Source organism: Methanofollis sp. UBA420, assembly GCF_002498315.1.
Lineage (GTDB): Archaea > Halobacteriota > Methanomicrobia > Methanomicrobiales > Methanofollaceae > Methanofollis.
Map to the genome: position 1 here is coordinate 172,761 of NZ_DAGX01000002.1, position 112,778 is coordinate 285,538.

112 protein-coding genes and 3 tRNA genes (2 of these 115 cut by a window edge) are annotated in these 112,778 nt (G+C 60.4%); 64 read left to right on the forward strand and 51 right to left on the reverse strand.

The window, feature by feature from the left end:
* The 3 genes from BP869_RS00865 to thiC form a co-directional block, all read right to left on the reverse strand.
* A protein-coding gene (locus BP869_RS00865; protein ID WP_342676026.1) for a 5-formyltetrahydrofolate cyclo-ligase crosses the window boundary here: on the reverse strand, positions 1-316 show its 5' portion. Its footprint begins 296 nt before the window's first position; 316 of the gene's 612 nt are visible here — the first part of the coding sequence; the start codon lies at positions 314-316; its stop codon lies beyond the left edge, outside the window.
* Positions 317-604: 288 nt separating this feature from the next.
* On the reverse strand, positions 605-1,000 hold the full coding sequence (locus BP869_RS00870; protein WP_300162755.1) for a carboxymuconolactone decarboxylase family protein: 396 nt from the start codon (positions 998-1,000) through the stop codon (positions 605-607).
* A 399-nt stretch (positions 1,001-1,399) separates the two neighbouring features.
* Positions 1,400-2,674: a phosphomethylpyrimidine synthase ThiC gene (gene thiC, locus BP869_RS00875; protein ID WP_342676028.1), complete on the reverse strand. Its 1,275-nt coding sequence runs from the start codon at positions 2,672-2,674 to the stop codon at positions 1,400-1,402.
* A gap of 336 nt (positions 2,675-3,010) precedes the next feature.
* On the opposite strand from thiC, the gene BP869_RS00880 reads away from it, so the two are divergent.
* On the forward strand, positions 3,011-4,243 hold the full coding sequence (locus BP869_RS00880) for a sensor histidine kinase (protein ID WP_342676030.1): 1,233 nt from the start codon (positions 3,011-3,013) through the stop codon (positions 4,241-4,243).
* 31 nt (positions 4,244-4,274) lie between these two features.
* Here the strand turns inward: BP869_RS00880 and BP869_RS00885 are convergent, their stop codons facing one another.
* The gene (locus BP869_RS00885; protein ID WP_342676032.1) at positions 4,275-4,715 is read right to left on the reverse strand and encodes a tetratricopeptide repeat protein; all 441 of its coding nucleotides are present in this window, start codon (positions 4,713-4,715) and stop codon (positions 4,275-4,277) included.
* Between the two features lie 125 nt (positions 4,716-4,840).
* Between BP869_RS00885 and BP869_RS00890 the strand changes: the two genes are divergently transcribed.
* The 14 genes from BP869_RS00890 (at position 4,841) to BP869_RS00955 (ending at position 17,557) form a co-directional block, all read left to right on the forward strand.
* Complete coding sequence (locus tag BP869_RS00890) at positions 4,841-5,608, forward strand: anaerobic ribonucleoside-triphosphate reductase activating protein (RefSeq protein ID WP_342676034.1); 768 nt, start codon at positions 4,841-4,843, stop codon at positions 5,606-5,608.
* Positions 5,605-6,153, forward strand: coding sequence for a dephospho-CoA kinase (locus tag BP869_RS00895; RefSeq protein WP_342676036.1), 549 nt, complete (start codon positions 5,605-5,607; stop codon positions 6,151-6,153). Before BP869_RS00890 ends, BP869_RS00895 begins: the two co-directional genes overlap by 4 nt.
* Positions 6,150-6,926, forward strand: a complete 777-nt coding sequence (locus BP869_RS00900; RefSeq protein WP_342676038.1) for a sugar phosphate isomerase/epimerase family protein — start codon at positions 6,150-6,152, stop codon at positions 6,924-6,926. The genes BP869_RS00895 and BP869_RS00900 overlap by 4 nt, the downstream gene beginning before the upstream one ends.
* Positions 6,923-7,864 (forward strand): ribonuclease Z, encoded by a 942-nt coding sequence (gene rnz / locus BP869_RS00905; protein WP_342677369.1) that lies wholly within the window; start codon positions 6,923-6,925, stop codon positions 7,862-7,864. The genes BP869_RS00900 and rnz overlap by 4 nt, the downstream gene beginning before the upstream one ends.
* Positions 7,865-7,885: 21 nt before the next feature.
* Entirely contained in the window at positions 7,886-9,088 is a 1,203-nt protein-coding gene (locus BP869_RS00910; protein WP_342676040.1) for a magnesium transporter, read from the forward strand.
* 73 nt (positions 9,089-9,161) lie between these two features.
* Complete coding sequence (locus BP869_RS00915) at positions 9,162-10,355, forward strand: potassium channel family protein (protein WP_342676042.1); 1,194 nt, start codon at positions 9,162-9,164, stop codon at positions 10,353-10,355.
* Positions 10,356-10,382: 27 nt separating this feature from the next.
* Positions 10,383-12,230, forward strand: a complete 1,848-nt coding sequence (locus BP869_RS00920; protein WP_342676044.1) for a DHH family phosphoesterase — start codon at positions 10,383-10,385, stop codon at positions 12,228-12,230.
* Between the two features lie 267 nt (positions 12,231-12,497).
* Entirely contained in the window at positions 12,498-13,415 is a 918-nt protein-coding gene (locus BP869_RS00925; RefSeq protein ID WP_342676046.1) for a DUF3821 domain-containing protein, read from the forward strand.
* 142 nt (positions 13,416-13,557) lie between these two features.
* The gene (locus BP869_RS00930) at positions 13,558-13,809 is read left to right on the forward strand and encodes a DUF7123 family protein (protein WP_083523391.1); all 252 of its coding nucleotides are present in this window, start codon (positions 13,558-13,560) and stop codon (positions 13,807-13,809) included.
* A 27-nt stretch (positions 13,810-13,836) separates the two neighbouring features.
* Positions 13,837-14,034: a hypothetical protein gene (locus tag BP869_RS00935; protein ID WP_067050878.1), complete on the forward strand. Its 198-nt coding sequence runs from the start codon at positions 13,837-13,839 to the stop codon at positions 14,032-14,034.
* A 118-nt stretch (positions 14,035-14,152) separates the two neighbouring features.
* Positions 14,153-14,635 (forward strand): GTP-binding protein, encoded by a 483-nt coding sequence (locus BP869_RS00940; RefSeq protein ID WP_342676048.1) that lies wholly within the window; start codon positions 14,153-14,155, stop codon positions 14,633-14,635.
* Positions 14,636-14,741: 106 nt separating this feature from the next.
* Entirely contained in the window at positions 14,742-15,050 is a 309-nt protein-coding gene (locus tag BP869_RS00945) for a hypothetical protein (RefSeq protein WP_342676050.1), read from the forward strand.
* A 3-nt stretch (positions 15,051-15,053) separates the two neighbouring features.
* Positions 15,054-16,709: an adenine deaminase gene (gene ade, locus BP869_RS00950; RefSeq protein WP_342676052.1), complete on the forward strand. Its 1,656-nt coding sequence runs from the start codon at positions 15,054-15,056 to the stop codon at positions 16,707-16,709.
* Positions 16,706-17,557 (forward strand): methanogenesis marker 8 protein, encoded by an 852-nt coding sequence (locus BP869_RS00955; protein WP_342676054.1) that lies wholly within the window; start codon positions 16,706-16,708, stop codon positions 17,555-17,557. Before ade ends, BP869_RS00955 begins: the two co-directional genes overlap by 4 nt.
* 37 nt (positions 17,558-17,594) lie before the next feature.
* Here the strand turns inward: BP869_RS00955 and BP869_RS00960 are convergent, their stop codons facing one another.
* Positions 17,595-18,380, reverse strand: coding sequence for a heparan-alpha-glucosaminide N-acetyltransferase (locus BP869_RS00960; protein WP_342676056.1), 786 nt, complete (start codon positions 18,378-18,380; stop codon positions 17,595-17,597).
* Positions 18,381-18,660: 280 nt separating this feature from the next.
* Here BP869_RS00960 and BP869_RS00970 point away from each other — a divergent pair, with 280 nt between their 5' ends.
* The gene (locus BP869_RS00970) at positions 18,661-21,639 is read left to right on the forward strand and encodes a PAS domain S-box protein (RefSeq protein WP_394339006.1); all 2,979 of its coding nucleotides are present in this window, start codon (positions 18,661-18,663) and stop codon (positions 21,637-21,639) included.
* On the opposite strand, the gene BP869_RS00975 is transcribed toward BP869_RS00970, so the two are convergent.
* Positions 21,634-22,188 carry a hypothetical protein gene (locus BP869_RS00975; RefSeq protein ID WP_342676058.1) on the reverse strand — a complete coding sequence of 185 codons (555 nt, stop codon included), beginning with the start codon at positions 22,186-22,188 and terminating at the stop codon, positions 21,634-21,636. The genes BP869_RS00970 and BP869_RS00975 overlap by 6 nt on opposite strands.
* Before the next feature lie 86 nt (positions 22,189-22,274).
* On the opposite strand from BP869_RS00975, the gene BP869_RS00980 reads away from it, so the two are divergent.
* Together BP869_RS00980 and BP869_RS00985 are read left to right on the forward strand one after the other, a co-directional pair.
* Entirely contained in the window at positions 22,275-22,463 is a 189-nt protein-coding gene (locus BP869_RS00980) for a hypothetical protein (protein WP_067050841.1), read from the forward strand.
* A 75-nt stretch (positions 22,464-22,538) separates the two neighbouring features.
* Positions 22,539-22,922, forward strand: a complete 384-nt coding sequence (locus BP869_RS00985) for a rubredoxin (protein WP_342676060.1) — start codon at positions 22,539-22,541, stop codon at positions 22,920-22,922.
* On the opposite strand, the gene BP869_RS00990 is transcribed toward BP869_RS00985, so the two are convergent.
* Positions 22,877-23,167 carry a hypothetical protein gene (locus tag BP869_RS00990; protein WP_300162697.1) on the reverse strand — a complete coding sequence of 97 codons (291 nt, stop codon included), beginning with the start codon at positions 23,165-23,167 and terminating at the stop codon, positions 22,877-22,879. The genes BP869_RS00985 and BP869_RS00990 overlap by 46 nt on opposite strands.
* Positions 23,168-23,460: 293 nt before the next feature.
* Here BP869_RS00990 and BP869_RS00995 point away from each other — a divergent pair, with 293 nt between their 5' ends.
* Positions 23,461-23,613 carry a hypothetical protein gene (locus BP869_RS00995; protein ID WP_342676063.1) on the forward strand — a complete coding sequence of 51 codons (153 nt, stop codon included), beginning with the start codon at positions 23,461-23,463 and terminating at the stop codon, positions 23,611-23,613.
* Between the two features lie 199 nt (positions 23,614-23,812).
* Here the strand turns inward: BP869_RS00995 and BP869_RS01000 are convergent, their stop codons facing one another.
* Together BP869_RS01000 and BP869_RS01005 are read right to left on the reverse strand one after the other, a co-directional pair.
* On the reverse strand, positions 23,813-24,916 hold the full coding sequence (locus BP869_RS01000) for an EamA family transporter (protein ID WP_342676065.1): 1,104 nt from the start codon (positions 24,914-24,916) through the stop codon (positions 23,813-23,815).
* 188 nt (positions 24,917-25,104) lie between these two features.
* Positions 25,105-25,189: transfer RNA gene (locus tag BP869_RS01005), tRNA-Leu, on the reverse strand.
* Positions 25,190-25,370: 181 nt separating this feature from the next.
* Between BP869_RS01005 and BP869_RS01010 the strand changes: the two genes are divergently transcribed.
* Positions 25,371-25,871, forward strand: a complete 501-nt coding sequence (locus BP869_RS01010; protein ID WP_342676067.1) for a regulator of amino acid metabolism, contains ACT domain protein — start codon at positions 25,371-25,373, stop codon at positions 25,869-25,871.
* Here BP869_RS01010 and BP869_RS01015 read toward each other — a convergent pair.
* Genes BP869_RS01015 through BP869_RS01035 form a run of 5 tightly spaced genes read right to left on the reverse strand, consistent with a single transcriptional unit; the run spans position 25,864 to position 28,744 of the window.
* A complete protein-coding gene (locus BP869_RS01015; RefSeq protein ID WP_342676069.1) occupies positions 25,864-26,361 on the reverse strand; it encodes an HDIG domain-containing metalloprotein in 498 nt (165 codons plus the stop codon). The genes BP869_RS01010 and BP869_RS01015 overlap by 8 nt on opposite strands.
* Entirely contained in the window at positions 26,324-26,857 is a 534-nt protein-coding gene (locus BP869_RS01020) for a transcription factor (RefSeq protein WP_342676071.1), read from the reverse strand. The genes BP869_RS01015 and BP869_RS01020 overlap by 38 nt, the downstream gene beginning before the upstream one ends.
* The gene (locus BP869_RS01025; protein WP_342676073.1) at positions 26,857-27,930 is read right to left on the reverse strand and encodes an ATP-grasp domain-containing protein; all 1,074 of its coding nucleotides are present in this window, start codon (positions 27,928-27,930) and stop codon (positions 26,857-26,859) included. The genes BP869_RS01020 and BP869_RS01025 overlap by 1 nt, the downstream gene beginning before the upstream one ends.
* Positions 27,927-28,454, reverse strand: coding sequence for a tRNA (cytidine(56)-2'-O)-methyltransferase (locus BP869_RS01030; protein WP_342676075.1), 528 nt, complete (start codon positions 28,452-28,454; stop codon positions 27,927-27,929). The genes BP869_RS01025 and BP869_RS01030 overlap by 4 nt, the downstream gene beginning before the upstream one ends.
* Positions 28,451-28,744: a hypothetical protein gene (locus BP869_RS01035; protein WP_342676076.1), complete on the reverse strand. Its 294-nt coding sequence runs from the start codon at positions 28,742-28,744 to the stop codon at positions 28,451-28,453. Before BP869_RS01035 ends, BP869_RS01030 begins: the two co-directional genes overlap by 4 nt.
* 57 nt (positions 28,745-28,801) lie before the next feature.
* Here BP869_RS01035 and BP869_RS01040 point away from each other — a divergent pair, with 57 nt between their 5' ends.
* The gene (locus tag BP869_RS01040; RefSeq protein WP_342676078.1) at positions 28,802-29,200 is read left to right on the forward strand and encodes a hypothetical protein; all 399 of its coding nucleotides are present in this window, start codon (positions 28,802-28,804) and stop codon (positions 29,198-29,200) included.
* Positions 29,201-29,514: 314 nt separating this feature from the next.
* Here BP869_RS01040 and BP869_RS01045 read toward each other — a convergent pair whose 3' ends face one another.
* From BP869_RS01045 to BP869_RS01055, 3 genes are all read right to left on the reverse strand, one after another.
* A complete protein-coding gene (locus BP869_RS01045) occupies positions 29,515-30,228 on the reverse strand; it encodes a UPF0280 family protein (RefSeq protein WP_342676080.1) in 714 nt (237 codons plus the stop codon).
* Between the two features lie 225 nt (positions 30,229-30,453).
* Complete coding sequence (locus BP869_RS01050) at positions 30,454-30,840, reverse strand: 4Fe-4S binding protein (RefSeq protein WP_342676082.1); 387 nt, start codon at positions 30,838-30,840, stop codon at positions 30,454-30,456.
* A gap of 2 nt (positions 30,841-30,842) precedes the next feature.
* On the reverse strand, positions 30,843-32,348 hold the full coding sequence (locus tag BP869_RS01055) for a homocysteine biosynthesis protein (RefSeq protein WP_342676084.1): 1,506 nt from the start codon (positions 32,346-32,348) through the stop codon (positions 30,843-30,845).
* 89 nt (positions 32,349-32,437) lie between these two features.
* Here BP869_RS01055 and BP869_RS01060 point away from each other — a divergent pair, with 89 nt between their 5' ends.
* Genes BP869_RS01060 through BP869_RS01075 form a run of 4 tightly spaced genes read left to right on the forward strand, consistent with a single transcriptional unit; the run spans position 32,438 to position 36,874 of the window.
* Positions 32,438-33,145, forward strand: coding sequence for a Nif3-like dinuclear metal center hexameric protein (locus tag BP869_RS01060; RefSeq protein ID WP_342676086.1), 708 nt, complete (start codon positions 32,438-32,440; stop codon positions 33,143-33,145).
* On the forward strand, positions 33,142-33,465 hold the full coding sequence (locus BP869_RS01065; protein ID WP_342676088.1) for an SWIM zinc finger family protein: 324 nt from the start codon (positions 33,142-33,144) through the stop codon (positions 33,463-33,465). Before BP869_RS01060 ends, BP869_RS01065 begins: the two co-directional genes overlap by 4 nt.
* Before the next feature lie 59 nt (positions 33,466-33,524).
* A complete protein-coding gene (alaS, locus tag BP869_RS01070; RefSeq protein ID WP_342676090.1) occupies positions 33,525-36,266 on the forward strand; it encodes an alanine--tRNA ligase in 2,742 nt (913 codons plus the stop codon).
* A 2-nt stretch (positions 36,267-36,268) separates the two neighbouring features.
* Positions 36,269-36,874, forward strand: a complete 606-nt coding sequence (locus BP869_RS01075) for a helix-turn-helix domain-containing protein (RefSeq protein ID WP_342676092.1) — start codon at positions 36,269-36,271, stop codon at positions 36,872-36,874.
* Between the two features lie 40 nt (positions 36,875-36,914).
* On the opposite strand, the gene BP869_RS01080 is transcribed toward BP869_RS01075, so the two are convergent.
* The 3 genes from BP869_RS01080 to BP869_RS01090 form a co-directional block, all read right to left on the reverse strand.
* On the reverse strand, positions 36,915-37,805 hold the full coding sequence (locus BP869_RS01080) for a M23 family metallopeptidase (protein WP_342676094.1): 891 nt from the start codon (positions 37,803-37,805) through the stop codon (positions 36,915-36,917).
* Positions 37,806-38,149: 344 nt separating this feature from the next.
* Positions 38,150-38,752, reverse strand: a complete 603-nt coding sequence (gene hisH / locus BP869_RS01085) for an imidazole glycerol phosphate synthase subunit HisH (protein WP_342676096.1) — start codon at positions 38,750-38,752, stop codon at positions 38,150-38,152.
* Complete coding sequence (locus tag BP869_RS01090; RefSeq protein ID WP_342677373.1) at positions 38,730-40,142, reverse strand: phosphoadenosine phosphosulfate reductase family protein; 1,413 nt, start codon at positions 40,140-40,142, stop codon at positions 38,730-38,732. The genes hisH and BP869_RS01090 overlap by 23 nt, the downstream gene beginning before the upstream one ends.
* A gap of 314 nt (positions 40,143-40,456) precedes the next feature.
* Here BP869_RS01090 and BP869_RS01095 point away from each other — a divergent pair, with 314 nt between their 5' ends.
* The 11 genes from BP869_RS01095 to BP869_RS01145 all read left to right on the forward strand — a co-directional run bounded on the left by BP869_RS01095 (position 40,457) and on the right by BP869_RS01145 (position 53,486).
* Positions 40,457-42,361: an NADH-quinone oxidoreductase subunit L gene (locus BP869_RS01095; protein ID WP_342676098.1), complete on the forward strand. Its 1,905-nt coding sequence runs from the start codon at positions 40,457-40,459 to the stop codon at positions 42,359-42,361.
* A complete protein-coding gene (locus BP869_RS01100; RefSeq protein ID WP_342676100.1) occupies positions 42,358-43,218 on the forward strand; it encodes a complex I subunit 1 family protein in 861 nt (286 codons plus the stop codon). The genes BP869_RS01095 and BP869_RS01100 overlap by 4 nt, the downstream gene beginning before the upstream one ends.
* A 3-nt stretch (positions 43,219-43,221) precedes the next feature.
* Positions 43,222-43,668 (forward strand): NADH-quinone oxidoreductase subunit B family protein, encoded by a 447-nt coding sequence (locus BP869_RS01105; protein ID WP_342676102.1) that lies wholly within the window; start codon positions 43,222-43,224, stop codon positions 43,666-43,668.
* Positions 43,661-44,038, forward strand: a complete 378-nt coding sequence (locus BP869_RS01110; RefSeq protein ID WP_342676104.1) for an NADH-quinone oxidoreductase subunit C — start codon at positions 43,661-43,663, stop codon at positions 44,036-44,038. Before BP869_RS01105 ends, BP869_RS01110 begins: the two co-directional genes overlap by 8 nt.
* Positions 44,023-45,102 (forward strand): nickel-dependent hydrogenase large subunit, encoded by a 1,080-nt coding sequence (locus BP869_RS01115; protein ID WP_342676106.1) that lies wholly within the window; start codon positions 44,023-44,025, stop codon positions 45,100-45,102. Before BP869_RS01110 ends, BP869_RS01115 begins: the two co-directional genes overlap by 16 nt.
* 7 nt (positions 45,103-45,109) lie before the next feature.
* Entirely contained in the window at positions 45,110-45,493 is a 384-nt protein-coding gene (locus BP869_RS01120) for a 4Fe-4S binding protein (RefSeq protein ID WP_342676108.1), read from the forward strand.
* A gap of 1,306 nt (positions 45,494-46,799) precedes the next feature.
* Entirely contained in the window at positions 46,800-48,446 is a 1,647-nt protein-coding gene (locus BP869_RS01125; protein ID WP_342676110.1) for a histidine kinase N-terminal 7TM domain-containing protein, read from the forward strand.
* A 43-nt stretch (positions 48,447-48,489) separates the two neighbouring features.
* Positions 48,490-50,112 carry a thiamine pyrophosphate-binding protein gene (locus tag BP869_RS01130; protein ID WP_342676112.1) on the forward strand — a complete coding sequence of 541 codons (1,623 nt, stop codon included), beginning with the start codon at positions 48,490-48,492 and terminating at the stop codon, positions 50,110-50,112.
* An 80-nt stretch (positions 50,113-50,192) separates the two neighbouring features.
* Positions 50,193-51,539 (forward strand): pyridoxal phosphate-dependent aminotransferase, encoded by a 1,347-nt coding sequence (locus BP869_RS01135; RefSeq protein WP_342676114.1) that lies wholly within the window; start codon positions 50,193-50,195, stop codon positions 51,537-51,539.
* A gap of 226 nt (positions 51,540-51,765) precedes the next feature.
* Positions 51,766-52,956 carry a hypothetical protein gene (locus BP869_RS01140; protein ID WP_342676116.1) on the forward strand — a complete coding sequence of 397 codons (1,191 nt, stop codon included), beginning with the start codon at positions 51,766-51,768 and terminating at the stop codon, positions 52,954-52,956.
* 62 nt (positions 52,957-53,018) lie between these two features.
* Positions 53,019-53,486, forward strand: a complete 468-nt coding sequence (locus BP869_RS01145; protein ID WP_342676118.1) for a YbhB/YbcL family Raf kinase inhibitor-like protein — start codon at positions 53,019-53,021, stop codon at positions 53,484-53,486.
* A 111-nt stretch (positions 53,487-53,597) separates the two neighbouring features.
* On the opposite strand, the gene BP869_RS01150 is transcribed toward BP869_RS01145, so the two are convergent.
* Positions 53,598-54,185 carry a hypothetical protein gene (locus BP869_RS01150; RefSeq protein WP_342676120.1) on the reverse strand — a complete coding sequence of 196 codons (588 nt, stop codon included), beginning with the start codon at positions 54,183-54,185 and terminating at the stop codon, positions 53,598-53,600.
* Positions 54,186-54,270: 85 nt separating this feature from the next.
* Here BP869_RS01150 and BP869_RS01155 point away from each other — a divergent pair, with 85 nt between their 5' ends.
* Positions 54,271-54,996 (forward strand): ABC transporter ATP-binding protein, encoded by a 726-nt coding sequence (locus BP869_RS01155; RefSeq protein ID WP_342676122.1) that lies wholly within the window; start codon positions 54,271-54,273, stop codon positions 54,994-54,996.
* On the forward strand, positions 54,989-56,383 hold the full coding sequence (locus tag BP869_RS01160) for a hypothetical protein (protein WP_342676124.1): 1,395 nt from the start codon (positions 54,989-54,991) through the stop codon (positions 56,381-56,383). Before BP869_RS01155 ends, BP869_RS01160 begins: the two co-directional genes overlap by 8 nt.
* A gap of 260 nt (positions 56,384-56,643) precedes the next feature.
* On the opposite strand, the gene BP869_RS01165 is transcribed toward BP869_RS01160, so the two are convergent.
* Together BP869_RS01165 and BP869_RS01170 are read right to left on the reverse strand one after the other, a co-directional pair.
* A tRNA-Gly gene (locus BP869_RS01165) sits at positions 56,644-56,715 on the reverse strand.
* Positions 56,716-57,047: 332 nt separating this feature from the next.
* Positions 57,048-58,019 (reverse strand): DUF7544 domain-containing protein, encoded by a 972-nt coding sequence (locus BP869_RS01170; RefSeq protein ID WP_342676126.1) that lies wholly within the window; start codon positions 58,017-58,019, stop codon positions 57,048-57,050.
* A gap of 112 nt (positions 58,020-58,131) precedes the next feature.
* Here BP869_RS01170 and BP869_RS01175 point away from each other — a divergent pair, with 112 nt between their 5' ends.
* From BP869_RS01175 to BP869_RS01210, 8 genes are all read left to right on the forward strand, one after another.
* Positions 58,132-58,773 carry a bifunctional precorrin-2 dehydrogenase/sirohydrochlorin ferrochelatase gene (locus BP869_RS01175; protein ID WP_342676128.1) on the forward strand — a complete coding sequence of 214 codons (642 nt, stop codon included), beginning with the start codon at positions 58,132-58,134 and terminating at the stop codon, positions 58,771-58,773.
* 7 nt (positions 58,774-58,780) lie between these two features.
* On the forward strand, positions 58,781-60,025 hold the full coding sequence (gene hemA / locus BP869_RS01180) for a glutamyl-tRNA reductase (RefSeq protein WP_342677375.1): 1,245 nt from the start codon (positions 58,781-58,783) through the stop codon (positions 60,023-60,025).
* Positions 60,004-60,990, forward strand: coding sequence for a porphobilinogen synthase (hemB, locus tag BP869_RS01185; protein ID WP_342676130.1), 987 nt, complete (start codon positions 60,004-60,006; stop codon positions 60,988-60,990). Before hemA ends, hemB begins: the two co-directional genes overlap by 22 nt.
* Complete coding sequence (gene hemL, locus BP869_RS01190) at positions 60,977-62,221, forward strand: glutamate-1-semialdehyde 2,1-aminomutase (protein ID WP_342676132.1); 1,245 nt, start codon at positions 60,977-60,979, stop codon at positions 62,219-62,221. Before hemB ends, hemL begins: the two co-directional genes overlap by 14 nt.
* The gene (gene hemC, locus BP869_RS01195; RefSeq protein ID WP_342676135.1) at positions 62,212-63,096 is read left to right on the forward strand and encodes a hydroxymethylbilane synthase; all 885 of its coding nucleotides are present in this window, start codon (positions 62,212-62,214) and stop codon (positions 63,094-63,096) included. Before hemL ends, hemC begins: the two co-directional genes overlap by 10 nt.
* The gene (gene cobA / locus BP869_RS01200) at positions 63,093-63,839 is read left to right on the forward strand and encodes a uroporphyrinogen-III C-methyltransferase (protein ID WP_342676137.1); all 747 of its coding nucleotides are present in this window, start codon (positions 63,093-63,095) and stop codon (positions 63,837-63,839) included. Before hemC ends, cobA begins: the two co-directional genes overlap by 4 nt.
* A gap of 140 nt (positions 63,840-63,979) precedes the next feature.
* Positions 63,980-65,623: a dihydroxy-acid dehydratase gene (gene ilvD / locus BP869_RS01205; protein ID WP_342676139.1), complete on the forward strand. Its 1,644-nt coding sequence runs from the start codon at positions 63,980-63,982 to the stop codon at positions 65,621-65,623.
* A gap of 628 nt (positions 65,624-66,251) precedes the next feature.
* A complete protein-coding gene (locus BP869_RS01210; RefSeq protein ID WP_342676141.1) occupies positions 66,252-66,839 on the forward strand; it encodes a carbonic anhydrase in 588 nt (195 codons plus the stop codon).
* Here BP869_RS01210 and BP869_RS01215 read toward each other — a convergent pair.
* On the reverse strand, positions 66,827-67,177 hold the full coding sequence (locus tag BP869_RS01215; protein ID WP_342676143.1) for a hypothetical protein: 351 nt from the start codon (positions 67,175-67,177) through the stop codon (positions 66,827-66,829). The genes BP869_RS01210 and BP869_RS01215 overlap by 13 nt on opposite strands.
* A 63-nt stretch (positions 67,178-67,240) precedes the next feature.
* The gene (locus BP869_RS01220) at positions 67,241-68,128 is read right to left on the reverse strand and encodes a flavodoxin family protein (protein ID WP_342676145.1); all 888 of its coding nucleotides are present in this window, start codon (positions 68,126-68,128) and stop codon (positions 67,241-67,243) included.
* A 114-nt stretch (positions 68,129-68,242) separates the two neighbouring features.
* Between BP869_RS01220 and carA the strand changes: the two genes are divergently transcribed.
* From carA to BP869_RS01240, 4 genes are all read left to right on the forward strand, one after another.
* A complete protein-coding gene (gene carA / locus BP869_RS01225; protein ID WP_342676147.1) occupies positions 68,243-69,298 on the forward strand; it encodes a glutamine-hydrolyzing carbamoyl-phosphate synthase small subunit in 1,056 nt (351 codons plus the stop codon).
* Entirely contained in the window at positions 69,298-72,465 is a 3,168-nt protein-coding gene (gene carB / locus BP869_RS01230; RefSeq protein ID WP_342676149.1) for a carbamoyl-phosphate synthase large subunit, read from the forward strand. The genes carA and carB overlap by 1 nt, the downstream gene beginning before the upstream one ends.
* A 225-nt stretch (positions 72,466-72,690) precedes the next feature.
* The gene (locus BP869_RS01235; RefSeq protein ID WP_342676151.1) at positions 72,691-75,138 is read left to right on the forward strand and encodes a PKD domain-containing protein; all 2,448 of its coding nucleotides are present in this window, start codon (positions 72,691-72,693) and stop codon (positions 75,136-75,138) included.
* 208 nt (positions 75,139-75,346) lie between these two features.
* The gene (locus BP869_RS01240; protein WP_342676153.1) at positions 75,347-76,534 is read left to right on the forward strand and encodes an argininosuccinate synthase; all 1,188 of its coding nucleotides are present in this window, start codon (positions 75,347-75,349) and stop codon (positions 76,532-76,534) included.
* 265 nt (positions 76,535-76,799) lie between these two features.
* Here BP869_RS01240 and BP869_RS01245 read toward each other — a convergent pair whose 3' ends face one another.
* Both BP869_RS01245 and BP869_RS01250 read right to left on the reverse strand, forming a co-directional pair.
* On the reverse strand, positions 76,800-77,204 hold the full coding sequence (locus tag BP869_RS01245) for a pyridoxamine 5'-phosphate oxidase family protein (protein WP_342676155.1): 405 nt from the start codon (positions 77,202-77,204) through the stop codon (positions 76,800-76,802).
* A gap of 80 nt (positions 77,205-77,284) precedes the next feature.
* Positions 77,285-77,701 (reverse strand): pyridoxamine 5'-phosphate oxidase family protein, encoded by a 417-nt coding sequence (locus BP869_RS01250; protein ID WP_342676157.1) that lies wholly within the window; start codon positions 77,699-77,701, stop codon positions 77,285-77,287.
* Positions 77,702-77,822: 121 nt separating this feature from the next.
* On the opposite strand from BP869_RS01250, the gene BP869_RS01255 reads away from it, so the two are divergent.
* From BP869_RS01255 to BP869_RS01265, 3 genes are read left to right on the forward strand one after another with little or no spacing between them, the layout of a single operon-like run.
* Complete coding sequence (locus tag BP869_RS01255; RefSeq protein WP_342676159.1) at positions 77,823-78,572, forward strand: winged helix-turn-helix domain-containing protein; 750 nt, start codon at positions 77,823-77,825, stop codon at positions 78,570-78,572.
* Positions 78,573-78,598: 26 nt separating this feature from the next.
* On the forward strand, positions 78,599-80,101 hold the full coding sequence (locus tag BP869_RS01260; RefSeq protein WP_342676161.1) for a methanogenesis marker 14 protein: 1,503 nt from the start codon (positions 78,599-78,601) through the stop codon (positions 80,099-80,101).
* A 9-nt stretch (positions 80,102-80,110) separates the two neighbouring features.
* Positions 80,111-80,347, forward strand: coding sequence for a hypothetical protein (locus tag BP869_RS01265; protein ID WP_342676163.1), 237 nt, complete (start codon positions 80,111-80,113; stop codon positions 80,345-80,347).
* A gap of 411 nt (positions 80,348-80,758) precedes the next feature.
* On the opposite strand, the gene argF is transcribed toward BP869_RS01265, so the two are convergent.
* From argF to BP869_RS01285, 4 genes are read right to left on the reverse strand one after another with little or no spacing between them, the layout of a single operon-like run.
* Positions 80,759-81,667: an ornithine carbamoyltransferase gene (argF, locus tag BP869_RS01270; RefSeq protein ID WP_342676165.1), complete on the reverse strand. Its 909-nt coding sequence runs from the start codon at positions 81,665-81,667 to the stop codon at positions 80,759-80,761.
* On the reverse strand, positions 81,664-82,956 hold the full coding sequence (purD, locus tag BP869_RS01275) for a phosphoribosylamine--glycine ligase (RefSeq protein WP_342677377.1): 1,293 nt from the start codon (positions 82,954-82,956) through the stop codon (positions 81,664-81,666). Before purD ends, argF begins: the two co-directional genes overlap by 4 nt.
* Before the next feature lie 27 nt (positions 82,957-82,983).
* Positions 82,984-83,496, reverse strand: a complete 513-nt coding sequence (pyrE, locus tag BP869_RS01280; RefSeq protein ID WP_342676167.1) for an orotate phosphoribosyltransferase — start codon at positions 83,494-83,496, stop codon at positions 82,984-82,986.
* A complete protein-coding gene (locus BP869_RS01285; RefSeq protein ID WP_342677379.1) occupies positions 83,490-83,990 on the reverse strand; it encodes a CDP-2,3-bis-(O-geranylgeranyl)-sn-glycerol synthase in 501 nt (166 codons plus the stop codon). The genes pyrE and BP869_RS01285 overlap by 7 nt, the downstream gene beginning before the upstream one ends.
* Before the next feature lie 175 nt (positions 83,991-84,165).
* Here BP869_RS01285 and tes point away from each other — a divergent pair, with 175 nt between their 5' ends.
* Positions 84,166-85,638, forward strand: a complete 1,473-nt coding sequence (tes, locus tag BP869_RS01290; protein ID WP_342676169.1) for a tetraether lipid synthase Tes — start codon at positions 84,166-84,168, stop codon at positions 85,636-85,638.
* Between the two features lies 1 nt (position 85,639).
* Here tes and BP869_RS01295 read toward each other — a convergent pair whose 3' ends face one another.
* Entirely contained in the window at positions 85,640-86,575 is a 936-nt protein-coding gene (locus BP869_RS01295; protein ID WP_342677381.1) for an ornithine cyclodeaminase family protein, read from the reverse strand.
* Between the two features lie 129 nt (positions 86,576-86,704).
* On the opposite strand from BP869_RS01295, the gene BP869_RS01300 reads away from it, so the two are divergent.
* Together BP869_RS01300 and BP869_RS01305 are read left to right on the forward strand one after the other, a co-directional pair.
* Positions 86,705-87,292: a hypothetical protein gene (locus BP869_RS01300; RefSeq protein ID WP_342676171.1), complete on the forward strand. Its 588-nt coding sequence runs from the start codon at positions 86,705-86,707 to the stop codon at positions 87,290-87,292.
* 75 nt (positions 87,293-87,367) lie between these two features.
* Entirely contained in the window at positions 87,368-88,162 is a 795-nt protein-coding gene (locus BP869_RS01305; RefSeq protein ID WP_342676173.1) for an ATP-grasp domain-containing protein, read from the forward strand.
* Between the two features lie 80 nt (positions 88,163-88,242).
* Here the strand turns inward: BP869_RS01305 and BP869_RS01310 are convergent, their stop codons facing one another.
* The 10 genes from BP869_RS01310 to BP869_RS01355 all read right to left on the reverse strand — a co-directional run bounded on the left by BP869_RS01310 (position 88,243) and on the right by BP869_RS01355 (position 95,963).
* Positions 88,243-88,533 (reverse strand): UPF0058 family protein, encoded by a 291-nt coding sequence (locus tag BP869_RS01310; RefSeq protein ID WP_342676176.1) that lies wholly within the window; start codon positions 88,531-88,533, stop codon positions 88,243-88,245.
* Positions 88,534-88,588: 55 nt separating this feature from the next.
* On the reverse strand, positions 88,589-89,815 hold the full coding sequence (gene dnaG / locus BP869_RS01315; RefSeq protein WP_342676178.1) for a DNA primase DnaG: 1,227 nt from the start codon (positions 89,813-89,815) through the stop codon (positions 88,589-88,591).
* A 130-nt stretch (positions 89,816-89,945) separates the two neighbouring features.
* Positions 89,946-90,266, reverse strand: a complete 321-nt coding sequence (locus tag BP869_RS01320; protein WP_342676180.1) for a DUF167 domain-containing protein — start codon at positions 90,264-90,266, stop codon at positions 89,946-89,948.
* Positions 90,267-90,462: 196 nt separating this feature from the next.
* Complete coding sequence (pyrC, locus tag BP869_RS01325) at positions 90,463-91,725, reverse strand: dihydroorotase (RefSeq protein WP_342676182.1); 1,263 nt, start codon at positions 91,723-91,725, stop codon at positions 90,463-90,465.
* Position 91,726: 1 nt separating this feature from the next.
* Entirely contained in the window at positions 91,727-92,722 is a 996-nt protein-coding gene (hypE, locus tag BP869_RS01330) for a hydrogenase expression/formation protein HypE (RefSeq protein ID WP_342676184.1), read from the reverse strand.
* The gene (locus BP869_RS01335; RefSeq protein WP_342676186.1) at positions 92,719-93,060 is read right to left on the reverse strand and encodes a hydrogenase maturation nickel metallochaperone HypA; all 342 of its coding nucleotides are present in this window, start codon (positions 93,058-93,060) and stop codon (positions 92,719-92,721) included. Before BP869_RS01335 ends, hypE begins: the two co-directional genes overlap by 4 nt.
* On the reverse strand, positions 93,060-93,284 hold the full coding sequence (locus BP869_RS01340; protein WP_300162603.1) for a HypC/HybG/HupF family hydrogenase formation chaperone: 225 nt from the start codon (positions 93,282-93,284) through the stop codon (positions 93,060-93,062). Before BP869_RS01340 ends, BP869_RS01335 begins: the two co-directional genes overlap by 1 nt.
* A 513-nt stretch (positions 93,285-93,797) precedes the next feature.
* Positions 93,798-94,829, reverse strand: coding sequence for a PAS domain S-box protein (locus BP869_RS01345; protein WP_342676189.1), 1,032 nt, complete (start codon positions 94,827-94,829; stop codon positions 93,798-93,800).
* A 239-nt stretch (positions 94,830-95,068) separates the two neighbouring features.
* Positions 95,069-95,365: an Hsp20/alpha crystallin family protein gene (locus BP869_RS01350; RefSeq protein WP_342676191.1), complete on the reverse strand. Its 297-nt coding sequence runs from the start codon at positions 95,363-95,365 to the stop codon at positions 95,069-95,071.
* 106 nt (positions 95,366-95,471) lie between these two features.
* Complete coding sequence (locus BP869_RS01355) at positions 95,472-95,963, reverse strand: HEAT repeat domain-containing protein (RefSeq protein WP_342676192.1); 492 nt, start codon at positions 95,961-95,963, stop codon at positions 95,472-95,474.
* 296 nt (positions 95,964-96,259) lie between these two features.
* On the opposite strand from BP869_RS01355, the gene BP869_RS01360 reads away from it, so the two are divergent.
* Positions 96,260-97,804, forward strand: a complete 1,545-nt coding sequence (locus BP869_RS01360; RefSeq protein ID WP_342676193.1) for a hypothetical protein — start codon at positions 96,260-96,262, stop codon at positions 97,802-97,804.
* A 487-nt stretch (positions 97,805-98,291) separates the two neighbouring features.
* A complete protein-coding gene (locus BP869_RS01365; RefSeq protein ID WP_342676195.1) occupies positions 98,292-99,356 on the forward strand; it encodes a hypothetical protein in 1,065 nt (354 codons plus the stop codon).
* A gap of 4 nt (positions 99,357-99,360) precedes the next feature.
* On the opposite strand, the gene BP869_RS01370 is transcribed toward BP869_RS01365, so the two are convergent.
* Positions 99,361-99,885, reverse strand: a complete 525-nt coding sequence (locus tag BP869_RS01370; protein ID WP_342676197.1) for a flavodoxin domain-containing protein — start codon at positions 99,883-99,885, stop codon at positions 99,361-99,363.
* Between the two features lie 63 nt (positions 99,886-99,948).
* Entirely contained in the window at positions 99,949-101,739 is a 1,791-nt protein-coding gene (gene recQ / locus BP869_RS01375; protein WP_342676199.1) for a DNA helicase RecQ, read from the reverse strand.
* A 239-nt stretch (positions 101,740-101,978) separates the two neighbouring features.
* Here recQ and BP869_RS01380 point away from each other — a divergent pair, with 239 nt between their 5' ends.
* A complete protein-coding gene (locus tag BP869_RS01380; RefSeq protein WP_342676201.1) occupies positions 101,979-102,449 on the forward strand; it encodes an EVE domain-containing protein in 471 nt (156 codons plus the stop codon).
* A gap of 498 nt (positions 102,450-102,947) precedes the next feature.
* Here BP869_RS01380 and BP869_RS01385 read toward each other — a convergent pair.
* Both BP869_RS01385 and BP869_RS01390 read right to left on the reverse strand, forming a co-directional pair.
* Positions 102,948-103,031, reverse strand: a tRNA-Ser gene (locus BP869_RS01385).
* 55 nt (positions 103,032-103,086) lie between these two features.
* On the reverse strand, positions 103,087-104,169 hold the full coding sequence (locus tag BP869_RS01390; protein ID WP_342676203.1) for a hypothetical protein: 1,083 nt from the start codon (positions 104,167-104,169) through the stop codon (positions 103,087-103,089).
* Between the two features lie 41 nt (positions 104,170-104,210).
* Here BP869_RS01390 and BP869_RS01395 point away from each other — a divergent pair, with 41 nt between their 5' ends.
* A complete protein-coding gene (locus BP869_RS01395; RefSeq protein ID WP_342676205.1) occupies positions 104,211-105,188 on the forward strand; it encodes an archaeosine biosynthesis radical SAM protein RaSEA in 978 nt (325 codons plus the stop codon).
* Here BP869_RS01395 and BP869_RS01400 read toward each other — a convergent pair.
* The 3 genes from BP869_RS01400 to BP869_RS01410 all read right to left on the reverse strand — a co-directional run bounded on the left by BP869_RS01400 (position 105,178) and on the right by BP869_RS01410 (position 108,115).
* Complete coding sequence (locus tag BP869_RS01400; protein ID WP_342676207.1) at positions 105,178-106,416, reverse strand: TIGR00300 family protein; 1,239 nt, start codon at positions 106,414-106,416, stop codon at positions 105,178-105,180. The two genes, BP869_RS01395 and BP869_RS01400, sit on opposite strands and share 11 nt — an antisense overlap.
* 68 nt (positions 106,417-106,484) lie before the next feature.
* A complete protein-coding gene (locus BP869_RS01405; RefSeq protein WP_342676209.1) occupies positions 106,485-107,096 on the reverse strand; it encodes an NTP transferase domain-containing protein in 612 nt (203 codons plus the stop codon).
* Entirely contained in the window at positions 107,084-108,115 is a 1,032-nt protein-coding gene (locus BP869_RS01410; RefSeq protein WP_342676211.1) for a histidinol-phosphate transaminase, read from the reverse strand. The genes BP869_RS01405 and BP869_RS01410 overlap by 13 nt, the downstream gene beginning before the upstream one ends.
* 161 nt (positions 108,116-108,276) lie before the next feature.
* On the opposite strand from BP869_RS01410, the gene BP869_RS01415 reads away from it, so the two are divergent.
* From BP869_RS01415 to BP869_RS01430, 4 genes are all read left to right on the forward strand, one after another.
* Positions 108,277-108,453, forward strand: a complete 177-nt coding sequence (locus tag BP869_RS01415) for a ribbon-helix-helix domain-containing protein (protein WP_067050499.1) — start codon at positions 108,277-108,279, stop codon at positions 108,451-108,453.
* 10 nt (positions 108,454-108,463) lie between these two features.
* Positions 108,464-109,615 (forward strand): cell division protein FtsZ, encoded by a 1,152-nt coding sequence (ftsZ, locus tag BP869_RS01420; protein WP_342677383.1) that lies wholly within the window; start codon positions 108,464-108,466, stop codon positions 109,613-109,615.
* Positions 109,616-110,017: 402 nt separating this feature from the next.
* On the forward strand, positions 110,018-110,881 hold the full coding sequence (locus BP869_RS01425; protein ID WP_067050493.1) for a coiled-coil protein: 864 nt from the start codon (positions 110,018-110,020) through the stop codon (positions 110,879-110,881).
* Between the two features lie 57 nt (positions 110,882-110,938).
* Positions 110,939-112,060: a DUF373 family protein gene (locus BP869_RS01430; protein WP_342676213.1), complete on the forward strand. Its 1,122-nt coding sequence runs from the start codon at positions 110,939-110,941 to the stop codon at positions 112,058-112,060.
* Positions 112,061-112,300: 240 nt separating this feature from the next.
* Here the strand turns inward: BP869_RS01430 and BP869_RS01435 are convergent, their stop codons facing one another.
* Together BP869_RS01435 and BP869_RS01440 are read right to left on the reverse strand one after the other, a co-directional pair.
* Entirely contained in the window at positions 112,301-112,558 is a 258-nt protein-coding gene (locus BP869_RS01435) for a hypothetical protein (protein ID WP_342676215.1), read from the reverse strand.
* 43 nt (positions 112,559-112,601) lie between these two features.
* On the reverse strand, positions 112,602-112,778 hold the end of the coding sequence (locus tag BP869_RS01440) for a hypothetical protein (protein WP_067050487.1). Its footprint extends 273 nt past the window's final position; 177 of the gene's 450 nt are visible here — the last part of the coding sequence; its start codon lies beyond the right edge, outside the window; the stop codon is at positions 112,602-112,604.

Genomic DNA, 112,778 nt, shown 5'->3' on the forward strand with positions numbered 1-112,778 from the left:
AGGTGCTCTCCACGAGCACGTCCCTGTCTTCAAGATAGGAGAGGCGGAGGGAGTGGGTCTCCTTCTCGATGATCGGGACGACGACCCGCGTACCCCGCGCAAGAAGGGCGTCGATGAGGCCGGCCGTATCGACCTCCGGGGTTTTGGAGACATAGACCATCACGGTCCCGGCCCCGTCGAGGAGGGAGAGGAGGCGGGCGGTGACGGCCCTGCTTTTTTCCTGGATCTCGTCTGCGGAGAGGGCGAAGCGGAGTTTCTTCACGCTGTCCCGCAATGCCTGTTTTGCCGCAGGCTGCTCAGGACGCACAGCATTCATCCATACTCTATCGCGGTCGGCCGGGGATAAAGAAATCTCTTCTGGGGTTGGATGTACGGGATCCACCGTCTTCCCCGCGATCCGAATCTTGAGACTACCAACGAAGACCTGACGATCTTCTTGCCTTCCTCCGGTCGTCCCCCGATCTTTAGGATAGGACGGGGGAAGTGTAGATGTGATCATGATGAGGGAGATTGCCGCCCCCAATCCCCGGATGACCGAAGGCGGTCAATAAACCAAAATTTTTGCGGGGGGTGGGCCCCCGAAAGTATTTCTCCCGTATTTCTCTCAGGAGAACGATTCCTTGAATGCCCGGAGGGAGGAGGCGAGGACGTGCGTCTTGCCGATGACGCCGGCGATGAGGATGGTGTCCAGGATCTCGTCGCGGGTCGCCCCTTCCCGGATCGCTGCGCCGACATGGACCTTGATGCACTTGTCGGCGCCGGCACCGGCAGCGGCGGCGATCGCCACGAGTTCGGCGGTCTTCGCGTCCATGCTTGCAGGTCTGGCGGTCTTGTAGTCGCCGAGGGCGGAGAGGGTGAAGGCCTCGGGGCGCTCGCGCATCACGGTGAAGATGAAGGGGACGGTCCCGAGCCAGTTCTCGGTCTCGGCAAGGACGTCGTCGGCCATCGTGTCTGCATGGGAAAGAAAGTCGTCGAGTGTCTTCTGGTTTTCCGGTTTCATAAAAGAGGTTTGGGGGCAGGGCGTTATCAGTCTGTTCATCGGGTTTTGCCGGGGAATGGGGGGGAAGGCAGTCCTGTCACAGAAATGAGATCAGAGATGAGAGTGATCAAACGCCTTCCCTATACTGCCTGCCGGGGCACCCCCGGACCCCCGATCCAGGATAGGACGGGGGAAGACAGAGTAAAGATCCTGAGAGAAGATTGCCATCTCACTCCTATCCTTATAGCAAGGGGTTTAGGGGGAGGGAGCGATAGCGACTTTGGGTAAATCTTTGATTTTTGAACGGCAGCCCCTAGGTATGGCATCCAGAACAGGAATTGTTATGAAATACTTTTCATCGGTATGCGGGGGGCGTGCTCTCGCGTCATGCCCTATTCCGAGCCCCCAAAAAAAGAAAATTTAGAAGTGGAAGTTCCTGTTCACGATCTTGAGGGCGCAGTAGTCGCCGCACATCGTGCAGCCGTCGGTGTCGGCGGGCATACGCTCGTCCCGGATCTTCTTGGCGCGCTCGGGGTTCATGGCGACCGCGAACTGGCGGTCCCAGTCGAGGTCGCGGCGGGCATGGCCCATCTCGAGGTCGTCGTCCCTCTTCTTCAGCTTGATCATGTCGCCGACGTGCGCGGCGATGCGGGAGCTCATCACGCCTTCATAGACCTCCTCCGGGGTCGGGAGGGCGAGGTGCTCTGCCGGGGTCACGTAGCAGATGAAGTCCGCGCCGTAGGCCGAGGAGAGGGAGGCGCCGATCGCGGCGACCCTGTCGTCGTAGCCGGGCGCGATGTCGGTGACCAGGGGGCCGAGCATGTAGAAGGGCTTCCTGTTCGTGATCCTCTTCTGGACGACGACGTTCGCCTGGATCTCGTCGAGGGGGATGTGGCCCGGCCCTTCGATGATCGTCTGCACGCCGAAGTCATTGGCCTTGTCGGCGAGTTCGGCATTGATGATCAGTTCCTGGAGCTGCGCCCGGTCGGTGGCGTCGTGGACGGCCCCGGCCCGCATGCCGTTGCCGAAGGAGAGGGTGACCTCGTGCTCCTTGAGGATCTCGAGGAGGTAGTCGAACTCCGCGTAGAGCGGGTTCTCCTTCTCGTTGTGGAGCATCCAGGCGGTCATGAACGCGCCGCCGCGGGAGACCAGACCGCCGTGCCGGCCCTGGTTCTTCAGCCTCTTCATCGTCTCCAGGTTGATGCCGGTGTGGATGGCCATGAAGTTCGTGCCGAGTTTCGCCTGCTCTGCAGTGATCCTGAAGAGGTCGTCAGGGTCCATGAAGACGACGCCGCCCTTCTTCTGTGCGGCTTCGATGAAGGCCTGGTACAGGGGGACACTCCCCACGGAGAGGGTCGTCGCCTCGATGACACGGCGCCTGATATCCAGGAAGTCGCCGCCTGTCGAGAGTTCCATGAGGGTATCGGCACCGGCCTTCTCGGCCATCTTCACCTTCTCGATCTCCTGGTCCACGTCCACCATATCGGTCGAGGTACCGATAGAGGCGTTCACCTTGGTGCGGAGGCCCTCGCCGATACCGCAGATCTTGACCTTCCTGTACGGGGAAACCGGGATGGTGATATGGCCCTCGGCCACGCCGCGGCGGACGAAGTCCTCGGTGACTCCTTCCTTCGCCGCGACGATCTTCATTTCTTCGGTGATGACGCCGCGCTTTGCGTCCTCAATTAGTCCCATGCCTTCATTGTTGGGTAAAATCTGTGATAAATCCTCTGTTTTGCCGGTACCGGTTAAATTTTGCTTGTTCTCCGGACAAGTAAATTTGTTTACCTTTGGGCAAGCGACGTTTAGGTCACCTCCTGGGCGCTCCAGACACGGAACAATTCTATCGATTTGACATATATTTCCATTATTCTCATCAGAATTAGTTTCATTTTAAATAATTCAAACAAATATCTTAAATTTAGATCGAAGGAATCATATGCAGTATTTTCCAAAAGAAATAGCATGTGCCTCAAGGGGCGGACGACCCCTCTCAGCATTACCCGCGCCACGCATGATGGGTTGATTCTCATGGCCTCTGGCATAATCGTCCTTATGATTGCGGTCTACCTGGATGCTTTCGAGATGCTCAAGGCATGGGTCGCATTGCACGAGGTCTGGGAGCTCGACGAGATCCTCTTTTCCATCATGGTACTGTCTGCCGGCATTGGCATCTTCACGTTCAGGCGCTGGATGGACTTGAAAAAAGAGATAAAAAATCGTATGCTCGTTGAAGAGAGGTTGAGACTCGCGATCCGGGGAGGGGGACTCGGGATCTGGGACTGGAACGTCAAGGCTGGAGAGGTAGTGTTCCATTCCGTCATGGACGCAAACAGGGGAGACTCATTCAGGGAAGATTTGATTCCAGTCCCTGAGATCGAGACGCGTGTGCACCCTGATGATTATCCGGCTTTTCTGCAGCGAATGGATGAGGCCACCAGGAAAAATGAACTCTATTCTGAGAGCGAGTGCCGGGTGTCGGCGGGCGACGGGACCTGGCGCTGGGTACATATCAGGGGAAGGGTGATGGACCGCACCGAAGACGGCCGCCCGGTACGGGTGGCCGGGATACTCCGGGACATCACCGAACTCAAGCAGGCGCAGGATGCACTTACCGGGGCAAACAAAAAGAACACTCTTCTCTCCAGCATCACACGCCATGACATCATCAATCAGATCTGTGCCATCTCGGCATATGCACACCTCCTCGCTGACGATCTCCCCGGTGCCGGGCAGGACGGGACATACCTCCGCCGGATCCTGGCAGCGACCGAGACGATACAGGACCAGATCTCTTTCATGCAGGACTATCAGAGCATGGGGGCGAGATCGCCGGATTATTACCGTGTGAGCACGGTCGTACAGCGTGCATACCAGAATGCATCCCACGGTGACATTGAAATTGTCATCTCCACCGGCATGCTGGAGGTCTTCGCCGATCCCATGCTCGAAAAAGTGTTTTTTAACCTGGTGGACAACTCCATCCGTCATGGGGGGGGCGCGACCCGGATCAGGGTGTCCTTCCATGAGGTGGAAGGAACGGGAGTGCTCATTTATGAGGATGACGGTGCTGGCGTCCCTCAATCCCTGAAAGAAAAAATCTTTGCCAGGGGCTTTGGACGGAACTCGGGCCTCGGCCTCTTCCTCGTGCGGGAAATTCTCGGGATCACCGGCATGACGATCCGGGAGACCGGAACAGAAGGAGAAGGGGCGCGGTTTGAGATCCTGGTGCAGGCAGGGAATTTCAGGATGGATCGGGAGTGATCGGCGTCCTCCTCTCTTACCTGAGGGAAGGTCAGTCGCCTGTTGCGATCGAGACGGCAGACGCCCCGTATTCTGTATCCGGGCGTGACGGCACATAGGGAGTTATAGAGCGGTCAAGCCCCACGGCCTTAGTAAAACAACCGTCGGCCCTGTCATAGTCTTGGAGGTTCCAGAGCGCGATCCCTTTCCCGTACCATGCAAGGGCATAGTCAGGGTCGATGGCGAGTGCGGCGTCATAGCACTCGATAGCGGCGGCGTTCTGGCCGTCGATGCTGGTGAGACACATCCCCTTCTCACACCATGCCGTGGCATTCTCCGGGTTCGCCTCGATCTCCCGATCCAGGTCTGCGATCGCCTCATATCCGATCTGCCGCGTCTCTTCCAGGCTTCGTACATCGGCCGTCTGCTGCAGACACCCGCCTGCCAGCATGAGGGTCGCCATGATCAGGAGAAGGGGGAGGGGCGCGTCCATGAACCGGAGTCTCGGGGTATGCACCCATGAAGGTATCGATTCGTGCGTCCACGGCCACCGCACAGCACCGTCCTCCTGCATCGTTCGATAGCTTCTATAAAACCGCTCGCCCATGATATACAACGGTGGTTTTTCTGAAGGTGAACTTCGGCGGCTTCGTCCCGCTCAGCACGGTGGACTGGAGAGGCAGGGCCGTCTGCACGGTTTTCCTGCGCGGCTGCCCGGTCCGGTGCCATTACTGCCAGAACGCCGCCATCCTGAACGGCACGGACGAGCGGGAGATCGGCGACGTCCTTGCCATGATCAAAGAGTCTTCCCTCATCGTCTCCGGCGTCGTCTTCTCGGGCGGCGAGGCGACGATGCAGAAGGAGGCGCTTCTCGCCCTTGCGAAGGGCGTGAAGACGATGGGCCTTGGCGTCGGCCTTCAGACAAACGGTGTCTACCCGGACACGATCAGGGCGCTCCTTGAACCGGGCCTCGTCGATAAGGTCTCCCTCGACCTCAAGACACAGTGGCGCCACTACAACAACCTCCTCAAGAAGGACTTCGCCGACAGGGTGAGGGAGTCCCTCCGCCTCTGCACGGAGGCACACCACACCGGCACTCTCCCCGAATTCGAGGTTGTCGTAACGACCTTCAGAGGGTGCGAGGACGATATCGCCTATATCGCAAAGGACGCAGGCAGCGTCGACCTGGTCCTCCAGCAGGGCGTCCTCGCCGGCGTCGCCCCCCTGGACTTCGGGGAACTGGCGGCCGTCGCCGACCGCCTCGGGCGGAGCGTGCGGATCAGGACGCGGCAGGACGGCGAAGTCGCCTACGAAGGGCGGCGGATCGTCAGGGCAGAGAGCATCGACGTGAGCGCGATAGAACAGGAGAGGAGAAGCGAAAGATGAAGGTCATCGGTATCGTCGGCATGCCGGCAAGCGGCAAAGGCGAATTTTCACGGATTGCAGCAGAAAAAGGGATCCCGGTCGTGGTGATGGGGGACGCCATCAGGAAGGCCGTCACAACCGCCGGGCTTCCCCTGACAGACGGGAACATGGGAAAGGTCTCCTCGGACCTCCGCGCACGCCACGGCATGGGGGCGATCGCCCTGATCACGGTCCCCGAGGTGGAGGCCACAGGAGCGCCCGTCGCCGTCATCGACGGCATCAGGGGGAGCGCCGAGGTCGAGATCTTCAGGGAACACTTTCCCTCCTTCCTCCTCGTCGGGGTGAAGGCCTCCTTCGAGACGCGTCTCGCCCGCCTCGGCAGCCGCGGCAGGTCGGACGACCCGGCGTCCGCCGACGACCTCAGGAGACGCGACGAGCGCGAACTCGGCTGGGGCCTCGGCGACGCCCTCGCCATGGCCGACGTCTTCTTCGAGAACGAAGGCACGATGGAAGAGTACGGGGAGAAGGCCCGCCACCTCCTCGACGCCCTGGAGGGATGCGCATGAGCATCCAGCCGTACTTCGCCTCATCCTCGAAGGTCTGGGAGTCCGTGGACTGGGTCTTCGGTATCGAGGAGTGCGGGTATGCCGGCTGGGAGATCTCGGCCGACGGGAACTACCGCCTCGAAAACCCGAAGAACAAGGCGGCGATCCGCGACGTGCTGGAGAGCACCCACCTCAAGGCGACGGTGCACGCACCCTATGCCGACCTCAACCCCGCCTCCATCAACGACCCTATCTGGCGCGAGTCGGTGCGGCAGATCTGCCTCTGCGTCGAGCATGCCGCCGACATCACCGACCGGGTCACCATGCATCCCGGCTACCTCTCCGTTGCCGGCAAGATGCTGCCTGACAAGGTGTGGGGCCTGCAGAAGGAGGCATTACACATGATCGGAAAATGTGCGGAAGAGCACGGCGTCGTCGCCTGCCTTGAGAACATGATCAATATCCCCGACTTCCTCTGCCACGACCCCGGTGAACTCCTCGGCCTCACCGAGGGGATCGAGGGGATAGGGGTCACCTTCGACCTCGGCCATTCGAACACCGTCAGAAAGACGGGCGCCTTCCTTGCAGAGATCGGGCAGGCGAACCACCTGCACATCCACGACAACCACGGCAGCACCGATGAGCACCTTGCCCTCGGCGACGGGACGCAAGACTGGAAGAAGATCGGGCACGCCGTCGCAGAGGGTTACCGCGGCGGCGTGGCCGTGGTCGAGGGGCGCAACCTCGACGAGGCGCGGAAAAGCCTTGAGGTCTTCAGGAGGTGTTTCGTATAGCCGGCGAGACCCTGCAGGTGTACTTCCTCGGCACCGCCGGCGCCCTCCCAACGCCCAACCGCAACCCCTCCTGCGTCATGGTCAGGCACGGTTCAGATACCCTCCTCTTTGACTGCGGCGAGGGGGCCCAGCAACAGATGATGCGGGCGCGGACCGGGTTTCTCGTCGACGCCATCTTCATCACTCACTGGCACGCCGACCATTTTCTCGGCGTCCTCGGCCTCGTGCAGACCCTTGCCTTCAACGGCCGGACAGAACCCCTCGTCATCTACGGCCCTGAAGGAGTGCACGACTTCGTCGAGTACACCCTCAAGATCGGGCGGACAAAGCTCGGCTTCGACCTCCAGCCCGTCCAGCTGGCGCCCGGCATGGCCGTCAGGTTCTCGGGCTATCAGGTGGAGGCCTTTGCGACCTCCCACGGGATGCCGAGCCTTGGCTATGCGCTCAGGGAGGATGCGCGGCCAGGCCGGTTCGACCGCGAGACGGCGATCTCCCTCGGCGTCCCGCCCGGCCCCCTCTTCGGGCGTCTCCAGCGCGGGGAGAGCGTGACCGTGATGCGCGACGACGGCGGCGAGGTGACCATCACCCCCGACCAGATCCTGGGGACGCCCCGGCCGGGGCGGATGATCATCTATACAGGAGACACCCGTCCCATCCACCGTCTCCATACAGAGGGCCTCGAAGGGGCCGACCTCCTCATCCACGACGCCACTTTCGACGACTTGGAGAGGGGCCGCGCCGCTGAGGTCTACCACTCCTCGGCCGGTGAGGCCGGCGAAGCGGCGTCGGCACTCAAATCCCACTCTCTTGCCCTCGTCCACATCAGTTCGCGTTACACCTCGATGACAAACCATATACGGGATGCAGAGGAGAAGTTTGAAGGCGAGGTGCTTGCGCCATCGGATCTGACGATGGTAGAAGTTCCTTTCAGGGAGTGACAGCAATGACGGAGGGTGAGGATGAAGTCGGGAAACGGTTTGAGGCGCGAGCGGCGCCTCTTCCTGACCGGCCTTGCGGCGCTCCTCATCAGCACCGCACTTGCTGTCGTCGCCGGATCCTATCTCTCCTCGGTCCGTGAAGTCCTCGTCCTCATTCCCGGCCTCCTAGTGCTGGTGCCGCCGACGATCAATATGCGAGGGAGCATTTCAGGCGTGCTCGCATCCCGCCTCTCGTCGTCCATGCACCTCGGGGAGTTTACAGGAAGCTTCCATGATGGCGGCGTCCTTGCCGAGAACCTCCACGTCTCCCTTATCCTCACCCTGGCCACAGCCGTCGCTCTCGGTATCGTGGCAAGCCTTGTCAGTGCCCTGACAGGCGTCGAGGTGATCGCCACAGGCGACCTCGTCCTCATATCGGTGGTCGCCGGCATCGTTGCCGGGTTCATCGTCATGGGTTTTACTGTCCTCGTCTCTGTCCTCTCGTACAGGCAGGGCATCGACATGGACATGATCGCCGCCCCGGCGGTGACGACTCTCGGCGACCTGGTCACGATCCCTGTCCTTACCATAACGGCCGTGGTCGTCCTCTCCTTCCAGCCTGGGACACGGACTCTTCTCCTCTGGGTGATGCTTCTCTGTGCCGCCGCGGCCTGTCTCTACTCCTGGTCGCGGGGCGGACGCATAAAGCGGATCTCCACCGAGGTTCTCCCCCTCCTCGTCTGCCTCTCTGTCCTCGGGACCTTTGCCGGGGTGACCTACACCCTCGGCCTCGACCGTCTTGTGAGCATGGCCGCCCTTCTCATCCTGATCCCTCCTTTTGCCGGGATATGCGGGTCTATCGGCGGCATCCTCTGCTCACGCCTCGGCACCGAGATGCACCTCGGCATCATCGCCCCCTCCCTTGTCCCCTCGAAGGGAGTGCTGGTGCAGTTCGCCCATACCTACCTCTTCACCTTCCTGCTCCTCCCCCTGATGGCAGCCCTCGCGCACCTTGCGGCCCTCCTCCTCGGGGCTCCCTCCCCGGGCCTCCTCCCCATGGTCGCCATCGCCACCCTGGCAGGTGCGGTCGTGATGACCCTGGTCAACGGGATCGCCCACCTCACCGCGACGATCTCTTTCAGGTTCGGCCTCGACCCGGACAACTTCGGGATCCCGGTCATCTCCGCAGTCATCGACCTCCTCGGCGCCGTGGTCCTGGTTGCGGTCATCGACCTCTTCCTCTAGAGGCGTCCGGGTGTGCGAACTGCGAATTAATATACTCTCGTAACACTATTGAGAGTGAAGACGGTACAGATTCATGATGGAAGTCGAGTATCAGCCGACCAGCCTCAAGGATGTTCTTATCGAGATGAAGGATATCTCGGAGCTGATGGTTGACCTTGCCTATTCTGCAATTCTCTTTGAAAGCCACGAGATTGCCGGCGAAGTTGAGAAACTCGAAGAGGTCATGAACCGGCACGCGTATCAGGCGCGGATCTCGGCCATTCTCGGGGCGCGCCGGGTGGAAGAGGCCGAGGCGATGAGCGGCCTCCTCCAGATCGCCGAGGCGGCAGAGCGGATCGCCAATTCTGCAACCGACATCGCCAAACTTATCTTGAGAGGGGCAAAATTCCCGCAGAAACTCAGGAACGCCCTGCCTGAAGCAGAAGAGGTGACGGTCAGGGCAGAAGTGCATCCCGACTCTCTCCTTGACGGCACGACCCTCGGCGAGGTGAAACTCCAGAGCCGATCGGGCATGCGCGTCATTGCGATCCGGCGGGGGTCGGGCTGGATCTATGACCCTGACAAGTATTCGAAGACCCTTGCCGGAGATATCGTCCTCGCAAAGGGTCTCGGTGCCGGGATCACTCCCCTGTTCACGATGGCCGGCGCAAAGCCGCAGCCCCGGAAGGAGTGGGTGCAGGCCGGATGCGTCGACGACCTTGACCGCGCCGTCGCACTGATGATCGAGATGAAGAACCTCTCCGAACTGGCGGTCGGGCTCGCGTATACGTCTCTCCTCTTCACGAACGAGGACATTGCCGAGGAAGTCGTCGTCCTTGACGAGAGGATGGAGGACATGCGCTACCAGTTCGACCTCTGGCTCCTTGAGGCGACGCGGCGGATCGAGAACGTGGAGTACCTCCGCGGCCTGATCCACCTCTCTTCCTTTGCCGGGACCATCACCAGTGCCGCCTCTGCCATCGCCGACGTCCTCCTCCGCGATATCGAGATCCCTCCGGTCTTCAGGATGATCGTGCGCGAGTCCGACGAGATCATCACGCGGCTCGAAGTCGAGGAGAGGTCGGCCATCGCCGGCAGAAGCCTGCGCGAGGCCTCGCTTGCGACTGTCACCGGCATGGTCGTCTTTGCGATCCGGAGCAGAGACGGCAGGTGGAAGTACCGTCCGGGACGGGATGAGCGTCTGCAGGCAGGCGATCTCATCATTGCAAAGGGACGGAGAGATGGTGAGGAACGCCTCGCCGCCCTCTGTTCAAGTGAAAATACATAAGCACTTTCCAGACAAGAGAGTACGAAAATGGCGAATACTGAAGATACCGTTGTCTATGCCCTTGGCCCGAATTGCGGGATCGAGGACGTTGAAGAGGGGAAGATCTATGCCGGGACCGTTCAGGGCTTTGCAAATTTCGGAACCTTCGTACAGCTGAGTGCCCGGCTGAAAGGGCTTGTCCACAAGAGCAATATCCTCCAGAGCCACGAAGAAAAGGACCAGATCTTTGTCAAGATCGTCAATATCAGGAATAACGGAAACATCGACCTTGCCGAGATGATCCCGGAGGTCTTCAGGCTGGAGACCATTACCCGTCGGGCCCATGTGACGAAACTGGGCGAGATCCAGTCTCGGGTGGGCAGGAACGTCACCTTTGAGGCTGAAGTTGCACAGATCAAGCAGACCAGCGGTCCGACGATCTTCACCCTTGTCGATGAGTCGGGGAGCGGCAATGCCGCGGCATTCGTGGAGGCCGGCGTCAGGGCGTACCCGGAGGTCGAGCTCGGGGGCGTCGTCTGCGTCTCCGGCGAGGTGATGCGCCGCCAGAACCAGCTTCAGATCGAGGTCAGCTCGATGGAGGCGCTCACCGGCGACGATGCAAAAACAGTGCACGATAGGATCGAGGCCGCCCTCGACGCACGGGCAGAACCCGAAGATGTCCCTCTCCTGGTAGAGAGCGATGTCCTCACGCAGTTGCAGCCCCAGATGAAGAAGGTCGCCAAACTGATCCGGCGCGCCGTCTTCGAGGCCCAGCCGATCATCCTCCGCCACCATGCCGACGCCGACGGCATCTGCGCGGCGGCCGCCGTCGAACAGGCGGTCATCTCCCTGATGCGGGAAGAGGGCGACGACCTGGACACGGCGTACTACCTCTTCAAGCGTTCCCCGTCCAAGGCCCCCTTCTATGAGGTCGAGGACATCACGAGGGACCTCGACTTTGCCCTCAAGGACCACGAGCGTTTCGGTCAGAAGATGCCCCTGATCGTCCTGATGGACAATGGCTCGACCGAGGAGGACCTGCCCTCGATGAAGATGGCGCAGGTCTACGACCTCTCGATGATCGTCGTCGACCACCACCACCCCGACGCCATCGTCGACGAGTACGTGATCGCGCATGTCAACCCCTATCATGTCGGCGGCGACTTCGGCGTCACGGCAGGGATGCTCGGGACCGAGGTGGCACGCCTCATCAACCCGAAGGTCAGCGACCTGATCCGCCATCTCCCGGCCGTCGCAGGTGTCGGCGACAGGAGCGAGGCGCAGGAAAGGCAGCGCTATCTCGACCTGGTCGCGGATGAATACTCCGAAGACGCGTGCAAGGACATTGCTCTTGCCCTCGACTACGAGCAGTTCTGGCTCAGGTTCAATGACGGCAGGGAACTGGTCAAGGATATCCTGAACCTCAAGGGGAACCGCGCCCTCCAGACGCGCTACGTGAGCCTCCTGGTGGAGCAGGCGAACGAAGCGATCGAAGACCAGATGGCGGCGTCGATGCCCCATGTGACCGAGGAGATCCTCCCGAACGGCGCTCACCTCTTCAGGATCGACGTGGAGATCTTCGCGCACCGCTTCACTTTCCCGCCGCCGGGCAAGACCTCGGGCGAGATCCACGACCGCCTCTGCCGGCAGCACCCGGGCGAACCGGTTGTCACCCTGGGCTTTGGCCCTGACTTTGCCGTGCTCCGTTCCCGCGGTGTCCTGATGAACATCCCGAAGATGGTCCGCGAACTCCGCGAGGAGATCAACGGCGGCGGCATCAGCGGCGGCGGCCACCTTGTCGTCGGGTCCATCAAGTTTGTCGAGGGAATGCGCGAGGCCGCCCTCGCCGGCCTGGTCGAGAAGATCGGCCTGGCAGATGTGGAGAATCGAGCCTGAAACGAAGTTTCAAGCGGTTCTTTGAAAACCACCCCCGTGGTTTTCATGGTATTTGAAAACCGCTTCAGTGGTTTTCATAGTAAGCCCTGATCCAGGGACAGGATCCCCGGTCCTTTTTATCCCACGTCTCCGAAAGACATAAGTGACGTGACTGGTATGAAGGGGTGAGGGAATCCCATGGATCGAAAATATCGTTCACTGCTCTCCCGTACGGGTGTACTCTGTTGCACCTTTCTTCTCCTTGCTGCAACCTTTGCAGCGCCGGTTATGGCAAGGGGAACAACGATTTCTGACATACGGCCGGGAGACACCGTCTTTGTCTATGAAACCGGGTTGGACCTGACGGCCCTCAGGAATGCAACAACAGACAATCCTGTGACAGCGCTCCAGCGCTTTAATGATGATGACCCGAAAAAAGGTCTCATCAATACGATTCCAGTCCCGGACGACACGAACTTCGACCTCATCGACGCTTCGGTGGGTGACAATACTGGACTGTACTTTGCTTACAATGTGCAGGATGGCATCACCAGCAGACTGTACATCCGCTATCCCGACGTGAGCATTGAGGCGGTGCTTGCAGCCCCGAACCATGCGGAACGTATTGAGGGAATATCGGTGCCGACAGGGACGGAGATCGCCTTCCGGGTGATATCGTCTGATGTCGGTACATACTATACGGCCGGAGAGACACGTGCGGCGGTTGAGCTTGTGCTCACAACGCCGGGAGGTGCGGAGATGACGTCTTTTGGCGGACGTGATTTCTCGAACCTGCCGATCGACGGTTCGCTGTTCTACACAGACGACCCTGGCAGGCCCGGACCGGTCGCCCTGGAAGACCTTGAGCAAGGGATGTACAGGGTCCAGGCCCGGTGGACATCGCCGCAGGGCTTTGCCGACGATGCAGAGGATTCCAATGTCATCACATTCTCTGTCGGCGATCGGGTCGGGGTGAACACAACGACGCCGACGACCGCGGCGACGACAGCGCCCACCACTGTTCCGACGACGGCCGTGACAACAGAAACAACAGCCCCGGAGACAACCGCAACGACACCATCCCAGACAACGGCCGCGACCACGGAGACGACAGTGCCGGTGACGACCATGACACAGGCATCGGGAACCCTGATCCCTGCACTCGGGGCAGCGGCCCTCCTCCTCTTTGCTCTGAGGCGGCGGTGATCTTCTATCCCCGTTTTATACCGGATCTCATGGGGATGAGGTCACAGGTGATTTCCGGGCGCAATTGCCCGGAAATCCTCCCGGAAAAACAGAAACTATTTATAATAAACCTGCGATACGTCTAACACGCTGAGGTATTGAGATGGATAGAAAAAAGAGTATCCGGGAACAGTACAACGACAGTCAATGCCGGATTGTTCATTACCTCAAATCAGGCATACAGCGAGGCAAACACTATTTCAAGTCAAAGTACATCGCTCATGACCTCGGGCTCTCTGCAAAGGAAGTCGGGACAAATCTTGCCATCCTTTCAGAGATCTGCGATGAACTTGAAATTACCCGCTGGAGTTACTCCAATTCCACGACCTGGATGGTCAGTCCGCGCGCAGCATAAGTACTATCGTGTGTCATACATCTGAACATGGAAAAGATCATCTCATTCGAGTCTGAGATCGAGTTTGTTGCACGGATCAACGAGCAGAAGGACTGCATCATGCAGCAGGGCCCGAAGGGCTCCGGTGACGCTGACCCCGGCCAGCTCTGGTTCAATATCGACGTACCAAAGGGGCATGGCCTCAAGGCCGGTGACAGGGTCAGGGTCACCGTCGAGAAACTCTAAAAGAATACCTGCGGCGTCAATCAGACATTTTTAAAGCCCCTGATTTTTTTTAAAACTCGGGATTTTTGTGTAATTCATTTCGAAATGTCGAAATAGACCCGTACCCAAAGCAATGGTGATGGCACATGGTAAGTTCAAGCTCTGTGTCTTCGGGCCGTACGACGCCGGGAAGTCCAGCCTGATCCAGGCACTGGACCAGAACACCCGGCACATCGAGGCACGGTGCGAGGGCGGGTCGACCACTGTTGCCCTGGATTATGGGAGAGTCCAGGTGGGGCAGGAGACGGTTTATCTCTTTGGAACGCCGGGTCAGGAGCGTTTTGAGTTTGTCAGGCAGATCCTTGCCCGGGGCATGGACGGAGCCATTATCGTGGTGGACTCGACCGCGGACCCCGATCCCATGGTCAGGCACCTCTCCAACTGGCTTATTGCACAAAAGGTCCCGTACGCCATCATGCTCAACAAATGCGACCTGCCGGGATCGTCTCCCTCCCGCTTTGCCCACGAGATCGGGGATGCATCCGTGTACCTCGTATCCGCAAAGTCGGGAAAGAATGTTCATGAAGCACTCTCTTTATTTATCCAGGGCCTGAAGAGATGACGTCTCCGGTAACAGACCAAAGGATATATCTTTTTTCAGCAGTGACATTCACATGGTGGCCGGAATGAAGATTGGACCTTCCATTTTGATCGGTGTCTGCCTTTGCATGGTCGCGTGGACTGCCGGATGTACGGGGATCGGTTTTGGGGACATGCACTATGCAGACGGAAACCTGCAGGTCACGGTAGAAAACCCCGCGGAGGCGGTGAACGGCACGGTTCAGGTGACGGTCTTTGAGATCCGTGACTTCAAGCAGACCGAAGTAACGAAGATCGCCCGTTCGGAAAATTTATCGGCCGGTACGACGACCCTGACTTTCCCGATGGACCTCTCTCCCGGGGACTACAAGATATACCTGTATTTCATGAAGGGCAACGAGAGGACGGTATCGGTGATCAAGGACATCCAGGTGTGAGAGATGGGACGGACCCTCAGGGTGGCACAGGGGCTTGAGCCTGCAGACCGTCTCTTCACGCATCTCTCTCTCTATAATCCCTTCACCTGCTCCTGGGACGAAACCTCCTTCGCGGTCGCGGATGGCATCGTCGTCGGGACAGGTATCTATGAGGCGGCGGAGACGGTCGACCTCGGGGGAGCACGGGTGGTCCCCGGCCTCATCGACGCCCACACCCATATCGAGAGTTCTCTGGTGGTGCCCGGCGAGTACGCCAGGTGCGTGATCCCTCACGGCACGACGACGGTCGTCGCCGACCCCCATGAGATCGCGAATGTCTCAGGGGTCGAAGGACTTCTGTTCATGCGTGCAGAAGGGAAAAAGGCCGGGTTGTCTATCCTCCTCACCCTCCCCTCCTGCGTTCCCGCCACCCCTCTCGACAGGGGGGGGGCCGACCTCTCTGCCGATGACCTGGCCACTTTTGCGGATGCCGACGGGGTGGTGGGCCTCGGGGAGGTGATGAACGTCCCCGGCGTCCTCTCGGGAGACCCGGAGGTCTGGAAAAAGATCGGCCTCTGCGCGGTGCGGGATGGCCATGCCCCCCTCCTCTCGGGCCGGCCCCTCAATGCCTATGTGCTTGCCGGCATCCAGAGCGATCACGAGTGCACCGCGTGCGCGGAGGCCGAGGAGAAACTGAAACTCGGGATGTACATCATGATGCGGGAGGGCTCAACAGAGCAGAACATCACGGCCCTTGCCCCCCTGCTGACCCCGTGCACGGCCGCCCGCTGCTGCCTGGCGACCGACGACCGCCATGCCGACATGCTCGTCGCCGAGGGGCACATCGACGACGCGGTGCGGAAACTCGTGGCCGCAGGGGTCTCCTTGGAGACCGCCCTCCGTGCGGCGACCCTCACTGCGGCAGAGCGTTTCCACCTCGACGACCGGGGGGCGATCGCACCCGGCCGGCGGGCCGACTTCTGCGTGCTTGCAGACGACGAAGTCTTCGCCGTAAAAGAGACCTATATTCTCGGGAAAAAATACGAGGCCCCCGGGTTCAGGCAACCCATATGCCCTGAACCGCGGTTCACCTGCCCTGTGCCGTCGCCGGCCGATATTGCGGTCGGGGGACAGGGCAGGGCGCGGGTGATCGGCCTTGTGCCGGGGCAGATCGTCACCGAGTCTCTCTCCATGAATGTGGCCGCGGTGCCCGACCTGGAGGAGGACATCCTCAAGGTCGTGGTCTGTGACCGCTACCGCGGCACGGGCTGCGGCGTCGGTCTGGTCCACGGCCTGGGCCTGAAGGAAGGGGCGATCGCCACAAGCGTCTCCCATGACGCCCACAACATCATCGCCGCCGGCGTCACCGACGAGGAGATCGTGCGGGCGATCGAAGAGGTCGTCGGGCACCAGGGCGCGATGACCGTCGTGAGGGGTGATGTGGTCACCACCCTGCCCCTCGCCTGCGGCGGCCTGATGGCGACCATGCCCTATCCCGAGGTCTGCGAGGCCCTGGACCGCCTTGCTACGGAGACGAGGGCAATAGGGGCGGTGGACCAGCCCTTCATGTACCTCTCTTTCCTTGCCCTCACCGTGATCCCGCACCTGCGGGTGACGACGCGGGGAGTCTTCGATGCCGACGCGTTCAGGGACGTCCCGCTCTTTTCGGAGGAACCATGACAGACGAGCATATCATCGAGGCGATCGGAAAGACGAGGATCGTGGTGCGGGACGGCAGGGTCGTCGAGGTCGGAAAACCCCTGATCCGGTCCTGCCCCCTTGCAGAGAAGTTCTCCTGCCCTGTCCACGAGATGACGGAGGGGGCGATCCGGGAGAACATCGAGGATAGGATGCGGGCCTTCGGGATGTGCACGCCAGGCCGTCAGGTGACGGACAGGTCTGACTTCGTCCTCTTCGGGGCGTCGGAGTTGATCTCCTCCGCCCTCAGGAACGGGCTTGTGCGCTCGGCGGTCATCGTCTGTGACGGCGCCGGCACGGTGGTCGTGACGGCGCCCGACCAGGTGCAGGGCATCGGCGGCCGGGTCTCGGGGATCGTGCAGACCTCCCCGATCCTGCAGGTGATCGGGAGGATCGAGAACCTCGGTGGCCGGGTGCTGGACCCGGGGACGGCACGGATCGACATGCCCGCCGGTGCGGCATTCGCCTATGACCTCAGCCTCTCTCCGGCGGCGGTTACTGTGGCGACCGCGGACGACGCGGAGACGGTGCGGGCCGCACACCCCGACGCCCTGATCATCGCCGTCCACACGACCGGCGTCTCCGCAGAGGAGGCGCGGCGCCTTGCGGCCGTCGCCGACCTGGTGACGGCCTGCGCCTCTGCCGCAATCAGGGAAGAGGCCGGGCCCCGCGCCCTCCTTCAGGCAGGCACTGCGGTGCCGGTCTTTGCAATGACGCCCCTCGGCAAGAGGGTAGTGCTCACGAAGCTCCAGGAGACGGACAGGCAGGTGCTGGTCAGTGGGAAGGCTCTGCCCGCGGCGGGCGGGCGTGAACCCGAGCCCCTGATCTGAGTTCTTTTTTGGTTCTGGACTATTCCTGTTCTGGTCTTCACCCGGTCACGGTCCTGACGAAGAGGAGGACGGCCACGATCACCGGCTGGTGGAGGAGGTAGATCGCAAGCGAGTTCCTGCCCATCATACAGAGGGCGTCCACGCCTCTCCCCTCCATCTCCGGGACGCTGAACTGGCGTGTCCCGCCGGGGTACAGGAGGAAACCGATTGCCATGCCGATGAGGGCCACGCCGAGCCAGGGGACGAGGGGGACATAGTCGACGCTATAAAATCCGGCCGGATGAATGCCGAGGGGGATGAGCCAGGACGGGCCGGTGATATGGCCGAGGGGGAGGGCGGCAAGGACAAACGCGGCACCGGCGAGGAAGTTCCACCGGCCGAACCGCAGGAAGAAGGGGGCGGCGATGATGGCGAAGCCGATGAGGTGGAGGATGCCAAAGACGATGAAGCCTTCCCCGAGGAAGATCCAGGTGGCGAGGGTGGCGAGCATGCCGAAGAGGAAGACCTTGCCTCCTCTCCGCCCATACTCAAACCAGAGTGAAAGCCCGGTCATCTTCTGCCGTCTCCTCTCATAACTGATCGGGAGGGAGAGCCCCACGAGGGCGATGAAGAGGGTGGCGGTAGCAAAGGCGAAGTACCGCCAGAACCCCCCCAGAACATCGACAGCGGCGATCCCGAAGAACCAGAGGTCGAAGAGGAGATGGTAGATTATCATCATGACGATGGCGATCCCCCTCAGAAGATCGATCTCCCGGAAGCGCCGCGACGACGAATGCGTGGAGAGGACCTGTCCCCATCTCCGGGCATAGGGCTCTATATTCATCCTTTCTTCTTTCCTCCGGTGATCTTTCCGGATGATATGATTCCAGAGTATCTTAAACCCTGGTGTTATTCATCTCCCCGCTCACCAGGCCGGATAGAGATCAGGAGGATGTATCACAGCAATTGATCCGGCCTGAGGCCTATATTCTCTCTTCGGAAAGGGCAATGTTGGCGAGTGTCCAGAACAAAATAGTATCGCATATATACTGACAACAATATGTATCACGTGCCTTAGAAAGGGAAAATCGCGGCTCGTTACCTCATTTTCCCGGGAGATATCCATGATAAGCCTTTTGCTAGTGGACGACGAACCCGCCCTCCTCGATATCGGCAAGGTATTTCTGGAAGAGTGCGGCGACCTGTGCGTCGATATGGCCACAACCGTTGCGGAAGCACTGGAAAAACTCCGGAGTGGCAGATACGAGGCCGTCGTCTCAGACTATGATATGCCGGATATGGACGGGATCACTTTTCTCAAGGAGGTCCGCCTTCGCTATCCTGACCTTCCTTTTATTCTTTTCACCGGGAAGGGACGGGAAAAAGTCGTCATAGAGGCACTGAACAGTGGGGCAGATTTCTATCTCCAGAAAGGTGGTGACCCTGTGGCCCAGTTCACGGAGCTGTCCCACAAGATCGAACAGGCTGTACGAAGGAGAAAAACGGAGTATGAACTCCGGAGGTCGGAGAAAAAGTATCGGGAACTTGTCGATAACCTCCCTGAGATCCTCTTTAAAACAGACATTGAGGGAAATCTTGTCTATGTCAATCGCAGGGGCCTGGAAGTTCTTGATCTGCCTGAGGGCGAGATCTATGGGAAGCCATGGTATCTCCATGTCCATCCTGACGACCGGGGAGATGCGGAGGAGATAGGTAACCGTCTGATACGCACCGGCGACCGGGCAGAGGGTTTCGAGTTACGAGTCCAGACCCGGTCAGACAGAGGAAAGATCATCTCATTTCTCCTGAATCTCACGCCCCTGAGGGACGATGCCGGGCGTCTTCTGGGGGTACAGGGGATTGCAATCGATATCTCCGGAAAAAAACAGACGGAGATAGCGCTGCAGGAGGCCGAAGAACGCTACCGCATGATCACAGAAGGAGTTGCCGATGGGGTGACCCTCGGGGATCTGAGCGGGATCATTTCCTATGCCTCCCCTTCGATGACCAGGATCACCGGATACAGGAACGAAGACATAGTCCGTCATTCGTTCCATGAGTTCGTTGTCGAAAAGGATCGGGAAATAATCGATGCCTGCTTTGAGAAAACACTCCGTAATAGAGAGAGTTTTGAAGGGCTCAGGGTCAGGGTGAAGAGAAAAGACGGGGCCTGTATCTCTGTCGAAATAAACGGCGGCCCGATCATACAGGACGGGAAGGTGATAGGGGCGCAGAGTGTCACGCGGGATATCACCCGGCAGGTGCAGGCTGATAACGCCCTCAGGGAGAGTGAAGAACGGTTAAATGTCACGTTGCACTCCATTGGAGACGGCGTCATCGTTACCGGGGAGGACGGGAGGGTGACCCTCATCAACACCGTGGCCGAGTCCCTCACAGGATGGAAAGAGGAGGAGGCCGTTGGCATGCCTCTCGCCGACGTCTTTCATATCGTCAATGAAAAGACCCGACAACCTGTGGAAAACCCGATTAAACGCGTGATCGAGGAGGGGGTCGTCGCAGACCTTGCAAACCACACGGTGCTCCTGGCGCGTGACGGCACACAGAAGGCAATCGCCGACAGCGCCGCTCCTATCAGGGATAAAGAGGGGGCCGTCATCGGCGTGGTGCTGGTCTTCCGCAATGTCACGGCAGAGAGGGAGACCGAGAAGGTCCGTCGCCGTCTGGCAGCCATCGTCGCGTCCTCCGACGATGCGATCTACGGGACAACGGTGGATGGAGTCATCACCAGCTGGAACCAGGGGGCCGAGAGGATCTATGGGTACACTGCCTCCGAGGCGTTCGGCAGCCACGTCTCCCTCTTCGCTCCTCCTGAGCGGCGCGAAGAGTCCATGGACGCCATCAGGCAGATCAGCAGGTCTGGCCATAGGGACCACTTCGAAACTGTCAGGGTGAGGAAGGACGGCGCCAGGATCCTGCTCTCCATCACGATCTCCCCGATCATGGATGACAATGGTACGGTTGCGGGATTTTCCGCCATTTCACGGGACATTACCAGCCAGAAGAAGGCGGAGCATGCACTCGACAAGAACAGGGAGTGGCTTGAACATGTTGTCGAAGGCGTGAGACTGGGCACATGGGAGTGGGATGCGCGGACAAGGAGAGTGGCCTTCAACAGGCACCTTGCCGCCATGCTCGGTTATCCGCCGGGGTGCCTGGAGGCAGACGGACAGACGATCGGCCGGTTGATCTCTGAGGCAGACCGTGCCGCCTTGAAAGAGGCTGTTATTGCCACCCTGGAGGGACTCTCCCCCATCTTTGTACAGGAGGTCCATCTCACAGGCGAAGACGGCCGCACCGTCCTGCTCCAGGCCAGGGGAACCATGATGGAGAGAGACGAGGAAGGCCGCCCTGTACGCATGAGCGGGATCTGCCAGGACATCTCCGAGATCCGCGGCTACCAGGAGGCCCTGAAGAAGGCGAACAAAAAACTCACCCTCCTGAACAGTATCACCCGCCACGACATCCGCAACCAGACCACCGCACTGCAGGGGTACCTGACCCTGGTACAGAGGGCCGTCGGAGAGCAAGATCCTGCGACCGGCAGATATCTCAGTACCTGCAGTGCGCTGGTCGATAAGATCCAGCGCCAGATCACCTTCACCCGCGACTATGAAGACATGGGGGTGAATGCGCCCGGGTGGCAGCATGTGGGGCGGACGGTCAGGAAGGTTGCCGCCGATCTCTCCCTGGATACAACGAATATCTCCCTTGTCGTCGAGACCGGCGATCTCGAAGTCTATGCAGACCCCATGCTGGAGCAGGTGCTCTTCAACCTTCTTGAAAATGTGCTCAGGCACGGGAACGGTGTGACAGAGATCGGCGTCTCATTCAGAGAGAGAGACTGCCAGTGTGTCCTCACCGTCAGGGACAACGGCGCCGGCATTGCCCAGGACATAAAGGGCAGGATCTTTCAGGCAGGATATGGGCGCAACACCGGATATGGCCTTTTTCTTGTAAAAGAGATCCTGGACATCACCGGGATCGCGATCCTGGAAAATGGCGAGGAGGGAGTGGGGGCAAATTTTGAGATGCTGATACCGGAGACAGGGTACAGGACCAGCCAGACAGGCACCCGGTCATGAGACAGGCAGGAGGGTGAGAGCGGTACCGACCGCGGCCGGTATGACGAGGTTGTCGTCGATGGGGGAGAGGAGCTCGGCGAGGGCTGCGACGCCGGCGACAAGGAGGGCAGCAGAGGGGTGCAGCATCGGCAGGAGGGCGAGGAACAGTGCAAAAAAGCCTGCACCCGACCCTTCGAGAGTCTTCCCTTTGAGGATCTTGTGCCTCCCGAAGCGGAGGCCAGCGATTGTCGCGACCGAGTCGAGGATGGTCAGCGAGAGGACGGCAATGAAGGCGACCTGCGGCGCGAAGGCGACCGAGCAGAAAAGGGCGCTTGCGACGAAATAGACCGTACCTTTCCCGGGGAAGACGTCCTCTCTTTCGAGGGCGCCGATGATGTCCGCGATACCGGGCACGTACCAGCCGCGAAGCACGGCCTCGACGAGCATGAGGCCGCCAAGAAGGCCTGACGCATAGATGAGCACGGCAAGGCCGGGCACAGGGACGAGGAGGATGGATGCGATGCCCAGACCAAAGACGAGGTGGACCATCTGGCGGCCGTACTCGTGCATGCCCTGCGTGGCATGTGATAGGATAAATCCTTGTGGTTCGCCTCTTTCGAAGGATTAATCCTCTTCACAACGAAAAATTGTGTGATATGGCTGAAGATATCTATGAAGAGGTCGTCTGCAACCACTGCGACGGTATCGGCTGCACCAACTGCGGCCGCACCGGCAGGGTGCTTGTGCGGCGGCCTGCAAAACGCTGCAGCCGGTGTGACGGTGTCGGCTGCATCTACTGCGGCTACACGGGCTGGGAAGGCCTGAAGGGGAAATACGAAGAGTGATTACCTCCGCACCTGCTGGCAGTTGAGGGCAAGAGTATATATCGGCCCGGGCGTATGGGAGTCCGGGGGACCGTGATGGCAAAGGTGAAGCGATATATCTGCAAGCACTGCGGTTATGTGTATTCTCCGCTCAGGGGTGAACCGCACCGGGGCATACCGGCAGGGACGGAGTTCGAAGACCTACCCGAGGACTATATCTGCCCGGTCTGCGGAGCGACGGGAAAGGGGCCGATTGGCACCTGGGGCTTCGAGCCCTGGAACCCTACGAGATATGTCTGCAAGATCTGCGGGTATGTGTACGACCAGAAGCGGGGTGAACCACACCGCGGCATACCGGCAGGGACGGAGTTCGAAGACCTGCCTGATGACTATGCCTGTCCGGTCTGCGGACTGGACCCGAAGATATCGAAGTATTACGGCAAGGTCGGCAAGACCCAGTTCGAGGCCCTGGAGTACTGATCCTTGCTGAGGTTTGTGGTGACCGTCCTGTTGAGGATCTCCACAAACCGCCTATTTTCTGCCTCGGTAAGAGGTCTGTCTCTCATCTCCTCGATCCTGAGATCGAGTTCTCCGTCCGAGTACTCCGCGATGACCACAAGACTCTGAGAGACCGGGTTCCCGAAGATCTCCCTGAGCTCCTCGTTCCTGTTCAGGTCATCGATGATCTGTGAGAGTACCCCCATCCTGATGCCCACACGCTTCATACCCCCTCCGCATATTGTGGTGATGGACGGCGTATTGCCATTCAGATATATAAAGAGGACGCCGGGGGTACGGGCAGGGCCTCAGGGGCCTCATCCCGGTCCAGAACTCTGCGTCTCTGCCGGGACGGTGCGTCCCCGCGCCTGTCGGAGAAAAGGCAAATGTCGGAAACGAACAATCCGGATAAGACCTCTGCAATGGAGATATTTCCGGATCTTTCATCATAAATCATGAGGAAGTCCTGAAAATTATAAAGGAAGACATATATGGGGAACCTTCCAACTGAAGGAAGGAGATGAAGACGAAGATGCTCATGTACCAGGATTCGATTTCTGAGTGGTACAATGGTGAGTTCAAGGAGTGCGTGCGGAATATCAATCTGTACCGGACCGTCGCGATGAAACTCGGGACCGTCGCGAAGGTCGACCTTGAAATCCGTGACCTCTGAATAATCTAAAAGATCCTCTTTTTTTCGGGGCGACCGGACCAGACCGAGACGGCGCCCCGAAGACCTCCCTGTTTTGTCCGGCAGCGCCTGCACGCGCAGGCGCGAGAGATTCCAGTTCCTGCCGGACCTGGCAAGCCCGGACGCTGAGCGCCTGCACGCGCAGGCGCGAGAGATTCCAGTGGGGGAACTCCGGGGCACATCAGTACTTTGCGCTGCTGGCGCCGTCATGGCGGTGCTGGTGATGGGTGTCAGGGCTGTGCGGGTGGTCGTGCCAGAGGTCGGGGTGGGCATGGGGATGGGAGTGGTACCCGTGCCGGTCGATGGCAGGCGTGCCTGCCGGGTGCTCGTGGTCGTGGTGGAGGTCGTCGTGCCTATGACGGTGTTCGTGCACCATCGCCTCGTGGTGGTGGGAGTGAGAATGCCGCTCTGTGATGAGGAGATAGGCACCGAGGCCCATGGTCAGGAGAGACGGGTAGAAGAGGACGCCCGGGTCATCGGTGAAGAGGAAGAACGAGACCAGAACACCAAAGAAGGGCGAGGTCGAGACGAGCGCACCTGTCCTGGCCGAACCGATCCCCCTCAGTGCCATCAGGAAGAAGACACTCATCAGGCCGCCGTACCCGAGGAACCCGATGATCATGGCGGCACAACAGGTCTCAGGTGACGGGATGGCCTCGCCGAGGGCCCGGGCAATGAAGAAGGTGACCGTACCGGCCCCGAGGCCTTTGATCATGACGATGGGTATGGGGTCTTTCGCCGAGATCATCTTGCTGAAGTTGTTGTCAAGACCCCAGAAGGTGCAGGTGAGGAGGATGCCGAGGGCGGCAATAGAGAAACCGAAGGCCTGGTCGGGATTCCATGAGAGGATGATGCAGGAGAGGGTGATCAGGCAGAGTGCACCCCCCATCCGGCGGCCGATCGGTTCCCGGTACCACAGGACCGCAATGATGGCCGTGGCCACGGCCTCGAAGTTGAGGAGGAGGGCGGCGGTGGCTGCAGGCGTATGGGCAAGGCTGAGCATCAACACGATGGGCGCAAGGACACCGCCCGAGATGACCACCCCGGCAAGCCAGGGGAGGTCAGAACGGCTGAGCGACGCCTCGACGCCTTCCCTACCGTTGCCGGAGAGAGAACCTGCCGCAAGGTAGATGAGAAGGCCGGTCCCGCTCCCGAGAAAGAGGAGCGACGCCATGGTGACCGGCCCGACACCGTCGAGAAGAAGTTTGGAGAAGGGTGCCGTGATCCCGAAGAGTGCGGCGGCGGCCAGGGCATAGATGACAGGAAGGTGCTCAGAGAAAGACATATGACCAGATATGACTGTTCATATTGGTCAGGCTGTGTTTTATACCTGTTGAGGCGGCAGGGAGTTACTCGCGGCGCGCCGGGAAAAACGTCGATAATACCGGGAACACTGTCCGTTCAAAGACTGATCAGAGAGAGGAATTCTAAAAGCATAGAAAACAGATTTCAGTGAAATATCATAAAAGACAATGCGAGGGAAGGGATTCGAACCCTCGAACACCTACGTGACAAGGCCCTCAACCTTGCGCCTTTGACCTGGCTTGGCAACCCTCGCCTGTTACCCTATAGAGAAGGATCTTCACATTTTTTAATCTATCGCTCAACCCGGGCACGCAAACCCCTCCTACAGGGTACCTCCCCGGAAAAATACGAAATGGCAGGGGATCCGACCCTGTGAGCGCAACGGTGCCGACCCGAAGAATCATTATCCCATAGCACCGATGATAATGCTGGCTATGTGGGCAAAAATCATGCAGGAATTTGCCGATTCCCCGGCCCAGGCCCGGGTCGTCAGGTTTCTCCTCGAGAACGGCTTTGGCGTCTCCTCTGAGGGGCGCATCACCTGCAATGGTATCGAGATACCGGCCACGCATATCGCACGGGAGATCGGGATCGACCGCCGGGTCGTCGATGCCACGGCCCGTCGTATCCTGACGATGGGGCCGGCAGCAGAGATATTTTCACTGATGAGAGCAACCCCCGATCTCTCCCAGGTGGCCGGATTCTTGAAACTCACCGTCATCACCATCCTCCCGAGAGACGCCCATGAGAAGGGGATTGTCGGTGCGGTGGTCGGCGTCCTTGCCGCGCACGACCTGGCCATCAGGCAGATCTTCGTGAACGACCCGTACTTCTCCGAGTCCCCGAAACTTGTCGTCGTCCTCGACGAACCCCTGCCTGTCGGCGTGATCGAAAAACTGCGGGCCCTCCCCCATGTTCAACAGTTGATCATCTGAGGTGACGGAGGGGTTCAAGGTCGAGGCCGAGCCTGAAGGCCCGCACCAGAAATTTTCTGCCGAGGGTAACAGATCGGTCCATCCGCTCCTCAGGCGTGATCACCCGCGTCCCTTTGACCAGATTGTCGGCATGGGCTACAATCCGTTCCTCCAGTCTTTGCGGCACCGAGTCCCTCGGTATGAGGCCGAGAAGAGCGCATTCCTCGACAGTCAGTCCCGCGCCGATATGCCTCTGGACGATCCTGGCGACCTCATCAGGACACCCTGACTGGCGGGCGAGGTCGGCGCCGACCTCGGCATGGTGGAGTGAGTGGGTCTCTGACCGGCCAAGGTCGTGGAGCATGGCCCCGGCTATCAACAGTTCCCTGTCGACGACCGAAGACCGGGCATATCCTGCAGCGACGGCGTTAACGGTACGGCAATGGGCGATGACGCGGGGATCGCACCCGGCATCACTCAGATGCGCTTCCAGTTGTTCCAAGAGTTGCATGGATCGCCGCGACCCGCCGTTTCAGGGCGCCAAGGAGCATCTCATTGTCGAAATGCTTCACCGGGGCGCCGCAGTTGGGGCAGGTAAAGTTTGAGTCAGAGACATCGTTGAAGGTGAAGATCCCGCACTCCTCGCAGATGAAAAAGTCGTTCTCCTCCTCGTACTTCGATCTCTTTGTCAGGATCTCCAGGACACGTTCGAGTTCCTCCCTGATCACCGGATAGACCATGTCGGTCCTGAGTGTCCACAGGTATGTGAGCCAGCCCGACTCCGGGTCCTTGATCCGCCTGTACTCGGCAAGACGCCTCTCGTAGAGCGTATAGAGAGTGTGCCGTACCGTATTGAGGTTGATGCCGGTCTTCTCGGCAAGTTCCTCGTCCGAGTATTCGCCCGCGGGCGGGAACCTCTCGAGGAGATCGAGGCCCTCGTTCCCGATATGGCGGAGGAGATATGCCCTGATTGCCGGATCTGCCAGCATCTCGTCTATGCCAACCATCAGGGAATATATTGACGGACGCGTGTTATATTTCTATCCAGCATGTCAAGGGCGGCGGTGCGGTCATGACCCCATCCGTAGATGCTCACCACCGCACCTCCCTCCTCGATCTCGGTCCCTGGCCAGGGGATGTCGGCGCAACAGTCGGCACAGTCGCCAAGGTCCTGTGTGAGCGTGAGGTCGCGGTCGGCAAAGAGGATCGTCCGCGCCGCCACCGTCCCGGACTTCAGGCCGTGCGGGGGAAGTGTGCCCTGACAGGCGTCGATGTGCCTCTTGAAGACGCTCTGGCCGGTGGCGATCTCGACGGTGTCGAGGGTGCCCTGGAAGCGGGGGTTGATCTCGATCGCCCACACATCGTCGTCGCCGACGACGAAGTCGACGCCGACCGACCCGACGCAGCCGCTCCGACCCACGGCCTCCTCTGCAATCGCTGCCATCTTCGCGGCGAGGGGGTGATCGAACGGCGTGATCGAGCCGGAAAAGCCGTACGCCCGGTCGCTCTCTCCGCCGCGGAGGATCTGCTCGTTGACGGCGATGGCGACGGCACGCGTCCCGTCGGCGATGCAGGAGACGCTCGCGGGTATGCCGGAGACGAGTTCCTGGGTGATCGACGGGACATCCGGCCACTCCTCTTCCCAGGCCCTGAGATCTTCAGGAGAGCGGACGACGCGGTTCCGCCACCCGCCGGCACCGTGCCGCGGTTTTATCATGGCCGGGAAGCGGCCGTCTGAGAGGTGCGGTGTCGGGATGTGAGCGTCCTCGAAGAACGTCTGGATCTCGAGTTTGTCCAGGAAACGCGCCGAGACGCCGGCAGGCGTCCCTGCATGGGGGAGGGGGACGGCGAGGTCCTCGGCCCCTGAGGTGGCGACAAAGTAGTCGATCGTGTGACCGTCGGCGATCGTGGCGATCGTATCGGGAAGATCCTCGAGTTCGTCGAACCTGAGGTGCTTGCTGGCATTCCAGCAGAGGTCCTGGTCGCAGAAATGGTCGACGGCATAGACCTCGAAACCTGCCCGCCGCGCCGACTGGACCACGTGCCTGGTCGCGAATCCCGCGACAAGGACGCGTCTCAAAGCTCGACCACCCGTTTTCCGACCTTGCAGGGCTCGACACGGATCTTCGCACCCTCGAACTTGTGGTCCATCTCCTGGCCCAGGAAGAGGCGGTCGAGGAAGATGGCAAGGCTTGATATCTCGGAGTGGGGCTGGTTGGTCACGGATACGTTGTAGTCGACCATGCCGTAGACGTCGCCCGGCACTTTCTCCGCGCCGACGATGATGAGCAGGTCTTCGGGGCGCTCCCGCACCGCGTCGGTGACCTCCCCGACGTCAAGGCCGTACATGGTGAGATGGGCGACGATGCCCCCCTTCTCCTTCCACTGCTTGATGCATTGCCGCCATTTCACGTTGTTTTCAACGAAAAATTCTCCGCCCCAGCGCTCGACCACGTCCTCGATAGAATCGACGATTCCGTGGTCTTCAGCCGCAAGGTACATTCCGTCCGCGCCGAGGGCGCGGGCCGTGAGGCCGACATGGGTGGTCACCCGCAGGTCGCGTTCAGGCCGGTGACCGAGTCTGAGGATACACACTTTCCTCATGCATTATCTCCTTTACGTGCAAAATCGGGTATCTTTATGACGCCGTCCTCGATCTCGAGGGGGATGCCGGGGCCTGCACGCAGGTGGCACCTGAGAATGGATTCCTCAAGCGAGAGGGCGCGGTATTCTTCGTCGTGCGGCTCTATGAGCAGGTACGAGACGAGGCGCTGCACCGAGGCTTCGACTGCCGCCGCATCCCCGCCGGTGTATTTCACGAGGGCAGGGATCGTCGTCGCCCTGTTCCAGGCGATCGCGTGATAGACCATCCAGTCGAATTCTTCGGATTTCACACCGTATTTTGTGCTGGATCTCACAATATACTTTTTTATCTCCGGGGGAGAGGTATCATGATGACCGATTACGAGCAGCTTGCGGCAGTGGCCGACCGGATCCTTGACGAGGCCGAGGAGGACGACGCACGCCTCGCCGGGATCCTTGACGGGATCGACGACGATATCAGGCGCGAACTCCTCACCTCGGACCTGCTCAATGCCCTTCAGGTCTACTATTACTATTTCCGGGAATATCCGGGCGACCTCCCGGCCGAGCGCCTCATGCTCGCCCCGGCCTCGGAGACGCTCCGCGGCGTGCTCCTCGACGAGGTCGATATCTTTGAACTGGTCTTCGGGGTCGATGCGTCCGGGCCGGCGATCGTCGTCACCGACGGCGAGAAGGAGTACGGACGGTTCAGGGGCGCCGGCGCGCGGAAGAAGGCCGAGGATTTTGTCCTCGACGAACTGGCTTGAGTGTATTTGCCTGAGAATAGGAGGTAGATACCAATCCTCTCTTCAGATTTGCTTGTTCTGTCTTCCCCGGCCCTATCCTGGATCGGGGGTCCGGGGGCAACGAGAAAGTCGTTAGGCTTTCGAGGTGCGAACGAAGTGAGCTAGAGAAGACCATGAGGTCTTCGATTAGTCCCCCGGCGAACTCTATGGGGAAGGCAGTTGATCCGCGCGTTCTCCCCTTATGATCAGAGAGGTCTCGACCTGATCCGGAGGTATTACCATGAAAACCATTAGCGATTCTCCCTCTGGTTCAGACTCCTCGCCAACTCCCACCCTCACACCTCCTCCCCCCGCGTGATGAGGCCGGTGTCGACCCGTGCGCCGACGATCTCGGGGAGCGTCCCCCAGGTGCCGACGGCGTCGCCGAGGATGGCGAGGGCGCCCTGCACGCCGGTGCCTGCGAGGGCGGCGAAGGGTGCGTCGTCGTCGGGGCTGAGGCCGTTGCAGAGGGAGGTCGCCCAGGCGTCGGCGAGGGCGACGTCCTCCGCGATGACGCAGACGGCGTCGGCGATGCCGAAGGAGATCGACGGCCCGACTGTCGCCGACGACGTGCAGATGCCGAGGATGGCGGGGTGCCGTGGGACGAGGAAGGCCAGTCTGTCGGAGAGGGGCGACTCGCCGGCGTGGATGCCGACCCGCGCGTCGCGGTCTGAGAAGAGGGCGATGTCCCCGCCGTTGTCGACGACGCCGAAGGAGGCGCCGGCCTCCTGCATCGCCTCCGCCCCTGCCCAGGCGATGGTGCCGGCGACCGCCGCCATGGGGCCGACGCCCGCGGAGACGGACGCCGTGCCCATCCGCCGCACGGTCAGACTCTCCGCCGGCGGGTTGTAGGGGTCGAAGGTGATCCCGAAGAAGGAGTCTTCGGCGATGAACGCCTCCAGTTCAGCACGGGCGTCGAGCATCGCACTTTTTGCCGCATCGATAAAGAGCTGCTCCTCGGCCAGGATCGTCGTGATCGTCTGCCTGTACTGGAAGTGCTCGCGGATCATGGTAGGAGACGTGTGTGTCTGCCGGTATAGATAGGGGATGGATCGGGGAGGGGCATCATTGGTGCTGGTCTCCCTGATAGAGAACACCGATCCACCGCCTTCCCCAAAATGGTTGCCGGGGGACTGATGCACCAGAGCAGGAATCCTACAGATCTTATTCACTTTTTTTGAGGGAGAATCTCACAATCAAAAAAGATTGGGGAACCATGTGCCCCAAAGGGCCGCTCATCTCAGGAGGGAGAGCGCCCCGTGCGGGCACGCCTGGAGGCACCGGCCGCAGAGGACGCAGCGCTTCTGGTCGACGACGAGGTTCCAGTCGTCGTCGAAGGAGAAGACGTCCTGCGGGCAGATGCTGATGCACGCCCCGCAGTCCACACACTCGGCCTCGTTGTGGTGGATGGCGTCCTCAAGGACACGCACCGTCGCTCCCATGTCGCGCATCTTCTGGCTGACTTCATCCGCGGAACCGTTCGGGACGTCGATGAGCACCTCGCCCTCGCCCGGTTCAATCCTGGCCCGCTCGACATTGATCAGGACGCCGGTGTCCTTGACCACCCGTGCGATGATCGGTTCGCGGACTTTCTTCCTGGAGAATGAGACCATCAGTTTCATGGTTACTGCCACCTCCCGCCGAGAAGTTTGCCGAGGTCAAGCGCGGTGAGCATGCCGATGACCCTGTTTGCAGGGTCGACCACCGGCATCGCACTGATATTGTTCCGGTCCAGTTTCTGGGCTGCGATATCCACCGCCTCGTCGGGCGTCGTCCTGACGACCTTTCGGGTCATGATGTCCCTGACAAGGAGTCGGTCGCCCGGACGTGCGACGGCCTTGGTGACGTCGTAGGTCGTGACGATCCCGACGAGGATGCCATTTGCATCGAGGACAGGCAGGTGGTTTGTCTCGCCCTTGAGAAGCCTCGTGGCCGCCGCGGTGATCTGTTCGTCCTCGGTGATGCAGACGACCTCCGGGTCCATCACCTCGCGCACCATCGGGACCACCTTCGTCTCGCGCATCGGGTGCGTCCTCTTTGCGGCATTGAAGGACCTGGTCGGGAGGGCGAGTTCGATCGACCCCTGCTCCACCCAGCCGCGCAGGGTCTCCGCGACCTCGCGGGCCTTCTTGTAGCTTGAAAGAGACGAGGTCTTCACCTCTTCGCCATTGATCTCGACCTTCCCACTCTTCAGTTCGGCAAAGCTGACACGCCGGATGGCCGGACGGTCGCGGTGCGGCACGCCGTAGTCGACAATGGTCGTCATCAGGTCCTCATCCCGTACTGCCGTGCTCCTGACGACCTCAAGGTCAGTGACAGGCAGGGGGACGCCGACGCCGACGTACATCGTGACGCCGTAGCCCTGGTACGTCGCCGCCCTGATAAAGTCAGGACTCATCTGCTTCAGGTCGCCGGTCGTCATCAGGGTCGCAAAACCGGTCGCGGGGGAGGACTGCGTGCCCTGCCCGACGATCATGCCCTCTGCCCCGCCCAGGAATATGGGGACGCCGCTCCCGATCCTGTGGTAGTGGGGGTCGTTGGCGAGGGGGGAGAGCGCCCCTGCCCCTGAATAGGAGACATTTCCGCTGTTCGGGAGGAGGAGGCCCATATAGGTGTGGAGGGTGCGGTCCGTGGTGTTTGTCGCCGCATTGTAGTTCTGGTAGGCGTTCCGCGGGTTGACCATCACGGCGTCGTTGAAGTCTTCGAGGAGGAGGGTGGAGGTCACCGTCCGGCGCGGGTAGCAGTCTGTCCCGCGGGAGATCGCACGGAGTTCGACAGACCTGCCCGAGATCAGGTCCTCGATCACGTGCGCACCGCCGTACTTATCGCCCTGCGTGGTGGACTGCTGAGTCGCCCCGAGGTAGGCGTCGACGGCGGCAACGCCCCCATATGCCTCGACGTCGTTGAGCCAGACTCTCTCCATCCTGATGGGGGGGTCGGTGTGGCCGAAGTTGAGAAAGGCACCGGAGGAGCACATTGCCCCGAAGGTCCCGGTCGTGACGACGTCCACCTCTTTGAGGGCCCCTTCCTCACCGAGTTCCGCGACAATGTCCGGCATCTCCTCTGCCGTGACGACGCGGGCATTGCCGTCGCGTATTCGTGTATTGATCTCTTCGATCGACTTCTCCATATTTTTCTATTAAACCTGCATATTTATAGGTCTTTCTTATTACTCAGGATAATAAGTGCCTTGATTATGCCGGAGAGTGATCTGTGTGTATGGATAGTGCAGACCTGGTTGCGCACCTGGAACGCATCGCGCCGCCGGAACTTGCTGAAGAATTCGACGAGGGACGGATCGGCCTCATCGTCGAAGGGAGGATGGACGTCGGGGCGGTCTGTTGCGCCCTCGACGCCACGCCTGCGGTGGCGGAGGCCGCCGCCCGTGCCGGTGCCGGCATGCTCGTCGTCCACCACACTCCCATCTGGGAACCGGTGACCGCCGTCCGCGGCACGACCGCCGGCGTCCTGCGGCCCCTGCTGGCGCACGGCATCGGCCTCTATGTGATGCACACCAACTTCGACCGCGCGGCCGGCGGGGTGAACGACACCCTCGCCCGCATCCTCGGCCTTGAGGAAGTGCGGCCGATGTCGCTTGGACGCGTCGGCACCTGCACCTGCACCCTCAGGGAGATGGCCGCCCGCATCGGCGGGAATGTCAGGGTGTACGGCGACGCACGCGACCCCGCCACCCTTGCAGTCGTCGGCGGGAGCGGCTTTGACCCGGCCCTCATCGAGGAGGCCGTCGGCCTCGGTGCGGAGGCCTTTCTCTCGGCAGAACTGAAGCACCATGTGGCGCGGGCGTCGCCGATCCCCTGCATCGAGTCGACCCACTATGCCCTGGAGGCCCCGGGCATGCAGGCGCTCGCGGAGAGGGAGGGCTGGCAGTACATCGATGATCGGCCGACAGTCACGACCCTTCCATGAAGGATATCTGGCAGGAGATCAGGGACGCGGGCGGCCTGACCCCGCCGATCAGGGAGCAAATCTGTCGTTCCTACAGGGGCCGGGGGGAAAAGGCGCTCGCAGCAGTCGACGGCGGGATGGTGCGGAAGTACAACGACTTCTTTGTCGTCACCGGTTGTTCGGACGAGTACATCGTCGAGGACGATTTCTGCACCTGCAAGGACTTCATCTACCGGGGGCGGTGCTGCTGGCACATCCTTGCCGTGCAGATCGCCGTAGCAGCAGGGTCATATCAGGAAAAAGACGGTTGGTATATTGATCGATGGAAGATGATCCGGTGAACACGATAAACAATATAATCATCCATTACCGAATAATAAGTAATAAGACGTGGTTTTGAATGCTCGAAGAAGAGTATCAGCTTGAATATTTTAAATCCCAGGGCTTCGTGCGGAAGGTCTGCACCAAGTGCGGGTCGGCGTTCTGGACCAGAGACCCGTCCCGGGAGACCTGCGGGGATGCACCCTGCGAGCCGTATGCCTTTATCGGCAACCCCGTTTTTCAGCCGCATTCCCTGGACGAGATGAGGGAGGCGTTTCTTTCGTTTTTCGAGCGGCATGGCCACACGCGTATCGAGCGCTACCCTGTCGTCGCCCGCTGGCGTGACGATATCTACCTGACCATCGCCTCGATCGCAGACTTCCAGCCCTTCGTGACGAGCGGTCTCGTGCCCCCTCCGGCAAACCCGCTGACGATCTCGCAGCCCTGCATCAGGCTCAACGACCTCGACTCTGTCGGCAGGTCCGGTCGGCACCTGACCCTTTTCGAGATGATGGCGCATCACGCCTTCAACTCGCCGGCCGAGGACATCTACTGGAAGGACCGGACGGTCGAACTCTGTGACGAGTTCCTCGCCTCGATCGGTGCCGACCTGAAGAAAGTCACCTTCAAGGAAAACCCCTGGATCGGCGGCGGCAATGCCGGCGCCTCTGTCGAGGTGCTCATCGGCGGCCTCGAAGTCGCGACCCTCGTCTTCATGAGCCTGACGCGGGAGAAAAACGAGCAGGAACCGGTCATGCTGGAGGGCGAGCCGTACTATCCGATGAAAATGCGGATCGTGGACACCGGCTACGGCCTTGAGAGGATCACCTGGGCGTCGAAGGGGTCGCCGACGGTGTACGACGCCGTCTTCCCTGAGATGGTCAGCCACCTGATGCAGGCGGCAGGCCTCGAACACCTCCTCGACAACAAGGAGTTCACGAAGATCCTCGGCCTCAATGCAAAGTTTGCCGGCCTGATGGATATCAGCGGCCCGAACCTCTACCAGTTGCGGAAGAAGGTCGCCGCCACGATCGATGTCCCCCTGGACAAACTGGACAAGATGATCACACCGATCGAGAAGATCTACGCGATCGCCGACCACACCCGCTGCCTCGCCTATATGCTCGGCGACTGCATCGTCCCCTCGAATGTCCGCGAGGGCTATCTTGTCAGGCTCGTGATCCGCCGCACCCTCAGGATGATGGCAGACCTCGAACTCAAGGGCAGCCTCGCCGACCTTGTCGAGATGCAGATGAAGATCGTCGGGCTTGACGCCTTCCAGCAGGACGTCATGGTCGTCCGCGATATCCTGGACCGCGAGGTGGAGAAGTACGCGGCGACCCTCGCCCGCGGCGCACGTATCGTCCAGCGGATCGCCCGCACCTACAAGAAGAAGAGCGAGCGGATCCCCCTGCAGGAGGTCGTCACCCTGTATGACTCGCACGGCATCCCGCCCGAGATGGTGAAGGAGATCGCCGCCCAGGAGGGTGCGGTCGTCGAGATCCCGGACAACTTCTACTCGCAGATCGCCGACCTCCACTCGGAGAACCATGTGGAGAAGGAGGCCGACCCGCTGGCAAAGTACCGCGAGCGTGTCGCCGGTCTCCCGGCAACGAAGAAGCTCTACTATGATCAGCCGGCAGACGTCGAGTTCGAGGCAATGGTCATCGACTACTTCGACGGCTATGCAGTCCTCGACCAGACCCTCTTCTATCCGGAAGGCGGCGGTCAGCCCTTCGACACGGGCACCCTCGTCACCGCGGAGAGCATGGTGCGGGTGGAGGAGACGATCAAGCTCGGCGAGGTGATCCTCCACAAGGTGCAGGGCGGCATCCTCAAGCGCGGCGACCGCGTCAAGGGTATCGTCGACGAGGAGCGGCGCTGGTCGCTGATGCGCCACCACACCGCGACCCACATCATCCTCCACGCCACCAAGGAGGTGCTCGGCGCTCATATCCACCAGGCCGGCGCTCAGAAGGGGATCGATACATCGAGGGTCGATATCAGGCACTTCAAGCATATCACCCCCGAGGAGCTGAAGAGGATCGAGATCCGTGCGAACCAGATCGTGATGGAGAATGCCCCGGTCTACATCACCTGGGAGGACAGGACGCGTGCCGAGCAGAAGTACGGCTTCGGCCTGTACCAGGGCGGTGTCCCGCCGGGCAAGCTGATCAGGGTCGTCCAGGTGGCCGGGGACGTGGAGGCCTGTGCAGGCACGCACTGCCGCTCCACCGGCGAGGTCGGGCCGATCGCGATCCTGCGGGTCGAGCACATTCAGGACGGTATCGAGAGACTGGAGTTCTCCGCGGGTATTGCGGCGATCTACGCGATGCAGCACGTGAAGGAGCTCATCGCCCAGTCTGCCGAGATCCTCAGCGTCCAGCAGGAGAACCTGCCCACCAGCGTGACCCGCTTCTTTACCGAGTGGAAGGAGCAGAGGAAGGATATCGAAAGGCTGCAGCAGAAGGTCGTGGACCTGGAGGCGCAGCAGCTTGAGGCGGAGGAGATCGAGGGCCACCGCATCGTGGTCCGGCAGGTCGACCTGCCGCCGCAGGAACTGGTGGCGCTGGCATCAAGGCTTGCGGAGAACGGCGAGGTCGCGCTCCTTGTCGGCGGGAACGACCGTGTGCATGCCGTGATGGCGTCCCCGGTTCCCGAACTGAATGCGATTGAGGTCATCAGGGATGTCTGTGCGGCTCTCGGCGGCAAGGGCGGCGGAAAGCCCCAGCTTGCCCAGGGCAGCGGTCCCGAGGCCGGAAAGATCGGCGAGGCACTTACTCTCGGCCGGTCCCTGATCAAAGCGAAACTGCATAGCTGACAATGACAGAAGAGGTTGTGGTGCTGGAGCCCGGCGACGAGCGGGCGAAGAAGATCGCGAAGGCGATGGCGAGTCAGACGGCGAACGATATCCTCTCCGACCTGAAGGAGGGGCCGCTCAGCGCCGCCGAGATCGCCGACCACCTCTCCATCCCCATCACCACCCTCAAATACCATATCGAGAACCTGGCCGACGCGGGCCTGATCGAGATCGTGAAGACGCGGTGGAGTTCGAAGGGGCGTGAGATGAAGGTCTACGGCCTCACCGACACTCTCCTCATCGTCGCCCCGCAGGTGAAAGATATCAGGTCGATCCTCCTGAAGTACGCCTCCCTCTTCGGGGTCGTCGTCTTCGCGACCGTCATCGCGGCGGTGGTGATGCCGATGCTCATGCCGCCGGCGCCTGAACCCATGCCGCGGATGGTGGCGTACAACGACGTGGCCCCCCTCGGGGCCGCACCTAAAGCAGGAGGGGAGGGCTTCCTTGGTGGGGTCGACACCTCGGTCCTCGCCTTCTTCCTCGGGGGGAGCACGGTGCTCCTGACCCTCCTTGTCTACGAGGTGTATCTGTACTTCACGTACTATCGGCGGAGAAAGAGCAGGGCGTGAGGGTAGTTACTGATAAAATAGTATCTAATAACAACAATTCTCATTCTGTTTTCATATCAGATTTTTGAAATCTTATCCTATCTTCATTAGTGGGAATGCCATTTGCTACTATTTGCCACTCACCATTCTGAAATACTTCATATTTTTCAAAACCACAGGGCAATCCGTTTGCAGTAACTACGTCGCTGCTATCCATAAGCTGAAAATGCAGATGTGGAGCAAAAGAATTGCCGGAATGACCCACTCTACCAATAACTTCACCTTTTTTTACACTCTGACCAATCGAAACCTGAATAGACCCTGTTTGAAGATGGCACAGTGCAGCATATACATTATCGCTACATTCTATAATGATGTAGTTGCCCGCAACTGATTGTACGTCGTCTTTTTCCGGATCGAAATAATGAGCATTTTTATATGCGTTAGACATATCTGAAAACAAATTCGTTCGTACTCGTTCTTCATAGCCATCCTCCGCTTGCACAACAATCCCATCGCAAGGTGCGTACACGTCTTGCCCCCAACAATAATATTCACTTATGGGAACCCCAAAAAGAAGATATTGCGGCAAACTAACGCGGTAGGCGGGCCAGCCCTTTCTTTCCCAATCCACTTGTATGAAGTCATAAGCATATCTTGTTCCTAATTGGTTTGTGCCATGACTCGGAATTTTTGTCCCTGGAGTGTTAGGAGCTAGCCATTCTCCTCTCAAAGGAAACTCTACAATTATTGGCTCGCGGGTTTCAATCATCTCATTCCCTCTATCAACCACTTCTTTGCCTGTGTTAGTAAAAATGATCGTTGCTACAAGAATAAGTCCCAGTACGATACTGATATATGCAGGCATACGTTTATTCCCGCGTAGAACGCACATTTCCCGGTCCCTTCCCGTATTCATTGCTCGATGTGTAGAATACTTTTCTAAGTTCATCAAAACATCTCGCCGGGGGACTACAGCGAAGACTTCGTCTTCTCGACTCCCTTCGGTCGTCACTCTAAAATCAGAGATTCACGGAAGATCGAAGATCTTCCTGTAAACGGGAAATACATGGTATTTCCCTTTCAGGCAAATCTTCGATATGCCATGCAAGAAAATGCTCTGTATTTTCTGTGTTCTTGTGCTCACTCCGTTCGCAGCCCCCGGACCTCGAAGATCTTCGATCTTCTCATGCTCGCTTACGCTCGCACCCCGCTCAGGATTGGGTCCGGGAAGGAAAGTTGAGAGATCGAAAAACAGAAAGGGTCAGAAATGGTCAGAAAGGTCCCGAGAACCTCTCACACCATCCCGATAAAATTCCCCAGTATCCTCAGCCCCACATCCCCGCTCTTCTCCGGGTGGAACTGGACGCCGAAGACATTCTCCTTCCGCACCGACGAGGAGAAGCGGCAGATATAGTCGGTCGTCGTCATCGTGTGCTCGGGCGCCGCCTCGGCATAGTACGAGTGAACGAAGTAGACGTACGAGCCGTCGGGCACGCCCTCGAAGAGGGGTTCGCCGGGCTTGATCGAGAGGGTGTTCCAGCCCATGTGAGGGATCTTCATGCCGGGCGACCGGGGGAAGCGGCGGACAGGGCCGGGGACCATGCCGAGGCCGGCATGCATCCCCCCCTCGTCGGAACTCTCCATCAGCATCTGCATCCCGAGGCAGATGCCGAGGACCGGCACCTCCCTCGCCGCCTGGCGGACCGTCCCCTCGATCGGGCCGAGCATCTCCATGCCGTCCCTGAAGGCGCCGACGCCCGGCAGGACGATGCCGTCCGCCGAGGCGATCTGGTCGGGGTCCGCGGAGATCACCGGCGACGCACCCGCCTTCTCCAGCCCCTTCCTGACGCTCCGGAGGTTGCCAAGCCCGTAATCAATTATAACTATCGTCTTCATCGCCGCCAGACTCCCTCTTCCGCCACAGGTCTTCTGCCGCCCAGTCCGCGGGCATGCCGTGTGCGGCGCCCCAGGCTTCGAGCCTCTCCGTCCACCCCTGCCAGAGGTCCGGGTAGGCCGCCTTTATCCGCACCAGCAGTGCACGGTCGCTCGACGGGCACATAAAGCAGCCGATCCGGTCGAGACCCCTCTCGTAGAGCACATTGTAGGGGGCGTGCTCCTTGAAGAGATAGAGCCAGACATGCATCGCCGTCCAGTGCTGGATCGGGGCTGCGGAAACCTGGTTCCCGACAATCCTGTTCCGCCAGACCCTCGGGCTGTTCTTCCGGTTGAGAGACTCGTACTTCCTCTGGCCGATGAAAGACAACGACTCGCCCCACCGCTCGTCGATCACCCTGGACACAGGTTCGAGTTTTGCGACGCGGCAGCACCAGCGGGCATTGACCGCCGGCGGTCCCTCAACCTCGAAGTTCTTCCAGAAGGCCTCGCCTGTCTCGGCCCGCACCACCTCCACGCCATAGCGCTCGGCGACGGTGGCGACATTCTCCTCGGTCTCGGGGAACTCCAGGCCCGTGTCGGCATAGAGGGCCGGGACCGGGCCGATCGCCTTCAGCACGAGGATGAGAGTGACAAGGCTGTCCTTGCCGCCCGAATACGAGACATTCGCCGGGAGATGGGCATGACTCTCCCGCACCCTCCTGATGAAGTCGAGCGACGCCCCTTCATAGGCATCGATGATACGGGTATTCGCCCTCACGGCGTCGTCCCAGCTGGCCTCGCCGGGCACGGCGTCGGCATCCCCGATCTTCCGGGTCCGCACCACCGCACCCCTCTCCATCGTGCGCGCCTCGGCCGCATCGACCCGCGCGCGGCCGACGCCGATGCACTCGCCGCTCCGCGAGAGGAGAAAGACCTCGTCGCCCGTCCGGACCGAGTCCTCGATCTCCACCAGGCCCGGCGCAAGCAAACTCGACCCACCCTCCCGGATCGACGCCACGGCGCCGTCGTCCACGACGACATACCGCTTTGTCGGTTTCATGTACCGGCACGCAGCCGGCCGCGGCAGGGGCTCCCAGACGCCCTCGTCGGGCATGTACCTGATGGCCGCAACAACCGTGCCGCCCAGGACCACCTCCTCCATCCTGTCAGGATCGGGGACCTTGTTGAGGACGGCGAGGTGCCCCTCAGGGATGAGGGGGACGCCGAAGTAATCGATGAAGATACTGTTGACGAGTGCGACGTCAGACGCAAAGGCCGGGCGTGCATCGCCAGGCGGAGTGATGGAAACCGCGTGGGTTTTTTCCCCGCAGGCGCACTGCTCCCCGAGCACGGGCGTATGGCAGGCATCGCACCAGCGTAGCTGGATCTTTCCGAGATATGACGGACGCATTGCATGTACCATGTGGATGCATAGATTAAAAGGACAGGGTTTGCGTCCCGGTTTGGACCATGATAAATATTAATCATGAAGGTTTTTTGTCATTTGGAGCGCGCAACAATGAGCTCGATTCAATCCAACGTCAATACGGCCATAAAAATATTATTGAATATCCTGAGACGGATATTTCATCCCCTGTTTTACCGGGTCAAGCGACCGGAACCGATGAGATGACGGAAAAAACTCAATGGATAAGGCTCCGATATGATCGGTGTTTCGCATGGTTAATAAACCACAAAATTCCATGGGGTAGGTGAGGGATAGGGATGTACGACCTGATATTCCTGATACTATTCCCCTGTATCATTGCAGCCATCCTGCTATTGCTCAATAATAACAGGGTGAGGCATGCAATCGTCGCTCTGGGGGCACTCGTCATCTCGGCGGGATCCATCTACCTTCTCGTCTCCTCATTTACACAGGGAGCGGTGTACTACACCTTCCCCTTCGAGCCGACGAGTCTGGTGATGTTCGCTCTAGAGATGGGTATCGCACTCCTGCTCCTGTACCTGGGAGTCAGGTTCAAACAACCGATCGCCGTCCTGCTGGTACTCATTCAGTCGGCGATGATGATCTACTACGAGATCACCTGGGGCATGGTAGTGGAGCCTGAGATGAACCTCTTCATCGACCAGTTCTCCATCATCATGGCCCTGATCATCGGCATCATCGGCAGCCTCATCGCGGTCTTTGCCACCAGTTACATGGACACCTACCATGGCCACCACCCGGAGGTGCGTGACCGGAGGCGGATGTTCTTCTTCGTGATCTTCATCTTCCTCGCCGCGATGTTCGGCCTCGTCTTCTCCAACAACATCCCGTGGATCTTTTTCTTCTGGGAGATCACGACCCTGTCGTCCTTCCTTCTCATCGGGTATTCGGAGACGGAAGAGGCAACGAACAATGCCTTCCTCGCCCTGAAACTGAACCTCCTCGGCGGGATCGCCTTTGCCGGAGCAATCCTGTATCTCGCATCCGTCGACCCCTCGGGCGGCCTTCTTGAACTCAACGCACTCCTTGCCTCGGGCCAGGCCGTCGCCATCATCCCCGCGGTGCTGATCAGCTTCGCCGGGCTGACAAAGAGCGCCCAGATGCCCTTCTCGGGCTGGCTTGTCGGCGCCATGGTCGCACCGACCCCTGTCTCCGCTCTACTCCACTCGAGCACCATGGTCAAGGCCGGCGTGTACATCATCGTCCGCTTCGCCCCGGTGCTCGCCGGCAGCCTTGCCGGCCTCTCGATCGCCTTTGTCGGCGCCGTGACCTTCCTGGTCGCTTCGGGGATCGCCATCTCCCAGAGCAACGCGAAGAAGGTTCTGGCCTACTCTACAATCGCCAACCTCGGCCTGATCGTGGCCTGCGCAGGCGTCGGCACACCCCAGCTCGTCTGGGCGGCGATATTCCTGATCATCTTCCACGCGGTCGCAAAGTCGCTCCTCTTCCTCTGCGTCGGGACAGTCGAGCACCGTGTCGGCAGCCGTGACATCGAGGACATGGACGGCCTCATCGTCCGTCTCCCGAAGATCGCCGCCATGATGTTCATCGGCATGGCCGGCATGTTCCTCGCACCCTTCGGCATGCTGATCTCGAAGTGGGCCGCGATCGAGGCCTTCATCGTCGCACCTCTCGGCCTCATCTTCGTCATGATCCTGGCCTTCGGCGGCGCCGTGACCGTCTTCTTCTGGGCGAAGTGGATGGGCAAGATCATCGAGGTCACGCCCTTCGGCGAGAACGTCGAAGACACGGTGTCCACAGGCAAGTGGATCGTCCTCGGGAGCCTCACGGCCATGACCGTGCTCGCGGCCCTCCTCTTCCCCCTGATCTCCTCGTTCCTCGTCGAGCCCTACGTCCTCGGCATCTTCAACGAGACGGCGCGGATCGCCCAGGACAATGTCATCATCATGGTCCTGATGATCGCCCTCCTCCTCGTCCTGCCCCTCTCCTACCTCTCATATCGGAAGCAGGGACGGACGATGCCGGCCTACATGGGCGGCAGGCCGACGACGACGGACATGAAGTTCCTCGGGTCTCTCGGCATCGAGCGTGAGATGACGACGAGGAACTACTACTTCGCCGAGTACTTCGGTGAGGCAAAACTCCTGAAAATCGGCAATCCCCTCTGTATCCTCCTGATCCTGGCGGCTATCGCCGTCATCGCGGGGGTGGCGCTATGATCTCCATATTCACCGCAGTCCTCTACCTGCTCCTCGCCCCGATCGCGGGCGGGCTCATCGCCGGTATCGACAGAAAACTCACTGCACGCATGCAGGGCAGGGTTGGGCCTCCGCTCCTCCAGCCCTTCTACGACGTGGCAAAACTCTTCGAGAAGGAGGATGTGACGGTCACGCCGTCGCAGAACTTCTACATCCTCTCGTACCTCGTCTTCATGGCGGTGACAGGGGCCCTCTTCTTTGCCGGAGGGGACCTCCTGCTCGTGATCTTCGCCTTCACCCTGGCGCACATCTTCATCGTCCTCGGCGCCTATGCGGCCTACTCTCCGTACAGCTACGTCGGTGCGGAGAGGGAACTGATCACCCTGATGGCCTACGAGCCGATGATCATCCTCACGGCCGTCGGCCTGTACCTAGTCACCGGGAGCTTCTATGTGAACGAGATCGCGGCATCCCAGGTCCCGGCCGCCCTGTACCTGCCCGGCGTCCTCATCGGGTTCCTGACCGTGCTGACGATCAAGCTCCGCAAGTCGCCCTTCGACATCTCGACCTCGCACCACGCCCACCAGGAACTGGTGAAAGGGCTTACGACCGAGTTCTCGGGCGCGACCCTTGCCAAGATCGAGATCGCCCACTGGTACGAGACCGTCGTCCTCCTCGGCATCGTGTACCTGTTCTTCGGGTTCAACCCGCTGCTGGCACTCGCCGTCATCGCCGTCACCTACTTCCTGGAGGTCTTCATCGACAACACCTTCTCCAGGATGACGTGGCAGTGGACGATGAAGGAAGGGTGGGGCGTTGCAGTGACGCTCGGGTTCATCAACCTCGCCGTCCTGTATTACTTCTATCTGGGGGTGTGAGACATGGCATATCTGAAGAAATCACCCTGGCTGCTCCATTACGACGCGTCGAGCTGCAACGGCTGCGACATCGAGGTGCTCGCCTGCCTCACGCCGCTCTACGACGTGGAGAGGTTCGGGATCATCAACACCGGGAACCCGAAGCACGCCGACGTCTTCGTGATCACCGGGAGCATCAACGACCTCAACAGACAGGTCGTGAAGAACATCTACGAGCAGATGCCGAACCCGAAGGTCGTCGTGGCCGTCGGGATCTGCGCCTGTTCGGGCGGCGTCTTTGCCGAGTGCTACAATGTCTCGGGCGGCGTCGACCAGGTGATCCCTGTCGACGTCTATGTGCCCGGATGCGCCGCGAGGCCTGAGTCGATCATCGACGGCATCGTGAAGGCGCTCGGCATCCTGGAAGAAAAGAGAGCAAACATGACACAGAAGGAGGCGACCCATGCCTGAAGACCAGCCGATGACCGAGTGCACGATCGACGGACTCCTGCCGGCGGTGCGGGCCTATCATGAGAAGGGCTACCGCCTCGTCCAGATCAGTTGCACGAAGGTGGACGAGAGCTTCGAACTCAGTTACTGCTTCGACATCGACTACCACATGGTGGTCCTCCGTCTCCTCGTGCCGGCAGGCACAGAGGTGCCGAGCATCTCAGGGATCTACTGGGGTGCGTTCATCTACGAGAACGAGAACCACGACTTCTTCGGCGTGGCGTTCACCGACATCAACATCGACTTCAAGGGGACGCTCGTGCGGACGGCAAAGCAGTATCCCTTCAGCAACATCGAATTCAGGGAGGTGGAGAAATGTCAAAAGAAATAGTCATGCCTTTCGGCCCGCAACACCCGGTCCTGCCCGAACCGATCCACCTCGACCTCGTCATCGAGGACGAGAAGGTGAAGCAGGCGATCCCGTCCATCGGCTATGTCCACCGCGGCCTTGAGACCCTGGTGGAGAAGAGGGAGTATCCGGAGTATGTCTACCTTGCCGAGCGGATCTGCGGGATCTGCAGTTTCATCCACGGGGCGACGTACTGCCAGGGCGTGGAGGCCGTCATGAACGTCGAGGTGCCGGAGAGGGCCCTCTTCCTCAGGACGATCTGGTCGGAATACTCCAGGCTCCACTCCCACCTCCTCTGGCTCGGCCTTGCGGCCGACGGTTTCGGTTTCGAGAACCTCTTCATGGACGCATGGCGCCTGCGGGAGTCCATCCTCGACGAACTCGAGGCGACGACGGGCGGCCGCGTGATCCAGGGGAGCTGCAAGGTCGGCGGCGTCCGCCGCGACATCGACGCCGAGAAACTCGACGAGATGGTCGGGAACCTCGACGGGATGCGCGGAGAACTCTCCGACCTGATGGACGTCTTCCTCAATGACAGTTCGGTGAAGGGGAGGATGAAGAATGTCGGCATCCTGCCGGCGAAGGAGGCCTACGACTACGGGGCCGTCGGCCCGACCCTCAGGGGGAGCGGCGTCGCCTCGGACGCGAGGATGCTCGGCTATGCCGCCTACGACAGGATCCATTTCGCGCCTGTCACCGAGGACGGCTGCGACTGTTACTCCCGGTGCGCGGTGCGTGCGAAGGAGCTCTTCGCCTCCATCGATATCATCAAGGAGGCGGTCCAGAAGATCCCGGACGGCCCGATCGAGGTGAAGGTGACCGGGAAACCCGAGGGCGAATACTTCGCGCGGGCCGAACAGCCCCGCGGCGAGGTGGTCCACTATGTGAAGGGCAACGGCACCCGCCACCTTGCCCGCCACAGGGTGCGGACGCCGACCCTGACGAACATCCCGCCCCTGGTGAAGATGCTGGAGGGCTGTGAACTCGCCGACGTGCCGGTGATCGTGCTCTCCATCGACCCCTGCATCGGCTGCGCGGAGAGGTGATGCGAGTATGGGATACTTTCAGATGACGAAGACAGTGGTGAAGGCGCTCATCCACGGCCCCTCCACCATCCGTTATCCGGCCGTCCCGGGCAAGAGGACGCCGATCTCGCGGGGCCATGTAACCATCGACCCCTCGCAATGCATCTCCTGCGGGATGTGCATGCGCAAGTGCCCGGCAAACGCGATCTGCGTCGAGCGTCAGGCGAAGACCTGGGAGATCGACCGTTTCCGCTGCCATGTCTGCAACTGCTGCGTGGAGGTCTGCCCGGTGAACTGCCTCACAATGGAGAACACCTACACGCCGGCGGCCACGGTGCATGAGGGACGCGAACTCGTTCAGATCACCTACGTGAAGCCGGAAAAGCCGGCGAAGAAAGAGCCTGAAGAGTAAGGCGCTTTCATTTTTTTCTATTTTTTTGGTTTTGTTGAAATCCTGTTCTCGCGTGCCTGTTCCAGGGGCTGCCGCTCGAAAATCAAAGATTTTCTCGATTCACTCCGTTCATCCCCCCAGACCCTCGAAAGCCAGAGGCTTTCTCAAGCTCGCTAAAGCTCGCACCCTGCCACCAGGATGGGGGTGGGCTGGCAATCACCCTCCTGAGAACCTCCTGCCCTGTCTTCCCCCGTCCTATCCTGCTTCGGGGGACGAGCGCCAGCGAGTTTGAGAAACCAAAGGTTTTGAGTTCCTGGGGCTGCGAACGGAGCGAGCACAAGAAAACCTTTGATCTCCGGCGTCAGTCCCCCGGCGGAGAGTGTGGGGAAGGCAATTGATCGGCGCTTCTCCTCAGGGGATCAGGGGGATGCATCGATCCCATTCATTATTGTGCCTGCATGACGGAGAGTGGGGGCGATGTCCCGCCGGACACGCCCGGGTCAAATACGCCCGCATCTGCCTCCAATCGAGGGGTCACACCTCCCATTCAGGGCCATATCAGGGAGATCCGGCGATCCTGGCATACCTGGGCCTGTGTGCGAAACAGGATGAAATCCGGCAGGACTCAACGCCCCCAGGTCGCCGATATGAGTGCAGGTAATGTCCCCCCCTTCCCGGTCTCCCTGGTGCCGGTGAAGGAGAGGGAGTGGGGTTGGAAATTGCCCGGATCCGGGATCCGTGGAAATCCCTGCTCTGACGTGCCTGTAAAGGGAGGTGCGACCGCAGGGAGCGTGAATCTTTGATTTTCAAGGAGCCCCCAGACTCCTAAGACAGGCTATCCCGAAGAGCAGGGGGATCAGCGAGGGTCGGTTGCCGGGATCGATCCGGAATCTGAGTGTGAGGTGCCGCAGACAGCAAAAGAGCCCCAAAATCACCGGGGATCCGGCACCTTGCAGGGCCCCTCTTCCGCCGTGGTGCGAGGGGTGCAATCGGCCTGTGATACGGGGAGGAAAATCTCCATATTGCGCCGGGATCCCCGATCAGGCTGGAATATGCCCGCAATCTTTATACACCCCTCAGGAGTATCATTCATTATCCCACTTCACAGGAGGTGAAGTCCATGGCAAAGAAGGGAGGCAAGAAGCAGCCGAAGGAACCCCAGGAGTAAATATATATCCCACTCCTATTTTTTTCTTTTTTATGAAATCTGCCCGAAACGGGTAGATAATGTACATATCCCCCGATGAAAACATAGTCTATCCATGGCCGCCAGATCTGCGGGTGCGATCCGGCACTACACGCCTGTTTTCCTTAAAGAGGGGTGCCAATGAGCCTCTATATCCAGAGCGTCATCTTGATGGCGGCCTCTTTCCTCATCGCGACTTCCTTAATCCATGAAACCTGGAAAAGAAAGCAGAGTGCCGGAGCAATATCATTCTGCATCTTTCTCTCCGGCATCCTTCTCTGGTCCCTGGGGTGGGGGATGGCCCTCCTCCCTCTGGGAGGAGAGTGGGCCGTTTTCTGGATCGATGTGGCCTTCCTCGGTGCGGCCGTCCTGCCGGTCGCATGGATGATCTTTGTCCTCCAGTACACACGGAGAGGGCACCTTGCCACACCTGCCATGGCGGCCGCCATCGCCACCGTGCCTGCCGTGACCGTCTGGCTGCGCTGGACAGGGCAGGCCACAGCAAACAGTTTCTTCACGGATGTCTGGCCCTGGATCTTTATCGGCTACCTGTACCTTGTCGTCGTCGCAAGCATCCTTCTCCTTGTCTCGATGCTCTTGAACGCCCCGCCCATCTTCAGGAAGCAGATCGGGTTCGTGCTGATGGGTACTCTCGTCCCCTGGATTGCGGTCATCTCTTTCATCGGCGAAACGGCAGCAGGTGACGGCACCGTCATCCCCTTTGTCATCATGCTCGCCGCACTCGCGATCTTCGCCGGCGCCTTCAGGTTCAACCTCTTCGAACATATCCCACTCCTCATGGACAGGGTGGCAAACAGCCTCAATGACGGTATCTTCCTCCTCGACCCGGAGTACAGGATCATTGAGATCAACCACACCGCGGCGCGGCTCATCGGAAAGGCGAGCGATGACGTCGCAGGGAAACCCGTTGCCTCGGTGATATACCTCTTTTCCAGACTGATCAGGGATTACGGCGGCAACCAGGAGACGGCATATATCCAGACCGTGAAACAGCGGGGCGACATGCTCCAGCACTATGAACTGCGTATCTCACCACTGAAAGACGAGCGTTCGCAGGTCTTCGGACACCTCCTTGTCGTCAGGGACATCAGCAGGCTCAAAGAGACAGAGGATGCTCTGATATCGGCGCACAAAAAGATCACCATCCTCTCGGACATCACCCAGCACGACATCAAAAACCAGCTTGAGGTGATCGAGGGATATGCCGGGATCCTCGCCGAGATCACACCGGCGGGATCGGCGGAGGCAGAGTACATGCAGAAGATCTGCCGGGCCGCAGAACTGATAGGCAGCCATATCGCCGTTTCCCATGACTACCAGAACCTCGGCGTCATGTCCCCCTGCTGGCAACCGGTCAGGGAAATCATGCTGAAATCAGCACGGGTCCTGCAGAACAATGCGATCACCCTTGATGTCAGGACAGGCGACCTCGAGGTCTTTGCCGACCCCCTCTTCGAGAAGGTCTTTTACACGCTCTTTGAAAACGCCGTCAGGCACGGCAGGGGGGTGACGAGGGTCACGGTCACATTCGAAGAGACGATGGACCAGGGTATCCTCGCCATGGAGGACGACGGCAAAGGGGTGGCCGATGCGATCAAGGGCCGGATATTCGACAAAAATGTCGGCAGCCACACAGGCCTCGGCCTCTTCATCACCAGGGAGGTTCTTATGACCACCGGGATCTCCATCAGGGAGACGGGGATCCCCTGGAAAGGCGCACGCTTCGAAGTGTGCGTGCCGGAGGACCGGTACCGTTTCCAGGGTTAAGCATTATATCATACCCTGCCCCATGCCGGGCCGCGGTGAGCATATGACCGGAGGTACGACAGGGAAGAGCGACGGGCAGACCGTCGCCGAGGTGATCGTCGATGAACTCGCACGCCGGGGGGTGAACCTGGTCTTCGGGGTGCCGGGGACCTCGTCCCTCGGGATCATCGATGCGGTGAGAAAAAACCCGGATGTCCGTTTTATCCAGGTGCGCCATGAGGAAAACGCGGCAATGGCCGCGTCGGCCTACAACAAACTGACAGGGCGGGTCGCCGCGTGCGTGACCATCGCCGGACCTGGTGCGACGAACCTGGCCACCGGTCTGTACGACGCAAAGGAGGACCATGCGTCAGTGATCTCCCTCAACGGTCAGGTCGAGGTGCAGTACACCGGGCCGGGCGGCTTCCAGGAGATCGATCAGGACGCCTTTTTCCGGCCGATCACCGTCTTCAACAACACGGTCCACGATAGGACAAAGGCATTGAAACTCGTCGATGCTGCCCTGCGGCATGCAATCGTGAAGAGGGGAGTCGCCCAGCTCTCTGTCCCGAACAATATCCAGAAAGAGACTCTCGACCCGGCCCACTGTCCTCGCGAGGGGCCGCCGCCGCCGACAGGGATCGCACCCCCTGAGTCTGAGATCCAGAGGGCGGTCGCCGCGATCGAGAGGGCCGAACGGCCGGTGATCCTTGCCGGCTGGGGGGCACGCACGGCCGCGGAGAGCGTGACCACCCTCGCGGAACGGATCGATGCGCCCATCCTCACCACGTTCAGGGCGAAGGGCGTCATCCCCGAAGACCATCCCTGGCACCTCGGCATACTTGGCACAGTGGGCTCTGGCTTTGCACGCCAGCAAGCAGAGTCGGCCGACCTCCTCCTCGTCTTCGGCGTCGGCTTCTCGGCACAGACCCATATCCCCGAGGAGATCCCGATGGTCCAGGTCGATCTCGACCCGATCAAGCTCGGGCGGAACTCTGCGTCTGTCCTCCTGTGGGGCGACTGTGCCCGCGTCATCCCCGACCTCCTCGGCCGCCTCGGGGAGAGGAGGGACGACGCACTCAGGGAGGAGGTGGCACGCCAGAAACAGACCTGGGCGGCGCAGAGGGAGAAGGAGGCCGACCCGGCCGCTGTCCCTATCCGCCCGCCCTCTATCATGAAAGTGCTCTCAGAGACCCTCCCGGACGACGCGGTCATCTCTATCGACGTCGGGGAGAATGGCTGGTGGTTCGGCAGGAACTATGTGATGAAAAAAGGGCAGGCATTTGTCATGTCCGGGTACCTGGCGACGATGGGTTTCGGCCTGCCCGGCGCCATCGCCGCGAAACTTGCCTATCCAGAGAGACCCGCCGTCTGCATCACCGGCGACGGCGGGTTTGGTATGGCGATGGCCGAGTTCCTCACCGCGGTGAAGTACGACCTCCCCATCGTCGTCGTCGTCCTCAACAACCACGAACTCGGCATGATCCTCGTCGAGCAGAAGATGGAACATTACCCGAACTTCGGAACAGAACTCCACAACCCTGACTTCGCCGCCTATGCACGGGCCTGCGGCGGATCCGGTTTCAGGGTAGAGAGGCAGGCCGACCTCGCCCCCGCGGTTCGGGAGGCACTGTCGGCCGGCGTACCGACTGTCATCGACGTGGAGACCGATCCGAAGCGTTTCTGATCTCTCCCCATTTTCGCCGGCGAAGGGCGAACACTTATCATCAACCCTGCCCATCCCGGCATGCCATCGGGGGGATGGTTATGCAGCAGATATATGCCATGCAGACAGAGTCGCATCTTGAGACCATTGCGATGCCCGAGAACCTGCGGGTCGGGCAGATGATCATACGGCAGCGGGAGAGGTGCACCAGGATCGGCTGTCATGTGAGATATTTCAACTTCGCCCTCGGGCAGTCGCCTTTTCCGGTGCCGCCGGCACTCTCCGCGGCCCTCACACGGGAGGCAGGAGCCGGGCACTACACCGACGCCGTCGGGGTTCCCGAACTCAGGGACGCCGTTGCAGAGTTCTACAAGAGACACTTCAGGGTACATGCCGAGCCAGAACGGGTCATCGTCGGCAACGGGACGAAGGAGATCATGTATATTCTCTTCTCTGTCCTCGATGTCGAGGTGGTCCTCACCTCCCCATCATGGGTCGGCTATGCCCCCATCCTCAGACTCCTCAGGAAGACCTACACGACACTCGGGCTCGACCGCAAGGACGGATACCGGATCAACCCCCACGACCTGGAGGCGGTCCTGGCAGAAAACCCCGACAGGCGCCACCTGCTCGTCCTCAACAACCCGAACAACCCGACCGGAGTCCTCTATTCCCGCCGGGAACTCTCGAAGATCGCCGACGTCTGCCGGCGGTACGGCTGTTTCGTCCTCGCCGACGAGGTCTACGCCCTCACCACCTATGCGGCCGGGGACGTCTGCTCCATGGGCGCGGTCTATCCCGAAGGAACATTCGTCACCGGCAGTCTCTCCATGGACCGTTCCGCACCCGGATACCGCCTCGGCGTCTGCGTCCTCCCTGAAGGGGACCAGGAGGCCCTCATGCAGCACCTGACGCGGGTGGCGGCGACGATGTACACCTCGGTGGCGACGCCGGTCCAGTACGCCGCGGTCACTGCGTATGGAGGCGACCCGGCCGTCGAAGAGTACATCCAGACGACGCGGGAGATCCACCGGATCATGGGGGGATACATGAGCCGCGCCTTCGGGATGATCGAGGGTGTGGAGGTGACACACCCGCAGGGCGGTTTCTACTTTCTTGCCGATTTCAGCGCCCTTGCCGGTGACCTCGCACGGAAGGGCGTGAGATATGCAAACGACCTCTCCCGCGCCCTCCTCGATCATCCCCACCATGTCGCCACGGTCAGCGGGGACGCCATCATGCTCCCATCCGACGTCTTTTCCGCCCGCGTCGCCTTCGTCGACTATGATGGCAGGAGGGCGATGGAGGTGTACAGGGAGAACCGTCCTGAGACAGGTCTGGATGAGGTCGCCTTCGTCCAGGACGCCGCGCCGCGGATGATCGAGGGGGTCGAGGCGGTGCGGAAGTTTGTCGAGGGGGTCAAAAGGAAGACCGCCGACTTCGTCTAACCCTTCAGCCTCCCTCCGGAGCAGGGATCGGAGCATGCCAGAGCGAGAGCGGCGGTGATCACGGAACGCCGGGCCCGTGTGAGAACCGGAATTTCAGGCTATCAATTCTCTTTTTCCCGTTTTTCCCGCAAAAAAATTATTTTTCCAGTGACTGGCCAGATGAAAGCTCCTTTATACTGTAACTTTCAGATCCTGAAATGGCCTATTTCCGGTCATCTGATGCGATATGAATACGATAAAGAAAGCGGGGGGCGTTCTTGCAGGACCTGTCGCCCTCGCGCTCCTCCTTCTGGTTGCCGCCAGCGGGTGTGTCGGGTCTGGCACCGGGGTTTCACAGGACCTTCAGGCCCCGGTTGATGAGGAGGAGCAGACGCCTCTCCCAACAGAGTCCCTCCCGACACCGACGACCGAAGAAGGCTATGCCCTGCCAGCAATCATCCTGGCCAAGGCGCCCGTACAGGAGACGATGACACGGGCCTTTCCGACAAAGTTTGAGAAGAAGACCTATACCATCGAGATAGAGGTGAACGGGAGCGTCTATGATGGGGCGCGGGACGTCGACAGGCGATGGCCGATCAGTGCGTCCTGGGGCGACCCCGCGGTCATGACGGCCTATTACCAGCGCTATATCGAAGACCCCGCAATGGAGGTCTTCTTCGACGATCTGGCCCGGCCTTTCCGGTACATCAAAGCGGCCGACGGCCTGAACGACGAGGAGTACCTCGAACTCCTGATCACCTTCGTGCAGCAGATCCCGTACGACCCCGACGCCCCGTCAGAACCCAGGTATCCGGTCGAGGTGGTCGGTGACATGAAGGGAGACTGCGACGAAAAGAGCCTGCTCCTCCTCGGCATGCTCGCCCACGAGGGCTATGACGCCGCCCTCCTCCTCTTCCCCGGCGAACACCATGCTGCCGCGGGTATCGGCATCACGGTCAACGGCAACCCCTCCTTCAGGGTCTTCGAGAGCCCTGACCGCGAGAAATATTTCTATATTGAGAGCACGGGCCCGACCTATATCGGCCGTTACACCGAACCCTTCGGGAGCGCGGAGGCGTACGTCGTCTCCCTCGGCAACGGGACCAAGAGTTTCGATCGGGTGAACTATGTCACCCGGATAACCGGCATCTACCAGAAGATCGATGACCGCCTCCCTTATATGAACACCCGGATGGAGGAGTGGCGTGACGAGATCGCGGAACTCAAGGAGAGTCTCACGCACGGCACCTACGAGACGCGGGAAGAGTGGGACCGCGACCACCGAAAATATACCGGCCTGATCATGCAGCACAACGACTATGTGCAGAAGTTCAACAGGTACATCGAGGTCAGGACCTATATCGCCAACCACCCCTATGACATGGACGGGGTGTACCGCTATATCCAGAACAGCAATGTGGAGGATATCACGATCTGATCTGGTGCAACCCGCACCCCCTTTCATATACTATGTGCGATACTCTCGCGGAGGTATCGAGGATGGAAAACCCTATTGTAAAGATCGGGTTCAATGTCTTCCCAACGAGGCACACCTGCGACGGCGAGGACATTTCACCGGAAATTCATATTTCCCGATTAGAGTCACCCTATTTTGCGATCATTCTCACCGACCCCGGCGCAAAGGTCGACCACTGGCTCATCTGGAATATCAAGGCGACAGATGTCATACCTGAAGGGATCCCCGGGAAAATTGAGGTATCATCCCCTATCTCGGCATTGCAGGGAATGAACGACCTCGGGGCTATCGGGTACAGCGGCCCCTGCCTGCCCGAGGGGGCAGCCCACGAGTACTACTTCAACCTCTATGGGACGGACGCTCCTCTCGACCTTCCGGGCGGCGCGACTGGAGCGGAGTTGAGAGAGGCGCTCAAGGGGCACACGATCCAGTACAGCGGGATGGCGGTGGCAGGGTACAGCCGGAAGGTACAGGAGATAAAAGCCCGGTAAAGGGGGAGACGGGTACAGACAGGGAAGGAAGGGATCATGGCGGCGTCCCTCCAGGGAAGTCTATCCCATGCATCCGAATCTCTGGAATGAGTGGAGATCGCGGTCGATCTATCAATCCCCGAAGTCCACCGTATCTCCGCAGTCCCAGGTGTCGCCCTCTTCTTCTGATTCCCCCTCCTTTTCCGGGTCCTGATAATGGTTCGGAATATACCCCGGTCCACAGCCACCGGATGCCGATCCCTTAATGTGAAGGATTCGACCAAGAAGGGTCATCAAAAGAAAGACCACGATGAGTAAAGCCCCTACTTCAAGTCCCAGGACAGAAAATTTACCATCCTCTACATAGACTTCGCCGACGGCTTCCAGCGTGTAAAAACCAAACAGCCCACTGATGACTCTCGCCAGTTCGAACAGATCGCCGAATGCCACTCTCCTCCCTCCATTCTCCTGCCGATACGGGACGACGGGCAGGCGCCGACCCTCATGCAGAGGAAAGGAGAGAGCAAAAAAATCATTTTCGAATGATATTATATATTGAATATATTCTATTGAGAATGCCCGGCGGCCGGCACCCACTACCGGCGATCCCCACTCTCCAGAGCCCGGCCGCATCTCCCAGCGGTGACGCGAAGCCGGGGAGAGACTGCAGGCGTGTAACCGGAAGAGTGCCGCGAATGCAGGATACGATGGATAAACCATTCGATATTCTCCCCATCTTTTTGTCCCGGATAATTTGAAAATATTGATACCTCGCGAGCATCCACCTGGATCCGGAGACGCACGCGTGAACGCCATACTGGATGTACGGGATCTCACAAAGGTCTACGGGGACACCACCGCACTGGATAGTGTCACCTTATCCGTCGAGCAGGGGGCGCTCTTCGGGCTTCTCGGCCCCAACGGGTCGGGGAAGACCACGATGATCAAACTCCTGACCGGCCAGGTGCGGCCGTCCGGCGGTGTGGCGACGGTGCTCGGCATGGACGTCGTGGCCGACCCTGTGGGGGTGCGCATCCGGGTCGGGATCATACCCGAGCAGGAGACGCCCCCGAGTTTTCTCACCGCGGAGGAGTACCTCCACCTCGTCGGCGCCGTCAGAAAGATCCCGGACATCGAGGAAGAGATGGCCTGGTGGTTCGAGTACCTGGAGTTCGGGGACAAGAGAGATGTGCTCTGCAAGGACCTCTCCCGCGGCACGCGGCAGAAACTGATGTTCGCCCAGGCGTTTCTCCACCGCCCGGTGCTCGCCCTGATCGACGAACCTCTCATCAACTTCGACCCCATCATGCAGGAGAGGGTGAAGGACTACCTGGCCGGGTACGTGAAGAAGGGCAACACCGTCTTCATCTCCACGCATATCCTGGAGATCGCGGAGGAGATCTGCTCGGACTTTGCCGTCCTCCACAGGGGCAAACTTCTTTCGACCGGCAGCGTGGCAGAGGTCACGGGGACGGGGCGGCACCTCAACGAGTACTTCCTCTCCCTTGTCAGGCAGGACGGCCATGTTTGAACTCTTCCGCGCCATGATGAAGGAGGAGTGGCGGGTCCACTCCACGATGTTCGGGAGCCTCAGCTTTGCCCTCTACCCGGTGCTGATCTTCGCCATCGCCTGCATGGGCTCCTTTCTCCTCCCTCTCCTGAGGCCGCTCGTCCCCTTCGGCGACCTCGCCCTTCTCACGCACGCGTTGTTCCTCCTCCTCGGCCTCATGGTCGGGGCGTTCGGCCTCCTCATGAACGAGGTGATGGAGAGGCGGTTCGGGCAGGCGAGCAGCCTTGCCTATGCGGCCCGCACCCTGCCCGTCTCGGAGAGGGTCATCTTCCTGAACTTTGTGGTGAAGGATACGGTCTACTACTTCGTCCTCTGGGTGCTCCCCTTTGTCGCGGGGTTCGCCCTCGCCGCACCCTTCTCCGGCATCCCGCTGGCGACGCCGGCGCTTCTCCTCCTCACCCTCTCCCTCTCCTTCCTCACCGGCCTTGCGGCGGCATTCTTCCTCTCGATGGCCTATGCCCGCTCGAAAGGGTTGCTCGCCGCGGCCTCTGTCCTCCTCGCCGGCGCCGGCGTTGCAGCACACCTCGGCGGCGTCTCCCTCTTCCTCCCTCTGGCCCTCTTCCGCGCCTTCTCGTGGGGGACTTTCCTTGCGGCGTGCGTCGTCGTCCTGGTCCCTGCCGCCCTCTCCATCGCCCTGCTCCAGCCCGAGTCCGCCGCACGGGCGAAGCACCACAGGGAGATGCTCGCGCCCCTCGCCAGGCGCCTCTCCCCCCTCCCATACCCCGCCCTCGCCGCGAAGGACTGCATCGACCTGCTGCGGAGCGGCAGCGCCGTCGGCCAGACCCTCTTCTCCTTCCTCATCCCCCTGGGGGTCATCTGGTTCTTCCTCTCCCTCCTCGGCCCCTTCCTCCCGGCTTCCGGCATCCTCCTCCTCTTCGCGGCCCTCAACGGCGTGGTCGCCTCGACGATGTACATCTGGCTCACGATGTTCGACAGCTTCGGCCCGTACGCCTGCCTGCCCCTCGGCGTCGCCGACGTCATGAAGAGCAAGGTCTGCGTTTTCGCGGTGCTGCAACTCATCCCGGCCGCCTTCATCGCCCTCGTCACCGTCCTTGCGGGGGAGGCGGCGTTCCTCCTCCCCGCCCTGGTGCTCTGCCTCTCCGTCTCCTTCTACGGCCTTGCGGTGACGATCCACCTCACCGGCCTCTCCCCGAATGTCCTCCTCTACGACCCGAAGGCGCTCGTGCTCTACCTCCTTGCGCTGGGCGTCCCTCTCGTCGCCCTTATCGTCCTCTCCTTCATGAACCCCTGGTACGCGATGGCGTCGGTGGTTCTGGTGGGAGTTGGGTGGGGGATTGTGCAGAGGGGGTTTGTGAAGTGGGAGGGGAGGGAGGTGGTGGGGTATTGAGAGGGATCCCTGCTGAAGAATCAGTTGAGATATAATGACCCGACATTGCCAGGAGGAAAATCACATTTTTCCATAGGGCTGCGGGAGAATGGATCTCTCTCTGTGAAAAATCTAAAATCCAACGAGAAGACCCTGTATTCAGTCAATCATGACGACTCATGGCAGCAGGGATGGCCCCGCCCCGAAACCCCTCACTACCGCAAAAAACTCTCGAAAAGACACAAAAAAAATGTCACCGATCAATCAAAGGGAAGAAGAAGTGCGCCGACCGGGACTCGAACCCGGGTTTAGGCGTTGGCAACGCCTAGTGATAACCACTACACTATCGGCGCTCTGCTGGTGTCGTATCACCGCAGTGCTCTACAATATTTGCTATACTCACATATAAGGATTTTCCACAGGCCCGGCCCGGACCGGGCTCTGCGGGGGTCAGGGACCCCGCCGCGCAGAGGAAGGCCCCCCCGGGCCACGTCGGGGCCGCGATGGGGCGGGGCGGCGATCGGACTGCATGCAGGCGACATTGGCGTATTCCAGGCAATACTCGCCGACATACAGGTGCCGGAGACAAAAAGATCCGCACCGCCCCGGCAACGCCGCAGGGGAGTGGGACAGCGCACCCCTGCCCGCGGTGCCACGGGGTGCCGCAGAAAAAAGGGGACACCCCTTACACCGCAGCGTCGCCTTCAGGCTCTGCCAGCAGGTCGTGCGCCGGGCTGAACCGCCGCAGGACGTCGAGGGAGTAGAACCTGAAGAAGGTGACGAAGGGCACCTGCAGCAGGAGGAGAAAGGGGAGGGCGAGGAGAACGACGGCGAGGATCAGGAGGACCAGCGCCCCCAGGGTTGGGCCATCGACGAAGAGCCCTGCAAGGAGTGCGACGACAAAGAGCGGAACCCCGATGACAGCGAGGACGAGGAGACCGAGTATCCCCATGATCAGCGCTGCGACGATGGCAAGGATGACCTTCGCGATGACATAGACCGCCGCGTTCTTCAGGTCCGCGCGGAGAATGCCGTAGGCCCGCCGCCACCCCTCGATGATCCCGCAGTTGTCCGCGATCATCACCGGAACCACAAAGTCGATAGTGAGCATCAGCACCGTCCCGACGACCAGGGCCAGGAGGATGACCACCGGTATGAGGAGGAGCAGGGCGAGGACATTCGGGACGCCCGAGAAGATGCCGGTGACGACCCCGAAGACCGCAAAGCCGACCATCACCGTGATGAAGACAAAAGCCATCAGGATCTCGAAGAGGAAGAAGGACAGGCCCGGACCCATCCGCTCCCTGAAGGTGCGGGAGAGGGAGACCCGGCCCGAGGTGAGGCAGTCCACGAGCACGAACTGGAAGACCGACCCGACATAGGCAAAGAGCAGTGCAAGGACGATCACGGCCGCAAGGATCAGGAAGAAGGTCGTCGGGGCGAGACCGAAGAAGTCGGGCACCGGCATGGAACCCACCTCCCGGCCACCCCGGTCAGGGAAGGAGTAGTTGCCGCCGCCACCACCGCCGATCCCCCCGACAAAGAACGAGATCACGGCGAGCCTGAGCCAGACGCCGACATTGAATGGCCAGAGCAGCGATTTTGTCCGGGACACAGCCCCTTCAATAGCGCTGAAGGCATGGAAATCCGTTGTCATGCGCAAAGATCAGGAAAGGGAGATGATAAAGACGGTGGTCGGTCGGGTATTACGGACGTGAACCGCGGATAATACATAATCTTAATTTGCGGCCGCCACCCACAGAACAGTGATGATCCCGCTGATCCTCGACCTCACCGGGAGGCACGTCGTCATCTTTGGCGGCGGTGCCGTGGGAGCGCGAAAAGCGGCATATTTCTGTCGCGAAGCGAGGGTCACCGTTGTCAGCCGGAGTTTCCTGCCCTCCCTTGCCGGCTCCGGCGCCGCGTGCGTCGAGGCCGACATCGGGGCAATGGACAATCGTGCAATCCTCGCCCTGCTGGAGGGGGCCTTTCTTGTCGTCGCAGCCACGCCCGACGCCGCCCTGAACGACAGGATCGGGCGCCTGGCGCGGGAGACGGGCGTTCACTTCAACAACGCGCACGGGGAAACCGGCGACGTCCTTATCCCCTCGGTCCTCCGGGGGGAGCGCTACCTCATCGCCGTCAGCACCGGGGGGACGAGCCCGGCCGTCCCGCGGTTCCTCAGGGAGCACCTTGAGGAGGCCTTCCCCAACCTCGACACAATGATCGGGGTCGAAGGGAGACTGCGCGAGGACCTCAAAAGCTCCGTACCCTCCCAGGACGAGCGGAGCCGGATCCTCAGGGCCGTCCTCCGCGACCCCGACGCATGGGCATGGCTTGCCAGCGGCGAAGACGAGGCGTACCGCAAAATAAGGGAGCGATATATCAGTGGAAACATATCTCTATACTGACCTGGCCATGGCCGGCCTCAACCACCACGCGGCTGGCCTCGCCGACCTCGAAGCGTTCAGGTTCGCCGACGAGGAGGCCTTTCTCACTGCAGCCAGGGAACGGTTCAAGGGCGTCTTTCTCCTCCAGACCTGCAACCGGATCGAGGTGCTCGTCCACGGGACCGCGGGGGACCTCGCCGACTTTCTCCACGACCTCGGGAGAGAAAGGTTCGAGGTCCGCGAAGGGGTGGACGTCCTCCGCCACCTCCTCCAGGTCGCCGCCGGTATCGACTCAATGATCATCGGCGAGGACCAGATCCTCGGTCAGATGAAACGCGCCTGGGCGGCCTCGCAGGCGGTCGGTACCAGTGACCATGTCATCGATCTCTGCATCAAGAAAGCCGTGCACGTCGGCGTCGAAGTGCGGAAGAGGACGAAGATCAACAGGGGCGCCGTCTCCATCGGTTCCGCGGCCGTTGCCCTCGCCGAAGAACTCTTTACGAGTCTCAAAGGCCGGCATATCCTCGTCATCGGCAGCGGGGAGATGGGAATGCTCGTCGCCCAAGCCCTCGCCGCGAAGGACCTGACCGCAATCTACGTGGCAAACCGGACGTACGAGAGGGCGGTCGTCCTCGCCGAGAAGATCGGGGGGAAGGCGGTCAACTTCGGGGAACTGAAGCGCTACATCACCCTCTCCGACGTTGTCATCACCTGCACCTCCGCGCCCCACCCAATCCTCACCAGGCCCCTCCTGGCCGAAGTGATGAAAGGGCGGTGCTGGCCCCTCGACGGCCACCCGCGGCCCCTCGTCGTCATCGACATCGCCCAGCCGCGGGACGTCGAGGAGGGGGCCGGGGAAGTCGACGGCGTCAACCTGTACACCATCGACAACCTCCGCGACGTCAACGAGCACACCCTGACCTCGCGGAAGGCCGAGGCCGACCGCGCCCATGACTATATCGAATCCGAACTCGACCATTTCCTCACGATGCTCAACGCCGCCTCGGCCGACGACGCCCTGCGGGGCCTGTACACCTGGGCCGAGACGATCCGCGTCAGGGAGCGCGACCGGGCCTGCGCCCGCCTCCAGGGAGGCGACGCCCAGACCGCGGCAATCATCGACGACCTGACCAGAGTGCTCGCAAAAAAACTCCTCCTCGACGCCACCTACTCCATACGGGCATGTGCGGAGCAGGGGCAGACCAGAGAGGCAGAATGGCTGGTGAAGGCAATCACCAGAGGTGACGGACTATGTTCCCGGAAAGACGACTGAGACGACTGAGAAAGAGAAACCTCCAACCTCTCTTCAGGGAGACGAGGATTGATGTAAGCGACCTTGTGATGCCGCTCTTCTTCGACGAGACGATCGAACAACCCGTGGCCATCACGTCGATGCCGGGCCAGTACCGGTACCCGGTCGGGGACGCAAAGACCGTGGCAAAAAGACTGAAAAATGCGGGGATCTCCGCAGTCCTCCTCTTCGGCGTTCCCGCGGAGAAGGACGCCGCCGCCCACTCGGCCTATGCCGAGAACGGCGGACTCCAGCAGGCCGTCGCCGCCATCAAGAAGGCCTGCCCGGAGATGGTGGTGATCACCGACGTCTGCGCCTGCGAGTACACCGACCACGGCCACTGCGGGATCATCGGCGAGACCTCGTCAGGAGAGATAGACCTCCTGAACGACCCATCCCTTGCCCTGATGCAGAAGATCGCGGTCTCGCACGCCCGCGCCGGCGCCGACATGGTCGCCCCCTCCTGCATGCTCGACGGCCAGGTCAGTGCGATCAGGGCGGCCCTCGACGCCTCAGGCTATGCCGAGGTCCCGATCATGTCCTACTCCACGAAGTTTGCGAGCGCCTTCTACGGCCCCTTCAGGGAGGCAGCACACTCGGGTTACTCCTTCGGCGACCGGACCACCTACCAGATGGACCCGGCGAACGGCCGCGAGGCACTCCTCGAATCCGAGATGGACGCGGACGAGGGTGCCGACATCCTGATGGTGAAACCGGCCGCCCTCTACCTCGACGTGCTGGCAAAGATCCGGGAGATCGGCCTCCCGGTCGCTGCCTACCAGGTCTCGGGCGAATACTCCCAGATCAAGGCCGCGGCAGAGCGGGGATGGATCGACGAGAGGCGGTGCGCCCTTGAAAGCCTCACCTGCATCAAGAGGGCAGGGGCCGACCTGATCATCACCTATTACGCAGAGGACGCAGCGAGGTGGCTCCATGAAGAGCAGTGACCTCTTTGCACGGGCACAGGGCCTGATGCCCGGCGGGGTCTCAAGCCCGGTGCGGGCAATCAAGCCGTACCCCTTCTACACGGCCGGTGCGCACGGCCCCTTCCTGCGGACGGTCGAGGGGCAGGAGTTCGTCGACTGCTGTCTCGGGTATGGTCCCCTCATCCTTGGCCACGCCCATGACGTGGTACGGCAGGCGATCGAGGTGCAGCTTGCCGAGGGCTGGCTCTACGGCACCCCCTGCCCGCACGAGATCGCCCTTGCAGACAGGATCTGTGCCGACCACTCCTCTATCGAGATGGTCCGCTTCGTCTCCAGTGGGTCCGAGGCGACGATGGCCGCGATCAGGCTTGCCCGCGCTGCCACAGGAAAACCCGACATCGTGAAGATAGAGGGCGGCTTCCACGGCGCCCACGACGCCGTGCTCGTGCAGGCGGGTTCCGGGGCGACGACAATGGGCGTCCCCGACTCGGCTGGCGTCGTCGCCGACCTGGTGCGCCACACCCGGCAGGTGGCGTACAACGACCCCGCGGCCCTCGACGCCGTCCTCTCCTCGTCGGAGGAGATCGCCGCCCTCATCATCGAACCGGTGATGGGCAATGTCGGCCCCGTCCTCCCCGGGGAGAACTATCTGCAGGAGGTGCGGCGGATCACAGAGGACCACGACGTCCTCCTCATCTTCGACGAGGTGATCACCGGCTACCGCCTTGGCATCGGCGGGGCGCAGAAGCGCTTTGATATCACACCCGACCTCACGACCCTTGGCAAGATCATCGGCGGCGGCCTGCCTATCGGGGCCTTCGGCGGCAGGCGCGACCTCATGGAGATGGTCGCCCCGCAGGGCCCGGTCTACCAGGCCGGCACCTTCAGCGGGAACCCCCTGACCATGGCCGCGGGGGCCGCGGCCCTCGGCTGGCTCCACGGCCACCCGGAGGTCTACCAGCATCTCGACGAAGGGACGAAGGCCATCGAGGACGCCTGCGAGGACGCAGATGCCGGCGGCTCCTTTGTCAGGCTCGGCTCCATGTTCAAGTACTTCTTCAGGGCCGAGCCACCGAAGAACTATGCTGAAGCGAAGGAGAGCGACACCACAGCATTCAGAAGATTCTGGGAGAAGATGTTGGCGAAGGACATCTTTGTCCCGCCGTCGCAGTTTGAAACAAACTTCCTCTCGGCAGCGCACACAGAAGAGATCATCGAACGCATCGCGGACGCATACAGGACATGTCTCTGAGAATAGGAACACGCGGGAGCCAGCTCGCCCTTGCGCAGACAGAACGGGTCTGCAAGGCGCTGGCGCAGATAGGCATCGAAGTTGAAACGGCAGTCATCAGGACGAAGGGAGACACCAACACCGGCGTCCCCCTCCACGAGATCGGTGGGCAGGGCGTCTTTGTCCGGGCCCTCGACGAGGCGATCATCGACGGCACCATTGATGCCGCCGTCCATTCCATGAAGGACATCCCGGCAAAGAGGCCGCGGGGCGTCGTCACCGGCGCCGTCCTCACCAGGGACTCGCCAGCCGACTATCTTGCCTATGAAGGGAACATCGCCGATGTCCGGGTCGTCGGCACCTCCTCGACGCGGCGGCGGGCGCAGTTGCTGCGGCACGACCCCGAGATCGATGTCAGGCAACTGCGCGGCAATGTGGACACGCGCCTCCACAAGATGCGGGAGAAGGAGTACGACGCCATCGTCCTCGCCGAGGCCGGCCTTGAGCGCCTGGGCTACACGGTGAAGGGGCAGCGTCTGCCGACATCCCAGTTCGTCCCCTCCCCGAACCAGGGTACGATCGCCGTTGTCTGCAGGAACAGCCCGGAGATCATCGAAATGATCCAGCCCCTCGACGACCCACAGACGCGGATGGATGTCGGGATCGAGCGGATCATCATGGAAGAGGTCGGCGGCGGCTGCTTCACACCGCAGGGCATCTACTGCCGGGACGGCCACCTCATCGCCGAGGTGCTCGCCCTCGACGGGAGCAGGAATGTGAGGGTCGAGGAGGAAATCACGACCGCGGACGAGGCCCGGGAATGCGGCAGGAAACTTCGCACCGACGCCGGCGACCTCATCAGGGAGGCCTACAAACAGCTGGGGATCATGCCATGACAGGAAAGGTAATCCTTGTGGGATCGGGGCCGGGCGGGCTCGGCCTCATGGCGGTGCGGGCACAGGAGGCGATCGCGGAGGCCGAGGTCATCCTCTATGACCAGCTCCCCGGCGACGAGATCCTGGCAACCTTGCCCGAGAGTGCGGAAAAGATCGACTGCGGCAAACACGGTGGCGACCACACCCTCGAACAGGACGATATCGAGGCCTTGATGGTCGAGAAGGCCCTAGAAGGGAAGAATGTCGTCAGGCTGAAGGGAGGCGACTCCTTCCTCTTCGGCCGGGGTGGGGAGGAGATGGAGACCCTCCGCACCCATGGCATCGCGGTCGAGGTGGTGCCCGGCATCACCTCGGCCATCGCCGTCCCCGAGTCTGTCGGAATCCCTGTGACCCACCGGAAGTTCGCCTCCCAGGTGACGATCATCACCGGCCACGAGGACCCGACCAAGGGTGAGTCTGCCCTGGACTGGCAGTTCCTGGGCAGGACGCGGGGGACGATCGTCGTGCTCATGGGCGTCAAGAACCTGGGGAAGATCGCGGAGGCCCTGGTCGGGAACGGCCGCGACCCGGCGACGCCTGTCGCGGTCATCGAGCGCGGCATGCGCCCCGACCAGAGGGTGACGGTCGGGCCCCTCGCGGAGATCGCGGCGATCGCCCGTGCACAGGGCGTCAGGCCGCCCGCGGTCATCGTCATCGGCGAGGTCGTCGGCCTGTACGACGGCACGCCTGTCTACCGGCCCTGAACGTTCTCGATAGTGCGAGCGGGAAGGCGTCTTCCCTCTTTTTTCAGCCATCATGACGATGGCCGTGCCTCTCACGGCGTGACCCTGCTCCCTCCGGGCAGAGGGTTGATATACTCTCAGGCAGTCTCTTTGTGAGAACCATGAGGAGCGATCTCGTCAAGAAAGGGTACCCGAGGGCACCGAACCGCGCCCTCCTGCGGGCGCTCGGGATCACCGACAGGGAGATGGACCTCCCCTTCATCGGCATCGCCAATGCCTGGAACACAATCATCCCGGGACACACCCATCTCAGGTCTGTCACCGAGAAGGTGCGGGAGGGGATCGCCGCGGCGGGCGGTGTCCCCTTTGAGTTCGGGGTCATCGGGGTCTGCGACGGGATCGCGATGGGCCACGAGGGGATGCGTTACTCCCTGCCGTCGCGGGAGAACATCGCCGACTCCATCGAGCTGATGGTCCAGGCCCACCGCTTCGACGGCCTGGTCTGCGTCGGCACCTGCGACAAGATCGTGCCCGGCATGCTGATGGCCGCGGCACGCCTGGACATCCCGGCCATCATGGTCACCGGCGGGCCGATGCTGCCGGGCAACCTGGGCGGGCGCGACCTCACCCTCACCGATGTCTTCGAGGCCGTCGGGAAGGTCGCCGCGGGCGCGATGGGCGAGGGCGAACTCCATGGCCTGGAGTGCGCCGCCATGCCCGGCTGCGGGAGTTGCCAGGGGCTGTACACGGCGAACACCATGGCGTGCATGACCGAGGCGATGGGCATGTCCCTGCCCGGCTGCGCCGCCATACCGGCCGTGGACGCCGCAAAACTGAGGGTCGCGCGGGAGAGCGGGGAGACGGCCGTCCGCCTGGTGCACGAGGGCGTCACGGCACGGAGGATCATCACCCTCGAAAGCCTGCGGAACGCCGTCAGGGTGGACATGGCCCTCGGCGGGTCGACGAACACCGTCCTCCACCTGATGGCGATCGCCGCCGAGGCCGGGGTGCCCCTCACCCTCGCCGACTTCAACACGATCTCGGACACCGTGCCGCACATCAGCCACATGCAGCCCGGCGGGCCCCACTCCATGGTCGCCCTTCACCGCGCAGGAGGGATACCGGCCGTCCTCCACGCGGTCATGGAGCACCTCGAAGACACACCGACAGTCTCCGGCAGGACGACACGGTCGATCGCGGCCTCGGCCTCGGTCCTCGACACCGCCGTGATCAGGCCAGCCGAGCACCCGGTCCACGCGGCGGGCGGCCTGAAAGTCCTGCACGGCAGCCTCGCCCCGGCCGGCGCCGTCGTCAAGGCGGCCGCCGTGGACGACGCGATGTGGCGGCACACCGGCCCCGCCCGCGTCTTCGACGGCGAGGACGCCGCCATGAAGGCGATCCTCGGCCAGAAGATCAGAGAGGGCGACGTCGTCGTCATCAGGTACGAAGGGCCCCGCGGCGGCCCGGGCATGCCGGAGATGCTCTCGCCGACCGCCGCCCTTGTCGGCTTCGGATACAGGCAGGTCGCCCTCGTCACCGACGGACGGTTTTCCGGCGGGACGCGGGGGCCGTGTATCGGGCATGTCGCCCCGGAGGCCGCGGCAGGCGGGCCGATCGCCCTCGTCAGGGAAGGGGACCGGATCGCGATCGACCTCCACAACCGCCGCCTCGACCTCCTCGTCGACGAGGAGACCCTGAAGTCCCGTCGCCATGAGTGGAAGCCCGTGAAAAAACAGTTGTCAGGCATTCTCGCCCGGTACGCCGCGACAGTCGGCGGGGCTGACACCGGGGCAGTGCAGAGGTGAGGGGCTGGGCTTAGGGTATGAGAACGTGGTGAGAATGGTGGTCTAAAGACTTTCCCATATATTCACCCCGGATTTCACCCGCCAGAAGCTAATTTAGAATAGGACCGGGGAAGAGAGAAAATGAGATCCATAGGAAGGCGATTGCCATCCCACTCCTATCCTGATGGCAGGGTGCGAGCTTTAGCGAGCTTGAGAAAGCCTTTGGCTTTCGAAGGTCTGAGAGGATGAACGAAGTGAATCGAGAAAATCTTTGATTTTCGAGCGGCAGCCCCACTGTGGAGAGCGCCGATTCGTCACCTTCCTCACAATCTAGACTGGGGGACTAACGTCCCCAGACCCCCGATCTAGGATAGGACCGAGGAAGACAGAGCAGAGATTCTGAGAAGAGGAGTGCTTGCTATCCCGTCCCTATCCTGTACCACGAGCAGGGGGCCGAGAACAGAGGGAGTATGAGAAAAATGTTAGTTTTTCAAGCAACAGCCCGCAACACAGTGTTCAATCCACTGCTTTCCCCATACCACCCTCACCGCCCCTCCCGATCAGATCCTCTCCAGAATCGATTTCGGAGGGTTCAATACCTCTCACGGACATTTTTTACCATCGGCAGCATGCCTGCCGGGAGTTAGGTATGATTGACAGGTTCCTTGAAGGCAATAAGACATTCATTGAGGGCGAGTTCACCGAACACCGCGACTACTACCGCGACCTCGCCACGGGACAGAGCCCCACCGTCCTGTGGATAGGCTGTTCGGACTCGAGAGTCGCCCCGGAGAGGATCACCGGCGCAATGGCCGGCGAGATCTTCGTCCACCGCAATATCGGCAACATCGTCAGGGTCGGTGACTGGAACTTCGCCACGATCCTGGAGTACGCCGTCAAACACCTGAAAGTCTCCGACATTGTCGTCTGCGGCCACTCAGACTGCGGCGCGATGAAGGCACTGATCTCGGACAAAGAATCGAACGAGGCCTACATTCCCCTGTGGCTCTCGAACGCCGCCGTGGCACGCAAAGAGGTCGAGAAGAATACGCCGAAGCCCTCCGACCCCGCGGGCCTGAAGAAATGGGGGCAGATGATCGAGGAAGAGAACGTGAAACTCCAGCTTAAAAACCTCCGGACCTACCCGATCGTGAGGGAGGCGGAGAAAGAGGGAAGGGTTGCGGTCCACGGTCTCTACTTCAACCTTGAAACCGGAAAGCTGGATCAGATCGCCTGACCAAGGGCGGAATCAATCTCTTTTTTTATCTGCGGTAGAGAGACGCGGCCGACAGGGGTGAGTTTCCCGTTCACCAGGACGATCGGGATAGGGGGCTGGTGCTCTTCGACGATCTGCTGCACGTAGTCGGGGACGCCCTTGTCGAGGAGAGTGAGCGTCACGTCCACCTTCCCGCCATACTCCTCTAAAAGAGCCTCTTTCAGGGCCTCAGTTGCGTCCACGAGTTTCCCCGAGAGGTAACATTTTTTGAGGCCGCAAGAGCGCTCCTCATTGCAGGGGAAGGGGCTGCACTCCCCATACGAAAACCCGATGATCTCGATGTGGGCATGGTCTGCCATGCCTTCAGTGTTTGATCCGGGCCAATATGAGCATTTGTTCTGTGCCATGGGCAGCGGCCCGGATCATCTCCCCGCTCTGGCGATCAGGGCCCGCAACTCCGCGCGCACGCCCGCCTCTCTCCCGGCCGTCGCTCTGATATCGCTCACCGCGTCGGCCCCGTCGACACGCACCTCCCCGAGCATCTCCGCACCGATGAACCGAAAAAACGACCCGACCACCCGGCTGACGCAGACGAAGTTCTCCGCGCCTTTCCGGCCGGCGACAGCGCAGAGGATGCCTGCCTGCCTGCCGGTTTCCCCGCCGGCCAGCACGCGCCCGGCGCGGTACGCCTGACACCGGTCGATCACCACCTTCAGCGCGGCCGGCACAGTCTCGGTGTACACCGGCGTGCAGACGATGACCAGCCCTGCCTCTGCGAGAGCGCGGTCTATCGCGGGCATGTCGTCCGGGATCACACACCTGCCGGCATTATAACACCGGAAACATCCCGTGCACGGTTCGATGCGCATCTCAGCCGGATAGAGGGTCTCGCACCGCATTCCCGCGTCCCGGCAGGCATCGGCCGCCCACCCGGCCAGGATGGCCGAGTTCCCGTACAGCCGTGGACTCCCCTGGATGATCACCGCCGCCTCAGGTCTATGGGGCGGCAGAGGCCGAACCACAGGTTCGGGTGGATGGAGGACGAAGGTGTCAGGACGCCCGGGCAGTTCCTGCCTGAGGCGGTGGAAGGCCGTGAGCGCCACACTCTCCGCGGTCTGTGGGTTGGCCGGCGGGTACTCGTAGGTATTTGTCAGGTAGGTATAGAGGACAGTGTCCCCTCTCCTGAACTCGAGGGTGTACCTGACCATGCCGGGGTATGCCGCCGAGAGATCCTCTCCTTTCAGGACAAGCACGCCAGGCGTCCCATCCACGACGATCTCAGCCGAACGGAGAACCCATGCGCCGTGCATCTGCTACTCCCGGTGGAGAAAAGGACATGACCATATATATGCCTTCCCGGAAGGGAGATGCCGTCACGGTCACTAGCGTTAATAAGGTACGCGGCGCATTGAATATGGTAATTCATGAAGGCGGTTCTGGGTCTAGAAGACGGCGAATTTGTTGTAGGAGAGGGATTTGGTGCAGAGGGGTCCTGTTCCGGGGAATTGGTCTTTACCACCCAGATGACCGGGTATATGGAGGCACTGACCGACCCGAGCTATCAGGGACAGATCCTCATGTTCACCTTCCCGCTCATCGGGAATTATGGTGTAGATCACCATAATTTCCAGAGTCCGATCGTGCATTCTCTCGGGTGCGTCACCCGGGAAGTCTGCACGCATCCAACAGTAAAACCATCAATCATCGACTTTTTTGAAGAAAACGGCTTGTATGGGATCACCGGCGTCGACACCCGGCGGCTCACCATCAAGACACGGCAGCACGGCACCATGCGGGCGGCCGTCATCGTCGGGAGCGACGACGGAGAGGAAGCGGTGAAGATGGCCCGTTCGGCCCCGGACATCGCGGCGCAGGACCTCTTCCCTCAGGTCTCCTGCAAGGAACCCTTCCACATCCCGGGTCCCGGGAAGCGGATCGCGGTCATCGACCTCGGTATCAAGAAAAACATCGCGGTCAGCCTGCAGAAACGCGGCGCCGACCTCTATGTCTACCCGTACAATGCCACGCCGGCCGAGATCGACAGGTGCGACCCCGAGGCGATCTTCATCACCAACGGCCCCGGCGACCCGAAGCAGGCGAAAGACGCCATCGCCGCGGTGAAACACTACCTCGGCGAACTCCCGGTCTTCGGGATCTGCATGGGCAACCAGGTCACGGCCCTTGCCCTCGGTGCTGAGACCTACAAGATGAAGTTCGGCCACCGCGGTTCCAACCAGCCGGTCAGGCATATGAACGGCTCGATCTACATCACCACGCAGAACCACGGCTTTGCCGTGGACGGCGACACCCTGCCGGAAGGCTGCCGCGTCGCCTACGAGAACGTGAACGACGGCACCCTCGAGGGCTTCTGCAACGACGACCTCGACGTGCTCTGCGTCCAGTTCCACCCCGAGGCCCATGGCGGGCCGCACGATACCGAACGTCCCATCTTTGACCTGATGTACAGGAGGATTGCCTGATGCCGAAGAATCCGAAGATTAAAAAGGCCCTGATCATCGGGTCAGGGCCCATCCAGATCGGACAGGCCGCCGAGTTCGACTTCTCGGGCTCGCAGGCCTGCCGCGCCCTGCGCGAGGAAGGCGTCGAGGTGGTCCTTGTCAACTCCAACCCGGCGACGATCCAGACCGACCCCGAAATGGCGGAGCGGGTCTATATCGAGCCCCTCAAAGCAGAGATCATTGCAAAGATCATCAAGAAAGAGAAGCCCGACGGGATCCTCTCGGGCATGGGCGGCCAGACCGGCCTCAACCTCACCGCCGAACTCGCTGAGATCGGCGCACTCGACGGCGTCGAGATCCTGGGCACCCCCCTCGAAGCGATCTACCAGGGCGAGGACAGGGAGAAGTTCAAGGAACTGATGAACGAGATCGGGGAACCCGTCCCGAAGAGCATGATCCTGGAACATATCGAGGATCTGGACGCGGCTCTGGCCGAGGTCGGCCTCCCCGCGATCATCAGGCCTGCCTACACCCTTGGCGGTGCGGGCGGCGGCATCGCCCACACCCCCGAAGAACTGCGGCGCATCGTGGAAGTCGGCCTCAACCGCTCCCGCATCCACCAGGTGCTCATCGAAGAGTCGGTGATGGGCTGGAAGGAGATCGAATTCGAGGTTATGCGCGACGCCGCCGACACTTGCATCATCATCTGCGGCATGGAAAACGTCGACCCCATGGGCGTCCATACGGGAGAATCCGTTGTCGTGGCCCCGATCCTCACCCTGCGCGATGACGAGTTCCAGATGATGCGTTCCGCGGCGATCAAGATCATCAGGGCCCTCAATGTGCAGGGCGGCTGTAATATCCAGTTCGCCTTCAAGGAGGGGGACTACAGGGTCATCGAGGTCAACCCCCGCGTCTCCCGCTCCTCTGCCCTCGCCTCCAAGGCGACAGGCTACCCGATCGCACGGGTCGCCTCAAAGATCGCCATCGGCCTGCGCCTCGATGAGATCCTGAACTCGGTCACCGGCATGACCCCGGCATCCTTCGAGCCCTCGATCGACTATGTCGTCGTAAAAGTGCCGCGCTGGCCCTTCGACAAGTTCAAGACGGCCGACAGGACGCTCACCACGGCGATGAAGTCCACCGGCGAGGTCATGGCCATCGGCAGGAATCTCGAGGAGGCCTTCAAGAAGGCCCTCCGCTCCCTGGACTCGGACATGCGGGAGCACACCAACCAGAACGAGATCAGGATGATCCTGACCAGCCCGACAGACGAGCGTTTTGGCTGCCTCTTCGATGCCTTCAGGCAGGGCATGACCGTCGACGAGATCGCGGCGATGACAAAGATCACTCCCTTCTTCCTGGAGAAGATCGAGCACCTCGTCAGGACCGAGAAGAAACTGAAGGAGAACTTCGAGGAAGGGGACATCAGAACCGCAAAGAGGCTCGGCTTCTCGAACACAGAGATCGCCGAACTCACCGGCCTCCCCGTGGACGAGGTCGAGAAAGAGGCAGGCAGGCCCACCTACAAGATGGTCGACACCTGCGCCGCCGAGTTCCCGGCAAAGACGCCATACCTCTACTCCACCTGGGAGGACGAGAACGAAAATCTCCACGACACACGCAGGAAGGTGCTCATCCTCGGTTCGGGCCCGATCAGGATCGGACAGGGGATCGAGTTCGACTACTGCACCGTTCACGCGGTCCAGGCCGTCAGGGACGAGGGCGTCGCGGTCCACATCGTCAACAACAACCCTGAAACTGTTTCCACCGACTTTGACACCTCGGACAGGCTCTTCTTCGAGCCGATGCAGCTCGAAGACGTTGTCAATGTCCTGGTCAACGACGACTACGACGGCGTGATGGTCCAGTTCGGCGGCCAGAACTCGGTGAACCTGGCCATCCCCCTTGAGCAGGAGATCGCAAAGCGCGGCCTCAAGACGAAGATCTTCGGCACCTCCCCTGACGCGATGGACATGGCCGAGGACCGCGACCGGTTCAGCGTCCTCCTCGACCGTCTCGGTATCCCCTCGGCTCCGAACGCCTCCGCACATTCGGAGACCGAAGCACGGAAGATCGCACGGGATATCGGCTACCCTGTGCTCGTCCGCCCGAGTTACGTCCTCGGAGGCAGGGCGATGGAGATCGTCCACGACGAGGTCGAACTCGATAGTTACATGAAGGAGGCTGTCAGGGTCTCCAGGCAGCACCCGGTGCTCATCGACCGCTTCCTCCAGGACGCCTACGAACTCGACGTCGACGCGGTCTGTGACGGCGACGAGGTGCTCATCGGCGGGGTGATGGAGCATATCGAGGAGGCCGGCGTCCACTCGGGCGACTCGGCCTGCGTCATCCCAACGCAGTCCCTCTCGCAGTCGGTGATCGACCGCGTGAAAGACTACACCCGGCGGATCGCCCTGGAGATGGGAGTCGTCGGCCTGATCAATATTCAACTTGCGGTGAAGGACGACACCGTCTATGTGCTGGAGGCGAACCCGCGGGCAAGCAGGACTGTGCCCTTCGTCTCGAAGGCGACAGGCCTGCCGATTGCAAAGATCGCCGCAAAGGTGATGATGGGCAGGAAGTTGCACGACCTCGGGTATCAGGAAAAGACCATCTCTCATGTCGCCGTCAAGGAGGTGCTCCTCCCCTTCAACAAACTCCCGGGCGTCGACACCGTCCTCGGCCCTGAGATGAAGAGCACCGGCGAGGTCATGGGCATCGACTACGACTTCGGCCGGGCCTACTACAAGGCCTGCCTGGCCGCGGACAACGACCTGCCCCTCAGGGGCAATGTCTTCATCTCGGTGCCAGACGACCAGAAGGAAGCGATCGTCCCGATCGCAAAGAAACTCTCCGACCTCGGGCTCGTCCTCTACGGCACCGGCGGCACGGCCGAGTATCTCATCCAGTCCGGCATCGACGTGAAGATGGTCAGGAAGGTCCAGGAAGGTTCCCCCAATGTCATCGACATGATGCGCAAAGGTGAGATCAGCCTGATCATCAACACCCCGGCAGACAAGCAGTCCCGGCAGGACCACTACGCGATCATGCGGGTCGCGGTGGACTACTCTGTGCCCTATATCACCACCCTCTCTGCGGCCGAGGCTGCGGCGCGGGCGATCGAGGTGATGAAGCACGAGGAGATCACCATCGAGCCCCTGAACCACTACCTGGGGAAGGCATAAACTCCCCTTTTTTCCCGCGGCCCCAGGCATAATGTTTAAAAATATTTGAATTGCTGATTGTGCAGGTAATCTGCACCCATAATCAGAATGACGGCATAATCTCCACAATTTTGCCTCCGGACACAGCGCAAGATTTATCATTTTTCATCCCCTATGCCCGGCCGTAGGGGCGGCATATTTCACGCTCCATTCGTCATAACCCCCCAGAAAAGAAGGAGGGACAGAATGAAAGATAGATCAAAGGATAAGAGGGCACATCGCCCTCTGGCGATCTGTATCGCCATCCCGCTGCTGCTCATGCTGGCCGGGACGGCCGCGGCAACAGGCATGCCCGACGTCCTCTGGGAGAGGACATTCGACTCAGGGCTGAACGACTTTGGCAACGGCCTCCAGGAAACCGGCGACGGCGGTTTTGTCCTTGCCGGGAAGGAGCAGAACTGCACGACGAGCGACATGCTCCTGCTGCGGACCGACAGAAACGGCACCGTCCTCTGGAACAGGACCTATGACTATGGCATCTATGATACGGCGAACGCCGTGCGGGTGACGCCGGACGGCGGGTACATCCTGGCAGGCTATGGACAGACAGAGATCGGGGGCGTGCAGGCCGACGGCATGATGATGGTCAGGACCAACAGTGCGGGGACGCCACTCTGGACAGGACCGACCGGGAACATCAGCCCCACATGGGAAGAAGCGAAGGACATCCGGGTCTGCGATGACGGCGGTTTCGTCCTGACCGGACGGGACAACCCGGAGAGCGGGCCGGGCGCGGCATACCTTGTCAGGACCAACGAGACCGGGGAGGTGGAGTGGTCGGCACGGTTCCTGAGGATGTATGACGACGCCGGGTACTCGGTCCTCCAGACCGACGACGGAGGTTATCTGGTCGCGGGCACATCTGCCGACCCGGTCAACGGGACCGTGGACGCATTCCTGAGAAAGACGAACGAGACCGGCGCTCTCCTCTGGGAGCAGTATTATGCGGCGCGCGATCTGCAATGGCCCGCACAGGGTGCAAAGGGAGACTTCCAGGCCGTGAAGGTGCTCCAGACCGCCGACGGCGGATACGCCCTCACGGGCAAGACCGTCTTCGAGCGGCCTGAGACGGCGGGCGCAGCACTCATCAAGACCGACGCCGAGGGCGAGGCCGCATGGTCGCGGTTCTACAACACCACCTGCACGCAGGCTTTCTGGGCCGAGGACTTTGTCGAAACCTCCGACCGGGGCTTTGTCCTTGCATGCCACTTCGACCCGGTGGCAAACCCCCAGAACGTCATCTACCTCATAAGGACGAATGAGACGGGAGAGATCACATGGCAGGACTTCTACTCTCTCGGCCTGCTTGAGAACGACCCGCACGCGATCATCCTGACCGAAGACGGGGGATACGCGATCGGCGGGGAGAGCGGGATCTGCAAGGGACCGACCCTCTTCACAGGGTGCTCTCTCGACGCTTTCATCCTCAAGCTTGGAAAGGAACCGCCCGGACCTCCGCCGTCGCAGCCCTTCTATGCAGACTTCGCAGCCTTCCCGCGGAGCGGCACCGCACCCCTGACCGTGCAGTTCATCGACCGCTCTGCCGGCGGGCCGACGACCTGGTCCTGGAACTTCGGGGACGGGGCAAAGTCGAATGAGCGTTACCCCGTCCACACCTTCACCAGGGCCGGGACGTACACCGTATCCCTGACCATCTCCGACGGGAAGAGGAGCGACACCGAGACAAAGACCGGGTATATCACCGTCAGCGAGGAACACCTTCAGGCGAACCTCTCCTTCATTCCCGCGGAGTCCGCATTCCCTGAAGGGGAGAACAGGACCTTCGACGTGGTGATGGACAGGGCGGACAAGGGCGTCGCCTTCTACTCGCTGGCCATCGACCTCACCGACCGCCGCGTGGGCGAGATCGTGAAGGTCGAGATGCCCAAATGGCTGGGTACCAGGTTCATGGTCTCGCCGGTGCCTGCCGATTCGATTGTCGTTTCCGGAATCCGGGGCGGCACCGATCCGGGGACAGAGAGTATCACCCTCTGCAGGATCACGGTGCGCGGGGACGCCGGCGGTCAGAGCGACCTCGTCCTCGGCGGTGCGCAGGTCGTGGGACCCGGACTTGAGGACTATGTCCTTGAGACCGGGAAGGCGCGCCTCACGGTGACGACCACGCCGACACCACCGGCTGCACTCGGCGCGAACTTCACGGCCGAACCCCTGAACGGCACCGCCCCGCTGGAGGTGGCCTTCACCGACACCTCGACGGGCACGCCCATCTCCTGGGCCTGGGCCTTCGGGGACGGGAACATCTCCACAGAGCCCGACCCGACACACACCTACGAGACGCCGGGGCTGTACACGGTGAACCTGACAGTCTCTGACGGAACGGCATTCTCCTCCCTGGAGAGAACCGACTACATCAATGTCTCGGCACCGCTCAGGGCAAACTTCACGGCCGAACCCCTGAACGGCACGGCCCCGCTGGAGGTGAACTTCACCGACACCTCGACAGGCACGCCTCTATCCTGGGCCTGGGTCTTCGGGGACGGGAACGTCTCCACAGAGCCCGACCCGACACACACCTACGAGTCGCCGGGGCTGTACACGGTGAACCTGACGGTCTCCGACATCGACGAGATGGACAACGAGACAAAGGTCAATTTCATTAACGTCACAGCATAGGGTCCGGGAAACCGGCCCCCTCAACGATTTTTTGCTGTCATTCTCCGGAGGAGGGACAGACAGCGCTCTCCCAGCGGGGCGACAGACCATTCCGCGGAGACGCACGGCCGGGAACCACAGGGCATTCCCCTGTCCAGAGATTTAAAAGTCTGGGAAGACCAACGGGTAGTAGGTATCTGCATACCATTTCATCATGGGAGCATCAGCAATGGGAAAGGGAAAAGTTGTACTCGCCTATTCTGGCGGTCTTGACACGTCTATCTGCATCCCGCTCCTCAAGGAGCACTACGGCTACGACGAGGTCGTCACCGTCGTCGTCGATGTCGGCCAGCCTGCACATGAGATCGAGGAGGGGTCGAAGAAGGGTGAGCGGCTCGCCGACCACCACTACACCATCGACGCGAAGGACGCCTTCGTCGCGGAGCACATCTTCCGCGCGATCAAGGCGAACGGGAACTACGAGGGCTATCCGATGGGCACCGCCCTCGCCAGGCCCCTCATCGCCGAGGAGATCGTGAAGATCGCGAAGAAGGAGAATGCCGTCGCCATCGCCCACGGTTGCACGGGCAAGGGCAACGACCAGCTCCGCTTCGACTTCATCTTCCGCGCGAACGGTTTCGAGGTCGTCGCCCCGATCCGCGAGATGAACCTCACCCGTGAGTGGGAGATCGAGTACGCCGAGGAGCACGGCGTCCCGGTGCCGGTGAAGAAGGAGAAGCCCTGGTCCATCGACGAGAACTTCTGGTCCCGGAGCATTGAGGGCGGCAAGCTGGAAGACCCTGCCTTCCACCCGCCTGAAGAGATCTATGCCTGGACCGTCTCCCCGAAGGACGCACCGGACGAGCCCGAGACGATCACGATCGGCTTCGAGCAGGGCGTGCCCGTCTCCCTCAATGGGAAGGCGATGAAGGGCGGCGACCTGATCCGCGAGCTCAACGTCATCGCCGGCCGCCACGGCGTCGGCAGGAACGACATGATGGAGGACCGCATCCTCGGCCTCAAGGCCCGCGAGAACTACGAGCACCCGGCCGCGACCGTCCTCCTCACCGCCCACCACGACCTCGAACGTCTCGTCCTGACCCGGCAGGAACTCTCCTTCAAGCACGGCGTCGACGAGAAGTGGTCTGAAATGGCGTACATGGGCCTGGTCCACGAGCCCCTCTATGCCGCCCTCAACGCCTTCATCGACACGACGCAGGAGCGCGTCACAGGCACGGTGGACTGTGTCCTCTTCAAGGGGAGCGTCCATGTCGCCGGGCGGAGTTCGCCGATGGCCCTCTATTCAAGCGACCTGGTCTCCTTCGACTCCCACACCATCGACCAGTGCGATGCGGTGGGCGTCTCGAAGTACTTCGGCATGCAGGCCCGCCTGCTGAAGCAGATCAGGAAGGAATAAATTTTCTTTTTTTTGAAGGGGGTTCAGGGAGTGGACCCTCAAGAGGATGCACGGATGCACGGATCCACTGCCTTCCCCATACTGCCGCCGGCGGACTACGCCACCGGACCCCCGAATCAGGATAGGATCGGGGAAGAGAGAACAGGAAATTCCCGATGAGGGACAACGAGGTGCGGCCATGTGTGGGCCTGCAATTCGATCCCACAGCGATCCATTGTCGTCGCCGGCCGCACAGAGTCTCACGAAAAAAAGAGAGGCGATCCCCTCACAGCATCTTCTTCCCTGCCCCGTCTCCGGGTGAGCAGGTGAAGACGTCGGTGACCTTGAAGACGATCAGGGACTTGGCCGGGTACTTCTCCGACTTCGCCTTCACCATCGCCCGCATCTTCTCGTAGTCCGGGCCAGAGGTGAGGACCGCGGTGTCCCCCTTGACCTGAAGACACCCCTTCGTCTCCGGGCCCCAGAGGAATATCGCCGCCCTCGCGTTCTCCTGCAGGTTTGCAAGGGTCTTTTCCATGTAGTTGTCGGCGATCCAGACGGTCTCGTCGTCGACAAGCCAGACCGACTTCATCGGAACGACATTCGGCTCGCCGTCCTTCGAAGCGGTCGCAAGCGGATAGACGGGCGCCTTCAAAAAGGCCTCTTTCATCTCAGGTGTCAGTTTCACCATAGGAACCATACCCCTCTCTGGCCCTCATGCAGATGAACCTGACGGGTGGCAGGCAAAAAAGGAAGATCTCGGGCACGAGATCAGGGGTTGTAGAGGTGGATCCGCTCCCCCGCGCCCGGTCCGGGAGCACAGGAGTAGGCCTCCGTGATCTTCATGACGATCAGGCTCTTTGCAGGCGCCTGGGACATCTTGGCCAGGACGATCTCCCGCATCTTCTGGAAGTCGTCGCCCTCGGTGAGGACCGTCACATCGCCCTTCAACTGGAAACAGCCCTTGATCTCAGGCCCCCAGACATAGAGAGCGATATGCGGGTTCTCCTTCAGGTTCGCAAGGGTCTTTTTCATGAAATTGTCCGCGATCCAGATCGTCTCGTCGTCCATGAGCATGCAGAAACCGATCGGGACAACGTTCGGGATGCCGTCTTTCGAGGCGGTCGCCACCGGGAAGACCCTGACCTTCGAAAAAGCCTCTTTCATCTCGTCTACCAGTTTGACCATGATGATCATATCCCTCTCGCACTCAGCAGATATATACCTGCGTGTTACAAAAGTGTACTCTGGAATGCCAGATACAGAATTCTATAGCGGTGAAAGCCCCACAACCGCACCAGACGATCCTGTGCGCGAAATCAGGGACGAAGTAAGGGCGCTCAGGGAAGAGGTGCGTGCCCTCTCTGAAGGGCGCAGTCAGACCGGGGTCACCGGCCTCATCGCCGCCATGCAACGCGAATTCGGAAAGGTCGCCATCGACGCCCACCTGGAGAGCGCACGGGCAGGACTTGAGCATGAACTGGACAGGGCATGCCCGGAGCGTGAGAAGTGCCTTGAAGTCTTTTTCCGCGAGATCATGGAGAGTGCCGGGACGATCACCGACGGACGGGCCACCCGCGAGGCACTGGCCGGTTATCACCGCCGGATCCGGGAACTCAAAAAACAGGCACAACCAACCTGCACCCCCTGCTTCGAGGAGGCGACCAGAATACTCGACAAACAGGAAGAGATTGCCGGGTCTCTCGGGATCCTCAGGGAACGGGAAGACGATCCCTCCATCGGATCGATATCGGTGGAGGAGACGGTAAAGAAGGTGCTCGAACCCACAGCAAGCATCCCGCGCCTCGGCATCCTGATGGAACTCGCCACGGACTCCCGCACCTTCTCGGGCCTCTCCGCGATCACCGGCCTACGGGGAGGAAACCTTCTCTTCCACCTCGAAAAACTGGAAGGCGCAGGCCTGATCTCCCAGAGGTACGAACGGGGCGAGTACGAACTCACCGCTTCAGGATACCGTGTCCTGAGAGGCATCGCCCGGATCTCCGCATCCCTGCCGGGTTGCGGACAGAAGAGTGAACACACGGACAGAAAGATATAAACAATTCAGGAGGAGAGATAAGATCCATGTGCGCCCGTTTTCTGGACCGCTTTTTCAAACCAAAGCCGTATATCGTGGAAAGTATCCCGCCACCCTCGATCTCCCACGGCGCCGGGATGGTGGTCCCTGAATACAAGACCAAACCGTACTTCATCGTCGCATCGGTCGAGATGGGGAACACAACGACGAAATGTATCCTCACCGGCACCGACCTCGACACCGGCATGACCTATGTCATCAACAAGACGGTGAAGATGAGCCGCGACGTCAGGCCGCCAAAAGCCGGGGAAGATGTCTTCGGCGCAACCCTCGACGGCACAGAACTCACTCGCGAGTCTGTCACCGAACTGGTGCGGGACACCCTTATCGAGTGCCACAAGGAGGCCGGTCTCTCGATCAAGGACGACCTCGACTTTGTGGTGCGGAGCACCGGCGTCGTCGCCGCCATGGACTCCCCTGACCAGGTGGGCGATTTCGTGATCGCTCTCGCCAATGGCTGCCTTGCCGCGGGAGTCCCGCCAAAGAAGATGACGCCCCCGATGTCGAAGGAAAACCTCACAAAAAAACTGCAGCACTACAGTTTTGCCGACAAGGTCGTCTTTGTCGGGGCGGTCGCCGGCGTGATCCCCCCGGTCGGGAGTTCGGGGGTCGAGATGGTCGCCAACGAGATGGAGGGCGAACTCGCGATGGCCGGGATCAAGGAAGGCGCAAAGAGCACGTCGGTGGATTTCCGCAACCCCTGTCTCTCGATAGACTTCGGGACGACCCTCGATGGAAGGATCACCTCTGACGTCGACGCCGCGGCCGAGAACCCCTTTGCCCAGACTATCGGAAACTTCTGCGGCCTTGCAGGGGCGATCCCCGACTCCATCGTCAGGGGGACCGGCCAGGTCGAGGGGAGGACAGGCACGGCCCTCGACATGTTTGGCGACAAAAGTGTCATCGAGGGGCTGTCGCGGATCGGGAGGAGTGCGGCAACCGTCGAGGACTATGTGGAACAGGCACACCGTCACATCGACATCAGGATCGTCCCGTCCGACCGCGACCGTTTCGGCCGGGTGCCGGTCAGCGCGAAGGTCGCCCATGACTCGGGAGTCGCCCTGATCGGGTGCGATGTCGGGGTGAACGGGAGCGAAACCGGAGCACTCAATACGATTGGTGCAGAGATCTATGAGAAGTACGGCAAAGGACTGCTCGTCGATGTGATCGACCACGTCTGCGCCAGAATGGCCCTCAGACTCATCGATGTCGCGGTCGAACACACCATGGTCCCGGAAAACGCCTCCATCGGTTTCACCGGACGGGCGGCGATATCAGGGAGAAAACCGCAGTATATCCTTGACGGTATCACCGACCGCGGCCTCTTCAAAGACCCGCAAAATCATGTGGTCTTTGTGGACGACGGGCTTGCACGCGGCGCCGCCCTGATGGGGCGGTGCATGAACTCCCTCGGCAAACCGAAGAACCCCCTGGGCGGCGTGAGAGGCGGACCGTGCATCATGGGCAGGCGTATCAAAATAGGAAAGTGAGGCAATCCAATGGCAGAAGAAGAACTCTATGATCTGGTCATCCCGCCGGGCGTCCCGAGAAGCGTGATCCGGGACATCATCGGCAAGTACGACGTCGAACTGGTCGACAGCCCGCAAAGGCTCTCCTTTGCAAACATGGACGGCGACATGAGAAACCTCCTCGCCTTCCGCGGCAAACTGGACGTCATCCAGAAAGCGGAAAAGGACATGGTCACACAGGTCAAGGATTTCATCGGCTCAGACTAATTCTTTTTTTTTGCAGGTAAGGGGTGCGGGGCTCGAATATCTGCAGCCCACGGTGCATCATAGATCTGCTTTAACGAGAAAATCAGGCTCTGGAGAAACTCTCTGAGTGAACACGGATCCACTGCCTTCCCCCATACCACACCCTCCGGGGGACTCCGCCCCCGGACCTCGAAAATCAAAGATTTTCTCGACTCCCCCCGGTCGTCCCCGCTCAGGATTGGGCTTCGAATGGGTAAACCCTGCATTTTGAAGAGGAGACTACTCTCCACCCCTATCCTAATAGCAGGGGGTCTGGGGGGCGGCAGCCCCCCAGTGGAGGATGCCGCTCAACCGCCTACCCTAAAAACAGTCGAGAAAATCTTTGACTTAAAAAAGATAAAACGCGGTCGCCACCCAGAGGTGCGGCCCCGTTCACCGGATCAGTTTGACGAGAAGCGCCTTCTGGGCGTGGAGACGGTTCTCGGCCTGGTCCCAGACAATGCTCTGCGGCCCTTCCAGCACGTCTTCGGCGATCTCCTCGCCGCGGTGGGCGGGCAGGCAGTGCATCACCACGGCGTCGGGTTCGGCACGCGCCACGACGCCGGAGGTGATCGTATAGCCCTGGAAGGCCCTGAGGCGCTCTTCCCGCTCGGGCTCGTTGCCCATCGAGACCCATACGTCGGTGTAGAGGGCATGGGCGTCCTCTGCCGCCTCTTCAGGCGTGGAGAAGAATGCAACCTTCGCGCCCCGCGCCCTGGCCTCCTCCAGGATCCCGGCGTCGGGGTTATATCCTGAAGGACATGCGATCCTCAGTTCCATGCCCGTGTAGGCCGCGGCAAGGAGCATCGAGTTGCAGACATTGTTCCCGTCCCCGATCCATGCAAGCCTCAGCCCGTCCAGGGAGGAGAAGCGTTCGCGCAGAGTCAGGAGGTCGGCAAGCACCTGGCAGGGATGGGCGATGTCGGAGAGACCGTTGATGACCGGCACCGACGAATACTTCGCGAACTCTTCAAGGGTGCTGTGCTTGTAGGCCCGGATCATGATGGCCGAGACATACCTGGAGAGCACACGCGCCGTGTCCCTGAGCATTTCGCCCCGGCCGAGCTGGAGGTCGTGGGGGTTGAGAAAGAGGGCATGGCCCCCGAGGTCGTGCATCCCGGCCTCGAAAGAGACACGCGTCCGTGTCGAGGCCTTCTCGAAGATCATGGCAAGGCTCTTCCCGGCCAGAAGGGGGTGGGGGGTACCCTCTGCCCTGAGCGCTTTGAGCCTCTCTGCCTCGTCGAGGATCTCCTCTATCTCGGTGGCGTCCGCGTCAAGAAGTGTCAGAAAATCCTTCTTCATCGTATCCCCTTCATGTGTGCAATCCTCTTGTCGAGGAGGGAGGTCTTGCCGATATCGTGACGATACCACACACCGCCCTTCACCGACGCCGCCGCCTTTTCGGCCTTTGCCTCGGCCTCTTCAAGACTGTCGCCGACCCCGACGAAGGCCATCGTCCGTGAGGTGAGGGTCATCAGCTTCCCGTCCTTTTCGCCGACATTCGCATAATACAGCAGGGCATCGCCATAGTCACCGACCTCGATCGGCGCTCCGGCGACCGGTGTGTCAGGATAACCCTGAGGCACGAGGTACTTGCAGACCGTCGCCTGCTTTGCGAAGTCTACATGCGCGGGCGAGAGCGTCCCGTCGATGATCCGGCAGAGAACTTCGGCAAAATCGCTCGTAATGAGGGAGAGGACATTCATCGCCTCGGGGTCGCCGAAGCGCGAGTTGAACTCCACGACCTTCGGGCCGTCCCGCGTGTTCATGAACTGACCGTACAGGATGCCGCGGTACGGCTGCCCCTCAGCGATCATCGCCGCAACGGCGTTCCGCATGATCTCAAGGGCATCGCGGTAGTCTGACGGCGTCACAAAGGGCAGGAGATGGTCTTCAAGGGAGTAGGTTCCCATTCCCCCGGTATTCGGGCCGGTATCCCCTTCGTACGCCCTCTTGTGGTCCTGCACAAGGGGCATCGGCACCAGGTGGTTCCCGTCGACAAAAGCCTGGAGGGTGAACTCCTCGCCGATAAGCCGTTCCTCAAGGACGACGCCGCCGTGGAGAGTGCGGGCATATTTCTTCGCACCCTCGCGGTCCACCTGCTCGCCCATGACCTTGACTCCCTTTCCACCGGTCAGACCGATCGGTTTGACCACAAGGTCGCCGTCATAGGCGTCGATGTACTCGCAGGCCTCCCCGGGATCCTGGAAGACGCGGTAGTGCGGACACCCGGCGATGCCGTGCTTCTCCATCATGGTGCGGCAGAACGCCTTGTCCGTCTCAAGCCGTGCCGCCATCCGCGTCGGTCCGACACAGGGGACACCCTGTTCCTGGAGAGTGTCGGCAATGCCGGCCTCGAGTGGTGCCTCGGGCCCGATGATGGCAAAGTCGACACCACTCTTCTTTGCAAAATCCGCGACAGCCCCCACATTGGTCTCTTTTTCAAGGAGAACGCCCTCAGAGAGAGACGCAATGCCGGGGTTATGCCGGGCCATTGCCGTATAGAGTTTTACACCACTGTTGCAGGATAGGGCCCGTGCAATCGCGTGCTCCCGGCCGCCACCGCCCACAACAAGAATCTTCATGTCCATCATTATATGCCTCTCCCCCATAAATGGTTACAGGTTCATCATCTCAGAGGCCGTCGTCAGCGGGACGAGGGGCACGCCCTCATGTGCAAATGCATCGGACGCCCCGCTCTCCCGGTCCACGACCGAGGCCACGGCAACGACCCGTGCTCCGGCATCCCTGAGCACCCTGACCCCGAATAGTGCGGACCCCCCGGAGGTGGTGACGTCCTCGACAAGGAGGACCGCCTTCCCCTTCACGTCGCCGATGACGAGGTCGCTTTTGCCGTGGTCTTTCTGCTCTTTCCTGATGATGGCGTACGGCTTTCCCGATGCAAGGGAGGTGGCGACCGCAAGGGGCACCGCACCCACCGCAACGCCCGCGACGACATCGAACACGAACCCCTCTGTAAATGCCTCGCCTATCCGGCGGAGGAGAGCGGGGTCGGTGATCGCCGTCTTGATGTCGAGATAATAGGAACTTCGTGCCCCGGATGCCAGGACAAAGTCCCCGATCTCGATGGCCCCGTGGTCCTTGAGCAGTTCTGCAATTTCTTTTACCATGGTACTTTCTTCACTCCGATGAGATATCCGATGATGTTTGCAGCACGGTGGAGGAGGGGAGTGAGGATGATAATCCAGACAAAGACCCCGAGGGTTACGTTCTCCACGACCCAGCCATACTGGAAGACAAGCAAGAGGCCGAGAGATCCGGCAACGAGGTCGTACTGATCGGCGATGAGCCATTCCTCTCCACTCTCCTTTCCAAGCCGCCTTTTGATAAAACTCTTTACCATATCGCCAAGAAGCGCCCCGAAGGCAAGGAGGAACACTGTTATGAGCGTATGCTCGGGGAGAGAGGAGAGCCCGAAGGCGTCCCTCGCCACAATCTGAACGATACCGACGGCGACACCGCATGCGACCCCGAGGACAAAACCACGCCAGGTCTTACCGTCGCCAAGGATCCTACGGCCGTCGCTCCAGGTTTTCCCCATGTCCACCGGTGCACCGCCTCCAAGAGCGGCAGCGGCCGAATTAGGCACATAGGCAGGCAACATCACCCAGATCGCCACGACCAGACTTGATATAATCGAATCGATAATAATAATTATTCTCCCCACAATTTCTACTTAAGTTTAAATCTCAATTCGCTCTAAACATTGTGTCATCACTGTATGGCGCAGGTAACCAATATATGAAACGCTATTGTAAAGATATGCCGGTGGATGAGATATGCTTCTGAAAAAAACCAAGAGTCTTTGCCCCATTTGCAAAAGGGTGCTTGACGCAGACATTTGCGAGGAGGACGGGAAGGTCTGGATTTCCCGCACCTGCCCGGAGCACGGAGAGGCGAAACATCTCTACTGGTCGGATGCAGAGATGTACAGGAGGTTCGATGCATTCGAGGAGATGGGAAACGGTGTCTCCAACCCCCAGAAAGAGACCGTACCCGACACCTGCCCGGCAAACTGCGGGATCTGCTCTGGCCACAGGTCAACCACACTCCTTGCCAACATCGACCTGACAAACCGCTGCAACCTCCACTGCGACTTCTGCTTCGCCAATGCACAGGCATGCGGGTTTATCTACGAACCATCCTTCGACGAGGTCGTCGAGATGATGAAGATGCTCAGGAGTGAAAAGCCGGTCCCCACGCCAGCCATCCAGTTCTCGGGCGGCGAACCGACGATGCGCGACGACCTCTTCGATATCATCAGGAAGGCAAAGGAACTCGGTTTCTCGCAGGTCCAGATCGCGACGAACGGGATCAAGATCGCAATGGATCCCGAATATGCGAAGGAACTCAGGGAAGCCGGCCTGAGCACCGTCTATCTTCACTTCGACGGCGTCACCCTGGAGACGAACCCGATCCTTCAGGCAAGCCTGAATGCCGTGAAAAACTGCGCGAAAGTCGGCCTCGGCGTCGTGCTTGTCCCGACGATCATCAATGGGAGGAACGACCATGAGATCGGCGCAATCCTCGGGTTTGCCGCAGACCGCGTGCAGGTCGTGCGGGGCGTCAACTTCCAGCCGGTGGCCTTCACCGGTGCCGCAAGCGAGGACGACATCAAAAGAGAGCGTATCACCATCCCCGACCTTGCCGAGAAGATCGAAGAGCAGACCGGCGGCATCATCAAGAAGAGTTACCTCTACCCCGTCCCCTGCGTCGTCCCGATCTCCGATCTCGTCGAGACGTACACCGGAAAGCCGCAGGTCAGGTTCACCACCCACCAGCACTGCGGCGCCGCCACCTATGTCTTTGTGACCGAGGAAGGGCTTGTCCCGATCAACGAGATGGTCGACGTCGACGGGTTCTTCGAGGCCATCAGGACGATGACAGACAGGCTGAAGGACGGCGGGACCATCAACAAGTATCGGGCGCTCATCGAGGGCGTCAGGGACATGAGCGTCTCCGCATCGAACGGCGAACACGGCGGTGCGACACAGTTCTGGACGCTCCTCGGGAAGACGCTTGTGTCCCAGAACTTCGACGCCCTGCGCGATTTCCACTGGAACGCCCTCTTCATCGGCACGATGCACTTCATGGACAACTACAACTACGACATCGACCGTGTCCAGCGCTGCTGCATCCACTATGCCACGCCAGACGGCAGACTGATCCCCTTCTGCACCTACAACTCGGGGCCGGTGTACAGGGAAGATGTCTGGAAGAAGTTTGCCCGGCCCCTCCCGAAAGAGGAGTGAGTCAGGGAAAAGGCAGGACAATCCCGTCCCCCGTCTTCATCACCAGGGCCGCGATGGCAAGGTCCTGGATCGCAAGGCCTGTCGAGTCAAAGAGCGTAATCTCATCTCTCCTCTCCCTCTTTTTTCTCCCGCAGACGATCTCCCCGAGAGTGCCCGCGATCCTCTCCGCAGTGAAGAGTCCGGAAGAGACCGGCACATTGATCTCGCCCGAATGAAGGGCCTGTGTGGGATCGTCCACGAAGACGCGTGAGCGGAGGAGGATAGCCGGGTCGAGTTCTTCCTTGCCGGGTGCGTCGGCACCGATGGCATTGATGTGCGTTCCCTCATGGACCCACTCTGACCTGATGATCGGCGTCCTGACTGGCGTCGTCGTGACGATGACGTCGACGTCGCAGGCCATTTCGAGGGAGACGGCCTCGCAGGTATGGCCCTCGCACCGGCGGCAGAAGGCCTCCGCATTCGCAGGGGTTCTGCTCCAGACCCTGACCTCCGTGATCTCCAGGACGTCGGCGATCGCGTTTATCTGGGCGGCGGCCTGTCTCCCGCTCCCGATGACGCCGAGGACGATCCGGCGTTTCGGGGAGAGGTAGCGTGCGGCAATGGCACCGGCCGCACCTGTCCGCAGGTCGGTGAGGGCCGTGGCATTCAGGACCGCATCAGGCATCCCTGTGGCGGGGTCGAGGATGACGGTGAGGGCCATCACTGTCGGCAGACCGATCTTCGGGTTTTCCGGGTGGACATTGACGATTTTGACGCCCGCCATGCCGATGCCAGGCAGGTACGCGGGCATCGTCCTGAAATCCCCCTTTTCAAAGGTCACATAGATCTTCGGCGGCATCTGGGCCCGCCCATCCCCGTATTCCCTGAACGCCTCCTCAACGACCAGGTTGACCTCGTGCGGGGAGGGGAGGTCTGCTCCTGCAGGATAGTAGCGCATGGCCGGCACATCGATCCGCCGGGATAAAACCCTTGTGCGGTCCTCCACCAGGTATGCCGGGATGATGACGGCAGACCCCGGGCGGAACGCTTATCATCTAAAGGGATATTTTAGGATCGGGGGATGTCAATGTCATATATCCACTACGCCCGAGGCCTTGCCGGTGCCTATTCCACTTTCCTGGATCGCCTTGCCGAAGATCTGGAATCAAACGGCATCAGTGTGCTCTTCGAGAGGGAGAAGGCCCGTTCGCCAATGACCATCAGTTGTGGGAAGGAAAAGGGGCAGATCGCGGTGAGACTCTCCGGCCCCGACCTCGAGGTCTCTTTCCAGGGCCAGGGGCTTACGACAGGAGAAGCGACATCGCTTGCCATCCTCGTCGCCGAGAGGGTCACCGACATCGACGAAGAGATGAGAGCGATGCTTGATGCCAGAGATGAAGGTCTGCCTGCCACAGCAGATATCGGCATGGAACTCCATGATATCTTCAGGGAGCTCCTGGTTGTCAGGGAGGAGATCGACCTTCTCAAGATCGCGGGGGAAGATGTGGGGAGACCGAAAAGGCGAGTGGAAAGGGCTGAGAAGTTGTACCAGGAAGCATCAGATGCCCTGAAAAAAGGAGAAACACTCACTGCCCGGGCGAAGATCCAGGCCATGCAACTGATGGTCGAGAAAGCCGAGGCAAGTCTGGGCGAGATCGGCGGAGAAAAAATATAGATATCTTCATCCCCTCCCCCGCAAGATTACTCTTACTGAGAGCGGCCGACATCGCCGCCCGACCGGGGATAGATCATGATTCGCATTGTACCCAAACCGACAGACACCCACGACGACAACTCGACTGCTGCGGTGCTCTCTGAACTCAAACGGGCGGGAGCCGAATATGCCCTCCTTGACCTCGACGCTATCGATCCCCTCTCGGCGTCCATCGCCGGTGACCTCGTCTGGGTATGTGGCATGAAGCAGGATATTCACCAGTTCGAGTGCCTAGATGTCCTCGCCCTTGAGAACCTCGTCGTCAACTCGCCCGACGCGATCGCGACCTGCGCAAGCAAGGTCAAGACGACGGCGCTCCTTCTCAAAAAAGGGATACCGTCACCTGAAACGCTCTTTACCGCGTCCCGGGAACTTGCCGCCGACTTCCTTGCACGGCATGGGAAGGCGGTCTCCAAGCCGGTTTACGGTTATGACGGGATCGACGTCCGTCTCGTCACCACGCCCGACGAGTTCGGCGAAGCCCCCTATTATCTCCAGGAATATGTGCAAAACGACCGGGACTTCAGGGTCTTCGTCATAGAAGGAAAGGCCGTCGGTGCCATCTGCCGGCAGTCGGCCCATCTCACCCACAATATTCACCAGGGAGGGACCGGGACGCCGATCGAGATCGATCGGGAGATGCAGGAGGTCGCCGGCGGTGCGGCCGAGGCAGTCGGTGCCGATTACTGCGGCGTCGACCTGCTCGCCGAGAATGGAAGTTATACTGTCCTTGAAGTGAACGGCACGCCGAACTGGCACTGTATGGCGGCCCCTATTCCAAAAATGCTTGCCCGCCACCTGATCGAAAAGGAACAGGCGTTGAGGTCATAAACTGGCCCGGGGGTTCGGGACATGCCCCCCCTTTACGAAAAAATCAGGCAGAGGGCCCCTCACTGAAGGTGGGGGAGCGGTCACTGCTCAATACTCTTTTCGAGTTCCCGCTCGGTCTTCTCGGAGAGTTCCTTCATTCTGGCGGAGATGCGGGACGAGGCATTATAGTCGATATCTTTCATTGCATTGGCGAGTTCCTGCCCGAGGACGAAGATCGCGTGTTTGTGCTCAAGTTTGCTCTTATGAATCTGGGACGGGTTGATCTTGAGCGCGTAGTACTGCGGGAACTTCAGTTCGGCATTCATCGTCTCGAAATAATCCTTGATCTCGACAAGGATCTGATGCAGGGTAATCAGTTCTTCTTTATGCATGTCCAAACCCCGAAAGAGAAATAGGAAATTTTATTATAAATATATTTGCTCCGTTCTACGCCTTCCGAATTTTCATGAGCCTGAGAGATAAAGGCCTCTTCACGATATCCCTGAACTCCGGAGCGGCAATGAACTCCAGTCCTTTCGCAAGGAAGACATCGATGAGTTTCTGATCGACCGGGCGGTCGATGATCACGCCGGCCGTGTCCGAATCGATCTCTTCAACGGCGCGCTCGACATCGCCGGCCTTCGCCTCGCTCACCAGCGTATAATCCGAGGTCAGGAAACGTGCCATGCCCCTCCCTTCGACCTCCTGGATCTGCTGCTCGAGGGTCATGACAGGCTGTGCCGGGGGTATGCTCGCGGCCGCCTCTTCGGGCTCTTTCACCTCGCTGACAATGACCGGCATCGTCTCCTGGAGAGGGATCGTCTCTGCAGGGGCCTCTTCCTTTGTATCGGTCAGCTGATCCCTGATGTACTCTGTTGGGACCTTGTTTCTCAGGGACTTGATGACCTCTTTCCGTGTCAGTTCCTCGACGCTCTTGCCCCGCGGACAGAAAGCGACATAGTCGACTTCAGCGACCTGGAGGAGTTCGCGCAGGATGAGGTCGCCGCCGCGGTCGCCGTCGAAGAAGGCCGTAGCCGTCTTGATCTCACAGAGTTTCGTAATAACTGCCGGGACCTTCGTCCCCTCCACGGCAACGGCATTCTTGATCCCGTACCTGAGAAGGTTGATCACGTCGGCCCGCCCCTCCACGACGATGATCGCATCCGAGTCAAGCACATTCGGGCCTGCAGGCACCCGTTCCTCGCCGAGGACACTGATCTTCTCGATCCGCAGCGACTCCCTGACAGTGTCGAGCAGTTCGGTGGAGTCGATCGCCGACTCATCAAAGTGGGTGATCAGCAGTTCCTTTGCCCTTTCCACGATCTGCTTCCTCTTCGTCACGCGGATGTCCTCGATCCGCTCGACTGTGGCATGCGCGACGCAGGGGCCGACCCGGTCGATCGTCTCCAGGGACGCCGCAAGGATCGCCGTCTCTGCACGGTCGAGGGAGGATGAGATGAGGATCTCTCCCCGGGTCTCGCCCTTCTTACTCATGATATGGACATCAATCCTGCCGACCCGCCCGGTCCGCTGGAGATCGCGGAGGTCAAGGTCTTCGCCGAGCAACCCTTCAGTCTGGCCAAATATGGCACCGACTACGTCGGGTTTCTCGACCACCCCCTCTGCATAGAGATTAATGTGAATGAGATACTTGGTCGTATCTGATGAATACATGATAAGCCTCCGGAATCTGTCATATGAGAAATACGATGACGGCCCATAGACAATGGTAGTAGATATATCCCGGAGTACTTATATATCCACCTTTGGGTATGCGCGCACCTGTGTGGACGGATCCCGAGAATTATCCGGGAAGAAGAGAGGATAAACGCTGTATTGCCTGATCTCTTGATATACCCCTCACCTCGACCCGCTTGATCGTCGAGGTGGCACCGGCAACAATGCCGACTGCAGACTTCGGAACGCCGATCGTCTCCGCAACCAGAGCGACGATGGCACGGTTTGCCTTCCCTCCCACTGCCTGAGCGGCGACCTGACAGACAAGGGCATGCCTCCAGGGGTTGTAGCCTGCAGGAAAAGAGTCCTTTTTGCTCCCGGCAGAGACGTCGAGAGTGAGCACGACACAATTGTCCGGGCCTGTTACTGCGTCGTCAAGAGAGGTCACGGGTATCACCGGTGTGGCCCGGTGCTAACGACCATGGATCATCAGTGGCATGTGCCGTTCTTCACCTGGTCTTAAACCCTCGCACCGGGCGCGCCTGTCGCACATCCGGGTTGTCCCGAAGCTCATATCCAGGCTCTGCCAATCGATCGCCCGGGGACCTATGGATGTGCATGTATCGGCCTCTATAGTTTAGCGGTCAGCGTATATAGCCCTTGCCCGGCATCCAGGAGCCGCCGGTTCCGGCGGCGATCTCGCCGTCCCGCACGACACAGGCGCCTTCCATGACGACGATCTCAGGGAAGACCGCCTCCATGCCTTCGTACGGCGTCCAGGTGCATTTTGTATGGAGGGTTTCGGGGTCGATCTTCCTGGGTTCTGCAGGGTACAGGGCAAAGTCGGCCCTCTTGCCCGGCACAAACCCGGCCGCAGGGATGCCGAGGATCTGTGCGGGTTTTATCGCGGTCTTCTCGATGACCGATGAAAGGGAGATCCGGCCCTCTCGCACCGCGGCCATGAGAAGGGGCACCATCGTCTCGACGCCCGGCATGCCCGAAGGGGCGTCGGCGAAGGGCGCGGCCTTTTCTCCGGCGGTGTGCGGGGCATGGTCGGATGCGACGACGTCGATCCTCTCCCACCTGCTCCAGAGACGGCGGCGCTCCTCCTCCGACCTGAGGGGGGGGTTCACCCGTGCATGGGTGTCTTCGGGCGCGAAACGCTCCCGCGAGAGGAAGAGGTGGTGCGGCGTCACCTCAACGGTGCCGACAGCGGCATCGACGGCGGCGGCCGTGCTCATATGGCAGAAGTGGACCCGCCCACCCGGCGGGAGGAGAGAGGAGACCGTCCTGACGGCCCTGACCTCGGCATCGGCCGGCCTCAGACGGTCGTGGTCGGCAAGGGTCGCGGGAGTACCCGGGAGGGGATCTTCGGCATGGACCGTGGCCAGGGCGCCAAGGTCCCTGAGGGTGAGAAACGCATCCTTCAGGGTATCTTCAGGGACGGCAGCGCCGTAACTGGACGGGCCGGCAAAGATCTCGCCGAAGGCCATCGCCCCTTCCTGCCAGAGCCCTGCAAGGTCGGCGCCGGGGACGATCCCGGCATTGATTGCGAAACGGCAGAGGGCATGGTCGCGGGCCTCGCTGACACGGGCGCGGAAGGCCTCGTGCGTCGTGAGGGGGGGTACGGTGTTCGGCTGGTCGACAACGACCGTCACCCCGCCAGAGAGCGCACTCGCGGTCCCGCTTGCCCAGTCCTCCTTCGCCCCCTGCGTGGCCCCGCCCCGCAGATGGGTGTGCATGTCCACCGCGGCCGGGATGCAGAGGAGGCCGGCCGCGTCGATCACCTCGTCGGCCCTCCCTGCGGCGCCGACATGGACGACTCTTCCGTCGCCGAGGGTGAGGTCTGCCACCCTGCCGCCCGGCAGGGTGACGCCCTTCAGGACGACCGTCTCCTCCCCGATCATATCAGCAGACTCTCGGCACAGGGTCGCCGACCGGCGGTTCGATGAAGCGCTCGCCACCGATCGAGGTCTTCATGACGACGGAGGAACCCTCGGTGACGCGGCCGATGACCGCGGCGTCTCTCCCATAGTGGTGCGACTTCAGGGCGGCAAGGACCGCGTCGACATCGCCGGGTGCGACGCCCATGACGACCTTCCCCTCGTTTGCGACTTCGAGGGGGTCGATCCCGAGCATGGCGGCGGCGCTCCTGACGCTCTTCCGGATCGGGAGGGCTTCTTCATCGATCTCGACGTGGACGCCGCTCTTTCTCGCCATCTCGTTGATCGCATTGGCAAATCCGCCGCGGGTCGGGTCCTTCATCGCGTGGATATCGCCGGCGGCAAGGGCGCGCTCGACCATGCCCCAGAGGGGGGCGGCGTCGGAGAGGATCTGCTCGCCGAGGTCGAAACCCTCGCGGTGGGAGAGGATCGCAAGCCCGTGGTCGCCGATGGTGCCGGAGACGATAATAAAGTCGCCCGGCCTGAGCCCGTTGTCCCTGACGACGTGGTTTACGACGCCGATACCCGCAGTGTTGATGACGATACCGTCGAGGGCGCCCTTCTCCAGCACCTTGGTGTCGCCGGTCACGATCGATGCCCCGACCTCGCCGAGGGCCGCGTCCATCGAGGCGACGATCCGCTCCAGATCGGAAACCTCAAAACCCTCCTCAATGACCATGCCGCAGGAAAGGGCGATCGGGCGACCGCCCATCATCGCAAGGTCGTTGATGGTGCCGGATACGGCAATCCTGCCGATATCCCCGCCAGGGAAAAATATCGGGTGGATGACATGGTTGTCGGTCGTAAACACGATCTGCTGGTCCCCGACCGGGAACACCGCCCCGTCGTCCAGGGACTCAAGGCCTATCCCGCCGGCATTGTTGTGGGTGAACTTCGTAAGCACCTTGAGAAGTTCGCCCATCACCTCGCCGCCGGCGCCGTGCATCAGGTTGACTTTCATGAATCGTTCACTTCTATCTCAATTTTGGTGACTACAATCTCTTTTCCCTCGACAATGTGGGGGAGACCTCCGCACGTGGGGCAGACGAACTTCTCGTCGCCCTCATAGCCACAGTCGCAACGGGTGCGCACCTTCACGGTTCGGCACTCCATAGAGACGCCTGCAAAGATGGGGTCGTCCTCGGCGATGACCTCAAAGAGAAACTTCACCTGTTCGGGGTTGACCATCGCAAATTCGCCGACGTCGACCTTGACCGCCTTCACCTGCGTTGCATGGTTCTCGACGGCAGCGCGCTGGGCTGTGGCAAAGATGTCGTACGCGATGCTGTATTCGTGCATTACTCTTCCATCGCTGCGTAGACTTCTTTAAAGAGTTCTCTTGTCGACAGGCCCTCCTCGCGGCTGAGTTTCTGGATAGCAAAGCCGACATGGACGAGGACGAACTCGCCTACTTTGACATCGACGAGATCAAGCCTTACCTCCTGCCTGAGGTCGCCGTAGTCGACGACACCGGTCTTGTCGTCCTTGATCTCGATTACTTCGGCAGGAACTGCAACACACATTCAGCATTCCCTCTGGTAAGGTGTAGGGTGCTGATCATAAAAACACCTTCTGAAGTGACATGGCCGGGATCAAAGGGAAAATCCCCGGTTGGATGGGAAAAAGACGCCCCTATTTCCATGAATCAAGAGACGGCACGGGAAGGGGGAGATCGGTCCATGGCAGATCACAGATTTGCCTGAACCGGAAAATGCCCCACACTTTCCACTTTCTCGACACGGTTGTCCCCGCTCAGAATAAGGGCAGGGGAAGATAGAGCAGAAAATCCCGAGAAGGAGATTGCCATCCACACCTATCCTGTACCGGGGGATCGGGGGCGGCAGTCCCCCGGTGCGGGGCACCGATCAACCGCCTTCTCCTATTCTGTTCGCCGGGGGACAAAGCCCCCGGACAGTGAAAATCATAGATTTCTCGAACTCGCTATCGCTCGTTCCCCGCTCAGGATTGGTCCGGGGAAGAGAGAACAGGAGGTTCTGTGGAGGAGATAGCCACTTCATCTAAGAGTCTAAAAAAAATTATTCCCCGGAGAGGAAGCGACGGTAGGCCTCAGGGATCTCTTCGGCAGACTCGGCGACCGCACGGTCGAGGTCGGCAAGGTTCTGGAGGATCTGGTCGAGGTGGGCCTTCTGCACCCGGAGAATGGTGGCCGCGTCCTCGGGCCGGATTTGTCCCGAGTCCAGAAGGGGGGCGACATTGCCGATTTCATGCGCGACGCCGCCGAGCGGCACCTTCATCCGCAGGGCGGCCTCGGCGACATAGGCGATAAGGGCACGTTCGGCCTTCCTCTGGGGTGTGAGGTCGTGAATGAGACAGGAGTAGCCAGACACGACACCACGTTCATCTCGGATGGGGGAGATGCCGACCGAAACCTCATGGTTCGTGCCGTCCAGACGGAGGACCTCGGACTCAAAGCGCCGTCCTGCCCTGCCCCCGACGACGGCCTGTGCCGTCTCCTCCCATGTCTTGAAAAGGGGGTCGGGGACAAAATGCGAGACCGGCAGGCCTATGGCCTCGTCAGGCGTAGTGCCGAGGAGACCGACGGCTGCAGCGTTCAGGGAGGTGATCCGGCCCTCCGCAGAGGCGCCGATGATGGCGTCCTCGCTCGTCTCAAGGATCGATGCAAGCCTGGACCGCAACTCATCGACCCTCTTGATGTCGGAGACGTCGGTGATGATATGGATCGCACCGATGACACCGCGCTCAGGGTGGAGGATCGGGTCGATCGAGACCCTGAACCACCGGCCAAACATCCAGAGGGTGTAGCTCTCCCTCTTTCCCGAGGTCTTCGACCTGACAAAGGGACAGCCCTCGATGAATGTCGGGGTCTGGTGGATCACGACATAACAGGGTTTCCCGACAACCTCTCCGGCATCGACGCCGAGAAGGTCACCCACGGCCCGGTTTGCCAGGAGAATGATGCCATCTGGATCTTGAATGAAGACAGGGTCTTCTATGGCGTCAAATATCCGTTGCCAGAGTAACCCCTGGTCAGAAAAGCCAAGGGCCCCTGCTGCGGCACTGGCCCTCCCCTCATCACGCATCTCCATACAGATCGTCTCTCCATAGATTATTTGGAAACCATTATTAAATATTTGTATTTCTGTTTGTTTTGATTTATTCTCAAAGGGGTAATATATGCTATCATATTAGAGATACGGAGAGAGATCGGGAATTGACACACGAAATACTCGCTGCCAGACGGAGAGGATCCCCGGGTCTACAGAAAAGCCGTACCGTCGTGAGAGATGGGGGTAGAACCGGTGGTTCGGTTCAGCACCAGATCAGGTTACTGGACGGGAATCTCAATGCCCCTTGCCCGGGGCTTTTTGTACGGGACATCCACGGTCAACAGCCCGTTGTGATAGGATGCCTTCGCTTTCTCATAATCGATCGGACAGCAGGTGGCATAGGAGCCCGCATATCTGGTCCCCTCCTTCGATGCCTGGACAAAGAAACTATCGTCGTGCATTCTGAGCGTGATGTCCTTTTTGTCGACGCCGGGTAATTCTATCTCGATATGGAGATTTTCGTGGTTTTCGTCCGGCATGGCGTACACCGCCGGCGCGATCCGGATCTCGGTCATGATACCATCCCACGCCAAAGAGGGAATCATGTCATATATATCCTATCCCGAAGAGGCGATGAAGAGAGGTTCTATCCCTCTGCTCCTGCCGGGGTTGCCGCGGGCATCAGCACCCGTTGCAGCAGCCGTGCCTCTGCAGGATCTGGTCCAGGGCCCAGGAAGCCCACCACCTGACGTCGGCGTCCTCGTCCTTCAGCACCTTTCCGAGTGCAACCTCGGCCTTGCAGTGCCCGATGGCGCCGAGAGTGTAGGCCGCCCACATTCTGGTGGCGGCGTCCTCCGCAGAGAGCGCAGCGATGAGACCGTCGATGGCCGGCGTCCCGATCGCGGAGAGCCCCCACGAAGCGGCCATCCGCAGGTCGCGGTCATCCTCGGCGAAGAGTTCGATAAAAGGCCCGACCGCCTCCGCACCCATCAGCATGCCGATGGCAAGGGCGGCGTCTTCCCTGACCTTCTGCGTTTGTCCGTGGAAGAGGATGTCGGTGAGGCCGTCGAGATCGTCGGCGACGGCGCGATCGAGCACCTCAGGGGAGGGTGCAACGTCGTTCTCGACGGGGAGGGTGTCATCGGAGAGGTCCGGTCCTGCAGAATTGTCCATGCATGTCTGGTAGGCAGGGAGGGTATAAGAGAGGCGCGGGCCGGTCTTTCCGGCGGCGATGCATCACAGTGGGCATGCTGTTCACCTCGCTGGCCGGCAGCCTGCATCAGATGAGCACGATGACATGGGTGCTCTGCCAGGTATCACCACTCATGCTGCCCGGTTCCTCATCAAGGAGGATTCCGTGCGCGTATATCCACGAGAGCCGTGGCAGGGAGGAAAAATCCCCGAACATGTAGAGAGAACGGCACAATATGTAATGTCAACTTAACACAAAGATCGATCAGGCATCTATTATGAGTATATTTCTCATCGTCTTCTGGTTCATCATGACGGCATTCTGGACCGTCCGTATTGAAGACAGAACACTGAAGTTCAACCACCCCGGCCTCATCGCCCTCGGCGCCATCTTTTCAGGGGCCGCCCTGTACCTCAGGACGCCGGCACTTGTCCTGGTAAATGTCCTCCTCTACCTCGCGGTCTCTCTTGCCGTGAGCGGGATCGCCGCGTCGTACGTCCATGGCGCCGAAAAGATGCGTGTTGTCGGCGGGACCATCCTGACCCTCGCCATCCTCGGCATCCCGATGCTCACCACCGGCGCCGAGGTCATCGGAGCACAGGACCTTGCTGCCATACCGCAGGTCAAGACCGTGGACAATGCCACCGACCTCATCAGTACCAACCACATCAGGCTAACCTCGGCCAAGACCGCCCTCTGGCGGGCAGACAAGGTCATCGGAAACCTGGGATACAAGGTCGGCGTCTTCACGCCCGACGTCCAGTTCCTCAGGGGCGAACTGGTCTGGCTGGTCCCCCTGGACTACACCACTCTGGACAAGGCCCTCATCTATGCCGGCGAAGGCACGGACGGCTACGTGATCGTCTCGTCAGAGAACCCGAAGGCAGAACCCGAACGGGTCATCGGCCTTCAGATGCACTACACCCCGCATGCCATCCTGGAATACGACCTGACCCGCCATATCTGGGAGGACTACCCCACGTACGTCATCCACCAGCCCGTCTTCCAGCTCGACGAGGAGGGAAACCCCCGCTGGGTCACTCTCCTCTCCCGGCCCGCTCTCTACGGCATCATCGGCGAGACGCCCGAGGGCATCGTCGTCACCGACCCTGTCACCGGCACCAATGAGTTCTTCGACATCGGCACACAGCCCGCCTGGATCCAGCGGGTCTACGATGAGGATCTCACCGAGACCTATCTTGGCTGGTGGGGCACCTACTCGGACGGCTGGATCAACTCCTGGTGGGGCCAGCGCAACCTGAAGTACCCGACAGGCGAGGTGTACGTCGAGCACGGCGAGGCCGGGGCGACCCTCTCCTCGGGCGACCCCGACGTCTACCTTGTCCAGGGCACCGACGGCAACCAGTACTGGTTCACCGCCATCACGACGCCGGGCAAGGACTCCTCGATGGTCGGCTATGTCCTCTGCGACGTCCAGGACGGCACCTTCACCTTCTACAACGCCCCCGGCTACTACAACGACTTCGGCGCCGCAGCTAATGTCCAGCAGCACCAGAAGGTGGCGATGGCCACGGGCCTTGAGGTCGTGCAGCCGATCATGTACGTCCTCGACGGCCAGGAAGTCTGGATCATCCCGGTCATCTCCCAGACCGGCGAGATGATGGAGATCGGACTGGTCGTGGCCCATGGCGGCGAGACCTTTGTCGGTACCAGCCTGGACGACGTCCTCTCCCAGTGGCGGGGGATCTCAGGCGAGACGCCTGGCCCGGATGATGGCGAGGTCACGGTCCAGGAGATCGAGGAGATCAGGAAACTCCTTGACAGGCTTGAAGCGCGGCTGAAGGCGCAGAACAGGACATAACCGGCTCTGTAGGAATCCTATTCTGGAGTGTCTCGTCCGGGGGGCTGCCGCCCCCCAGTCCCCCTGCCATTAGGATAGGGGGGGTGGAGGGCAGTCCCCTCTTCAAAATGCAAGTTTGCCCTTTGAGGTTCAATCCTGAGCGGGGACGACCGGGGGTAGTCGAGAAAATCTTTGATTTTCGAGGTCCGGGGGCGTATTCCCCCGGCTAGATCGTGAGGAAGGCAGTGGATCTATGTACCTCTTCATAGGATCGGGGCTACATCGGCTAAAGTATGAGAATTTCTACAAAGCCACATAAACTTATTTTATACCGTTCTCCGTGCATGCCGCGCCTGTCCCGGATACACCAGAGCCTGCCGGATTCTGCCGCACGCTCCCCTGCCCGGTGACGCACCCTTATATCCTATCCGATGATACGCGATCTGATCCAGAAAAGGATCAGAGGCCCCTTCCCCCCAGGGAGGCCCCTTCAGAGTGACCGGAAACTATGTTTGCAATCCGTTTTTACCGAATCTACGATATCGGAAAAGAGATCGACCTCGCCTCCCTCGAACGGGCTCTCTCGGAGAGCATGACCATCAGCCGGGCGCGGTTCGTCCGGGTGAAGCCACGGGCGATCATCATCAAGCATGCCCCCCTCCTGCTCAGACTCGATCCCGTGACCCTTGAGCAGGACGGAAAGGCCTACACCTTCCGCATCGACGCACGGGTGTACGATATCGGTGCGATCAGCATCTGCCTCATCCACGAAGAGTTCGAGGGCACCCCGCGGGAGCTGGAGGAGACCGCCCTCCGCTTCGCAGGCCAGAGGGGCCTGGACGCCACCTTCACCGCCACCATCGCACGTCTCCTTGCGACACTCAGGCCGGCGATCGGCGAGAGGACGGTCGACGAGGAGTTCTATGAGGACTACGCCATCTTCATCACCCACGCACTCGACGATTCCCTCGACCCGACACGGGTACTGCTCGGGGATACGGTGACATTCTCCGCGGAGACGCGGCAGGAGACCCTCAAGAATGCCCTCAGTTACAGCGAGGACGACCGGGCGATCCTCACACGGGACAGCGCCATCCTCGTCAACACAGAGCCGCCTTCAGACCTGATCGAGTTGATCGAGTACGCCAATGTGCAACTCCTCGAACTGCGCTTCTATGACGGCGAACTGACGCGCCAGATGGAGAAGATGTACGATGACATCGAGATGGCCGACCGCCTCTATTTCTTCTATCGGATCAGGCAGTACCGCGCGATCATGATGGGGCTGATGCAGACGCAGGCCGAGATCTCGGAGATCACAGAAAAAGTCAACAACCTGATCAAGGTGACCGAGGACGTCTACTATGGCCGCATCTATGCGATGAGCCTCAGGGTCATGAACTGCCAGCAGTGGAGCGACAGTGTCGGCAGGAAGATCGCCATCATCCGCCAGACATACGCGATGCTCTCCGATGGGGTAAATCTCCAGCACTCGAATTACCTCGAGTGGGTGGTGATCATCCTGATCGCCCTGGAGGTCCTGCTCTTCGTCGTGCCCATGGTCCCGCACTGAACTGTCAGGCAGGAATGGGATGCATAGCGATGCCGAGACTGGCGGGCAGTCTCCCGGTCCACACCCGGATTGCCTCCCAGTCCCGGGCGTCCTCGGTCTTCGCCTCGTCATATCGCATGAAAAGGCCGAGCACCGGGATATAGGAAGGGTTCATCCTCCCGGCAAACATCCCCATCTCCCCCCTGATGCGGATGCGAGCGGTGATGGGCTCCATCGCCGCCTTCACCTTCCTGCGATTCTCATCGGTCAGGTCTTTGCAGCTCATACCGACGACAAAGGCCGCGACCGGTTTTTCCTGGAGGGCGTCGGCGAAATGGTCGACAAACTGCTTTGCCTCCTTCAGGATCTTCCCCATATAGATAGGCGAGCCGATGACGACGGCATCGTATCCGGCAACAGATGTCACCTTCCCGGCAGGCACGGCCTCGACGTCGAGGCCCTCCCCCCGGAGGGTGTCGGCGATGGCGTCGGCGATCTCCCGCGTGGTCTCATGCTTTGTCGCATAGGCGACGAGGATGCGTGGCGGCATGCGGGATAATCGGTGCCCTGCCATATATGTGTGGTGGAACGCGACCGCGGCATTCTGGTATCTCTATCCAGAACAATAGCGTCTGATGGCGGAGAGAAAGTCGGGGCCATATTTTTCCAGCCGCTTCGTGCCGACGCCGGCGATGTTTCCCAGGCTGTCACGATCGCAGGGGCGGAGACGGGCTATCTCAATCAGGATTTTGTCAGGGAATACGACAGAGGGCGGCACACTGTCTCGGCCTGCAATCGATGTGCGCAGGGCCTTCAACGCGACGAACAGTTCCCGGTTCTCGGCACTCAGGGTGTCCTCGACCCGCCTCTTCTTCGCACCGCCTTCAGGCGCCGGGAGCATGACCCTGACCTCTCCCCTCATGACCGCGGCGCTCTTATCGGTCAGGCAGATGACCGGAGATCTGTCGCCTGTCCGCCCCAGGTATCCCTGCCTGACAAGGTCCGGGACCCATATCCGGTACTGCTTTTTGCTCTGCTCCGCACCTGTCGCATAGACGGGAAGGAGGTTGAAGCGGTTATCCCTGACTTTTGCGTTCTTCGAACCTCTCAACACGTCGGCAATGAGATCGACCCCGAAGTGCGCCGGCAACTGCCCCACGCACCCGATGATCTTTCTCGCGTATTCGGTGCCGTCGATCGTCTCCCCGGAGTGATCGCAGGTGTCGCACATGCCGCAGTTTTCTCGGGCATATTCCTCCCCGAAGTAGTTCAGCAGGTATTTTCGCCGGCATCCGGTCGTCTCGCAATAGCCAACCATGTCATCCAGTTTCTGGACTGCAATGCGGATGTGACGCTCGTCCTGTCCGCCGTGCTCGAGCATGGACCTGACCCTGCCAGACTCTTCCGGGTCGTAGAAGAGGATGCACTCGCTGTCCTGACCGTCCCGCCCTGCCCGGCCTGTCTCCTGGTAGTAGGACTCGACAGTCTTTGGCAAGTCGTAGTGGACGACATAGCGGACGTCGGGTTTGTCTATGCCCATGCCGAAGGCAACGGTGGCGCAGACGACCTGCACGCGGCCATAGAGAAAATCGTCCTGGACATTCTCCCTGACACTGTTCGGGAGGCCTGCATGGTATGCGAGTGCCCTGTACCCATATTTCCTGAGGTCCCGGGCGATCTCTTCTGTCTCTTTCTTGCGAAAGCAGTAGACGATCCCTGACTCCTTCCTGTGCCGGTTGATACAGGAAAGAAGCAGGGCCATCGGTTTCTCTTTCGAGACGACACTATACCGGAGGTTTGTGCGGTTGAAACTGCCGACGAATTCACGGGGCTCCGAGAGGCCAAGCTGCCGGGCGAGATCTTTCCTGACCTCGGGGATGGCAGTGGCCGTCAACGCGACGATGGGAACATCGGGGAAGTGTTTCTTCAGCCGGGACAGTTGCCTGTACTCGGGCCTGAAGTTGTGGCCCCATTCAGAAATGCAGTGCGCCTCGTCGATGGCGATAAGGCGGACGGGATATCGGCCGAGGGATTTCAGGAAACCTGACTGCATACACTTCTCCGGCGAGAGGAAGAGCAGTCTGAGGGTGTTTTCCGCCAACTGCCTCTCGACCTCCGTCCTCTCCTGGTACGTGAGAGTGCCGGTGTAGGCGGCCGCGGGGATCCCCCGCAGGTTCAGGTCGTCGACCTGGTCCTTCATAAGCGAGATGAGAGGGGAAACGACAAGGGTCAGGCCGCCGAGGTACAGGGCGGGCACCTGATAGCAGAGGGACTTTCCGCCCCCTGTCGCCATGATCGCCACCGTGTCCCGCCCCTCCAGGACCGATGCGATGATCTCCCGCTGGTGCGGCAAAAATGAGGTATAGCCCCAGTATTTTTTCAGGAGTGCGTCGATGGCAGCCATGACGTTTCTCTTCTTAGTGGGGGGAGAGGGGTGTTGAAGGTTCGGTTCGGGTGGTGAATGTGTGTCATCTCCTCTGTTTCATCGGGTTATTTCTTTCCCTCATTCCAGAGGCCGCACACTTCGTTGAAGATGAATTCCCTTGTATGCAGCAATCTGTTGCACATTCATCATCAGGCTATGATTCCACCTAACCATCTCTCCCGATATCTTTTTCCAACCAGGAACTATATTGCCACTCCATGACCCGCTGGCTTGCCACCTCCACACGTGAGAATGCAGAGATCGTGATAAAAAAACAAATATGGGGCGTCCCGAAGAAGGACGTCAGCCAGATCAACAGGATCAGGCCCGGCGACACCCTGCTCCTCTATGTCGGGCACGAGGAGATTGATAGGGACATCACCCTCCCGCCCGCGATCACCGGGTGCTTCGAGATCGTTTCCAGCGTCTATGAGGACACAGAGCCGATCTTCACCGCCCCCAGAAAACTCGGGAACGAGGTCTTCCCCCTGCGGTTCAGACTGAAAACGATCACGATCTTCGACCCACCCGTGGAGTTCACGCCCCTGATCCCTCGCCTGAAATTCATCGCCGACAAAAAGCAGTGGTCAGAGCACATCAAGGGGCAGGCGATGCGGGCGATCACCGAGGAAGACCATGCACTCATCATGAAGGCGGCCATGAAAACGGCAGAGGCACCGCGGGGCTGAACACCCCATCATCTTCCATCCTCAGATCCTCATACGGAGGTATCTCCAGAGCCCGATCTGGACAATTTCCACCCCCACTCCCTCCCCCTCCCCGGCACCAGAGGGGGCGGGAGAAGGGAGGGCATTACCCCCAATCATATCGGCGACCTGAGGGCGTTGAGTCCTGTCGTATTTCATCCTGTTTTGCCCACGGACCCCGGTATGCCCGGATCGCCGGATCTCCCCGATATGGCCCCGAACGGGGGGCGTGATCCCCGGATTGGAGGCAGATGAGGGCGTATTTGACCCGGGCTGTCTCTCGCGGGCCCACACCCCCATGCTCTTACATGCAGGCACCACAGGGATAGGATCCGGGGGATTTACCATGAAAACCCCTGAAGTGGTTTTCAAAGAACCACCAGAAACTTCGTTTCACGAGCGATTCTCCAGGGTTGCCATAACACAGAGAACCACATAGGGACAGGTATGACCGAAAAAGAAACCGACACGAACAAAGAGCGCCGGGGGGGAGATTTGAACTCCCGAGGTGCGAGCACCAGCGGCTTTCAAGGCCGCCGCCTTCCCGGACTAGACTACCCCGGCACGCCAGTACCTATTGTACTGCCACTTAAAAAAAGATGCTGTGGTTGAGGAGGTTTTAGATCTTCCTGAAAAGGAGGAAGACTGCACCGAGGGCAAGAAGCACAAGGCCGAGGGGCATCGGACTCTGGGCCGTCGTCGGGACAGGGTCGCCGAACTTGCCCGCCACCGTGGCATCGACCGAGATCTTCTTGATATTCTCGGCCGCGACCGTCACCGTTCCGGTCTCGGTGTAGAGCTGGGGGGTGACCTTCACATAGACAGTGCCGCCTGTCGTCTGGAGGGTGACGCTCTCCGGCGCCGTGGTACCCTGACTATTCACCAGCGACCTCTCGCCCTTCTCGTCGATGTACTCGAGCACCCAGTCGATCCCGGTGGAGGTGCTGATCGTCACCGGGCCGCCGAGGGTATCAACGGCAAAATATGCCGGGTTCCCGCGGGAGGCCGGGGCCGAAGCCGAATAGGTGGGCCCGGACGTCTGCGTCACCGCCGGCGTGACCGGTGCCTCGCCGCCAGTCACGGTGAACTGAGTCGTCCAGACATAACTGGCGTTGTCAGCAATCTCGGCCGTATAGGTGCCCCCGGAGGTGATAGGGACAGAGGCAGAGAAAACGCCCGCATCGGTCTCGATCCACTTCGGGCCATAGACGGTCTCTTTCTCCGCGTCGGTCACGGTGAGCCTGAGACCGGCATCACCATACTTTGCAAGCGTGCCTGCCACCTGGAGGGTTCCGTCATAGTCCTGCGTCTTCGGGGAGGTGACGGTAAGTTCATCGTTCCTGTTCACTATCTTGAAGATTTTAACTTTCTTCGAACTACTACCAAAGATGTTCTCGCCGCGTGACTGGACCTCAACCGAATAGGTGCCAGACCTGAGATCTTCGGTCTCGAAGGTCACCGTAAAAGTCCCGTCGCCCTGGATCACGACGGCTTGACGGTCGACCTCGCTCTTTGAAGATGTCGTGTCATAGAGGACGATGTCAACGACATAACCGGGCTTCACCGCAATGGTCTCCCCGGTCGCCTCAAGGGGCTGGCCCGCATTGATGGAATCGGGGGTTGTAATCTCGATGAATGCCGCCGCTGCCGGAGCTGCAAGACAACAGAGGAGGCAGAGCAGGGAAAGTGCAATCCTCATCATAGATATTTTCATAACAATATAGATCAACGAAATAAGTGTTAATGTTATCTATACAATCTATCAAGCCATTGGCCGCGTGGAAAGGAAAAGACCGTTACGAAGATGATATCCTCGATTCCCTGACCGTAATCTTTAAAAGCGGAGGATGCTCATACCGGCGCTGTCTGATGTGCGGTTACCGTTTTGAGGGCTATTTCGGGGCTCAAACCGAGGAGGTCCTTGCCGCTCTCAGGGGACAACTCGCCTGGGTGCAGGAGAACTTCGACCTCTCACAGGTCGGGATGGTGAAGATCTTCACGTCGGGCAGTTTTCTGGACCCTGTCGAGGTGCCGCCGACTTTCAGGGAAGAGATCGCGCGGGCCTTTGCCGGGAAGGTTGTCGTCGTCGAGACACGGCCCGAGTATGTGGAGACCGAGGCGCTCGCGGAGATGGCTGAGGCTCTCGGTTCCCCCATCCACGTAGCGATGGGGCTTGAGACGACAGACGACGCCATCAGGGAGAAGTCGATCCAGAAGGGGTTCAGCTTTGCCGACTTCATCGAGGCATCGAAGAGAGCGAAGGCGGCGGGCGCCGGAGTGAAGGCCTACCTCCTCTTAAAGCCGCTCTTCCTCACCGAGAAGGAGGCCATCGAGGACATGAAGACTTCCATCATGGACGTGGCGCCGTACTGCGGCATGATCTCGATGAACGCCTGCACCGTCCAGAAAAGAACAGAACTGGAACATCTCTGGAAGGAGCAGGCCTACCGCCCGCCGTACCTCTGGAGCATCCTTGAAGTGCTTGGAAACGTTGATCCCGGCGTCCCGGTCTTCTGCGACCCGGTCGGCGGCGGCCATCTCAGGGGCCCGCACAACTGCGGAAAGTGCGACCGCGATATCATCGACGGCATCAACGAGTACGCCCTCACCGGCGACGTGGAACTGATCCGCGCCCTCGCGGAGATCGAATGCGCGTGCAAAAAAGAGTGGGAATATGTCCTCGGGCACGAGAAGCCCTGGTCTATGCCCCTCACCCGTTGATTTTTTCCGAGAGTTCGTCCAATTTTTTCGCAAGCATCGGGAAGAAGGTGCCCGCGTCGGAGACGATGCCGATCGCCTGCGAGGTGCCGCGGTCCATCAACTTGGTCAGGGAGGCCGGGTTGATATCGACGCAGAGCGTCTTCACGCTCGAGGGGAGACAGTTGCCGACGGCCACCGAGTGGAGGAGGGTCGCCACCATCAGCACCATCTTCGCGCCCTTGAGATGCTTTCTCATTGCGTCCTGCGCCTCCATGACATCGGTGATCACGTCAGGGAGGGGACCGTCGTCGCGGATCGAACCGGCGAGGACGAAGGGGACATTGTTCCTGACGCACTCGTACATCACGCCGCCGGTGACGATGCCCTGCTCGACGGCGTTCTTGATCGAGCCCGCGCGCATCACCTCGGAGATCGCATAGATGTGGTGCTTGTGCCCGCCGGTGACGAGTTTTGCGGTCTTGATGTCCATGCCGAGAGAGGTGCCGAAGAGGTTCGACTCGATGTCATGGGTCGCAAGGGCGTTCCCGGCGAAGAGGGCGTCGATGTAGCCGTCATGGACGAGTTTCGCAAGGGCCGGGCCGCCTCCGGTGTGGATGATCGCCGGGCCGCCGACAAGGACGATCTTCCCGCCCGACCGCTTCACCTCGACGATCTCCGTTGCGATCTTCTCGATCAGGGTCTCTGACGGGCGCTCGGGCGAGACGGTTCCCTGCATGAACTCAAACCTGCTCTTCTCACGGGGGCGTTCGGGATAGTCCACCTTGACGCCGTCCTCGCCAACGACGACGAGGCTGCCCTTCGTCAATTTGGAGAGAGGAGTGCAGCAGGCGCGCTGTGTGACCGGGTCCACGACAACGAGGCAGTCCATTTCGATGTTCTCGACAGAGAGCCATTCACCCTCATACTTCACATAGGTCGGGTGGTTGGTCGTCGAGTAAAAGTCCTTGGGGACGATACGGTCGCCTTCGGCCGGGACCAGCCGCGCGTCGGCCACCACAGAAAGATGGGCACCAAGACGGTAGAGTTCGCTGAGGATCGCCTCAAGCTGCGTTTCGTCGGCAGCACTCACCTTCAGGCAGGCATAACTCGTGTCGGTCTTTTTCTTCCCCACTTCAAAGGTAAGGATCTCGAAGTTCCCGCCCATATCCATGATCCGGTCGAAGACAAGGGTCATGATACCTGAATCGATAATATGCCCTTCCAGTTCTATCTCCCGGGAGATCTGCATGGTAAGAATATCGGCTGCGGCGGTTAATATGATTTCCTTTCTGGCATTTGCGGGGAATCCGGGTGAATTCAGGCAGAATGCCGCTTTTTTCCGGCGCAGATAAAACGCACCGCACGGGCAAGGTCGTCCTGTGTATTGACATTGAAGCCGAGCGCGGGTTCGTCGAGGAGAAGGCGGGATTCTTCCTGTTCTTCCTCGATCCGCGCACCGAGGAGGATGTTTACCCCGGCAGGGCAGGCAGGGACGCCGTCGACCGTCTCCTGGTAGGCGGCGCGAAAAGACGAGCCGCGACAGAGGGCCGACGGCACCCAGGTGGAGAGGGCGTCGGTGCCTGCAGAGATGTACGCCTCCTGTATCCTCTCTACGATCTCTCCCCTGATACAGGGGATGTCGGAGACCGAGGTGAAGACCGGCCCCTCTTCGCCGAGTGCGGTCACCGCTTCGACGATATCTGCGACATATCCGCGCGCCCCGGTGGCATAGAGATCGATCCCCTGCGCCCGGCACCAGTTTCTGGTGTACGGGGTCCGGGGCGATGAAACGACCATGATCTCAGAGCCCGCGTCGGCAAAGGCGTCGATGACATAGGCAATCATCGGCCGCCCGCAGATGGTCACGAGAGGTTTTTCTCCCATATTGAGGCGGGAGCCCTGGCCCCCGGCAAGGATCAGGGCAAGCATGCCGCAAGTGCCTCCACAAGGCGCATGTTCTCATCACGCCTCCGCACCGCAACCCTGATCATCCCGGGCAGGCCGAAAGAGGTGCAGTCACGGACAAGGATGCCATAGGAGAGGAGGAGGCGTTCGGTAAGCCCGTCAGCAGGACAGGGAAGGGGAACCAGAATGTAGTTTGCCGTGGACGGCAGGGGAGAGAGACCGAGGTCGCGGAGTCGCCCTGCAAGCCAGGCCCGCTCGATCTCGATAAGCCTCCGGGATTCGCCAAGATCAGCATACCTGTCCAGTGCGGCCAGGGCAAAACTCTCAGCATAGGCATTCACCGTCCAGGGGAGGCGGCGCGCCTCGATCTCCGCGACAAGGTCGGGGTCACCGAAGCCAAAACCGAACCTGATGCCGGGGACGGCAAAGGACTTGGTGATCGAGCGCGAGACGAAGAGCGCGGGATCCCTGACGTCAGAGACGCTTGCGGTCGGGTCGGCAAGTTCGATGAAGGCCTCGTCGATAAAAAGGCGCTGGCCGGGTTCGAGGGTGTCGAGGATCGCGAGCACCGCCTCCCGCGCGGTGAGCGCACCGTCAGGGTTGTTCGGGTTGCAGAGGAACCGGACAGCCGCGCCGGCCGCATCGCCGGTCACCCTGCCCCCGCAGAGCCTGACTGCCATCTCATATTCCCCGAAGGTCGGAGGCCTGATCGCACCGCTCTCACCGGGCCTGATGGCGGCGACACAGAACGCGCGGATCACCTCGACAGACCCATTCCCTACCGTGATCTCCGCGGGATCCCGGTGAAACACCTGCCCGATCGCTTCTTTCAGGGTTTCATATCCGTCATCGGGGTAGGACGCAATCGCCTCTTCCGGGGGCGAGAAGGGGACATGCGGAGGGAAAGGGTTGATGCTTGCACTAAAATCAAGAATATTTTCTCTCGAATGCCGCCTGTGCCACCTGAGTCTGCCGCCGTGTTCAATCCGGCGGGGATACGTCCCTGACATATTGACGAATATCACGCAAATTTGGCATTCCATGGCATATAAGAATACGCTTTCAGAAAAAATCAATTGAGAATCTTTTTATAGGATGCTCGTATTAGTTCATTCATCTGGTGCAGGATCAGACATAGAGCATCCCCCCGTCTGGCATGAGACAGACAAAAGTCTGACAAGTGTCAGACTACTAGAGGCGGAAGATGGAGCGGATCACGATCAGACTCCCCAAACAGCAGGTCGATATGCTGCAAAGGCTTGTTGACGGCGGCGAATTTCCCACCGTGTCAGAGGCGGTACGACACGCGGTACGGGAACTCGTCGAAAAGCGTGGAGACCGCGTAATGAGGGAGAGCGACCAGGTGTCATTCAAGGTTTAGGAGGCACATGATGCAAACAATCATCAACGAGGCAATGAAAAACGCTGAACGCGAGAAAACGCTGAATATTCAGGACGGGATCATCGGTGACGAGGACGATTTCCTCGGCCAGCCGCGCATCGTCATCGTCGGTTGCGGAGGCGCCGGCAACAACACGATCAACAGGCTCTACCACATGCAGGTTTGTGGAGCCGAGACGATCGCGATCAACACCGACAAGCAGCACCTCGACATGATCCAGGCCGACAAGCGCATCCTCATCGGCAAGTCGCTCACCAAGGGCCTTGGTGCAGGCGGATTCCCTGACGTCGGCAAGAGGGCCGCGGAAATGGCGCGCCCCACTCTTGAAAAACTCCTTGAGACAGCCGATCTCTGTTTCATCACGGCCGGCATGGGCGGCGGCACCGGCACAGGCGTTGCCCCGGTCGTTGCGCAGATTGCCAAGGAACAGGGCGCCATCGTCGTCGGCATGGTCAGTTACCCCTTCCAGGTCGAGAAGGCACGCCTGCTCCGCGCGGAGGACGGCCTCCAGCAACTCGCCAGCTACGCTGACTCGGTGATTGTCCTCGACAACAACCGGCTCATCAACTATGTCCCCAACCTGCCCCTCGGCCAGGCCTTCTCGGTGATGGACCAGCTCATCGCAGAAACGGTGAAGGGCATCTCCGAAACGATCACCCAGCCTTCTCTCATCAACATCGACTACGCAGATGTGCGGGCGATCATGAGTAAGGGCGGCGTCGCCTGCATGCTCGTCGGCGAGAGCAAACAGCAGAACAAAGCCGAGAGCGTCGTCCACGAGTGCCTCTCCCACCCCCTGCTGGACATCGACTACCGCGGCGCCACAGGCAGCCTCATCCACATCACCGGCGGCAGCGACCTCACCCTCCAGGACGCTGAGGAGATCGCAAGTTCCCTCACCTATGAACTCGACCCCCACGCCGACGTCATCTGGGGCGCACGCGTGAACAACGACTACGAAGGCAAGGTCAGGGTCATGGCAATCATGACCGGCGTCAAGAGCGCCCAGATCCTCGGCGGCAGGCAGAGCAACTTTGTCCCCGCGAGCAAGCCCGCCCCCATGCCGTCCGGCAGGTCGGCCGCCCCCCAGCGGAGTTTCGCACGTGACCAGACAAGCGGCCACCTCATCGATTTCCTCTGACATCTTCTTTTTTTCACGTGCACCATGTCCAGGCCGCCCCTCACAGCTGGCCGGATCGGTTCATCTCTCAAAAGACACACCAAAAAATACGCCTGAACCGACACCGGTCCGGCGAAATGCTTAATACCAAAGATGACGCAAACTATTAGAAATCCTGGTATATCCACCGCGGATCACCACGGTGCGGCGGGTGCGTCGGCATAGCCGGATGCGCCAGAGGGTATAGGAGTTGAATATCATGAACAGCGCTACGAACACAGATATCAGAGAAACAGTCTCTGTTCTGGACGGCACTTTTGTAGTATCATTTCCCTCTGTTTCCTCCCATTCTGCGGCATCTCCCGTGCATCATCAGACCCGGTGGCCTATACAGCGGTATCAGAACTCAAGGATTGGTAAAGCATGTTGGATGAACTGATCGAAAAGAGAAAAAAATCACTTTCCGAGTCTGAACAGCATAAAAATCGGCGCAACGAGCTTAACGCCCTTGCGAGCACCCATGCCCGTGAGCGGAACCAGCTCAACACCCAGACCCGGGAGTTTGTCGAGGAGGCCCAGAAAAATAAGGAGCTCCGGGACCAGTCCAATAATGAGGTCCACCGGCTGAAGGACGAGCGAAACAAGCTCAACGCCAAGGCCAACGAGTACTTCGAAGAGATCGAGTCCTTCAAGAAGGACCACTCCGCCTTCCAGAAGAATGCAAGCATCAAAGAAATCCAGCGCCAGATCGAAGCGATGGAGTTCCGCCAGCAGACCGAGGTCTTCTCTACCGACAAAGAGAGGGAACTGATCGACAAGATCAAGCACATGAAGGCCACCATCAAGGAGCAGGAGGACGAACTTGAGCAGAACAAGGACCTCAAGACCAAACTCCAGAGCGCCCGTGACCTTCGTAAGGAAGCCTCAGACATCCATGACAGGGTGACCGAAGTTGCCGAACTCGCGCAGAAACACCACGACATGATGGTCGAGTTCTACCGGAAGGCCGACCAGTCCCGTGAGGCTGCCGACACCGAGCACAAGGCTTTTGTCGAGGCGCAGGAAGCCGCTGACGAGGAACACAAGGCATTCATCACCTGCCAGAAGGAACTCCGCGACTATGACAAGGTCATCTCCGGTCTCCGCAACAAGAAGAAGAAGACAAAGGTCACCAAGGAGCAGCGCGAGGTCAGGCAGGAGGCCGAGCGCATCTTCCAGCTCTTCAAGGGCGGGGAGAAACTCACGACCGAGGACATCCTCCTTCTGCAGCGGTCCAAACTCCTTTAATACTTTTTTTTGTGTATGCGCAACCATTTATTAGTTTGAGTGTAATTTTCTAATCAGATGGCTGAGGGCACTACACTGATCCTGTGCATCGACCGGGACGACGACCTCGGGTACAAGGCAGGTCTCGCAAGTCCGGTAGTCGGACGTGAGGCGTGCCTGAACGCAGCCAGCGCACTTGCACTCGCCGACCCCGAAGATTCAGACGTCAACGCCATTTTTCAGGCCGTAAAAACCTATGACGAACTAAAAGAGCGGGGCGAAGAGGTCGAAGTTGCGATCCTCACCGGCAACCATATGCATATGCTTGAGGGGGACCGGAAGATCGGCACAGATCTCGACGACGTGATCGCCCGGACCGATGCAGATGCCTGTGTTCTTATCTCCGACGGTGCTGAAGACGAGTACATCCTCCCGATCGTCCAGTCAAGGCTCTCCGTGACGAGCATCAGGAGGGTGATCGTCACCCAGATGCCGAACCTCGAAGGGACCTACTATATCATCAAAAAACTCCTCGACGACCCGAAGGTCTCGCGGATGGTCCTGATCCCTCTCGGCCTTGCGATGCTCATCTACGCCACCGCCTACCTCGTCGGCTACCCGGAGGGGGCGACGATCGTCGTCGTGGGCGCACTCGGCATTTATCTCCTCCTCAAAGGGCTTGGCTTCGACGAGTTTTTCAGTTACTCGGTCAACTCCCTGCAGGTCGCACTGAGACGGGGCAAGATCACCTTCGTATCCTATATCACGGCGATCCTCTTTTTCATCGTCGGGGTGATCATCGGACTGTACAGTCTGCTTGTCTATTACACCCAGGAAGGGATACTGCTCTACCTGCTGACCTTCTTCTACGGCGGGATCGGGTGGTTCACTGCGGCAGGGATCATCGCTTCGGTCGGCAGGATCATCGACGTCTACATGAATGAGATCGAAGACCTCGGCAGGGTGATCGTCCTCCCCTTTTTCATCAGCGCCATCGGCATCATCGTCTACGGCACGAGCATCTACATGCTCTCCCTCTCGCACATTGAAAAATTCCCGTACCCCGAGTTCAACGGGCTCAATGTTGCGATGTACGCCATGGTAGGGGGGCTGTTCCTCGCCTTTGTCGGCGTCTACATCCAGTCGCTCGTCAACCGCTGGATCGAGAAAAAAGGAGAGAATACTGCGATTACGCCCTGAGGCAATCACCCCTCATTCATTTTCCCTATCACTGCAGAATCTCTCATTCTTGGATCGATTATCCCCTGATTCCATGAAGATCGGTCCTGGCCGGTCAGAGGAGGACAAGGCTCCCCGTATCCACAGCCTCTCTGTCGCCCTCCTTGCAGGAGACGGTTCAATGGCAGGTGCCCGGACTCTCCGGCTCCAGCCCGAACACCGGCTCCAGCCTGCAAGAGCACATCTGCGGCGTCCTGATACTTATACCCCAACACGAATCGTAGCATTCGCCCGGACGGTATGTATGGTGGAGATGCGGATCGATACGTAGCAGGCGGTGCCGTGGTGCTGGGAGAGCGTCGTGACCAGCAGCCGGTTCCCGGAGGCCATGCAGTCGAGGTTTGTCGCGACGATGAGCCGGTCGTGGAGGTCAGGGTTGTCAGCCAGACCACCCGCCTGCACCGTATCGATCATTTCCCGGCCGGCAGCAGGAGGTTTGAGCAAGCCGGAGGCTTCCATCACCAGCGTAAAAAAAGGGATCTTAAAAATAGGCAACGAGGGTTCAGGACTTGAAATATCCCATACCCTCGGGGAACACCGCTGTGTTCTGGAACTCCCGCCGGTCCTGGGGCGACGCAACGATCAGAGAGGGAATCTTCACCGGGAATTCATGCTCAGGGAACCAGAATGTCCCGCGGCCATAGTCCAGACCGACACCAGGGACCGTCAGGACGGCATG

Excerpts from the sequence above, each read along its gene's own strand:
- BP869_RS00880 (WP_342676030.1), top strand. The coding sequence starts at position 3,011 with ATGGCCTCTGGCATAATCGTCCTTATGATTGCGGTCTACCTGGATGCT.
- BP869_RS01305 (WP_342676173.1), top strand. The coding sequence starts at position 87,368 with ATGATTCGCATTGTACCCAAACCGACAGACACCCACGACGACAACTCG.
- BP869_RS00940 (WP_342676048.1), top strand. The coding sequence starts at position 14,153 with ATGGCACATGGTAAGTTCAAGCTCTGTGTCTTCGGGCCGTACGACGCC.
- BP869_RS00990 (WP_300162697.1), bottom strand. The coding sequence starts at position 23,167 with ATGAAGCGTGTGGGCATCAGGATGGGGGTACTCTCACAGATCATCGAT.
- carA (WP_342676147.1), top strand. The coding sequence starts at position 68,243 with ATGAAGGCGGTTCTGGGTCTAGAAGACGGCGAATTTGTTGTAGGAGAG.
- BP869_RS01150 (WP_342676120.1), bottom strand. The coding sequence starts at position 54,185 with ATGGTTTATCCATCGTATCCTGCATTCGCGGCACTCTTCCGGTTACAC.
- BP869_RS00995 (WP_342676063.1), top strand. The coding sequence starts at position 23,461 with ATGAAGACGAAGATGCTCATGTACCAGGATTCGATTTCTGAGTGGTAC.
- BP869_RS00935 (WP_067050878.1), top strand. The coding sequence starts at position 13,837 with ATGGAAAAGATCATCTCATTCGAGTCTGAGATCGAGTTTGTTGCACGG.
- hemL (WP_342676132.1), top strand. The coding sequence starts at position 60,977 with ATGAAGAGCAGTGACCTCTTTGCACGGGCACAGGGCCTGATGCCCGGC.
- argF (WP_342676165.1), bottom strand. The coding sequence starts at position 81,667 with ATGAAGAAGGATTTTCTGACACTTCTTGACGCGGACGCCACCGAGATA.
- BP869_RS00970 (WP_394339006.1), top strand. The coding sequence starts at position 18,661 with ATGATAAGCCTTTTGCTAGTGGACGACGAACCCGCCCTCCTCGATATC.
- BP869_RS01135 (WP_342676114.1), top strand. The coding sequence starts at position 50,193 with ATGCAGCAGATATATGCCATGCAGACAGAGTCGCATCTTGAGACCATT.
- BP869_RS00985 (WP_342676060.1), top strand. The coding sequence starts at position 22,539 with ATGGCAAAGGTGAAGCGATATATCTGCAAGCACTGCGGTTATGTGTAT.
- BP869_RS01075 (WP_342676092.1), top strand. The coding sequence starts at position 36,269 with ATGACAGAAGAGGTTGTGGTGCTGGAGCCCGGCGACGAGCGGGCGAAG.
- BP869_RS01055 (WP_342676084.1), bottom strand. The coding sequence starts at position 32,348 with ATGGAGAAGTCGATCGAAGAGATCAATACACGAATACGCGACGGCAAT.
- BP869_RS01175 (WP_342676128.1), top strand. The coding sequence starts at position 58,132 with ATGATCCCGCTGATCCTCGACCTCACCGGGAGGCACGTCGTCATCTTT.
- BP869_RS01370 (WP_342676197.1), bottom strand. The coding sequence starts at position 99,885 with ATGCCGCCACGCATCCTCGTCGCCTATGCGACAAAGCATGAGACCACG.
- BP869_RS01295 (WP_342677381.1), bottom strand. The coding sequence starts at position 86,575 with ATGCGCTACTATCCTGCAGGAGCAGACCTCCCCTCCCCGCACGAGGTC.
- BP869_RS01300 (WP_342676171.1), top strand. The coding sequence starts at position 86,705 with ATGTCATATATCCACTACGCCCGAGGCCTTGCCGGTGCCTATTCCACT.
- BP869_RS01380 (WP_342676201.1), top strand. The coding sequence starts at position 101,979 with ATGACCCGCTGGCTTGCCACCTCCACACGTGAGAATGCAGAGATCGTG.
- BP869_RS01310 (WP_342676176.1), bottom strand. The coding sequence starts at position 88,533 with ATGCATAAAGAAGAACTGATTACCCTGCATCAGATCCTTGTCGAGATC.
- carB (WP_342676149.1), top strand. The coding sequence starts at position 69,298 with ATGCCGAAGAATCCGAAGATTAAAAAGGCCCTGATCATCGGGTCAGGG.
- BP869_RS01015 (WP_342676069.1), bottom strand. The coding sequence starts at position 26,361 with ATGCAACTCTTGGAACAACTGGAAGCGCATCTGAGTGATGCCGGGTGC.
- BP869_RS01410 (WP_342676211.1), bottom strand. The coding sequence starts at position 108,115 with ATGGAATGCCAAATTTGCGTGATATTCGTCAATATGTCAGGGACGTAT.
- BP869_RS01345 (WP_342676189.1), bottom strand. The coding sequence starts at position 94,829 with ATGGAGATGCGTGATGAGGGGAGGGCCAGTGCCGCAGCAGGGGCCCTT.
- BP869_RS01020 (WP_342676071.1), bottom strand. The coding sequence starts at position 26,857 with ATGGTTGGCATAGACGAGATGCTGGCAGATCCGGCAATCAGGGCATAT.
- BP869_RS01090 (WP_342677373.1), bottom strand. The coding sequence starts at position 40,142 with ATGCGTCCGTCATATCTCGGAAAGATCCAGCTACGCTGGTGCGATGCC.
- BP869_RS00925 (WP_342676046.1), top strand. The coding sequence starts at position 12,498 with ATGGCAAGGGGAACAACGATTTCTGACATACGGCCGGGAGACACCGTC.
- purD (WP_342677377.1), bottom strand. The coding sequence starts at position 82,956 with ATGGACATGAAGATTCTTGTTGTGGGCGGTGGCGGCCGGGAGCACGCG.
- BP869_RS01100 (WP_342676100.1), top strand. The coding sequence starts at position 42,358 with ATGATCTCCATATTCACCGCAGTCCTCTACCTGCTCCTCGCCCCGATC.
- pyrE (WP_342676167.1), bottom strand. The coding sequence starts at position 83,496 with ATGGTAAAAGAAATTGCAGAACTGCTCAAGGACCACGGGGCCATCGAG.
- BP869_RS01210 (WP_342676141.1), top strand. The coding sequence starts at position 66,252 with ATGATTGACAGGTTCCTTGAAGGCAATAAGACATTCATTGAGGGCGAG.
- BP869_RS01170 (WP_342676126.1), bottom strand. The coding sequence starts at position 58,019 with ATGACAACGGATTTCCATGCCTTCAGCGCTATTGAAGGGGCTGTGTCC.
- pyrC (WP_342676182.1), bottom strand. The coding sequence starts at position 91,725 with ATGATCGGGGAGGAGACGGTCGTCCTGAAGGGCGTCACCCTGCCGGGC.
- ade (WP_342676052.1), top strand. The coding sequence starts at position 15,054 with ATGGGACGGACCCTCAGGGTGGCACAGGGGCTTGAGCCTGCAGACCGT.
- BP869_RS01060 (WP_342676086.1), top strand. The coding sequence starts at position 32,438 with ATGGATAGTGCAGACCTGGTTGCGCACCTGGAACGCATCGCGCCGCCG.
- BP869_RS01265 (WP_342676163.1), top strand. The coding sequence starts at position 80,111 with ATGGCAGAAGAAGAACTCTATGATCTGGTCATCCCGCCGGGCGTCCCG.
- BP869_RS00980 (WP_067050841.1), top strand. The coding sequence starts at position 22,275 with ATGGCTGAAGATATCTATGAAGAGGTCGTCTGCAACCACTGCGACGGT.
- BP869_RS00945 (WP_342676050.1), top strand. The coding sequence starts at position 14,742 with ATGGTCGCGTGGACTGCCGGATGTACGGGGATCGGTTTTGGGGACATG.
- BP869_RS01130 (WP_342676112.1), top strand. The coding sequence starts at position 48,490 with ATGACCGGAGGTACGACAGGGAAGAGCGACGGGCAGACCGTCGCCGAG.
- BP869_RS01065 (WP_342676088.1), top strand. The coding sequence starts at position 33,142 with ATGAAGGATATCTGGCAGGAGATCAGGGACGCGGGCGGCCTGACCCCG.
- hemC (WP_342676135.1), top strand. The coding sequence starts at position 62,212 with ATGTCTCTGAGAATAGGAACACGCGGGAGCCAGCTCGCCCTTGCGCAG.
- BP869_RS01245 (WP_342676155.1), bottom strand. The coding sequence starts at position 77,204 with ATGGTGAAACTGACACCTGAGATGAAAGAGGCCTTTTTGAAGGCGCCC.
- BP869_RS01030 (WP_342676075.1), bottom strand. The coding sequence starts at position 28,454 with ATGAGGAAAGTGTGTATCCTCAGACTCGGTCACCGGCCTGAACGCGAC.
- BP869_RS01335 (WP_342676186.1), bottom strand. The coding sequence starts at position 93,060 with ATGCACGAATACAGCATCGCGTACGACATCTTTGCCACAGCCCAGCGC.
- BP869_RS01215 (WP_342676143.1), bottom strand. The coding sequence starts at position 67,177 with ATGGCAGACCATGCCCACATCGAGATCATCGGGTTTTCGTATGGGGAG.
- BP869_RS00915 (WP_342676042.1), top strand. The coding sequence starts at position 9,162 with ATGATGGAAGTCGAGTATCAGCCGACCAGCCTCAAGGATGTTCTTATC.
- hisH (WP_342676096.1), bottom strand. The coding sequence starts at position 38,752 with ATGAAGACGATAGTTATAATTGATTACGGGCTTGGCAACCTCCGGAGC.
- BP869_RS00920 (WP_342676044.1), top strand. The coding sequence starts at position 10,383 with ATGGCGAATACTGAAGATACCGTTGTCTATGCCCTTGGCCCGAATTGC.
- BP869_RS01160 (WP_342676124.1), top strand. The coding sequence starts at position 54,989 with ATGTTTGAACTCTTCCGCGCCATGATGAAGGAGGAGTGGCGGGTCCAC.
- BP869_RS01110 (WP_342676104.1), top strand. The coding sequence starts at position 43,661 with ATGCCTGAAGACCAGCCGATGACCGAGTGCACGATCGACGGACTCCTG.
- BP869_RS01050 (WP_342676082.1), bottom strand. The coding sequence starts at position 30,840 with ATGAAACTGATGGTCTCATTCTCCAGGAAGAAAGTCCGCGAACCGATC.
- BP869_RS01400 (WP_342676207.1), bottom strand. The coding sequence starts at position 106,416 with ATGCAGATCTCCCGGGAGATAGAACTGGAAGGGCATATTATCGATTCA.
- tes (WP_342676169.1), top strand. The coding sequence starts at position 84,166 with ATGCTTCTGAAAAAAACCAAGAGTCTTTGCCCCATTTGCAAAAGGGTG.
- BP869_RS01425 (WP_067050493.1), top strand. The coding sequence starts at position 110,018 with ATGTTGGATGAACTGATCGAAAAGAGAAAAAAATCACTTTCCGAGTCT.
- BP869_RS01405 (WP_342676209.1), bottom strand. The coding sequence starts at position 107,096 with ATGCTTGCCCTGATCCTTGCCGGGGGCCAGGGCTCCCGCCTCAATATG.
- BP869_RS01260 (WP_342676161.1), top strand. The coding sequence starts at position 78,599 with ATGTGCGCCCGTTTTCTGGACCGCTTTTTCAAACCAAAGCCGTATATC.
- recQ (WP_342676199.1), bottom strand. The coding sequence starts at position 101,739 with ATGGCTGCCATCGACGCACTCCTGAAAAAATACTGGGGCTATACCTCA.
- thiC (WP_342676028.1), bottom strand. The coding sequence starts at position 2,674 with ATGGGACTAATTGAGGACGCAAAGCGCGGCGTCATCACCGAAGAAATG.
- BP869_RS01140 (WP_342676116.1), top strand. The coding sequence starts at position 51,766 with ATGAATACGATAAAGAAAGCGGGGGGCGTTCTTGCAGGACCTGTCGCC.
- BP869_RS00900 (WP_342676038.1), top strand. The coding sequence starts at position 6,150 with ATGAGCATCCAGCCGTACTTCGCCTCATCCTCGAAGGTCTGGGAGTCC.
- BP869_RS01040 (WP_342676078.1), top strand. The coding sequence starts at position 28,802 with ATGATGACCGATTACGAGCAGCTTGCGGCAGTGGCCGACCGGATCCTT.
- BP869_RS01240 (WP_342676153.1), top strand. The coding sequence starts at position 75,347 with ATGGGAAAGGGAAAAGTTGTACTCGCCTATTCTGGCGGTCTTGACACG.
- BP869_RS01390 (WP_342676203.1), bottom strand. The coding sequence starts at position 104,169 with ATGATGAGGATTGCACTTTCCCTGCTCTGCCTCCTCTGTTGTCTTGCA.
- BP869_RS01235 (WP_342676151.1), top strand. The coding sequence starts at position 72,691 with ATGAAAGATAGATCAAAGGATAAGAGGGCACATCGCCCTCTGGCGATC.
- BP869_RS01435 (WP_342676215.1), bottom strand. The coding sequence starts at position 112,558 with ATGGAAGCCTCCGGCTTGCTCAAACCTCCTGCTGCCGGCCGGGAAATG.
- cobA (WP_342676137.1), top strand. The coding sequence starts at position 63,093 with ATGACAGGAAAGGTAATCCTTGTGGGATCGGGGCCGGGCGGGCTCGGC.
- BP869_RS00955 (WP_342676054.1), top strand. The coding sequence starts at position 16,706 with ATGACAGACGAGCATATCATCGAGGCGATCGGAAAGACGAGGATCGTG.
- BP869_RS01395 (WP_342676205.1), top strand. The coding sequence starts at position 104,211 with ATGTTATCTATACAATCTATCAAGCCATTGGCCGCGTGGAAAGGAAAA.
- BP869_RS01415 (WP_067050499.1), top strand. The coding sequence starts at position 108,277 with ATGGAGCGGATCACGATCAGACTCCCCAAACAGCAGGTCGATATGCTG.
- BP869_RS01120 (WP_342676108.1), top strand. The coding sequence starts at position 45,110 with ATGGGATACTTTCAGATGACGAAGACAGTGGTGAAGGCGCTCATCCAC.
- BP869_RS01045 (WP_342676080.1), bottom strand. The coding sequence starts at position 30,228 with ATGATCCGCGAGCACTTCCAGTACAGGCAGACGATCACGACGATCCTG.
- BP869_RS00895 (WP_342676036.1), top strand. The coding sequence starts at position 5,605 with ATGAAGGTCATCGGTATCGTCGGCATGCCGGCAAGCGGCAAAGGCGAA.
- BP869_RS01220 (WP_342676145.1), bottom strand. The coding sequence starts at position 68,128 with ATGCACGGCGCATGGGTTCTCCGTTCGGCTGAGATCGTCGTGGATGGG.
- BP869_RS00885 (WP_342676032.1), bottom strand. The coding sequence starts at position 4,715 with ATGGACGCGCCCCTCCCCCTTCTCCTGATCATGGCGACCCTCATGCTG.
- BP869_RS01340 (WP_300162603.1), bottom strand. The coding sequence starts at position 93,284 with ATGTGTGTTGCAGTTCCTGCCGAAGTAATCGAGATCAAGGACGACAAG.
- BP869_RS01080 (WP_342676094.1), bottom strand. The coding sequence starts at position 37,805 with ATGAACTTAGAAAAGTATTCTACACATCGAGCAATGAATACGGGAAGG.
- dnaG (WP_342676178.1), bottom strand. The coding sequence starts at position 89,815 with ATGTATTCATCAGATACGACCAAGTATCTCATTCACATTAATCTCTAT.
- BP869_RS01000 (WP_342676065.1), bottom strand. The coding sequence starts at position 24,916 with ATGTCTTTCTCTGAGCACCTTCCTGTCATCTATGCCCTGGCCGCCGCC.
- BP869_RS00960 (WP_342676056.1), bottom strand. The coding sequence starts at position 18,380 with ATGAATATAGAGCCCTATGCCCGGAGATGGGGACAGGTCCTCTCCACG.
- BP869_RS01350 (WP_342676191.1), bottom strand. The coding sequence starts at position 95,365 with ATGACCGAGATCCGGATCGCGCCGGCGGTGTACGCCATGCCGGACGAA.
- BP869_RS01125 (WP_342676110.1), top strand. The coding sequence starts at position 46,800 with ATGAGCCTCTATATCCAGAGCGTCATCTTGATGGCGGCCTCTTTCCTC.
- ftsZ (WP_342677383.1), top strand. The coding sequence starts at position 108,464 with ATGCAAACAATCATCAACGAGGCAATGAAAAACGCTGAACGCGAGAAA.
- BP869_RS01365 (WP_342676195.1), top strand. The coding sequence starts at position 98,292 with ATGTTTGCAATCCGTTTTTACCGAATCTACGATATCGGAAAAGAGATC.
- hemB (WP_342676130.1), top strand. The coding sequence starts at position 60,004 with ATGTTCCCGGAAAGACGACTGAGACGACTGAGAAAGAGAAACCTCCAA.
- hypE (WP_342676184.1), bottom strand. The coding sequence starts at position 92,722 with ATGAAAGTCAACCTGATGCACGGCGCCGGCGGCGAGGTGATGGGCGAA.
- alaS (WP_342676090.1), top strand. The coding sequence starts at position 33,525 with ATGCTCGAAGAAGAGTATCAGCTTGAATATTTTAAATCCCAGGGCTTC.
- BP869_RS01115 (WP_342676106.1), top strand. The coding sequence starts at position 44,023 with ATGTCAAAAGAAATAGTCATGCCTTTCGGCCCGCAACACCCGGTCCTG.
- BP869_RS01250 (WP_342676157.1), bottom strand. The coding sequence starts at position 77,701 with ATGGTCAAACTGGTAGACGAGATGAAAGAGGCTTTTTCGAAGGTCAGG.
- ilvD (WP_342676139.1), top strand. The coding sequence starts at position 63,980 with ATGAGGAGCGATCTCGTCAAGAAAGGGTACCCGAGGGCACCGAACCGC.
- BP869_RS00975 (WP_342676058.1), bottom strand. The coding sequence starts at position 22,188 with ATGCACGAGTACGGCCGCCAGATGGTCCACCTCGTCTTTGGTCTGGGC.
- BP869_RS01010 (WP_342676067.1), top strand. The coding sequence starts at position 25,371 with ATGTGGGCAAAAATCATGCAGGAATTTGCCGATTCCCCGGCCCAGGCC.
- BP869_RS00930 (WP_083523391.1), top strand. The coding sequence starts at position 13,558 with ATGGATAGAAAAAAGAGTATCCGGGAACAGTACAACGACAGTCAATGC.
- BP869_RS01285 (WP_342677379.1), bottom strand. The coding sequence starts at position 83,990 with ATGTTGCCTGCCTATGTGCCTAATTCGGCCGCTGCCGCTCTTGGAGGC.
- BP869_RS01430 (WP_342676213.1), top strand. The coding sequence starts at position 110,939 with ATGGCTGAGGGCACTACACTGATCCTGTGCATCGACCGGGACGACGAC.
- hemA (WP_342677375.1), top strand. The coding sequence starts at position 58,781 with ATGGCCGGCCTCAACCACCACGCGGCTGGCCTCGCCGACCTCGAAGCG.
- BP869_RS01105 (WP_342676102.1), top strand. The coding sequence starts at position 43,222 with ATGGCATATCTGAAGAAATCACCCTGGCTGCTCCATTACGACGCGTCG.
- BP869_RS01360 (WP_342676193.1), top strand. The coding sequence starts at position 96,260 with ATGAGTATATTTCTCATCGTCTTCTGGTTCATCATGACGGCATTCTGG.
- BP869_RS01095 (WP_342676098.1), top strand. The coding sequence starts at position 40,457 with ATGTACGACCTGATATTCCTGATACTATTCCCCTGTATCATTGCAGCC.
- BP869_RS01145 (WP_342676118.1), top strand. The coding sequence starts at position 53,019 with ATGGAAAACCCTATTGTAAAGATCGGGTTCAATGTCTTCCCAACGAGG.
- BP869_RS00910 (WP_342676040.1), top strand. The coding sequence starts at position 7,886 with ATGAAGTCGGGAAACGGTTTGAGGCGCGAGCGGCGCCTCTTCCTGACC.
- BP869_RS01355 (WP_342676192.1), bottom strand. The coding sequence starts at position 95,963 with ATGGACAATTCTGCAGGACCGGACCTCTCCGATGACACCCTCCCCGTC.
- BP869_RS00870 (WP_300162755.1), bottom strand. The coding sequence starts at position 1,000 with ATGAAACCGGAAAACCAGAAGACACTCGACGACTTTCTTTCCCATGCA.